Consider the following 111384-nt stretch of genomic DNA (forward strand, 5'->3'; position numbering starts at 1 on the left):
CGGTGGCGTGCGCGAGTCCGAGCTCAACGCTCCGGGCACCGACCGCCGCGGCCGCGGTGACCGCCGTCCCCGCCGCGGTGGCCAGCGCCGCCAGCGCGCAGAGCAGAAGAAGGAGGGCTAAGACACATGCTTATCCCTAAGCGCGTTAAGTACCGTCGCCAGCACCGTCCGGGTCGTTCCGGCGTGTCCAAGGGCGGCAACACCATCAACTTCGGTGACTACGGCCTGCAGGCTCTTGAGCCGGCCTACATCACCAACCGCCAGATCGAGGCAGCTCGTATTGCCATCAACCGTCACGTCAAGCGTGGCGGTAAGGTCTGGATCAACATCTTCCCGGACCGCCCCTTGACCCAGAAGCCGCTCGGCGTGCGTATGGGTTCCGGTAAGGGCCCGGTGGAGAAGTGGGTGGCCAACGTCAAGCCTGGCCGCATCCTGTTCGAAATGTCCTACCCGAACGAGGCTGTCGCTCAGGAAGCTCTGCGCCGCGCAGGCGCTAAGCTGCCGTGCAAGACTCGTATCATCTCGAAGGAGGACCAGTTCTAATGGCTACTGGAACCCCTGCACACGAGTTCCGTGAGCTCACCGACGCTGAGCTGAACGACCGCCTGGGTGCCGCTAAGGAAGAGCTGTTCAACCTGCGCTTCCAGCTGGCTACCGGTCAGTTGACCAACAACCGCCGTATTCCGGCAGTTAAGCGCGACATCGCACGTATCTACACGGTGCTGCGTGAGCGCGAACTCGGCCTGTCCACCGTCCCTGGTGAAGGAGCGTAAGCATGACTGAAGCAACTGGTAAGGGCCCGAAGCACACCGAGGCTCAGCCGAAGGAGAAGGGTCTGCAGAAGCGCCGTCGCGGTTACGTCGTCTCCGACAAGATGGACAAGACCATCGTCGTCGAGATCGAGGACCGCAAGTCCCACGCGCTGTACGGCAAGATCGTCCGTACCACCAACCGCGTGAAGGCACACGACGAGGAGAACACCGCTGGTGTCGGCGACCTCGTCCGCATCGAGGAGACGCGTCCGCTGTCCAAGGACAAGCACTTCCGTCTCGTCGAGGTGATCGAGAAGGCTCGTTAAGCTAGAACGCTTAGCGAAGTCGCAGAAGCGCCCGCCCCCATCCAGTCCCTGGATGTGGAGGCGGGCGCTCTTGTTTTTGTGCGGTGCCTCAGTTAGGCGCCTGCGGCGACGGCGATGCGTTCGGTGAAGCGCGCGTAGTCGTCGCGGATCTCGCCGAGGGGCTCGACAACGGCGGACTGGGATGTCGCCGCGATCTCTTTGTTCAGGGCCGCGCGGGTGCGGCGCTTGACGCCACTACCGATGACACCCCCGAAGACAGCGGTGAGTAGACCGATCACGAGTCCGGTGAGCAGTCCAGCCATGATGAGCAGCGTCGGGATCGGCCAGCCTTCGACATCGGGGACGAGGTCGCTACCCAGGAGCGGTGTCAGCGCCCCCGGCACGAACGCGACGGCGAGGTACCAGATGACACCGATCAACGCTGCGAGCAGTGCCAGCCACTGAACGACCGTGAGCAGCGACCAGCCTTTGGACGGTTCCGCGGGCAAGCGCGTCCGCGCAACGGCGCGGTCCAGTTCGGCGGGAAGCGCTGAAGCAACTTCGTCGGCGCGGTCGGATACGGCTGATGCCCACTGGGACGGTAGGTCGGCGGAGACATCGGATGCGTAGTCGCGCACCCCCTTGTTGGACACGGCCTTCGACGCGGCGGAGAGCTCAGGCATCGATGACCGGTGCACTCCTACCGCGTCCGATTCTTCGCGCAGCCCCATGCGTTTGAGCGGGTCGGGACGGAAGCGCGTCACCCACGAGGTGAGCAACCAGCCGGTGCGCTCGTGGAGGCGCTTGCGGTACGCGGCAGCAGTGGAGGCAGCGACGCGGTCGGTGCCAGCAGCTTGCGCAAGTACGGTGTCGAGCTGCTTCTTTGCGCGCTTATCGACGTCCCCTGTCTTTCCCCCATCCCCGAATTCCCCCGTCACGGAGGCGATGTCGGCTTCGATGCGCGCTGACTGTGCGGTGTGGGCTTTGGCGACGCGGGTGATGGCGGACCTCAGGGCGTCGATACCCGCCTTCGTGTAGGTGGAGGTGGGAACGACGGTGACGTTGGTGAGGCCGTCTTCGCGCAGCAGCTGCGCGTAGGACTGGGAGACCGTGGGCACATCCGCTTCGGCGAGCAGATCCGCTTTGTTGAGAACCGCGAGGGTGACTGCTGAGTGGTTCGCATGCGGGCGGATGAATTGGTCGTGGATGACGCTGTCGGCGTACTTTTCCGGGTCGGACACCCACACGAGAACATCGACCTGCCCGGCGAGACGCTCGGCAATTTCGCGGTTCGATGCCTCGACGGAGTCGAAGTCAGGGAGGTCGAGCAGGATCAAGGGGCCCGCACCCGGGGCGAATTCACCGGAGCGGATGCGGCGGTCTTCGACGCCGAGCCAGTCGAGCAGCTCCTCGGAGCCCTCCGGTTCCCAGATCGCGGCGAGCGGCGAAGAGGTGGTGGGACGGCGGGCTGCCGCTTTGCCGAGGTCTTCTCCGACGACGGCGTTGAAGAGAGACGTCTTACCGGAGCCCGTGGCACCGAAGAAGCCGACGACGGTGTGCTCTGCAGACAGGGCGCGGCGCTCTGCACCCGCGCGGGCGACTTTTTCCAGGCGTTCACGCTGGGTGGGGGAGAGGTACGGTGCTCCGATCTGAGCTGCCTCCTCAAGCGCTGTGAGACGCTCGCCCAGGCTTGCTCCGTTTCGCTTAAACAGTGCCATTGTCGCCTCCGTTGTCGTGGTCGGGGCGCTGGAAGCCGCCGCGCAGTTGCGCGAACAAGTCGCGCAGCGGACCGCGTTCCGCCGACTCTTCGAGGCTCGATGGTGCGGTGGTGCTCAAGTCCGCGGACTCGGTCACGGGACGGGCGGGGGCGCGGCCGGTGCTCGCAAGCTCAGGGAATCGCTCCGTGACGGCCGCACGAGCGGTTTCGGTGGCGGAGGTGAGGTCGGCGGCGGTGGTGCCGTCGAGAAGCGGGTCCGTGACGGGGTAGAACCGTTCGCGCTCGCGCTGGAGGAGCTCGCGGAGGCGTTCATTGAGGTCGTTGCGCGCGTCGGCGGCCATGCGGCGGACGGTGTCCTCGCCGAAGATCGTCTCCAGCAATTTCTGGCCCAGAACGGCGGAGCCGCCGGCGATAGCCACCTCTCCACCAGTGAGCCCCGCCGTGGAGGCGAAGACCACGAGCATCAGTGCCACAGTAAGGACGTTGAGACCGAAGGACATCGCGCGTGCGCGCTGGCGTTTAGCGCCAGCTGTCTCCTGGATGCGGTCGAGGAGCGCGGCCTGCCAATCGCGGACGAGGGCTGCCGCGAGCTCGTTGATATCGGAGCTGGACCGCGCGAGAGCGGGATCTGCGTCGGCGCGAAGATCGGGAGCGACGGCGCCGATGTGGGCCCACGACCGGGCGGCGGCAGTGTCTGCGGCGTCAACAATGACTGCATGGAGGCCGGATTCGAGCTCCGTCTCCACCTCCTGAAGAGGTGCGGGCTCGCCGGTGAAGAAGCTGCCCACCTTGTCCATGGTCTGGGAGAACCAACGCTCAAAACCGCGGGAGAAATCCGAGGTGCCCACCACGTCTTGCCAGCGGTCCATGACCTCTGTGCGGAGGAGTTTGCCGTCTGAGGTCGCGTCGATCACGTGGCTGTGGGCGGCGGAGTACTGCTCACTGATCGCGCTGTCGAGTTGGGAGGCGAAGGCTTCTTGGCGGAAGCGGGCATCGATAAGCGTGTCGACGCGGTCCAGCGCCCCCGTGGCCGCCCCTGCAACCGTTTTGCCTGCGACGGCGCGGCGCGCGGCGGAATCCTCGGCCAGCCCGGTCAGGTAGGAACGTAGCTCGGCTACGAGCGTGTCTTGGAGGAATTCTTCGCCGCTCTCGCCGCCGAGTCCAGGCACGAACGGAACTGTGAATACGATCGCGTTGCCGAGCCCGGCCTCGTCCATCATGCGGCGTAGATCGTCGGGAACGGTGGCAGCGGAGGCCTCATCCAACCGGTTGAGGACAACGACGACCTCAATACCGCGACTGGCGGCATCATTGAGGAAATTCCACACCAGCTGGTCGGCGTAGCGGGCCGGGGTGGTGACAAAGACCCAGAGATCCGCTGCCGCGAGCAGCTGGGAGGCCAGGGCGCGGTTGCGGTCGTCGATGGAGTCGAAATCGGGGGCGTCGAGAAGCGCGAGGCCTTCCGGAATGCTGCCGGTGGGGACAATGCGCAACGTGGTGGACTGCTCGTCGCCGGCGCCGTGTGAACGCGCGAGACCGGGCAGGACCTGCGGGGAATTGAACCACTCTGCGTCGGCTGGGTTAGCCACCAGGACCGGCTGGCGCGTGGTCGGACGGATGACGCCCGGATTGGACACCCGCTCGCGCAGCACCGCGTTGACCAAGGTGGACTTACCGGAGCCCGTGGAGCCTCCGATGACCGCCAAGAGCGGAGCATCAAGGTTGGCCAAACGGGGAAGGATATAGTCGTCGAGCTGGTTGACAATCGCCCGGGCATCGTCCGCGGCAGGGCCGTCCAGACGCGTCCCGGCCACCGCCTCGCGGACACCGCGGACAGCGTCGAGCATGTCGATATTTGGGGAACTCACCTAATCCATTCTGGCAGACAGCCAGGTGCCGCGCGGAGCGCGGCGAGTCCCACGAAGCGCAGCAGCAACGGAAGCTAGTCGCGGTAGTTCGTGCGGGTGCGGTTGAGCCAGCCGTAGACACCGCCCATGATCAGGCCGCCGCCGACGAGGTTGCCCAGCCAGACGATCGTCCAGTTGCGCAGGACGTTGCCGATGGTGAAGCCGTCGATAGATGCCGGGTCGAACATGAAGCCGGCCAGGGTGGTCAGCACGAAGTTTGCGATCGAGTGCTCATAACCCATTGCCGCGAACGCTGGAATGACAATAGCCACGGCCCAGATCTTTGCAGCGTGATCCTTACCTGCTTGAGCAGTCAGCATGAAGCCGATGTTGACCACCATGTTGGCCAAGATCGCCTCGATGAACAGGGTGAAACTCGGCTTGGCCAGCTTGGCCTCGAAGAGGTCGGCCAGGAACGGAAGACTCGTCTCTGCCGCCTGACCCGTGGTGGTCATAGAGATCAACCATGAGATGAACACCGCGCCAACGAGGTTGAACAACGTGACTGTCAGGATCAGCAGAAGTCCGCGGGATACATTGTTCAGTCTGTGGATGGCACCGTACGTCATGAACATCATGTCGCCCGTGGCTAGTTCGCCTTGCAGAACGACGATGATGTAGAGCGTGACCGCGAAGATCACCGCGAAGGGGTATTTGCCCCAGCCGGGTGCGTACGCCTCCGTCAGGGTGGCGGTGGCGGCCGCGAATGCGGTCATGATGCCGAGGAAGACACCAGCCATGACTGCGCGGACGGCGAAGCGGGCTGGTTCACGCCCGAAAAGATCGAGCTTGTTTTGGATTGATACGGGGGCCTTCTCACTGAAACTCACTATTCCAAGCTAAAGGATTCTGCGATAGGTAGCTAACCCGATTTCGGTCCGCAGACGGCCCCCGTGTGCTAACGCCGCGAAGCCTGATCGAAGAATTCGCGTTCGTAGTAGCAGGCGTACATGAACGCTTCCGCGGCTTCGGTGCGCTGGCTCTCGCTCGCGGTCGAGAGCGCCTTTTCGACGCATTGCAGGGCCATACGCACGGCATCTGTGAAATCGTCGCCGCCGTACATGGACAGCCACGCGTTGTACGGGTGGTCCGGATTGTTGTTTTCGGCGAGGTGCAAACCGACTTCCGCGTAGAGCCAGAAGCACGGCAAAACGGCGGTTGCGCCGACAATGTAGTCCTTGAACGCTGCCGTGGATGTGAGCATATTCACGTAGCCGAGAGTGACGGGAGAGGGGGGAACGTCCGCTGCGATGTCGTTTTCTGCGATCCAGTTCCGGTGGAGATCCGATTCGGCGTCGATGGCGGCGGTGGCGGACTGGGACCACCACACTTGGTCCTCCGCATCGGGCGCCTTTGCGCTCACCGTGGCCAGCGCCCGTGAGTATTCGCGCAGGTAGTAGGCGTCCTGGACGAGGTAGAACGCGAACTGCTCCTCCGGCAACGTGCCGTCGCGCAGTGCGCGGATGAATGGGAGCTCGAGTGTCTGCGGCCACACCGCGCGCGCTGCCTTCTCCCACAGATCGCGTGTGAAGGGGCCGGCCGCGGGGATCTTGGGCTCGAGGATGGGGGAGGAGGGGTCGGTGGGGGCGGTCCAGTCGTCGATAAGCTTCCACGGCCGTGTCGATGCTGCTGCGGCGAGGCGGCGCGAACGGTGGAAGTGGTCGACGGGCCCGTGTCCAGTGCCGACACCCAGCTCATCCGCGTGCGCGATTGCCTCGTGCAGCCAGCTCGACGTCCACGCGAGGGCGGTGTCGGCGTCGATGGCCAAGCGTGCGGCGAGCGCTGATGAAAGCGAGCAACCTGTGCCATGCGTGTTCTTCGTCTCCACACGGGGCACGTGCGCGACCTCGATCTCGCCTTCGGGGGTGACCAGCGCGTTCGACGCGTAGCCCTCCTTCAGGTGGCCGCCCTTGACCACGACGTTGACACCCGCCGCCTTCGCGTACTCGCGACCTTGCTCGAGCGCCTCGTCGAACGTCTCCGCGGGCGCCGTGTTCGCAAGGACGGCGAGCTCAGGAATATTCGGCGTGACGACGCTCGCGTGGTCCCTCACGAACTCCCTCATCGCCTCTTCCGCGTCCTCGGTGAGCAGACGATCCCCGCTCGTGGCCACCATCACCGGGTCCACCACCACGATCGGCACGGGGTGCGCCGCCAGATACTCGGAGACCGTATTAGTAGTGTCAACGTCTCCGAGCATCCCGATCTTCACGGCATCCACTTCAACGTCGTCGAAGACCGCGTCCAGCTGCTCCTGTAGAAAGTCCTGCGGCGGAACGTGGATACTGCGCACGCCGTGTGTGTTCTGGGCCACCAGCGCCGTGACCACGCACATGCCGAAGCCGCCCGCCGCCGAAATGGACTTCAGGTCCGCCTGGATCCCCGCGCCGCCCGTTGGATCCGTGCCCGCGATGGACAGGATGCTGGGGATCGCGCTCTTCGTCGAGCCGGAAATAGAATCAGGCAAAGAAGTCATCAGACAATTCCTCCGCGAATATTGGTTCGTTCAGGTTCAACGGGTGTGATCTCAGCGTTGCACCCAGCCGTCTTCGCCCGTCTGCAGCTCTGCCGAACTGCGGTTGCGTGCGACGGCGGATGCGCGGCACCCCGTGTCTTGCCCCGACATCGTACGCGAACCGGTGAATCTAGGGGTCCTGTTCTGTCTTGTATGGGATTTGGGTTTAAGTAGCGTGACGTGGTTTAATACCACAGTTGTCTAGCGCTGGTCGCAGCTGACGCGCGTTTCCGAGTTGAGGCTGCGAGACCCTTCGACGGGGTGGGGAGATGATTCCTGCCACTGTTCGTCGATAAGCGGATAGGCACAAAGACATTGACCACGTGCGTTCAGGACGGAAATCTGGCGCACATTGATCCAGGTCAGGAGACCGATAGTGATTCAGCAAGAATCGCGTCTGAAGGTCGCCGACAACACTGGTGCACGCGAGATTCTGTGCATCCGTGTCCTCGGCGGTTCTGTTCGACGCTTCGCCGGTATCGGCGACACGATTGTCGCCACCGTGAAGGAAGCCGCCCCGGGTGGCAACGTGAAAGAGGGCGAGATCGTCCGCGCCGTCATCGTGCGCGCTAAGAAGGAGACCCGTCGTCCGGACGGCTCCTACATCGCTTTCGACGAGAACGCAGCCGTTCTGATCAAGAACGACACTGAGCCCCGCGGTACCCGTATCTTCGGCCCGGTTGCTCGTGAGCTGCGCGACAAAAAGTTCATGAAGATCGTGTCTCTCGCACCGGAGGTGATCTAGTTGAAGATCAAGAAGGGCGATATGGTCCAGGTCATCGCTGGTAAGGACAAGGGTGCTCAGGGCCGCGTCATTGAGGCGTACCCGAAGCGCGACCGTGTCCTCGTCGAGGGCGTGAACCGTGTGAAGAAGCACGTTGCCAACTCTTACAATGAGCGCGGCGCTGAGTCCGGCGGCATTGTCACCCAGGAGGCTCCGATCCACGTGTCCAACGTGATGGTCGTCGACTCCGAGGGCACCCCGACCCGTGTGGGCTACCGCTTCGATGAGAACGGCAAGAAGGTCCGCGTTGCCAAGTCGAACGGGAAGGACATCTAATGACCGAGAGCACCACTAACTACACGCCGCGTCTGAAGACGCGTTACAAGGACGAGATCCGCGGCAAGCTCTCCGACGAGTTCGGCTACGAGAACGTCATGCAGATCCCGGGCCTGACCAAGATCGTGGTCAACATGGGTGTCGGCGACGCTGCCCGTGATTCCAAGATGATCAACGGCGCGCTCGAGGACCTCACCGCGATCACCGGCCAGAAGCCGCAGCTGCGTCGCGCGAAGAAGTCCATCGCTAACTTCAAGCTCCGTGAGGGCATGCCGATCGGCGCGAAGGTCACCCTGCGCGGCGACCGCATGTGGGAGTTCTTGGACCGTCTGCTGACGGTTGCTCTTCCGCGTATCCGCGACTTCCGCGGCCTGTCCGACACGCAGTTCGACGGTAACGGCAACTACACGTTCGGCCTGTCCGAGCAGACGATGTTCTACGAGATCGACGTGGACAAGATCGACCGTCCGCGCGGTATGGACATCACCGTTGTCACCACCGCCACCAACGACGAGGAAGCTCGCGCTCTGCTGCGCCACTTCGGCTTCCCGTTCAAGGACAAGGACGGCAAGATGCAGCGCCCGTAAGAGCGCATTCTGCTTGACGACGCCCCTGTGGTTCGGTTTTCTGAACTAGCCCCCGAAAGTTGGACTGGTTTAATTCTAGGCGGTTAGGGGTTCGAGGGCCTGATTCCGATATTGCATCGGGGTCAGGCCCTTGAGTCGTTGTTGGATGCGTTCGGCGTTGTACCACTGGATGTACTCATCGATAGCCTGAGTGAAATCCGCGACAGTGTCGAAGATTTCGCCGTGGTACATCTCGGTTTTCAGGTGCCCGAAGAAGTTCTCCATGACCGCGTTGTCGTAGCAGTTGGCTTTACGAGACATCGACTGGACACCACCGTGTTCGTCAATGAGTTTGCGCCAAGTCGAGTGCTGGTACTGGAAGCCTTGATCGGTATGCATCATCCACCCGGGTTCAGGTGCACACGTCACGATCGCTTTGGTCAAAGATTCGGTGGTAAATGCTGTCGACGGCGATGTAGCCACGGTGTGGGCGACGATTGAGCGGTCGAACAGGTCCATCACCGGCGACAAGTACACTTTGCGGCCTGCGATTCTGAACTCGGTGACGTCGCTGACAAAGGCGGTGTTTGGTGCATCCGGGGTGAACTTGCGGTCAAGCTTGTTGTCAGCAATGCGGCTGATCGTCCCGGTGTAGGAAACGTAGGGCCGGCGGCGCCGGATTTTGGCTTTCAATCCCATCTGGTCCATGAGTTTGTAGACGAGCTTGTGGTTGACCACCCAGCCGTGATTACGCAGGTCCAGCAAAACTCGCCGGTAGCCGTAGCGATGCTTGTTGCGCTCGAAGCTTTCCCGGATCGCGTGCTTGAGTGCCGTATGCCTATCCGGCTCACCGAGTCGTTTCTGGTGGTAGAAGAACGTCGACCGCGGGATACCTGCCACCTCTAGCAGGTACTCCAGGCGGTGGTGCGACTTGAGGATGACGATCGCCTGGACTTTCAGGCGGGTCCCTGCTTCCTCAAGTCCCGCAATTTTTTTAAGTAAGCGTTTTCCGCCTCCAGCCGCGCGATCTGGCGGCGCAGTTTCTCCTCCTCCGTGAGCCTCTTCGGCGCGGACGAGCCTTTGGGCCTGCCCTTCGACTTCGGTCTTAACGCGTCATCGCCACCTTGGCGCCACTTCAACGACCAGTCTTTGACCAGCTGATCAGAAGACAAGCCAAACTCACGCGCAAGATCCATCTTCGTCTCGCCAGCGAGGTGGCGTTCGACAATTTCCTTCTTGACTTCGAACGAGTACTGCCGCTGCGTCGGTTTCTCCACGAGACATAGCCTGCCATGTAGCTGAAACCGCCGATAGAGCGCGCGCGATGCATATCTCGAAACTCCAACCCTGCGCGCAGCAGCACCAGAACCCATACCCTGCTCGAAAAGATCAACCAACTGCTCACGCTGGCCCTCACCCAGCGAACTGCGTGCCCTCAATGAAAACTGCTCCCCATTAGTCGATAACTGATTTCTCAGTCCAACTAATGGGGAGCAGTTCATTCACCGAGCCCCGGGGGCGTTCGCCTTTAGTCCGTGTAGGCGCCGTCTTCGAATGGATCGCGTACGCGGCTGACCAGTTCGGCTACGGAGTCAAGGATTGTCGTGGGGCGGTAGGGGTAGCGGGCGATCTCGGTGTCGTCGGAAATGCCGGTGCGGACGAGGATGGTGCGCATGCCGGCCTCGAGGCCAGCTTTGACGTCGGTGTCCATGCGGTCGCCGATCATGACGGTCTGCTCGGAGTGGGCGCCGATGTTATTCAGTGCGGTCCGCATCATCACGGGGTTGGGTTTGCCCACGTAGTACGGTTTTCGGCTGGTCATTTCGGTGATCATTGCGGCGACAGCGCCGGTGGCGGGAATGACCCCGTGCGGTCCCGGCCCGGTCACGTCTGGGTTTGTGGCGATGAACCGGGCGCCATCCTTGATGAGGTTCGCCGCCGTCGAGATCGCCTCAAAAGAGTAAGTGCGGGTCTCTCCGAGAACCACGAAGTCAGGGTCGGTGTCGGTGAGGATCCAGCCTTGTTCGTGAAGTGCCGTCGTCAAGCCTGCTTCTCCGATGACGTAGGCGCTGGCTTGTCCTGCTTGCTGGGAGAGAAACCGGGCGGTGGCGGTCGCGGAAGTCCAAATGCGTTCCGGTTCGATGTGGAGGCCCATGCGCACGAGCTTCGCCGAGAGGTCCCGCGGGGTCTGCATGGAGTTGTTCGTGAGCACCATGAACGGGATTTCTTCTTCGCGCAAGGCGGAGATGAATTCTTCAGCCCCGGGGATAACGGACCCCTCGCGGTGCAGTACGCCGTCCATGTCGGTCAAATAAGAAATCATGGGTTTCCTTGTGTCAATCGGGTTCTCAGAGTGCGCGGAGCTCGCTTAACGACGCACCCCCCTGCCCCGCGCTTCTCGCGCAAGGTCAGGGGGGTAAGTGGCATTGCCGGACTGAGTTTCTACTCGGCGAGCTCAGCCTGCTTCATCACGTCGCGAAGGACGTTGGCAGAATGCGTGAACTGCTTCGATTCGGTCTCATCCAAGTGCAGTTCGACGACCTCGCGGATACCCGTGCGATTGATCACGGCAGGGGTACCGATGTAGATGTCCTCTTCACCGTACTGCCCCTCGAGCAAGGCGCTGACTGGCAGAACGACATCCTCGTTGTGGAGGACAGCCTCAGTGATGCGTGCCAAACCGCTGCCGATGCCGAAGCTTGTGGAGCCCTTCGCGCGGATGATGTTGTACGCCGCGTCGCGGGTCTGCTCGAAGATCTCCTCCATCTTGTTGGAAGTGTTCGGGTCCTGCTCAGCCATGCGCTGCAAACGGGTGCTCAGCGGGACACCTGCTGCGGAACCGGAGGAGACGACTGCGAGCTCGGTGTCTCCGTGCTCACCGACCACGTACGCGTGAACAGATGTCGCGCTGACGCCGAAGTACTCCCCGAGAGCGTGGCGGTAGCGTGCGGTGTCTAGCACCGTGCCGGAGCCGATGACCTGATTGGACGGGAGTCCGGAGAACTGCCAGGTTGCGTAGGAGAGAACGTCGACCGGGTTGGTAGCCACGACGAAAATACCGTTGAAGTCGTGCGCCATGACCTCGTCGACAATGGACTTGAAGATCTTGACGTTGCGTCCGACCAGCTCGAGGCGCGTCTCACCGTCGCGCTGCGCGACACCGGCACAGTTGACCACGATCGCCGCGTCACGGCAGTCTTCGTAGGTGCCAACGGTGACGCGGGTGTTGTGACCCGACCACGGCACAGCGTGGTTCAGGTCCTGTACGTGACCCCAGGTCTTCTCCTCGTTGAGGTCGATGATGGCCAGGTGATCGCAGAGGCCTTGGTTGACTACGGCGTATGCGTAGGCCATGCCGACGTCGCCGGCGCCGATCAGGACGATCTTGTTTCCTGCGGTGGGGGTGTCGGTTGTTTCGACGGTGTGTGATGCGTTCGGATGGATCATTGATGCTCCTTCGCTTTTTTTCGCTGCTTCTGCAGCCTTAGCACCGACCCTAGCCCCAGATGTCTGATTGTGCCCGTTTGCGAGTTATCCACAGGGCGGTGTTCGAATGCGGCCGGTGTGGGTTCGCGGGGGCGCTAGATATAACGGCGTACCTTCCACATACAGAATTCAAGGGAGAAAAGATGGGTACCGCTCACATTGAAAAGATTAAAGAACGAGTTCAGAAGCTTCTTAACCAGGCTGCGGACCGGGCCGGCACCGCGGAGGGAGAGGTCTTCTACCAAAAGGCCTTCGACCTGATGGCCACGTACGGGTTTGAAGAACGGGACCTGCATAACCCGTCTGAGGATGACGAGGTGATAATGCGCACATTTCCGCTCGGCGGCTCGTACACGGACATGCAAGCGTCGTTATTGCTGCAACTGTGTTCTGCTTTGCACTGCATGGGGTACATGGAAGGCAGACGCGGCTCTAGAACGGTGTCGACCGTGATCGTCTTCGGTCTACGGCGACACATGGAACGGGTGGAGATGCTGTTCGGGGTGTTGAATCCGCAGATGGCTGCCGGTGCCCGGAACATCAATGGAAGCCGCGCGCTCGGCATCGCAACAGTGGTGGCTCGCCGGTCCTACATGAGCGGATTCATCAGTGTCGTCGCCGATAGGTTGCACGCGGCTGAGGGGTCTGTCGCCGCCGGGAAGAACGAATACGCCCTCGCGTTGATGGACGACCAAGAGAAAGCTCAGGATGCCATGGATGCCTTCGCTGCGGAGCAGGGGATTGAGTTCAGCAACCGGTCATCAAGGGCATCGGTGGACGCGGCTTCCTTTCTCCGGGGTGCACATGCCGGGCAGCACAGCGATCTCGGCCAGACACGGGTGCGCGCGAGGCCGGCGTTGCCCTGTTAGAAGGGGAGCTGCGCCAAGGGGTTGGCGTACCCGGTGAGGGAGAAATTTGAACGGTGGTCGACGCACCGCCGAAGCATTGGTGAATTCGCGAGTCTGAGCTTGCAGTTCTTCCTGGACTTTTTAGGCTGGTGTCATACACGACGGTGATGTCACTTCCGCTGATTCTGCAGGAGAAATCATGTCTCGTTCCGCACGTTCGACCGGCCGCCGCCCGATGCAGGCGGTGCTCGCGCTCTCTGTTGCTGTCGCGCTCGCTGTGAATCCTGCCCCGGCGGTGGCGAGTGGAGGGCTTCCTGGCGCGCAACTTGCGACGGCGCCTGCGCCGGCACCTGCTCCAGCTGCCTTGAACTGGTCCGACCTGGTTCACCGTGAGATCGTGGTCGGTGGAGTGAAGGTCCCTATTCCTGCCGCGATCGCTGGTATCGCCGCTGCCGCGGCGGTGCTCGGTGGATTGAGCGTTGTGGTCCTCCACGCGGTGGCTGGGGTTCTGCCTCCGTTGCCCTCGGCGGGCTCTTCTCAGGCTGGGTCGTCGGAGCAGGACGTTCCTGGGGTAGGTGGCAATACTGCTCCGGGGGTGGCGGGCCCCGGGGAGTACGCCAACCGGTTCGATTTCAGCGCGGCCAACACCGACCCCGCCGTTGGCGGTTTCAGCGGTATCGACCAGGTAGGGCCGGGCAGCTACATCGTGCTTTCCGATGATAAAGGCGAACACGGTCCTGTCCGCGCGTACCATTTCTCCACCGCTGATCACGAGACCTTCACGCCGGCGGGAGTAGTCGAATTCACGGACGTGCACGGCACCCCGTACACGGAGTACATGGACCCTGAAGAGATCCGTGTCCTGCCTAACGGAAATTTCCTCTGGACCACGGAAGGCAGCGGCAAACTCGGGAAAATTGTGGCTCCACAGCTTATCGAGTCGACTCCGGACGGAAAAGAGGTTCGCAGGATCGACGTTCCCAAGTACCACGTGCCTAATGGATTCTCCACGCGCGGTATCCACCACAACAACGGTCCGGAGGGCATGACTTTGCTTGATGACGGGCGGACTGCGGTGACGATCGAAGAAAATTCGCTTGCCCAGGACGGTCGGAAGACCTCGGCTAAGCACTCCTCGCTGAACCGCATTACTTTCTACGATCTGGAAAGCGGGCGGTCGACGAAAGAATTCGTTGTGCGCGTGAATGCAGGCCGTGGTGCGACATCTCTTCTCGCGGACGAAGATGGTGAGCTCTACATGCTGGAACGGGGCTTCTTCAAAGACCTCGGCGAGAACGGGGAGAACAAGGCCGAGATCTACAAACTTGATTTGAGCGGCGCCGACGATGTACTGGGCAAAAAGGCTTTGAACGGCACGGAAAAGATGGCATCGAAGAGTCTTGTGTTCGACTTTGCCTCCAAGCGTCCGCACCCGGACAACACTGAGGGGCTCGCTTGGGGGCCGCGGTCGTCGGATGGGCGCCGCTTAATGATTGTTGTCACCGACAACAATCTCAGCGACTCCCAGAAGACGTATTTCCACAGTGTCCTCGTGCCGTAAACGGACTGGTGCTGGGCGCTACCGCGACGAGCGGACGGTGAGAGCAAGGACTGCAGTGCCGATGCGCATCCCGTTCAGTGGGATTACCGTCGCTCGTCGTGCCATGGTCTCACCCTAAAGACCACGATTTCGCGGTGTGGGCAGTCTCCGAATCCCTTTAGAAAATAGTGTTCCTTTACCTACGTTTAGGGGTGAAATTAAGATCTGCGTGCTCGGGACTGGAAAAGCGGGGGCACGGTGACGTCGATAAGCAATTTGTGCTTTCTCCGCGCTGACCTGTATGGTTGACCAACGGTTCTGCGCGCGTGGCATGCGTGCGCCAGATCCGCATTGAACGTATACATCCAACTTTGTTGCAGGCCCCCCGCCGAAATGCGGACCGTATGAAGGGTGGCGGCGAGCACCTTCCGTTACTGAGCGGTAAGGAGCGCCACTGTTTGAGTTCACGTTTTCGCTGTTCAAGCGTGTGAGAACTCGTAGTAGCCCCCGACAGAACACACGGATAACGCGTGTCCAATGCCCTTGCTGGCAGATGGGCCAGGTGGGTTACGGGAACCGCAACGAGAAAGGTAAACGGTCAACCATGACCATGACAGATCCCATTGCGGACATGCTGTCTCGCGTGCGCAACGCAAACAATGCGCACCACGAGAACGTGTCCATGCCCTCCTCGAAGTTGAAGGTCAACATCGCGGAGATCCTCAAGCAGGAGGGCTACATCGCTGACTACAAGGTTGAGGACGAGAAGGTCGGCAAGACCCTCACCCTCGACCTGAAGTACGGCCCGTCCCGTCAGGCCTCTATCGCTGGCCTGCGTCGCGTGTCCAAGCCTGGTCTGCGTGTTTACGCGAAGTCCAACGACCTGCCGCAGGTTCTCGGCGGCCTGGGTGTGGCCATCATCTCCACGTCCCACGGCCTGCTCACGGACCGCCAGGCCCACGAGAAGGGTGTAGGTGGGGAAGTCCTCGCCTACGTCTGGTAAAGGGAGGTTGAACACATATGTCTCGTGTAGGTAACGCACCTATCGCTATCCCCAACGGTGTTGAGACCAAGATCGACGGCCAGCACGTTGAGGTGAAGGGCCCGAAGGGCACCCTCACCGTCGATGTCCCGGAGCCGATCACCGCTGCCGTTGAAGAGAACCAGATCGTGGTTTCTCGTCCGAACGACCACCGCGACAACCGCTCGCTCCACGGTCTGTCCCGCTCGCTGATCAACAACTGTGTCGTCGGCGTGACTGAGGGCTACAAGATCAACATGGAGATCTTCGGCGTCGGCTACCGCGTCCAGCTGAAGGGCAAGAACCTCGAGTTCTCCCTCGGTTACTCGCACCCGATCCTCATTGAGGCTCCGGAGGGCATCACATTCGCCGTTGACGGCAACACCAAGCTCTCCATCGAAGGCATTGATAAGCAGCAGGTTGGCCAGATCGCCGCGAACATCCGCCGCCTCCGCAAGGATGACCCGTACAAGGGTAAGGGCATCCGCTACGAGGGCGAGCAGATTCGCCGCAAGGTCGGAAAGACGGGTAAGTAATCCATGAGCACTGAAGAAAAGACTACTCAGAAGCGCACCCCGGTCGGCCGGGATATTGCTACCCGCCGCCGTGAGGCCCGCGTCCGCCGCCACAACCGCATCCGCAAGACTCTGCGTGGCACTCCGGAGACCCCGCGTCTCGTCGTGCACCGCAGCTCCCGCCACATGCACGTCCAGGTCATCGATGACCTGGCCGGCCACACTCTCGTGTCCGCTTCCTCCATGGAAGATGCAGTGCGCACCCTTGAGGGTGACAAGAAGGCTAAGGCAGCTAAGGTCGGCGAGCTCGTCGCTGAGCGCGCCAAGGAAGCCGGCATCGAGGCAGTTGTCTTCGACCGTGGCGGCTACAAGTACCACGGCCGCGTCGCCGCGCTTGCCGACGCCGCCCGTGAAGGTGGTCTGAAGTTCTAATGACCACCGCAGACGAAACTCAACGGAAGGATCGCGACATGGCCGAGCGTGAACGGCGTGACGGCGGAGCATCCGCCGACGACCAGAACAACCAGAACAACAACGGGCGCAACGACCGCAACGAGCGTGGCGGACGCAACGACCGCAACGAGCGTGGTGGCCGCGGCCGCCGCGACGACCGTCGTGGTGGTGCCCAGGACGAGCGCGATAAGTACATCGAGCGCGTTGTCACCATCAACCGTGTTGCCAAGACCGTCAAGGGTGGCCGCAACATGTCCTTCACCGCTCTTGTCGTCGTCGGCGACGGCCAGGGCATGGTCGGTGTCGGCTACGGCAAGGCCAAGGAAGTTCCCGCCGCTATCCAGAAGGGTGCCGAAGAGGCTCGCAAGAACTTCTTCCGCGTCCCGATGATCGGCGGCACCATCCCCCACCCGGTCCAGGGCGAGGATGCTGCAGGCGTGGTCATGCTGCGCCCGGCTGCTCCCGGTACCGGTGTCATCGCCGGCGGCGCTGCCCGTCCGGTGCTCGAGTGCGCCGGCATCCAGGACATCCTGGCTAAGTCGCTGGGTTCCGACAACGCCCTCAACGTGGTTCGCGCCACGGTTGCTGGCCTGAAGGAACTCGTGCGCCCCGAAGAGGTTGCTGCACGTCGCAGCAAGCCCATCGAGGAAGTCGCCCCCGCACGCATGCTGCGTCAGCGCGCAGGACAGGAGGCTTAAGCACAATGGCACTGAAAATCACACTTCACCACGGCATGGTCGGCGAGAAGCCGGTCACCCGTAAGAATCTCGAGGCTCTGGGCCTGCGCAAGATCGGCCAGTCCGTCGTCAAGAAGGACAACGGCGCAACGCGCGGCCACATCCTCAAGGTGGCCCACCTGGTCACCGTTGAAGAAGTAGCAGGGGAGTAGGTACTGACATGGCTGACATCATCAAGCTCCATGATCTGCGCCCGGCTGAGGGTGCAAACAAGGCCAAGACCCGCGTCGGCCGCGGTGAGGCTTCCAAGGGTAAGACCGCTGGCCGCGGTACTAAGGGTACTAAGGCACGCAAGCAGGTCTCTGCCGCCTTCGAGGGTGGCCAGATGCCGCTTCACATGCGTCTGCCGAAGCTGAAGGGCTTCAAGAACAACAACAAGATCATCTACCAGGTGGTCAACGTCTCCGACCTGTCCAAGGCGTTCCCGGAGGGTGGCACCATCACCACCGCCGACATCGCCGCAGCTGGTCTGGTCCGCAAGAACCAGCCGGTGAAGGTCCTGGGCGACGGTGAGATCTCCGTCAAGCTCGACATCACCGCGGAGAAGTTCTCTAAGTCTGCCGCCGAGAAGATCGCGGCCGCTGGTGGTTCCACCACCGAGGCCGTTTCGAAGGCTGCCGAGGAGAACAACGAGGACTAATCCTCTTTGAGCTAATAGCTCCCAGCTGAGTAGTACTGATCCACTACTCCGCTGGGAGCTTTAGTGTTTTTCTGCCCCGAGGGGGGGAGTCGAGGTTTTGTGCACCCACCTGGTAGGGTGAACAAGTCAAAATATGTCTGCCGTTTATCCGGGGCCATTCAGACTTGGGTGGCGCCGCTTCGGCTGGGCATCAACGTACGTTATCTACTGTCCGCTACTTTTCACCCGGTCGGTTGCGGCACCGGTTTATCGGTGTCGGCGTCTAGGTGGGAGGAGCCAGGAGGCCACGTGTCAGCCATTGTTCAGGCGTTCAAGGATGCCGATCTACGCAAGAAGATCTTGATCACTATCGCGCTGATCATTCTGTACCGTATCGGTGCCCAGATTCCTACCCCGGGTGTTGATTACGGGGTCATTGCCGAGCGTCTCAACGCGCTTACCGAAGGCAATGACGGCAATATCTTTTCGGTGATCAGCCTCTTCTCCGGTGGAGCTTTGCTGCAGTTGTCGATTTTCGCGATCGGCATCATGCCGTACATCACGGCATCGATCATCGTGCAGCTGCTCACCGTCGTGATCCCTCGATTTGAGGAGTTGAAGAAGGAAGGCCAGTCCGGCCAAGCAAAGATGACGCAGTACACGCGCTATCTCACGGTCGCGCTGGCGCTGTTGCAGTCCTCGGGCATCGTTGCACTGGCAGACCGCGAGCAGCTGCTCGGTCAGGGTGTGCCGGTTCTCGTGGAGGACCGCAACCTGTGGACGTTGGCCATGATGGTCATTGTGATGACGTCCGGTGCTGTGCTGATCATGTGGCTCGGTGAGATCATCACCGAAAAGGGCGTAGGAAACGGCATGTCCTTGCTCATCTTCGCCGGTATTGCCACCCGTATCCCGACGGACGGCGCGAACATCTTCCGTCAGTCCGGTCCGGTTGTATTCGCAGTGGTGGTCGCAGCGGCGATCCTTCTTGTTGTCGGCATCGTCTTCATCGAGCAGGGCCAGCGTCGTATTCCGGTGCAGTACGCGAAGCGCATGGTCGGTCGCCGTCAGTACGGCGGTACCTCCACGTACCTGCCGCTCAAGGTCAACCAGGCCGGCGTTATCCCGGTGATCTTCGCGTCCTCGCTGATGTACGTGCCAGTGCTGATCACCCAGATCGTCAACTCCAATAAGCCGACCCCTCCGGACAACTGGTGGATGTCCAGCGTGATGGCGTGGCTGCAGAATCCGGCGTCGTGGCAATACATTGTCACCTACTTCGCCCTGATCATTTTCTTCGCGTACTTCTACGTCTCTATCCAGTACGACCCGTACGAGCAGGCGGACAACATGAAGAAGTACGGTGGCTTCATTCCGGGTATTCGCCCGGGCCGCCCGACAGCGGAGTACCTGGCGTTCGTGATGAACCGTCTGCTGTTCGTCGGTGCCATCTACCTCGGTTTGATCGCGATTCTTCCGAACATCGCCATCGATCTGGGCATCAGTGGCAGCGGCGGTGCCGGGGGCATGACCGCGTTCGGCGGCACGGCTATCCTGATTATGGTCTCCGTGGCTTTGACCACGGTCAAGCAAATTGAATCCCAGCTACTGCAATCCAACTACGAAGGACTGTTGAAATAATGCGTCTCGTTCTCCTCGGCCCTCCCGGTGCCGGTAAAGGCACCCAGGCAGCGATTCTCTCGGAGAAGCTGAACATCCCGCACATCTCCACGGGCGACCTGTTCCGCGCCAACATTGGTGACGGCACTCCTCTTGGCAAGGAAGCCAAGGAATACATCGACGCGGGCAAGCTCGTTCCCACTGACGTCACCGCACGGATGGTGGAGGAACGGCTGAACGAGGATGACGCGAAGAACGGCTGGCTTCTCGACGGATTCCCGCGCACCGTCGAGCAGGCTGAGATCCTCGAGGATCTGCTCTCCCGCAACGGCCAGACGCTTGACGGCGTTCTGAACTTCCAGATCGATGAGGACGTTGTTGTGGAGCGCATGCTCGCGCGCGGCCGCGCCGATGACAACGAGGACACGATCCGCACCCGCCTTCAGGTCTACCGCGACGAGACGGCGCCGCTGATCGACCACTATGGCGATGCCATCATCAATATCGACGCCGAGGGCGACGTGGACGAGGTCAACAACCGTGCCATGGAGCGCCTCGAGCGCTAAACAATCTCCGCACTACTTGGAGGGAGCCGCAGAATGCTGTTCGGCCGCAAGAAGTCGATCCCGGCAAAGACCGCCGGGGAGCTCGACGCGATGGAAGAGGCCGGGCGCATTGTCGGTATTGCGCTCCAAGAGGTGCGGAAAGCAGCAGCCCCCGGTGTGACCACCGTGGAGCTCGATTCCGTGGCTGAGGAGGTAATCCGCGGCTACGGTGCTGTCCCCACGTTCAAGGGGTACGGAGGCTTCCCGGGGTCGATCTGCGCGTCCGTCAACGAGGTTGTCGTCCACGGGATCCCTAGCCAGGACGTCGTCCTCGCAGAAGGCGATCTCGTTTCAATCGACTGCGGAGCAACACTCGACGGTTGGGTCGGCGACTCAGCGTGGAGCTTCGGGGTGGGGGAGCTGGCAGGCGACGTCGATAAGCTGAACCGCGCTACGCGCCAAGTTCTCCTCGAAGGACTGCAAGCGATGGTGCCTGGAAACCGCCTCACCGATGTCTCCCACGCGCTTGAGATTGCAACTCGCAGGGCCGAGGAGGACTTCGGTGTGAAATTGGGCATCCTGGACGGCTATGGCGGGCACGGTATTGGGCATGAGATGCACGAGGAGCCTTACCTTCACAACGAGGGTCGGCCGGGCAGGGGCCCGCTTATCGCTTCGGGCTCGGTGCTCGCAATTGAGCCGATGTTGATTCTCGGGGGCGAAACGGATTCTGTCGTGCTTGAGGACGAATGGACGGTAGTCAGCGCCGACAACTCTCCTGCCTCTCACTGGGAGCACACGGTAGCGGCGACGGAAGACGGCCCACGCATCCTCACCCCTCGCGTGGGGTGAATTCCTCATAACTTTCAGCTTCAATCGTAGTTTTTCCAAGCTGGCGGTTATACTTCCCACCATGTCCTACACTCCGCGCCACGCTCGCCAGTCCAAGACTTCCCGTTTCGCACACCGGGCAGGTTCACTGCTCACAGGTGTCGGCATCGCGGCGGCTCTCGTAGCCGCCCCGGCCACCGCGCAAGCTGCTCCGGCTCTTCCATCCGCCGCATCCAGCAACTCCCCGTTCCTGCAGCAGGCGGAGAAGAACCTGCAGGCTGCATCGATGATGGTTGCCACTAATGCGCGTAACGCTGTCTGGGACGCCCGCAATGCGCTGCGTGCGCAGGCGACCGCGATCGCTCGTGGAAACAAGACGCAGGAAAAGCAGCTGCACGATGGCATTGATGCCCTCGTGGAAGCAATTGCCCCGGGTTTGATTGCGGAGCGCACTCCCAAGCCCAAGCCGAAGCCGGCACCCAAGCCTGCTCCGAAGCCGGCCCCGAAGCCTGCTCCGGCAGCTAAGCCCGCCCCGAAGGCGCAGCCGGGCGGCTGCGCGAAGACAGCACGAGCATGCGTGGACATCAAGAACCAGCGCACGTGGCTGCAGCGCGACGGCAAGATCACCTACGGCCCGGTCCGTATGTCCTCCGGCAAGCCGGGGCAGGAAACACCGAAGGGCTTCCACTACGTCAACCGCAAGGTCAAGGACGAGATCTCGTACGAGTTCAACAACGCTCCGATGCCGTTTGCCACCTACTTCACCAACAACGGCATTGCTTTCCACCAGGGTGACCCTTCGGTGAAGTCTGCCGGGTGCATCCGCATGTACCGCAATGATGCGCAGACCTACTTCAACTCTCTGCAGATCGGCGACCAGGTTCACGTCTTCTAGGTCGATCGCGACACTTTCCAGTATCCTCCCCGGCCCCGGTTCTCGGGCCTGGGAGGGTTTTGCTTTGTCGCAGGTAGAAGGCTAGAGTGGTCATTTGGTGTGTGGGGATTTGCTCGACGCACTACCTGCAATTGACTCAAATACGTTAGGTACCTGCGGTTATCCGTGGTGCCGGGAAAGCGGAGTGTATGGCTAAAGAAGGCGCAATCGAGGTCGAGGGCCGCATTATTGAGCCCTTGAAGAACGCGATGTTCCGTGTCGAATTGGACAACGGGCACGAGGTTCTCGCCCACATCAGTGGCAAGATGCGCCAGCACTACATCCGCATCCTTCCGGAGGACCGCGTCGTCGTGGAGCTTTCCCCGTACGACTTGGAACGCGGACGTATCGTCTACCGCTACAAATAGTCTCCTCTGTGAGCGCCTCTGTAGTGGTGTGAAAGACATCTGAGTCAGGCGCACTGACCAAGCCTCCTTACTCACGGATCGGCACGCCATCCGAAAATGGCAACGATTCATGCAACCTCCGGCTGCGGTGGCTGGAGCCACGTGAACCACGGCCCAATAGTCCGGGACGGACCGGACACAAGTGCCGCGTGGCGTGGACGAGTTGGGAGAAAACCACCGAAACAACCTGAAAGGCACGTACCACATGGCACGTCTAGCTGGTGTTGACCTGCCGCGCAATAAGCGCATGGAGGTCGCACTTACCTACATCTACGGAATTGGCCCTGCCCGTTCCAAGGAGCTGCTCGAGAAGACGGGCATTTCTCCTGACCTGCGCACCGACAACCTGACCGACGATCAGGTCGCCGCTCTTCGTGATGTCATTGAGAACTCGTGGAAGGTCGAGGGTGACCTCCGCCGCGAGGTTCAGGCCGACATCCGCCGCAAGATCGAAATCGGCTCTTACCAGGGCCTGCGCCACCGTCGCGGACTTCCGGTTCGCGGCCAGCGCACCAAGACCAACGCGCGTACCCGCAAGGGACCGAAGAAGACCATCGCAGGAAAGAAGAAGTAACCTATGCCACCGAAGACTCGCTCCTCTGCTGCGCGCCGCTCCGGTCGCCGCGTAGCCAAGAAGAACGTGGCCGCAGGCCACGCGTACATCAAGTCCACCTTCAACAACACCATCGTGTCCATCACGGACCCGAACGGCGCTGTGATCTCTTGGGCATCCTCCGGCCACGTCGGCTTCAAGGGTTCCCGTAAGTCCACCCCGTTCGCCGCTCAGATGGCTGCCGAGAACGCTGCCCGCAAGGCAATGGACCACGGCATGAAGAAGGTCGACGTTTTTGTCAAGGGTCCGGGCTCCGGCCGTGAGACCGCTATCCGTTCCATCCAGGCTGCCGGCCTGGAGGTGTCCTCGATCTCCGACGTGACGCCGCAGCCGTTCAACGGCTGCCGTCCGCCGAAGCGTCGTCGCGTTTAACTGGTGAGAAAGGAAAAGAGGTAATACATCATGGCTCGTTATACCGGCCCTGCTACCCGTAAGTCTCGCCGCCTGCGCGTCGACCTGGTCGGCGGCGACATGTCGTTCGAGCGTCGTCCCTACCCTCCGGGGCAGGCTGGCCGCGCCCGCATCAAGGAATCTGAGTACCTGCTGCAGCTCCAGGAGAAGCAGAAGGCCCGTTTCACCTACGGTGTGATGGAGAAGCAGTTCCGCCGCTACTACGAGGAGGCTAACCGTCTCCAGGGTAAGACCGGCGACAACCTGCTCGTTCTGCTGGAGTCTCGCCTGGACAACGTCGTGTACCGCGCAGGTCTGGCGCGTACCCGCCGTCAGGCTCGTCAGCTGGTTTCTCACGGTCACTTCACGGTCAACGGCAAGAAGACCAACGTGCCGTCCTTCCGCGTGACCCAGTACGACATCATCGATGTCCGTGACAAGTCCCGCAACATGCTCTGGTTCGAAGAGGCCCAGGACGCGCTGGTCGACTCGGTCGTTCCGGCTTGGCTGCAGGTCGTTCCGGACACCCTGCGCATCCTCGTGCACCAGCTGCCCGAGCGCGCTCAGATCGACGTGCCGCTGCAGGAGCAGCTCATCGTCGAGCTTTACTCGAAGTAACATCGAAGTTCCGCGCAGTGCGGTTCTTCGGGGCGTCGAAAAGCAACTGCTTATCGACGTTCCCTTTCATCTGTCATCCGTACCGGCGGCACCCCGCCGGTACCCTCTACGGCGTCATATAGCGGTCGCCGGAAAAGGAGAAGTCCATGCTCATCTCGCAGCGTCCTCAGCTCACTGAGGAATACATCGACACCAACCGCTCGAAGTTCGTCATCGAGCCGCTCGAGCCCGGTTTCGGTTACACCCTCGGTAACTCTCTTCGCCGCACACTGCTGTCGTCCATTCCGGGCGCAGCCGTGACCTCCATCAAGATTGACGGTGTGCTCCACGAGTTCACCACGATCAACGGCATCAAAGAGAACGTCTCTGAGATCATCCTCAACGTGAAGAACCTGGTTCTGTCCTCCGACTCTGACGAGCCGGTGGTCATGTACCTGTCCAAGGAAGGCCCGGGCGAAGTCACTGCCGCAGACATTGATCTGCCGGCCGACATCACCGTGCACAACCCGGACCTGCACATCGCCTCGCTCAACGAGCAGGCGCGCCTGGAAATGGAGCTCGTTGTCGAGCGCGGCCGCGGCTACGTCCCGGCGATGACCAACTCCGGCGGCGAGATCGGCCGTATCCCGGTCGACCAGATTTACTCGCCCGTGCTGAAGGTGTCCTACAAGGTTGAGGCGACGCGTGTTGAGCAGCGTACCGACTTTGACAAGCTGATCATCGACGTGGAGACCAAGAACTCCATGACGGCCCGTGATGCCCTTGCGTCCGCAGGCTCCACCCTCGTCGAGCTGTTCGGTCTCGCACGCGAGCTGAACACCGCCGCCGAGGGCATCGAGATCGGTCCGTCCCCGCAGGAGACGGAGTACATCGCCGCGTACAACATGCCCATCGAGGACCTGAACTTCTCCGTGCGTTCCTACAACTGCCTGAAGCGTCAGGAGATCCACACGGTCGGCGAGCTCGCCGAGTGCACTGAATCCGACCTGTTGGACATCCGCAACTTCGGTCAGAAGTCCATCAACGAGGTAAAGATCAAGCTGGCTTCCCTGGGGCTTACGCTCAAGGATGCGCCGGAAGACTTCGATCCGACCCAGATTGAGGGCTACGACGCTGAGACCGGCGACTTTGTCGACGGCAGTATGGATGACGCCGAGTAAACAACGCGCACTGACACTGACGTTTCAATGAACACCGTTTCAACCGGCTCCTAGAACCCGCCCACGTGCGGCAGGTTCTAAAGCCCGAGAAACAACACGAGGAGTACAACAATGCCTACCCCGAAGAAGGGCCCGCGTCTCGGCGGTTCGGCTAGCCACCAGAAGCACATTCTGTCTAACCTGGCCAGCCAGCTGTTCGTGAACGGTTCCATCAACACCACCGAGGCCAAGGCCAAGGTGCTGCGCCCGTACGCAGAGAAGCTGATCACCAAGGCTAAGTCCGGTTCGGTCGCCGACCGCCGCGCCGTGGCCAAGGACATCCCGAACAAGGACGTTGTCGCGTACCTGTTCAACGAGCTCGCCCCGAAGTTCGAGAACCGTGCAGGTGGCTACACCCGCACCATCAAGCTCGAGAACCGCAAGGGCGACAACGCTCCGATGGTCAACATCTCCCTCGTTCTCGAGGAGACCGTGGCTTCCGAGGCGAACCGCGCTGCACGCGCCGCCGCCTCCAAGGAGAAGGCCGCCGAGGCTGAGGCAGCTGCTGCCGAGGCCGACGAGAAGGCTGAGGAGACCAAGGCTGAGGCTGAGGAGACCAAGGCTGAGGCACCGGCTGACGCTGAGTCCAACGACGAGGCCGTCGCCGAGGACACCGCTGAGGCTCCGGAGGTCCAGGAGACCGCCGAGGACGAGAAGTAAGACCTTCTCGCGCCTGTAAGCACTAAGCGCCCGCTCCCCTTGTTGAAAGTGGAGCGGGCGTTTTCCGTTTCGAGACCTATCACCATTTATGGTGGTCGGTATGGTTACGGATCCCGGTGAAGCTAGTACGCCTGCGGAGCGCTCCGGCGACATGGTGCGTCTGCGGTTCGATGTGGCCTACGACGGAACCGATTTTCACGGCTGGGCGCGCCAGAAACCAACCGGCGGGGAGGAGCTCCGCACGGTGCAGGGCGTGCTTGAGAACGCACTGAGCTTGATCCTGCGCTACCCGGTGGAGCTGGCTGTGGCGGGCCGGACGGATGCGGGGGTGCACGCCTCCGGTCAGGTGGCGCATGCGGATATCCCCGTGGCATCGCTGGATCAGAGGTCGATTGAGGGGGATCCGGGGCGGTTGGTGCGTCGATTAGCGAAATTGCTTGAGCCTGATGTGCGTGTTTCGGCCGTGTCCGCCGCACCCGACGGCTTCGACGCGCGTTTCTCCGCGTTGACGCGCACCTACCGCTACCGGGTGACCACCGCGGACGGTGGGGCGTTGCCCCTGCGTGTGCGCGACACCGCCGTGTGGCCGAAGAAGGTGGATCTCGACGCCGCGCAGCAGTTCGCGAATGCGGTGGTGGGGCTGCATGATTTCGCCGCATTCTGCAAAGCGCGCCCGCACGCCACCACGATCCGGAAAGTCCACTCCTTCGAATGGCGTGACATCTCCACCGACGAGGAACCGGAACTCTTCGAAGCGGTCATTGTCGCCGATGCGTTTTGTTGGCACATGGTCCGCGCGCTCGTGGCCACGTGCCTCGACGTCGGTTCGGGCACGCGTGACGACTACTGGGCTGCCGCACTGCTGGGGGCGAAGGAACGCTCGCCGGCAGTGCGCCTGGCACCCGCAAACGGGTTGACCTTGGCGCGCGTCGACTATCCGGCGGACGACGAACTCGCAGCTCGCGCGGCGGTGACGCGCGACCGGCGCGACGCTTCGGAGGTGCACTCCGAGTCACCCCGTGCAACGGAATAAACTGCTTGGGCAGGAATCGTCCGAAAGAGTTGCCCGGAGGTAGAACGCATGGATGCAGTCGGCGCCGTGTGGCTGGCCATCGCTGTGTTCACCCTGCCGGGACTCATCTTCGCGTGGGTCGCGGGCGCGAAACTGCCCGCTGCCGCTGCAGCATCCTTGCCCGCGACCTTCGGCATCGTCGGGCTGGGCAGCTGGCTGTACGGCGCGATGGGAATCCGCTTCGGGTGGCCGTCCTTCATCGTGTTCTTAGTGCTCATGCTGTGCCTGGCAGCCGGGTGGCGCTACGCATTCGCGCGACGGGCGAAAAAGCGTGCCGCGAAGAACTGGGTGCGCGCCCTATGGCCGGGTGACTGGCGCCGCGGCAGCATCGCCGACCCGTCGTGGGTGCTCCCCGGCGCCGGTGTCGTGGCCGGCGTGTGGATGCTGATCGCGAAACAGCTCGAACTCCAGTCGAAGGTGCCGGGCCAGTTGAACAATATCGTCCAGGGCTGGGACATCCAATGGCACGTCAACGCCGTGCGTTTCATCATGGAAGAAGGCATTGCCTCGCCCACCCGGATGGGCGAGCTGCAGAACCCTGAAACGCACATCGACCTGTTCTACCCGTCCGCGTTCCACGCGGCGACAGCGCTGTTCGCCAAGGCTGGCGACCTCGCCCCTGTGGAGGCAGTGAACCTGGCGTCGATCGTTCTGCCGAGCCTCGCCCTGCCCGCCGGCGCCGCGGGACTGGCATGGGCGATGGCGCGCGGCCACGGCATGGTCGCGCAGATCGCCGCGGGCTTGGCCGCCATCGGTGTGTATGCGTCGCCGGTGCTGGTGTGGATCCCGGACTTCGTGGGCATGCGCCCGTACATCGTGGCGATCGGCCTGTCCGGCCTCGTCATCGCGCTGTTCCACCAGGTGCCGCGCTACCGGGCACTGGCGCTGCCGACGCTGTTCGCCTTCCTGGGCATGATGCAGGTCCACCCGTCGGCCGTACTCGTGGTAGTGCTCGCCGTCCTGCTGTACTGGGCGACGTACCTGGTGTGGCGCCCGGACCGCTCGCGCGTCGGCGATGTTCTCTGGTTGGCCATCCCGGCGCTCGGCGCGACGGTGGTGTTCCTCCCACAGCTGCTCGCCGGCCAGGCTCAGTCTGGGGAAGTGAACACCTGGGACGCGAGTGAGAATGTCACCGCTGAGGAGGCCTGGGACAAGGCGTTCATGATGGACACCCGCCACGTGGGCGAGTTCTTCCCCGATTTCGACCCCACCATCTTGCTGTGGCTCGCCGGTTTTGGTGCCATTGCCATGGTGGTGTGGCGCGGGCAGGTCTGGGCGCCGGTCTTCTACGGGATCATGGTGGCCACCACCGCACACGCGCTGCACCCGTTCGACGGGATGTGGGAACCGCTTTTGACCATGCTGGGCGCGCCGCACTACAACTCGGCCCACCGCATCGTCACCGTGGTGGCGCTGACCGTCATCGCCGGTGCTGCCATCGGTGCGGCCGTGATCATCCGCGTTATCACGCTCGCGCCCATCGCCGCCCGCTACGGCACCCGCCCGTGGGTGTGGGGCACCTCGCTCGCATCAGCCGTGCTCGCTGCGCTGACCGGGTGGGGCGCTGGTGCCTGGGCGTCCACTGTCGCTGTCGACGGCGCCGAAATGTCATTCGACGCCTCCCGCCTCAACGACCGCATGGTCGACGACGACCAGATGACCGCCTATGCGTGGCTCGGCTCCCGCCCGGAAGCACAGGAGGGGCTCGTTATGGGTGAATCCACCGACGGCTACTCCTGGGCCTATGCCATCAACGGTGTCCCCACCGTCGCCCGCCATTACCTGTGGCCCAACGGCGGGATGGGCGTCGACTCGAACTTGCTCGCCGACCGCGCCGGCCAGCTCGGCGCCGGTGAACGCGGCCGACCGAACGAGAAATCGCCCGCCGACGACGCCGCTGCCGACCTGGGCGTCCGCTTCATCGTCTCCTCCGGCAACACCTTCTGGCCCGGGCCCAAGAACTGGCAGGTGGACAAGGCCCTGTGGACCACCCCCGGCGTCACGCCCGTCTACCAGCGCGGCCGCGTGACTATCTTCGCCGTCAACGCGCAGCTCACCCCAGCTGAGATCAAGGAACTTCAGCGCGACGCCGTCGCCAACGGCGGCTCCACCGAACTGCCTGAGCTGACGCCGACGAGTGAGGAGCTGGCGGCCGCGGACGTCGAATAGCGTTGCGCATTTCAGTACGCATTTTCGGGTTGAAGCCTGCCCCGCATGCGCTTAGCGTCGTTTAAAGAAGCCATTGCTAATCGACGGGGGGCGTCCACATGGCTCAGCACACTCATGCCATTTCAGGGGAGACAAAGCAGGCGCGCAGGCTGTTGCCGACGACGCGTTCGCAGGTGTCCGGGCACCGTTTCATGCGCCGGCGCGTGGAGCACGGGCTCATTTACGGGGATATCCGGATGATTCATGATCCGTTGGCGGCGCGGCGGCGTTCGGCGATCTTCGGGATTGTCGCGGTGGCGCTCATCGCGGCGGGTTCGGGGCTGTTCGCGTGGTTGCGGCCGAATCCGGATCCAGGGGCGGCGGCGATTCTGCGGGCCAATGACGGGGCGATGTACGTGCGGGTCGGGGAGGTAGTGCACCCGGTGACGAACCTGACGTCGGCACGTCTGATCGCAGGCAGCGCGGAGGAGCCGCAGCGCGTGGGGGAGGAGCGGCTCACCGAGATGCCGCGCGGTGTGCCGTTGGGCATCGCCACGGCGCCGGCGATGTTCGCGCCGGGTGATGCGGTGGATGCTGCGTGGTCGGCTTGCGAGGGGCAGGAGCGTGTCACGGTTGTCGCCGGGGAACCGGTGCAGCAGCTCGCCGACGGTCAGGCTGTCGCGGTAACTCAGGGCGGGACCGAGTGGATGCTCACCAATGAGGGGCGCGCACAACTTCCATCAGACAGCGATGCACAGGGCAGGCTGATCCGACGCGCACTAGGCATCGACGCGCGGGTCGTCCGCGCAGACATCAGCGCGCCGGTGCTGTCCGCGATCCGCGAACTTCCGCCGGTCCGCCTGCCGCACCCGTTGCCGCGCCTGTTGCTCGCCGACGGCACCGACGAAGCATGGGCTGTCACACAGCATGGCGGCATTCAGCCCGTTTCGGAATTACAGAAGCATTTGCTTATCGACGCCGCCGCCCCCACCTCTACTTCTTCCCCCTCCCAGATTGCCGCGTATCCGGATGCCCAAGTCCCGCTAGATATCGCCGTTCCGGAGAAAGCGCCGGAGTGGGTGGATCCAAAGAAATCGGCCGTGTGCGTGACCGAGTCAGGCTCTGTTGCACTCGTAGCCCCAGACTCGGATGTCTTGACCGCAGGATCGGTCGAGCTGTCCGGTGATAGCCCCGCGACCCATTTCGTCGGCTTAGCCTCCGGTGCTGTCGGAGTCGACACCGGTGCCGGCTACCACGTTGTGTCCGCTTCAGGCCAGCGCCATCTGGTGGATACCAGGGACAACCTCGATGTCGTCGGCGCACTGCACGTGGACACCGTTCCGTGGAGCATCCTCAGCCTCCTGCCCGAAGGCCCGGACCTCACACGCGAGGCAGCGCTGACCGCGACCTACTGATAGAGCTGCGGCGGCAGCCAATCTGGTCGCGGCGCTCCACCCGCGCGGTGGGTTTTAACCGTGGTGAATGGAGCGATGCCGGGGCCGGCCCTGGAGGAGTATTCGTCGAAAAGCGCCCACTGCGACAGCAAGGGCGGCGACGAGCACGACGCTTGCGACCGTGAAACTGCTTCGGTGTGGGGCAGCGGAATCAATAGTCTCAATTGGGCGCGCACGCAGCGGTGCGGTGTCGGCTCCCTGCTCGCGTTCGACGAATGAGACAGCTCGCAGCGGGTCGATGGCCCCTCCCTGCGGTTCCGCGGAGGCGGTGATCATGATAGTCAGTGCAGCTAATCAGGCGGCTTCAAAGGCATTCGGCGAGCGGTAGCCGGACCATGAGTGCAAACGTTTCGTGTTGTACCGGGTGCACCACCGAAACACATCCCGGCGGCACACCAGCTGACTTGGAAAAACAGGCTCATCCTGAAGGACTTCCCGCTTCAGTGACGCGTTGAACGACTCCGCCAACGAGTTATCCGCACTCGTCCCGATCGCTCCCATCGACTGGGTGACGCCGAACTACTCACACAACCTCCGGTACTGCTCAGAGGTATAAACACTGCCGTGATCCGAGTGGAAAATCGCCCCATTCAGGTCTCCTCGTACCTTCCAGGCCATCGTCGGGGCTTCGGATGATAATCCGCATATCTGTGGGGTATTTGTCGAGGTTAATGCCCAGTGCTTCCCCGGCCCAGGATCGCATCCGGGAAGTGATGTCTGCGACATAAGCGTCCGTGGTGTCGCTGACCGTACCGCCCGCGCGGATGATGCCTTGTTTGATGCCCTCGCCGAGCGTGGAGGCGATGTCGCCGATCTGCCAGGTCACCGGCAACCCCACCGAATACGCCAGGCCTTGTTGGTTGAGGTGTCCCAGAAAGGCCTGGGATCCGCCGGCGGAATCCGTGCGTATCAGCAAACGCTTCCCCCACTCCTGACCATCGACGCGGTTGGGGATCGCGGCCAAGGCCTGGTCGAGGACGTCCTTGTGGTCGTCGGCGGTATTCGAGCCGACGTTGTCCGGACGCAGCAGGACGGCTGCGGGTTCACCGGTCAGCCCGTCGCCGTGGTCGATGATCGCGCACAGCGGGTGGAACCCGTAGTGCTTCTTCCAGGTCGGGGCCGCTTTTTCCTTGTCTGAGTGGGCGAGGATTTCCGTCGCGTCCAGGTCCAGAACCAACGGAGCATCGGTGCTGGCCGCGGCGGCGGGGTTGCGGGCACCGCAGGCGGTCCAGTCCGCGGTACGGGCTGTTTTCATGCCGGCCAGCACCGCGGTTGTGCCGGCACCGGCAGCTTCGTCGTCGTGGTCGGCGAGTTCCTTGCGGCGGCGGTGCACCGTGGAGTGCGACGGCACCTGGTCGACCAGGCCGGTGGCCACCAACGGGCCCAGGAGATCAACATCGCCTGCGTCGTCCCCGCTGAGGGCCAGTGCCAGGGCCAGTGCGGTCATGGTGTGCAGCAGGTTCGGGTTCTGTCACTCGGCCAGTTTCACGTCGATGGCATCGGCGACTTTGACGGCGTCGGCGGTGGCGGCCAATAACATGAGTCCGGCGTTCGAGCACAGTTGAGCAGGAGCGGGGTACCGACATGGAAGCTGGTAGTCTTCACCCTGAAGGTGATCCCTTCGAGCAGGCAAATTGTGACATCAACAACTACTAATTTGCCTGGTCAATGGTCACTTTCCTTGGATCTTCACCACGTGTCAGTCGGCTTCCCGTGAAAACACCGGGTTACCTTCTCGAATATGTTGACCGACAGTGAACGACTCCTCATTTTTTAACGCAGAAGTTGACGTGACCACCCGAGGTATTGCGGACTTTTGTCCGGAACGTCCTCTTCCGCCCCCTGAATGGGGCTGACCTGCACTAATACTACTTTTGGGGGATCGACGTGAGCGTTGGCCCGGGTGATGGGGTCCGCTCAGCGCCACTCCGACATCGCGTCATCGCGCAGGAAACGGCCCGTGGCCGCCACCGCCGGTCCCGAGGACTCCGCCCCGGCGACGAAGGTGCAGAACGCCAGGTCACCCTTGATGCCGGCGAACCAGCCGTGGGCGGGCCGGTTGCCCCCGACCTCCGCGGTCCCGGTCTTGCCGCCGAGACCGTGGATGTCGCTCAGGCTGGCGGCGGTCCCGGAGTCCACCGTCTCCGCCATCATCGCGCGCAGGGCCCGCACTGTCGCCGGGTCGAGCGGCTCGGGGTCCTGATCGGCGGTGGTCTCCTCACCCTGGATCAGGGTCGGCAGCACCATCCGGCCGTTGTTGCCCAGGGAGGCCTCCATGACGGCCAGCCCGAAGGGGGAGGAGAGGACCTCGCCCTGGCCGATGGCGGCCTCCACCCGGGCCGCGCCGGGCTCGGTGACGGGGACGGAGCCGGTCACCGAGTTCATGCCGGGCGCGGTGAAGTCCACGCCCAGTCCGAGACGCGCCGCCGTGTTCCTCATGTCGTCCGGCTCCAGATCCTGGGAGATGAAACCCTGGGTGGTGTTGCAGGACTGGGCGAAGGCCTGCGTCATGGAGACGTCCCCGAGGGCGAAGTTGCCGTCGTTGGGGATGACGCGGCCATCGATCTCCGCGGTGGCGGGGCAGGCGACGGTGGAGTCGGGTACCACGGTGCCGCGTTCGAGGGCGGCGGCGGTGGTCACCGTCTTGAAGGTGGAGCCGGGCGGGTACAGCCCGCTCAGCGAGACGGGGCCGAGGGCGTCGGCGGCGTCGTTCTGCGCGACGGCGATAACCCCGCCGGTGGAGGCGCTGAGGGCGACGATCGCCGCGGGCTGCTCGATCGGCTCCAGGGCCCGCTTCGCGGCCGTCTGCACCCCGAGGTCCATCGTGGTGCGCACGGGTTCGCTCTCCTCCGGTTCCACCTGCCCCAGGATGGTCGTGCCGGTGGGGGAGGTGGCCTGGAGGGTCCAGCCGGCGTCGGCCGTGATCTTCTCCGACCAGTAGTCGCGCAGGCCGCCGTCCACCGGGGAGGCAGTGTCCCGGGTGGGGCCGAGCATGCGGCCCTCCTCCCGCAGGTCCAGTCCCTTGATCGCCCGCAGGGCGTCCCCTATCACGGCGAAGTCCCGCTCTCGGAGGGTGAACAGCCCCACCGGGGAGCCGTCCCCGGACTCGATCTGGGCGGTGACGGATTCGGCGGTGGAGGTCGGCACGACCGGGCGGACGGCGGCGGCGATCTCCCCGGCCCGCGGGATCAGCTCCGGGCCCGCGGAGACGACGGTGACAGGTGTCCAGGACAGGATGTCGGTGCCGTTGCGGTCGGTCACCGGCAGAGTGAAGGTCTTGTCGTCGGAGTAGAGGAAGCGGCTGTCCCCGTTCAGCTCCGTGGAGAAGATCCGCTTGTCCCAGGTGATGAGGTCGCTGTCCTGTTCGGAGAGGGTGATCGTCCCGGTGGTAGTGGACTCATCGCCATTCGGGACGGTCCAGGTGGCGGTGATCTCGGTGGCGCCGTCCTCCTCGCCGCCGGCGTCCAGTTCCACGCTGGTCCCGCCGTCGATGAAGGCCGCGATCGGCGTGGGCATCGGCATGTTCATCTCGCTCCTCGGTTTCGTGGACGCGGGCTTTGTCCGCCGCATCCCGGATGAANAGCGCGAGCGCCGTAGCGGCGAGCAGGGCGGAGACACGGACAGTGGTGCGGGTGGTCATGCCGGATGAGATTAGGCCCACGGGCTCACCGCTACCACGTTCCCGCACGACTTCCGGCCAGTCGGGAGACGAATATCGCCTGTTCGGCGGGGAGTTCTCCGGTGGGAAATCTCAGCGCGACATGCGCAGTTCATCGACGAGTAACCGGGCGATGCGGCCGATCGCGGCGTCCGCGGCCGCGAGGTTCGGGCCGCTGCGGGCTGAACGGGTGATCACGGCGACGACGATGGGTGCCTCCTCGTCGACGGCCACCACGGAAACCTCGCCACGCACGGGGCCGATCGTCCCGGTCTTGCCGTGGAAGCGCACGCCCCCGGCGGGGAAGCCGGAGGGGATCCGGTGGCCCCACACCTGCTGCCCGAGCACGGTCCGGGCGAAGGCACGGGAGACCCCGGTGAGATCCGGGCCCGTCCAGATCCAGTCCAGCAGGCGGCACAGCTGGCGTGGGGTGCTCACCGAGCGGTAGGTGGCCGGATCCTGGTGGACCCGGGGGTAGGAGACCAGCAGCCGGATCGCCTCGCTGGCCGCGGAGCCGTCCTCTGGAAGGGCCGGGAGTTCGGACTCGGTGGTGCCCGGGGCGACGATCGTGGTGTCCTCGAGATTCGCCAGGGAGACGACCTCCCCGACCAGGCCCGGTGGGAGACGCCGCTGCAGCACCCGGGCGGCGATGCTGTCGGAGAGCACCACCATCTGACGCACCAGATCCCGCAGGCTCATCGTCACGGGATCGGCGAACAGCCCCACTCCCGGGGTCCCGACCGGGCCGTCATCCGTGCTGAGCGTCACCGCGTCGAGCGGATTCAGCAGCCCGCGGTCCACGGCTAGGCAGAAGGCGGCCAGGAGGTGGACCTTGTACATCGACGAGATGCTGGTCTGACTGTCGGCGCCGACCCCGACGCCGGCCGCCTCCTCGCCGACCGGGTGCGCCCAGCACCAACCGTCACAGCCCGCGGCGACCAATTCGGTGCCGATCCGGGCCCGCAGGCTCCTGGTCATCCGGTCTCTCCCAGACGCCCGAGGGAGCGCCGCAGGGCACGGTCCACGACGTCGCGCAGATCCCGCTTTCCGTCGGCCCCGCCCCGTTGCGGCGGCACCACACACCGCAGCCGCAGGTGGAAGGCCGTCGGCATCGGGAACGCGGGCAGGCCCCCGAGTTGATCGGGGGTGAGCAGCACCATCGCGCCTCCGGCACCGAGCCGCGCGGCCAGGGCCGTCCGGTCCGGCCACAGCTCGGTCTCCGGGTGCAAGCCGATGGTGAAGAAGGCGTCGGCCAGGCGTCCGGCGGCCGCCGGGCTGACGGCGGCGGTGTTGTCCAGCAGGGTGTGTCCCCGCAACGCCGCCCAGGTCGCGGGCTTTTCGGCGGGCCCCGCGAGCAGCCGGGGAACCTCGTGCAGCTGCCCGCGAGACAACTCACCCGTCGGCGCCGGGTCCTCGATGACGGCACAGTCCAGACGGCCCTCGCCCACCCGGGTGACCAGCTGCGACACCTCGGCCGTGTGCACACTGACCCGGCCGACGTCCCGCAACGCGGAGGTGAGGTCGAAGGCGATGCCCGGCGGCACCGAGGGGGCCAGCCCCACGCGTACCTCGGCCCCGGCGTCGGTGATGGCGTGGGCCATGCTCTGCAGTTCCGTGGCGTCCCGGACCAGAATCCGGGCCTGCGGGAGCAGGGACCGGCCGGCCTCGGTGAGGGTGGCACCGGTGGCGGAGCGGCGGATCAGGTCGAGGCCGAGATTCGACTCCAGACGTTTCAGCCCCTGGGACACGGGGGACTGGGTCAGCCTCAGCCGCTCCGCGGCACCGGTGACGCTGCCCTCCTCGGCCACGGCGACGAAGTACTCCCAGTGCCGGAGGGAATCCGGTCGAGTTGTCATGTGCCCCGAGCCTAGTGGAGGGGACTCTGACGAGCTGAGCGAGGTACGGGGAACAAGGGCTCACCGGGCCTGTCGTGCAGCGGATTGCCGTGGTGGGTCCAATTCAGGCGAAGATGCGTATGACAGCCGAACCGGCACCGTCCCGGGCCAGGGGAGAGACCCCTTTTCCCACGGCACCAGAACTGATCTGTGCGAGGGGGAATCGGCGAACTTCAGCTACCTGACCGCCACCCTGGATGCGTCCATCCGTGGAGCGGGACCCGCGGTCGGGGAGTGGCCGGGCAGAATCCACCGGGTGGAACCCCGGTCCCCTTCGAGGACGACCCCGACCTGACGGACAAGCGGTTTACGGGCAGTGGAGGAGATCCTCGACTGAGAGCCGCACGCCCGAGGTGGTCCGGGAGATGCGGGGCAATCCGGAAGAACTCGAACGGCTCGGCATTGAGGCGAGCAACGAACGACAACGCGGCGGGAAACCACAGGTTTCTCGCCGCGTTCGGCCTGGTTCAGACCAACTACCGGTCAGCCGCGCAGCGTCTTGAGCGCCTCCGACCAGGCGGTGACCTGGTTGAACACATCGGTGAGAGCGCCGGTGGCGCCTTCGGTCGGGGTGAACTTCGACATGTCCTCGAAGTCGGAGCTGAAGGGCAGGAACACCTGGGCGCGGACGTCGGCCATCTGCAGTTCCGCGGCGATCAGCCGCCACGCCTCCACGGAGCGGGTGCCGCCGGCGCTGCCGTAGCTGACGAAGCCGATGGCCTTGTTGTTCCACTCCGCGTACAGGAGGTCCACGGCGTTCTTCAGTGCGGCGGGCACGGAGTGGTTGTACTCCGGGGTGACGAAGACGAAGCCGTCGTAGGAGGCGATCTTCTCGGCCCAGGCCTTGGTGTGATCCTTCGAGTACTGGCCCATGGCCGGGGGCATGGGCTCATCCAGCAGGGGCAGGTTCTGGTCGGGCGATGTCCACGAGCTCGAACTCGGCGCCGCCGTGCTGCTGCGCGTGCTCGTGCACCCATTCGGCGACCTGGGGTGCCAGGCGGTTGGGGCGGGTGCTGCCGACGATGATGGCGATGCGGGTCATGGTTTTACCTCCGAATAGTGGTGGTGGTGACATTCCCGTCTCCCACGCTAGCTGTACTTCCCCGTGACGTTGTGAACGCGTTGCAGGGGGAGTTAACCCTCCGATAGCAGTGTGAGCCCGGTTGCAATTGTAATCGTGGATGAACCCCGCATACGCTGCCTGCCGGGCCTTCTCACTGTCATAAGCCCTCACATAGGCCCACTCCTGCATCAACGTGCGATTAAACCTCTCGACCTTGCCATTGGTTTGCGGACGATACGGCCTGGTGAACTTATGGCCGATACCGTCACCAAGCGCGTCAGCAAACACATGCGAACGGTAGCAACCCCCGTTATCCGTCATCACCTGTTTGACGGTGAACCCGCCTCCAGCGAAAAAGGCCCTCGCCCGCGTCCAGAACCCGGCAGCAGTATCTTTCCGCTCGTCTCCCAGGATCTCCGAGTACACCAACCGTGAATGGTCATCGACGGCATGATGCAGGTAGGAATATCCCCGCCCGGGTTTCGCCCCGGCCTTGTACAGCGCGTCTCGTCGACGCCCGGCCGCCCGGTCCTGGGCAGAACCGCGCTGATGAACGCGCTGGTTCGCCCCGGGTTTAATGGAGGGTAAGAAATTGGAAAAGGAAACCTTCACATGCCCGTCAGGTACACCCCGGAGCTCAAGCAGCGTGCTGTAGAACTCGTGCTCCACGCCCAGGCCGACCCGGCAACCGCCCACGGCGCGGTGACCCGCATCGCCAATGAGCTCGGCCTCAGCAAAGAATCCCTCCGTGTCTGGGTCCGCAACCACAATACGGCGCCGACAGCCCCGCTGAATCCCTCGATCTGGAAGCAGAAAACCGCAGACTACGAGTCGAACTCGCGGAAGTAAAACGTGCCAACGACATCCTCAAGAAGGCCTCGGCTTTTTCGCGGCGGAGCTCGACCGCCTCCAGAAATAGTCGTCCGGTTCATCGATACCTACCGCGACGAGTTCGGGGTCGAGCCCATCATCCGCGTCCTGGCCACCACCAGCGCGAAGATTGCCCTGAGCACCTACTACGCCTACAAATCCCGCCCCCCAGCAGCTGCGTAATCGTCTCTGAAAGACATGGTTTGTTCTCCTTGATTGAGTGAATCTTTTGTTTGGGCTCGGGGCACGGCGGTGGAGCTCGCGTGTGTAGTAGCACGACCATCACCCATCAGCTCTCGCACTCAGTTCAAGACCCAGCCTGGCTAGCTGAGTTAAGCGGCGGGGTCTCGTCGTAGGTGGGTTTGTCTGCACTAGTGCTTCGCACCACCCAGCACCGTGACGAGTTGCTGACGCTGCTCATCTGTCAGTTGGGGCGCTGCATCCACGACGGCATCGACGAAGCCGTCGAATAGCTGCGGGGCAGGGCGGCGTGCGGCCGCGAGGTAGGCGTCGAGATCGTCTTGGCGAATGCGATAGGCGGTGCCGAAACGGTGGAATGAAAGACGGCCCTCTTTAATGGCTTTTAGCGACGTGGACTCGGAGCCGACGCCGAGATCGGCGAGTTCCTGCATCGTGTAAAAGCGTGGCGCGACGGCGGTAGTCGTGTCCTTTCAGGACATAGAAAAACGCTCCTGGGTAGATTGATCTGTCCCGGAGCGGGGTGCTTTACCGGCTTGCTATTCAGGCGGCTTGGAGTGCCGTGCTCGACTCGCTAGAACGGTGGTCTGCCGTCCCATCGCTTTACGGGAGCGCTTACTCCCTACCTGACCGCCTTTGTGGTTGGCAATGCCGTTGCTAACCGGTCTATCTCGTCGGAGGAACCGTGCCTATCACGGTCGAGAGGCTATCTCTTCCGCGTCGCACCCATCTGCGGCACGCGGATCACCCGATGGTCGCGGTCTACGGCGGGTCGACCGATGCCGCGAAGGCCGCGCTCGCGGATACCGCGACGACCCTGACTGGGCGTCTGCCCGGCCCCGAAATCACTGCCGAACAGCTCGCCGCGCGCAACTGGTGGACGGGACCGGATATTTACGTGGTCGTCGACGATCTCGAACTCGTTGGTGAAGAGAATCTCCGCCCGTTGCTGCCGCTCATCCCGCATGCGCACGACATTGGCCTGCACATCATCGCCGCCCGCAAATTCGGCGGCACGGGCCGTGCTCTGCTCGCACCGTTCCTCAGCGCTCTCAAGGACCAACTGCCCGACGTCGTGCTCTTCTCCGGCACCAAAGACGAAGGCGCTCTCTTCGGCGTCCGCCCGCTGCCGTTGCGCTCCGGCCGCGGCATCTTCGTCCGCGATAACGAGCAGATCGGCCCGATCCACATCGCAGAAAACACGCTTATCGACGTCCCATCCGCACCCCAATCCGAGGAGACCCCATGACCACCGCCCACGTCACCGGCGGCCGCTCATCCGTTGCCGCCGACACGTCACCAGAACCGGGAGCTAACGCCCTTCTCACCGTCACCGTCGATGATGAATGCACTGTCTTTTCCGGCCTGGCCAATGTGCACCGTTACGACAAGCCGTCCGCCGGCGAGATCGTCAGTTATGTCCGCAGTGTGCTCGGCGAACACCCGAAGTGGACACCCGTGCATCTCGTCGCGACTGATGCGACACTCAAGCAGCTCATCTGCGCATTTGGCGATTACGAAGTCGAGCTGACCTGCGAGTCGCTGGACGATGCCGATGACACTGACACCCACCCTTCGACTGACGAGTGGGAGGAGATCCGGGAGATCCCCATCCGTCGTCCAGCGCTGGAACCGCGTCGGCAGGAACGCTTCGGCCGATCCGGCTATGCGCTTGTCGGCGCGGTCGGTCTGGTTGCCGCGGTCTGCGCCGTAGCGATCTGGTTCGTCGCCGGACGGGGAAGCGATGAGGAAAGAGATGAGAATAGTGGGACAGACATCGCAGTCTCCGGTGATTCGGCAGGTGTGGCGTCGCCGACGGACAGCGTCGGTGATGATCCCGGTGAGGTGCCCGCGTCTGATCCGGATCGTGCTGAACCGAAAGTAGAAAAGGTCGTCCTCGAACAAGACGGTTTGAGCGTGGAATTGCCCGTCGGCTTCCGTCTCGAGCCCGACGGCGACATGTGGCGCGCGACCGGACCTGACCCGGATTTCCGCCTGCAGCTCGCGGTGGACCCGCTCTACGGCGTCCCGCCCGAAGACATCATGCGGCAGGTGAAAAAGGACATTGAGGAGGATCCGGAACTGCGCCAGACCGAAAGCGACGAGGTCAGCGTCCGCTACGAGCATGCGCTCCCGGACGGATCCCACGCATTGTGGTCCACCTGGACCGACTGTGATGTGCAGATTTCCATTGGCTGCCACACACGTACCGCGCCCACCACTGTCCAATTAGCCACGTGCACTATGGCCAACGAATCCGCTCGCTTCACCCCGCCCGGCTGAGGCGCGAAAAAAGTTCCGGTCCGCAGGGAACCGAAACAGGGTGAAGAACAGTCCAATAAGGGTGGAAAGGTCACAAACGGCCTCAGCGCCGCAGACCACGTCCACAATCCATTGCACACAACAATATCGGGGGAGGAAATATGAGCACCGCTCAGTTCCGTACAGAAGCCGACGTCATGCGCAACGCGGCGAACAACGTAGACGACACCAACGACTCGGTCAACGCCGAGCTCAACCGCCTGCAGGATGTCGCGCAGTCCACGCGCGATTACTGGTCCGGCAGCGCGCAGGCCAGCTTCGACGATTTGATGGTCCGCTTCGATGACGCGGAGCGCCGTCTTGGCGAAGCACTCGGCGACATCGCGTCGAATATCCGCGACAACGCCAGCAACTTCGAAGACGTCGACGCAACGAATTCCGATGCCTTCGCAAATATCGCACCAGCCGGCGGCCTTGCGCTGTAGCGCGCGAAACAACGCCACAGGCAGAAACACGCCACAGGTATCGGACCACACACCGCAACACGCACATACCACCACATAGATCTGAATCAGGGAGAACACACAGTGACAGTGATCAAGTACGGCTTCGGTTCACTCGCCGACGCTGCATCCGACATCGAGACCTCGTCCCGCAATATCGGCAGCCAGCTGGAGGACCTTAAAGACCAGCTCAAGCCGATGGTTTCCTCTTGGGAAGGCGAAGCAGCTGACCGCTACCAGGAGCACCAGAACAAGTGGGACACCGCGGCGCAGGACCTCAACGACATCCTTTCGGCCATCGGCCGCGCCGTCGAGGACGGCAACGACCGCATGCAGTCCGTCAACACCGCCGCCGCGAATAGCTGGGGGTAAAACTGCGAACGAACACAAACCCAAATGCTGAACCGCTCATCTACCAAGCGGGCCAATTTTTGATCTGACCCCAGCATCCCTTAGGGGCAGACGCGGCGAACGGCCCGCACCACTGAAGAGCGTTTCTATTTCAGTGCGTGCGCACCACCATGGGCAGGTGGGGCGCACGCATTTGTCGTGCCGTCCCCACAGCACGCACCAGGGCAGAAGCGAAAGCCGCGTTTTGGAGTCTGAGTAGGGCGTGCTCTAAGGTTTAAGGCCTGTGTGTTTTACCCACCGTGGATGAACCATGCCTACCGCACCTGTGGCGCGTAGATAGACGTTCATTCCCGGGCCACCCCACCGGGTCTCCACCGGCCGCCGGAACAGGGGAGGGGAAGGTCAAGCGCGCCATGGCCGGCAGCCTCTAGATAAAGACTTCAAGGAGTCATACATGTCTACCTACCACCCGAAGAGCGGTGACATTACCCGCAAGTGGTACGTCGTCGACGCTACCGACGTGGTGCTGGGCAAGCTTGCTTCCACCGTCGCAGACCTGCTGCGCGGTAAGCACAAGCCGCAGTACGCGCCGAACGCCGATACCGGCGACCACGTCATTGTCATCAACGCTGACAAGGTCCACATTTCGTCCAACAAGCGCGATCGCGAGATGCGCTACCGCCACTCCGGTTACCCGGGTGGTCTGAAGTCCATCACCCTCGGCCGCGCTCTCGACGAGCGTCCGGACCGCGTGATCGAAGAGGCTGTGAAGGGCATGATGCCGCACAACCGCCTCTCCCGTCAGTCCATTAAGAAGCTTCACGTTTACACCGGCTCCGAGCACCCGCACGAGTCGCAGAAGCCCGAGAACTTCGAGTTTAAGCAGGTGGCGCAGTAATGACCGAGCCGAACAACTTCTCCGAAGAGACCACGAACGCAGCTGACATGACCGAGGGCGTCGAGGCTACCCAGACCGACATCGACGCTGCTACGGCGGCTACCGAAGAGTTCAACTACACCATCGGTTACGCTGTCGCGATCGAGGACGAGGCTGGCGACGATGCAGGTGAGGCTCCCGTTTACCACGAGGGCCCGATCCAGACTGTCGGCCGCCGTAAGCGCGCTGTCGCTCGCGTGACCGTTGTCGAGGGCGAGGGCAAGATCACCGTCAACGGCCGCGAGTTCGAGGACTACTTCCCAAACAAGCTGCACCAGCAGGACATCCTTTCCCCGCTGGCGCTGCTCGAGCGCGAAGGCCAGTTCGACATCAAGGCGAACATCGGCGGCGGTGGCCCGACTGGCCAGGCTGGTGCACTGCGCCTGGCTATCGCCCGCGCGCTGAACGTCTACAACCCGGCTGAGCGTCCGACCTTGAAGAAGGCTGGCTACCTCACCCGTGACGCACGTGCCGTGGAGCGCAAGAAGGCTGGTCTGCACAAGGCCCGTCGCGCACCGCAGTACTCCAAGCGTTAAGAAATCGCTTGCGCGATATGGTTTCGCCGCTGCTCCCCGTTGTTTGGGGGCGGCGGCGTTCCGCATTTTCGGGCAGGTTGTGAACCCGCCCCGAGGCGGCATGGTCAGCTACGGCATAATTGTCTTTCATGACTCGACTGTTTGGAACTGATGGTGTCCGCGGACTGGCCAATGACGCTCTGACTGCTCCCTTGGCCATGAAATTAGGTCAGGCAGCTGCGATTGTGCTGACGCAGAACAAACGTTCAGAACAGCGGCGGACCACCGCGATCATCGGGCGGGATCCGCGTGTGTCGGGCGAGATGCTCGCTGCGGCGATGGCGGCCGGCATGGCGTCGAAGGGCGTGGACGTGCTGCGCGTGGGTGTCATTCCCACCCCCGGCCTGGCGTTCCTCACCGACGATTACGGTGCCGACATCGGTGTGATGATCTCCGCGTCGCACAACCCGATGCCCGACAACGGCATCAAGTTCTTCAGCGCCGGAGGCAAGAAGCTTGCCGACGCTGTGGAGGACGAGATTGAACAAGCCATGGCCGACCTGGAAGAAGGTGGCCCGGCCGGCACTGGCATCGGCCGGATTATCGAGGAATCGCCAGACGCTCATGTCCGCTATCTCGAGCACCTCGCGGAGTCTGTGACCACGCCCCTGGACGGCATCAAGGTCGTGGTGGATTGCGCGAACGGTGCGGCGTCGAAAATTGCTCCCGCCGCCTACGCCGCCGCTGGCGCAGAGGTCATCCCGATCTTCAATGCGCCGAATGCGTACAACATCAACGACAACTGCGGTTCCACGCACATTGAGCAGATCCAGAAGGCCGTCGTGGAGCACGGAGCAGATCTGGGTCTGGCTCACGACGGCGATGCCGATCGGTGCCTAGCCGTTGATGCTGAGGGCAATATCGTCGACGGTGATCAGATCATGGCGGTGTTGGCGTTGGGGATGAAAGAGAAGGCGTCGTTACGCGAAAATACTCTGGTGGCGACTGTGATGAGCAACTTGGGCTTGAAGCTGGCCATGCAACGCGAAGGCATCACGGTCCGCGAGACGAAGGTCGGCGACCGCTACGTGCTTGAGGAGCTTAACGCGGGGGAATTCTCCCTCGGCGGGGAGCAATCGGGCCACATCGTTGTGCCCTCGCGTGCGACGACGGGGGACGGAACGTTATCCGGCCTGCTCATCATGGAACGCATGGCTGAGACAGGAAAGACACTGCAGGAGCTCGCCTCCGTGATGACGGTGCTCCCGCAGGTGCTCATCAACGTGCCAGTATCGGATAAATCCCTGATTCTGGAAAGCGCCGAAGTGAAGAATGCTATCGCTGAGGCGGAAGAAGAACTCGGTGAGGACGGGCGTGTGCTGCTGCGCCCGTCCGGAACCGAAGAACTGTTTCGTGTCATGGTGGAGGCGGCGGAGAAGGAGCATGCCCGCAAGGTTGCGGGGCGTCTCGCTGCGGTAGTCGCCGCGGCGTAGAAATTCCGGTCCGTGAGGGAACCGGACGGGGGTAAGCGGCAGTCTAAGTCTGTGGAAGATGAAGGCTGCCGCTTTTTGCGGCTTTAACCACTCGGGGGAAGTGATCATTTTGGCCGACCAGTTGCATGTTGATCCGGGGGAACTCAGGGCACTTGTGAGTACGCGAATCACCAGTTACAACGAGGCGATCGAGAGGCTCCAGGAGGCCCAACCTGAAATCGACCACGCTGCTTTCGGGGAGGGATTCGCCGATCACGGTGCGGACATCGCGGCGGCGGTGAGCCGTGTCCATGAACAGACTCGCGACAGGCTGCACGCGCGTGTGGGACAGTTCGAGGAAATCCTGCGGCTTATCGCGGATGTGGATACCGCCGACCACGAGACTGCTGCGGGGTTGAGCCGTCATGTCTAACACGAAACTGAAAGAGGGCCTCGGGGAGATCGCCCGTGAAGTTGCAGTGTTGCCGGGTGTGACCTCGGCGGATGCCTCATTTGTGGGGGAGAAGGTTCTGACTATCTCCGCGAAGATCGACAAAACGAATGGGTTGGATCCCTCGGGGTTGCCGCAGCAGGTGGCTACCGTCAACCCCACTGTGAACCCCACGATGAGCCCAGTCGTGGGCAAACTCGGACGGGGCGTGGGGCCAGGCGGAATTCTCGGACTTCTGTCGGCGGTGCCGTTCGTGGCCGAGTTGGCCTCGGGTGTTGCGGATTGGTTAGGAAACATCGGCATCGCCGACCACGAGCAAAAGCTCGATGAAGAGCAGAGCAACCATTCCGACACATTGGATAACCTGCAGGAGCAATCTTCCGGCTGCGCCGACTCCGTCAAGGAGATCGATGAGACAGCAGACCGCGGGATGCAGGAAATCGTCGATGTTCTGCTCGGACTCATCGCGTCTTTGAAAAACTGCTCTCTCGTGCAGCTCGGATCAGCCGCCCTCAGCTCCATTTGTGAAGGCTTGTCCTCCATCGAGAGCACTGTTGACGACCGAAACAAGTCCATCGGCGAATGCTTCGACGGTTTGAAAAAGCTGTGCGAGGTTGCCGGCGGCAATCAGCCTCCTGCGCCGAAGCAGTACTGTCCACCGAGCGAGACTTCCACCCCGCACCCAGAGTGCCCACCTGAACCGGCAACGCCATCAGCGACACCGCCGCCGGCGCCAGCACCGACGCCGTCCCCAGCTCCAACTCCGAGTCCGGCACCTGCTCCCGCGCCCGAGGCATGCCCGACAACACCTGCCCAAGCGCCTCAATCTCAGCCGCAACCACCCGCTCCAGCGCCTACACCAGCGCCCTCGCCTGGGGCAGTACCTCAACCTGTTACTGAGTGCCCGCCCACGCCCACGCCGGCGCCAGCATCTAGCCCGCTGCCTTCGGCGGAGCTCACTCCTGCCAAGACTCCGTCCACGCCACAGGCGACGGTTCCCGCGACGACAGGTTCCGGGCTGAACATCAACATAGCTATCGACGCGAATCTGGAGTGCCCGCCGCCGGCGGTGACCGAGATCCCGGCCACGCCGACGACTCCTGCGAACTGCCCTGAACCGGCCGTCCCCGCCCCGCCGGCGGTTCCGCCTGTTGGGCCTGCGGGTGAATGCATAGTCCAGCAAATGGTTGCAGGTATCGAGGCCTTCGGCCAGTCTGTCGCCGAATGCCTGTCGCAGATCGAGTGCCCAGTTGAGCCGGTTGCGGATTGTCCACCGCCTGCACCCGCTCCGGAGCCTGAACCAATACCGGTCTCTGAACCCGAGTGCCCGGAGCCGCAGCCTGAACCGGCTCCTAAACCCGAACCCGAGTGCCCGGAGGAGGCCCCTGCTTCGAAGCCGGAACCTGAGCCTGTTGCTAAGCCGGAGTGCCCGGATGGCACGATCGCTCCGCCTCCTGAATTAGCTGAGGTGAAGGAGCCGCCGCCACCACCGAAGAAGGGGCTAGTGGCGCCAATGGCCGCTGACGGAATGGTGGCGCCACCGGAAGCAGCTCCGGCACCAGAGCCAGCCCCGGCACCGGCGGGCGAGGGCGCGCCTGCGGATGCGCCGGCAGAGAAGCAACCCGATAACCACGACGACCAGCAGCGGGCACGCAAGACAGGGGGATGGTAATGGATTTCCAGCAGTTCGCTGAACAATTCAAGGAACGCACCGCACGGCGGATGACCGAGTTCGAAAGAGTGCTGCAAGAAAGCCAAAGGCAGATGGAGCAGGCGGCGCGCCAGCAAGCGCTGGCGAAGGAAATGAATATACAGAAACCGCCCGCGCAGACACCTCGCGGAACATACCGCGGTGTCAGGCACGGGCGGGTGCAGGGGGTTCTCCGGAGGGAAGGGCCCACCGGGCAGCAGCGAAGTTAGCCTGAGCTAGAAGATGCTCTTCACGTCCGAGCGGGCGAAGTCCGCCCGGTCGGCGAGCTCTTTGCCGAAGACGGATTCGACGCCTTTGCCCTGCGCATCCATCTCGGAGTACGCCGAGTACGACTTGTCGCCGTCCAGCTGGTGCAGCAAGAACCCGGTGAGCAGGCCACGGACCGTCTCTTGGACGCTGGCTTTCGAGCGGCCCTGACCAAGCAGGATCTTCTTGAGGTTATCCTCGCTGAACGCCTTCTGGTTTCCGTCTTTCACCGTGCGGTACGCGACGGGACCGGACCAGTTGTATGCGAGCCGCGCCGGGTTGCCCGGGTCGAAGATCGCGTCCGCGTCCGCATCAGGGCCGATCACCAGTCCAGGAAGGAACAGGGTGCGTGCGGCGTTGTCAGCTGACGGAGCCACAGCAGCGGGATAGATCGTTGCAACGGCTTTGACTTTCTCATTGTTCACACTGGTGAGAACTGCGCATCCACCGCCCATGCCGTGGCCGACCACTCCCAGTTTGCCGGGGGCGACGGTGGTGTTGCCGTTTCCTAGCTTCACACCGGAGAGGATCTGCAGGGCTGTCTCCAGATCGGCGGCGAAGCCCGAGTGGTTCGGGTTGAAACCGCGCTCAGTATCGGGAGCAGCGACAGCGATGCCCCAGCTGGCCAGGTGACGCAACGTCTTCTTGTAATCCTCGGCGCTCTTCATCCAGTCATGCCCGAACGCGACTCCGGGAACAGCTTTCCCGTCGGCCGGAACGTACACCTTGCCGGGGAGGCCGGTGTACCCGAGGTCTCCCTCCATGACGCGGTGCGGGCCACGCTTGGACAAATCGCTGAGCTTCTTCAACTTCGCAGACACGTGGATCAGGATACTGCATGGACATAGCGGGGCGTGGCAGATCACAGGTCATGCGCCCCTAAGGGAGGCCTTCGGCGTTCGTCTCCGCTAGTTCCGGAGCCTGGGAAAGCCATGCGGTTCGCTCGGTCGAATCGTGTGCGGGGCAAGTTGGCGCGGGGGAGGATTTGGCCTATGCATTATCCTTATCCGCATGTGTGGAATCGTGGGATACGTAGGCGTGCAGCAGGGGCTGCCGATCGCGCTGGAGGCTTTGCGCCGGATGGAGTACCGCGGGTACGACTCCGCAGGCATCGCAGTGGCGGGCGGTGGAGAGCTCAACGTAGCTAAGCGTGCCGGCAAACTGCAGAACCTCGAAGACAAGATCGCAGAGCTGGGTGCGGATACTCTGAGCGGAACCACTGCTATCGGCCACACGCGCTGGGCAACTCACGGCCGCCCGACGGATGAGAACGCGCACCCGCACGTGTCCTATGACGGTCGTGCGGCCATCGTGCACAACGGCATCATCGAGAATTTCGCGCCGCTGCGCGAGGAACTTGAGCGCGATGGCATCCAGATGTCCTCCGACACGGATTCCGAGGTCGCGGCGCATCTCATTGCGCGTGCGTACAACGGCGACGACGACGGTTCCACCTGCGGCGATTTTGAAGCATCAGCCCTCAAGGTGTTGAACCGCCTGGAAGGTGCGTTCACCGTCTTGTTCACCCATGCTGACCACCCCGACACGATCATCGCGGCCCGCCGCTCCACTCCGCTTATGGTGGGCGTGGGTGAGGGCGAGATGTTCCTCGGCTCTGATGTCGCTGCGTTCATCGAGTACACAAAGGACGCGGTAGAGCTCGAGTCTGATTCCGTGGTCGTGATCACCGCGAATGACTACAAGATCCTTAACTTCGATGGCACTCCGGGCACAGGTAAGCCGTTCACCATCGACTGGGACCTGGAAGCAGCAGAGAAGGGCGGCTTCGACTCCTTCATGATGAAGGAGATCTATGAGCAGCCCGCCGCGGTCCGAGACACCCTCGCCGGCCACTGGGACGGGCAGCGCATCGTGTTGGACGAGAACTCTATCTCCGAAGACGAGCTGAAGTCCTTCGACCAGGTCTTCGTGGTCGCCTGTGGTTCCGCCTACCACTCGGGTTTGGCGGCGAAGTACGCCATCGAGCACTGGGTGCGCATTCCGGTGCAGATTGAGGTGGCTTCCGAATTCCGGTACCGCGACCCGGTGCTGGACGAGCGCACGCTGGTGCTGGCGATCTCCCAGTCGGGTGAAACGGCGGACACACTCGAAGCGGTCCGCCACGCCAAGACGCAGGGTGCAAAGGTGCTCGCCGTCTGCAACACCAACGGTTCCCAGATTCCGCGTGAATCCGACGCCGTCCTCTACACCCACGCTGGCCCGGAGATCGGCGTCGCGTCGACAAAGGCGTTCCTGGCCCAAGTGGCGGCGAACTACATCGTCGGGCTGGCTCTCGCGCAGGCGAAGGGAACCAAGTACCCGGATGAAATTCGCGCGATCTGGGACGAGCTTGAAGCCATCCCGGAGAAGGTGGAGGCGACTCTGACGAACCATGAGGAGTGCCAGCACATCGCAGCGACTCTCGGCGCGGTGCAGACCATGCTCTTCCTCGGCCGCGGTGTCGGATACCCGATCGCGCTTGAGGGTGCCCTCAAACTCAAGGAGCTCGCTTACATTCACGCGGAGGGCTTCGCCGCGGGTGAGCTGAAGCACGGCCCGATCGCTCTGATCGAGGACGACCTTCCGGTCGTTGTCATTGTGCCCAGTCCGCGTGGTCTGTCCCAGTTGCACTCCAAGATCGTTTCCAACATCCAGGAGATCCGTGCTCGCGGTGCGAAGACCATCGTCATCGCGGAGGAAGGCGACACCGCTGTCGAGCCGTACGCGAACTGGCTGCTGCGCATCCCGCCGTCACCGACGATCATGCAGCCGTTGTTGGCTACAGTGCCGCTGCAGTTCCTGGCGGCGTTCATCGCGGAGCAGTGCGGTAACCAGGACATCGACAAACCTCGTAACCTGGCTAAATCCGTCACTGTCGAGTAGAGGTTGTTGTCCTTTCAAGGCCCGCACGAATAAGGAAAGCTAAGAAACCAGGTAGAAACCCGGATGCTTCACGCCGTTCAGTTTGCGTTCGTCGACTCGATCAACCTGTTGTTGATCGGTGTCATTGTCGCCGTCGGTGTGATGCTCCCACGGGGCGGCGGCAGGTACGCGAAAACGGCTGCATTGCTCATCGCGGGCGACTGGTGCGGTGTCGCAGCATTAGCGTTTCTCATGCTCGTTGTCTTCGATGGGCTGGGCGATGTGGTGCAGAGCTTTGTTGAAGGCCCCATCTTCGGCATCCTCCTGATCGCCACAGGCGTTGTGACGGGACTGCTCGCTCTGCGCGGGGGCGACAACTCGGGTTTGGTCAACCGGATTTTGGAGCCGTTGAAAACCCCGTCGGCGACCACGGTGCTCGTCGGGTTCGCACTCGGCATTATCCAGTCAGCCACATCGGTGCCGTTCTACGGGGGCCTTGCTGTGCTGTCCACGGCGGGTGTGGATGTCGCGGTGCGTTACGCCTTTCTCGTGCTTTACGCCACCGTCGCCCTGAGCCTTCCCGCATTATGCGCGTTCGCGGTGGGGTGGGTGCGTCGTGCACCGGATAGCCCGGCGGGACGGGTGTTCGACGTGGCGCGCGAGAATTCCGGGAAGGTCTCGCTCGGCGCGACGTGGGCGGTCGCACTCTTACTCATCGCGCTTGGAACCGTGCACATGATGTAGCTCCCCACTGGGACAGTATTCGCGCGCCGCGTGAAAAGCATCCGCGTGAATGAGCCTCCGCGTGAATGAACAGCCACGTGAATGAGCAGTGGCACAATAGCCCCCATGAGTTCTTCTGTACTGCGCATTGACTTAGGAGCGATAGCCCGCAACACGCGGTTGTTGAAGGAGAACTTGGGCTCCGCGCGGCTGGTGTGTGTGGTCAAAGCTGACGCGTACAACCACGGAGCCGAGCGCGTCGTGCCGGTGATGGATGACGCCGGTGCGGATGCTTTCGGGGTGGCCACATTCAGCGAGGCAAATCAGGTCCGCGCGCTGACGGAGAAGCCGGTGCTCGCGTGGTTGTGGGAGCCAGGTGAGGACATTCCCGTGGGAGTGGAGCTGGGCGTTCCGGGGCTGGAGCACCTCGAGTGGCTCATCGAGCATGACGTGCAGGTGCCGTTGCACATCGTTGTGGACACCGGCATGAACCGCTCAGGAATTGATGAAGAGGACTGGGGGACCGCATTCGCATTGGCGCGGAACGCGGGCCTCAACGTTGTGGGCGTCATGTCGCACCTCGCGTGCGCGGACGAGCCAGACCACCCACACAACGCTGAACAGAGGGCGGCGTTCATCCGGGCGGTTGACCAGGCTAAAAAGGCTGGACTCGACATCACGCAAAGCCACCTTGCCAATTCGCCTGGGTCGATCACCAGCACCGGGGTCGTATTCGACCAGGTGCGCGCAGGAATTTCGTTGTACGGCCTCCACCCTGTCGCACAGCGGCACGAGAGTTCGTCACTCATCCGGGCTGCCTCGCTGACGCCGGCCATGACTTGGGCAGCCCGGTTGACCGCGGTGAAGCGCATCAAAGAGGGGGAAGGCGCCAGCTATGGTCTGACGTGGACGGCGCCGGCGGATGGGTGGACCGCTGTCGTCCCGGTGGGGTACGCCGACGGGTTGCACCGCTCGTGGCAGGGTGCGCTCGACATCACCATCGGCGGCGTGCGGTACCCGCAGGTGGGCCGCGTGTGCATGGACCAGATCATCGTTTGGCTTGGCGGCAATGAAGAACACGTCGCAGTGGGGGATGAAGCAGTGATCTTTGGCCAGGGCGGAATGAGCGCCGCGGAACTGGCGGAGCGCGCCGGGACGATTCATTATGAGGTCGTCTGCGCCCCACACGGAAGGGTGCGCAGGGAATATGGGGAAACAGGGGACGTCGATAAGCGGAAGGGTGAGACGCGATGAAACCGCCGTTCTTGGAAAAAGGAACCGTCGAGTGCGAGACCGCGGAGGAGACACGCGAGTTCGGGGAACGCCTGGGTGCCGCGTTGGAGCCGGGCGACGTGGTGATTCTCGACGGCCCGCTCGGCGCGGGAAAAACGACGTTGACGCAGGGCATTGCGAAAGGCATGGGGGTCAAGGGCAGGGTGACCAGCCCGACGTTCATCATCGCGCGGGAACATAAACCTCAGGTCAAAGGCCATCCGGCGCTTGTCCACGTGGACGCATACCGGCTCCTCGATAGCGTCGGTGGGACCGGGGCGGTGGATCCTTTGGGCGAGCTTGACGCGTTGGACCTCGACTCTGAACTTGAAGACTCAGTCGTTGTCGCCGAGTGGGGCGGCGGCCTCGTCGAGCAGATCGCCGCGAGTTATTTGCTTGTTCAGCTTGACCGAGAAACTCGCGTGCTCGAAGACCCGGATTCCCAGGGGCGGATCATTTCTTGGACTCCGTCGGGGTAGTGTGGTGGCCATGCAAAAGCTCACTGGTGCCCAAAAAGGCTGGTTCGGAATTGTCATTGCACTGTGGATCATCGCTCTCGCCGCGATGGTCTTCTTGCTGCCGAAGATGAGTTCCAACGCGTCCGGCGTGACCCCCGTCAGCAGCGCGCAGGCATCCGGCTCCCTCGTTGAAACCTTGAACGGCATGGAGCCCTCCAACAGCGATGCCGTCGCGGGCGAGATGATCGACCTGCGCTACGTCTACGGTGACGACGTGCAGGCGTTCGTTCCGGTGTGCTCTGAGGAGCCGCAGGAGCTTATCGACGCCAAGTTGCAGGCCGCCGGCGACGTCGCCGACCAGATTGACCTTGAAAGCGGCGACAACTACATCCTCCTCTCGAAGGACCCGCAGGCCGGTGTCGATTCTGTGGACGTGGTTCCGTCCGACGTGATGGACCTGTGCAACGGCAACTACTTCGACCAGTTCTTCAGCACTGAACAGGGCTTCCCGGTGTTCTGGGACGGCGACATCTGGCGCTTTGGCGTCCGCACCCAGTGATCGTTCTAGCCATTGATACCGCCACCACCGACTTGGTGGCGGGGCTGGTGGAGGTGCGTGACGGGGATGAGCTGACCGCCCGCGCCGAACGTGTAGTGCCAACAAGGTCCCACAACGAGCTGCTAGTTCCCACTGTGCTGGGTCTCCTCGCGGATGCGGGACTTGAGTTCTCCGACCTTGGTGCCGTGGTCGTCGGCTGCGGCCCCGGACCGTTCACCGGCTTGCGCGTGGGCATGGCAACAGCTTCCGCGTTCGGCCAAGCCCTCGGAATTCCCGTGCATGGGGTGTGCACTCACGACGCTGTAGCATCATTGATCGACGCTGAGACCGAGACGGATTCCGCCTTAGTCGTCACCGATGCCCGCCGCCGCGAGGTGTATTGGGCGCAGTACCGCGGCGGCGAACGTGTCGCAGGCCCGGACGTTGTGGCGCCGGCCGCCCTGAGGTTGTCCGAGGGTGATACTTCAGTGGAGGTGCTCAGCGTGCCTGAGAATCTCCGCGACCAGCTCTCCGTTGAGGCGGACACCGTCACGTATGTCGCTCCGCGCCCAGTTGGTCTTGTGGCGGTGGCGGACTTGGCCGCCACGCCGGAGCCATTGGTGCCGCTGTACTTGCGTCGCCCCGATGCCAAGGAACCGGCACCGAAGCCGAAATCACCGGCGATCCCGGATATCGCGGGAATCGCGGTTGACGGCACGAAAGGGGAGTAGATGGAGCTGCGCGAGCTGACTGCTGCAGACGCGGCAGCTACCGCCGCGATCGAAGCGGATGTGTTCGCGGGGGAGACTCCTTGGTCGCGCGATGTGTTCTTGGTGGAGTTCGCGCACCCGTACACCTTCTATGTCGGCGCGTTCGACGACGGTGAGCTCGTCGGATATGCGGGACTAGCCAAACTCGGGCCGGCGGATGATCCGGAATTCGAGGTCCACACCATCGCCGTTGCCCGCGGGCACCAACGCCGCGGGATCGGGCGCGTGCTCATGGACCAGCTGGTGCACGCAGCTGACATGCACGACGGGCAGATGTTCTTGGAAGTGCGCACCGATAACACCGCGGCGCTCGCTCTCTACGTTAGTTACGGTTTCATCGAGATCGGCGTGCGCAAGGGTTACTATCAGCCGACTGGAGCAGACGCGTACACCATGATGCGGGCCAGTCTCAGCGAGCGCGCAGAGCGGGAGCACGTCGACGGAAGCGATGCAGCGCAAGAAGGGAGAGGCGCATGATTGTTCTGGGAATCGAGTCCTCGTGCGACGAGACGGGAGTGGGCATCATCGAGCTGTCCCCCGACGGGCAGATGGAGATCCTCGCCGACGTTGTCGCGTCTTCGATGGAGCAGCACGCACGTTTCGGCGGAGTCGTCCCCGAGATCGCGTCGCGAGCCCACCTCGAGGCTATGCCCCAGGTAATGGAGAGGGCGCTGGCTGAGGCAGGCGTCGATAAGCCGGATGCTGTCGCGGCAACCGTCGGGCCGGGCCTAGCGGGTGCGTTGCTCGTGGGGGCTTCTGCCGCGAAAGCATACGCGGCGGCGTGGGGCGTGCCTTTTTACGGCGTCAACCATCTCGGCGGGCATGTTGCCGTAGCCAATCTCGACGGGGGAGAGGAGCTCCCGCATTCGATCGCGCTCCTCGTTTCCGGCGGGCACACCCAGATCCTCGAGGTGGATGCCGTGGGTAAACCCATGAAGGAATTGGGCAGCACGCTTGACGACGCCGCCGGCGAAGCCTACGACAAAGTCTCCCGCCTCCTGGGCCTCGGGTACCCCGGGGGACCGGTGATTGACGCGCTGGCGAAGAACGGCGACGCGGAGGCGATCCGTTTTCCCCGTGGCCTGTCCCGGGCCGAAGACCTGCGCGGGGAGCACCGTTACGACTTCTCCTTCTCTGGCCTGAAGACTGCTGTCGCCCGCTACGTTGAAGCTGCTGAGCGCAAAGGTGAGGTCATTTCCGTCGAAGATGTTTGCGCGTCGTTCCAGGAGGCCGTGGTGGATGTCCTCACCGCGAAAGCAGTTATGGCCTGCGAGGACACTGGCGCGCGCACGCTTTTGCTTGGCGGTGGTGTCGCGGCGAATTCACGGTTGCGGGAACTGGCAGCCGAACGTTGCTCTGAAAAAGGCATTGAATTGCGTGTTCCGCGGTTCAAGCTGTGCACCGACAACGGAGTCATGATCGCGGCGCTCGCCTCCCAGCTCATTCATGAGGGTGCGCAACCGTCCGGCTTGGGCACTGCGACCGACACCTCTCTGGACGTGGAGACTCCGATCGTCGCGGCTAGCGCGGGCGCGTAAAGCGGGCTCTGGCAGCGCCTGCTGTGCTCGCCGAGCTAACCGCGCAGATACAACGTACTGTTGAGGGCGTTGCCTTTCCCCACCGCATTTTCGATTGAAGGATGAGAGCATGGCGATCCACAGCGACCACGAGAAATTCGGGCTGCTTGTCAACCCGGACTTGACCTTCCACCGCATTGTTTTCGACCTTGACGATGCGAACCAGTTCCTCGGTCCTGTCGTTGAAGAAGGTGTGCAGGTCGCCTTCGAGCAGGACGGGACGCTCCATGAGGCGTATTACTCGCCAGAGGCAAAGGAACGGGGAGCTGAGCCGAATCCGGTTGCGTCCATGGCCCGCAATACCGCTGCCACAGACAACCCGAGCTTCCTCCAAGACCCTGCCACCGCCATTTCCGGTCCGGTGATTTTCACCGGCCGCGGCGGGAAAAGCATCGACGACGACGTTGTCGAAGGCATCAAGAACACAATCCGGGCTGTTCGCCACTACCGTGAGGACAACGAAGAGGAGTACCAGCTCTGGCGTAACGCAGTTCTGAACATGGGCACTCCGCAGGTGTAAACGCTGCTTCTGCTTCCGGTCTCCGGGCCGGATGAGTGGAGTGTGCGGTTCGCATTCCGCATCAATGGCGAGACGAGGCTGGGCACTAGGTGCCCGGCCTTGTTGTCGTTTAGCACTCACGTAGGTAGAGTGCTAACCAGGTTTTGGGCACAGTTTGTTCACCCGCGACGACGGCTGCGCATCGCGAAACCTCGGCAGCGCCCGCGTCTGACGCGGCACCGCCGGAGAAAGCTCATTAAGAACAACTTTCAAGAAAGGTTTTCACTGTGGCAAACGTCAACATCAAGCCGCTCGAGGACAAGATCCTCGTCCAGATCGTCGAGGCTGAGACCACCACCGCTTCCGGCCTGGTCATTCCGGATTCCGCTCAGGAGAAGCCGCAGGAAGCAACCGTCATCGCTGTCGGCCCGGGTCGCTGGGACGACGAGGGCGAGCACCGCATTCCGGTCGACGTGAAGGAAGGCGACACCGTCATCTTCTCCAAGTACGGCGGCACCGAGCTCAAGTACGGCGACGAGGAGTACCTGCTCCTGTCTGCACGTGACCTGCTGGCCGTCGTCGAAAAATAAGAAGGGGGACCTGACTCCCAATGGCAAAGCTCATTGCATTTGACCAGGAAGCCCGCGAGGGCATCCAGCGCGGTGTCGACGTTCTCGCCGATTCCGTGCGCGTCACGCTCGGCCCGCGCGGCCGCAACGTGGTTCTGGACAAGGCTTTCGGCGGCCCGACCGTCACTAATGACGGTGTGACCATCGCCCGCGACATCGATCTCGAGGACCCCTTCGAGAATCTCGGTGCGCAGCTGGTCAAGTCGGTCGCTGTGAAGACCAATGACATCGCCGGCGACGGCACCACCACCGCGACGCTGCTCGCCCAGGCTCTCATCAACGAGGGTCTGCGCAATGTCGCCGCCGGTGCTAACCCGATCGAGCTGAACAAGGGCATCGCCGCTGCAGCCGAGAAAACAGTGGAGGAGCTCAAGGCTCGCGCCACCGAGGTCTCCTCCTCCGAGGAGATCGCCAACGTTGCCACCGTCTCCTCCCGCGACGAGGTCGTGGGCGAGATGGTCTCCGGTGCCATGGATAAGGTGGGCAAGGACGGCGTCCTCACCGTCGAAGAGTCCCAGTCCATCGAGTCCTACGTGGACGTCACCGAGGGTATTTCCTTTGAAAAGGGCTTCCTGTCCCCGTACTTCATGACGGACCCGGAGTCCGGCCAGGCTGTGCTCGAAGAGCCACTGATCCTCCTGGTGCGCAACAAGATCTCCTCCCTGCCGGAATTCCTTCCGCTGCTGGAGAAGGCTGTGGGCACCTCCCGCCCGCTGCTGATCATCGCCGAGGACATTGAGGGCGAGCCGCTGCAGACCCTCGTGGTCAACACCATCCGCGGTGCACTCAAGGTCGTGGCGGTGAGGTCGCCGTACTTCGGCGAGCGCCGTAAAGCATTCATGGACGACCTCGCTGTGGTGACTGCCGCAACCGTCATCGACCCCGAGGTGGGCGTCAACCTGAAGGACGCTGAACTGGACGTGCTGGGCAGTGCCCGCCGCGTCACGGTGACCAAGGACGACACGGTCATTGTCGACGGTGCTGGCACCGCTGAGGCAGTGGAGAACCGCCGCCAGCAGATCCGCCGTGAGATTGAGAACACCGACTCCACCTGGGACAAGGAAAAGGCCGAGGAGCGCCTAGCCAAGCTTTCCGGTGGTGTCGCTGTCATCCGCGTCGGTGCCCCGACCGAGACCGAGGTCAACGAACGCAAGCTCCGTGTCGAGGATGCCATCAACGCCGCACGCGCTGCGGCGCAGGAAGGCATCATTGCCGGCGGCGGCTCCGCGCTGGTTCAGATTGCGAAGAACCTGGAGGCTTACGCCGAGGAGTTCGAGGGCGAGCAGAAGGTCGGTGTGCAGGCGGTTGCCCGTGCTCTGACCAAGCCCGCTTACTGGATCGCGGAGAACGCTGGTCTGGACGGCTCCGTCGTGGTGTCCAAGATCGCCGAGCTGCCCAACGGTGAAGGCTTCAACGCCGCCACCCTCGAGTACGGCAACCTCATCGAGCAGGGCATCATCGACCCGGTGAAGGTCACCCACTCCGCGGTGGTCAACGCTTCGTCCGTTGCCCGCATGGTGCTGACCACGGAAGCATCCGTGGTGGAAAAGCCCGCAGAGGAAGAAGAGGAGCACGGCCACAGCCACTAGCTCCCTGCGCACGGCGACCGCCCCGTCTCACGGGCCCGAGAAAGGGTCTGCGGAACGGGGCGGTTTTCGTTTAGGCGACGGTGGTGTTTGGCACCGTGCCGTGCTGGCGGTTAGACCGCAGCGACCTTCGTCTTCGCCCGACGATTGGCGGTGCCACGGAGTGCTGCATGACGCTCCGACTCGCTCATGCCGCCCCAGATGCCGTATGGCTCAGCGACGGCGAGAGCATGCGCGCGGCACTGCTCCAAAACGGGGCAACCGAAGCAGATCGCCTTAGCGCGGTTTTCCCGGTTGGTGCGGGCACGGCCACGCTCTCCGTCCGGGTGGTAGAAAACGTCGGAGGCCTCGCCGCGGCAGGCTCCGTGGAGCTGCCAATCCCAGAAATCGGCGTTCGGTCCCGGCAGCTGCTGCGGCATGGACATCGTGGGCATTGAGTGTGAATCTCCTCGACTGGGGAACTACGAGCTTCCGCTTCCCTGCTCAACTCGGTGACTGAGACGTCTCCGAACCGCGGCGGTGAAGCAACGAGAAAGCAGTGTGCAATGTGCGGGTAAACAGTTGGTTTCTGACAGGTGTCGCACAGTTTGAACCAAGGTTTTATGGGGGCCCGACACGTCCGTGAACAGTGTGAACCGGCGGAGGTTAAAGGTCGGTGAATAATGGGTGTCTACCGGCGAGTTGCCACATGCGCCATCTTGAGTCACACGTGTAACGCCGGGGTGTGCCCTGGGATGGTCCCGGAGATGTGCCTTTCCCGGCGTGTTGGATAAGGCATCCTCGCGAGGTAAGGGCCCCGTTAGGCTCTACGTCCTCATGGCTGGGGCGTAGGATGGGAACGCTTGAAAAACCGCCGAGAAGATGCCGAACAGATCCGGGCCGATAAGGTCTGGCGTAACCTGCGGTAGATCTGCCACAGATGTGCCGTGGTTCCAACACTCGATGATCAGCGAAGGAGACACGTGGCCGCTTCCGATGCCGACGATCGCCTTGCGGTCCTCGTCCCCCTGGCGCAAGAAGGCGACCAACGGGCCCTCAAAGAGATCATTCAGATTGTCCACCCCATCGTTCTCCGGTACGCCAGGGCGCGTATCAGCGGCGGCCGTCCGCCGACAGCGGAAGATGTCGCCCAGGAAATCTGCCTCGCCGTGGCCACATCCGTGGGGAAGTTTCAGGACGAGGGAAAACCTTTCATGGCCTTCGTCTACGGCATCGCCTTCAATAAGGTCACTGATGCCCACCGCGTTCTCTCCCGCGATAAATCCAGTCCGATTGATGAGATCCCGGACCAGGAGTATCTCGGGGATACCCCCGAAGACGCCGCAATGGTGGTGGCGGGCAGTAACAGAGTTCGCGAGTTACTCGATCTGCTAAGTGAGAGGGCCAAAGAAATCGTTGTGCTGCGCGTTTTCGTCGGCCTGTCCGCCGAGCAAACAGCAGAGATCGTAGGCAGCACTGCGGGCGCAGTCCGCGTCGCCCAGCACCGCGCGCTAGCCACGATGCGGAAAGCTATTGAGAATGAGCGGGAAGGCCTCAGTGAGGACTGGGGCTGACACGAGCCGAGATTAAGGAGGGGAGCCATGGAACCGAAATTCACCGGCGGAGGCGGTCATCACCGCGGGAACGACGCTGACATTCCTGCGAACATGGATGACCTGCAGGCCAGCGATGCCTTTCTGACGGCGCTGTCGCACGGCGTTGATCCGTCCAACGGTTCCGACGAATTGGCTGCCCTGCTTCTCGGGCTCCGGGACGAGGTAGAAGCGCCCATGCCCGCGGCCCCGAATGTGTCGGGATATGTACCGGTGCGGGACGGCGCAGCTACCAATGGCACGGCCACCGAAGAGGCTCCGGCCGTCTCTTCTTTGGATCAGCGTCGTATTCTCCGCGGACGCCACTCCGCCGAAGGCGGTAAGGGCAGTCGTCACTTCCGCACCAACCCGTGGGCTGCCGGTCTTGTCGGTGCTGCCGCCGCGACTGTGCTTGTTGCCGGCACCGGTGCCGCCCTGTACAACGCCACTCCGGGTTCCGCGCTGTGGGGGCCGTCTGAAGCGGTGTTCGGGGAACGCACGAATACTGTCGAGTTCGCCAGCGCCCTGGATGAGATTGAAAGTAAGACCGAGTCTGGGGATATTGCCGGTGCCCGCGTTCTCATCGAACAGTTGCGTGAGTCGATGAAGCATGACCGCTCGTCCGAACGCGCCAAGCGCCCGGACCGCGGCGGTGCAGCGCCAGCCACATCGACCCTTGCTTCGATTGTCACGGTCTCGCCGTCGAGCCCGAAGCCTGCGGACCAGCCGGCAGCACCGGAAAGCCCAGCTACGGTCACAGTCACTCCGGAACCTGTCACCGAAACGGTCACGGTCACCGAAACGGCGCAGGCACAGAATGGGAGGGGCGGTGAGCCGTCGCAAAGCGTGAATGCGCCGATGGAAGCACCGACGATCCCCACGACGACGAGGGTGCTGGGAAGCCCGCAGCCGACGCAACAACCGGCCGCGCAGTCCTCGGAGTAGGTGCGACTTAGCGCGCGTCGAGTCCGTCGAGGTAGCCCAACGCGTAATCCCACGGCACATACGCGTTCGGGTTCGGCTCGGCGCTGGGTTCATGCACAGGCGGCAACTCGCCCTGCAGGCTGGCAATCATGTTGGTGATCATGATGTCCCAGTCGTAGTAGTGGATTTCCTCGCAGTCCTCGCACAGGAAATGGATGCCCAAAATTCCGCGTGGCTCCAGCACGTGCTTGAACTCGCGGGTCTGGGCCAAATCGCGCATGACCGCCTGTCGTTCTTCCGGGCTGAGCGGCTCCACGACCTCATCGTCTTCAATGAAGGATGCGGGATCATTGGGATCGTCTGCGAACGGGTCGCGCGGCATCATGGAGTCAAAATTCACGGTTCCCAGCCTATTGCTCACCGCCTCCCGAGTTCAATTCCCTCGGGGTGTGAGCGCCCGTGCGGGCGGCAGCCCCTGACCTGCCGTCTGATTTGCGCGACGCACTATGCTGACAGGCGTACAGGCAGTGGCGCGTGCACATGGGCCACAGGCACGTCCCGCGAAGCGGAGAAAGGGAGCGATCATGTCCAGCGAGCGAATCCATACCGGCGGAGACGATCCGAACAAGGTCGCGTTCCGCGGCCTGACTTTCGATGACGTTCTTCTCCTTCCGGCCGAGTCCCACATCGTCCCCAGTGAGGTGAACACCTCCACGCAGTTCAGCCGCAACATTCGTCTGGGCATCCCGGTCGCGTCGGCAGCGATGGACACGGTGACCGAATCCCGCATGGCTATCGCCATGGCGCGTCAGGGCGGCATTGGTGTGCTGCACCGCAACCTTTCCGCGCAGGACCAGGCCGAGCACGTCGATGTGGTCAAGCGCTCGGAGTCGGGCATGGTCACCGACCCCGTCACGGCATCGCCGGACATGACGCTGAACGACGTCGATGCGCTCTGCGCCCGCTTCCGCATTTCCGGCTTGCCGGTCGTGGATGAAAATGGTGTTCTCACCGGCATCATCACCAACCGCGACATGCGCTTCGAGCGGGACTTCAACCGCCCCGTCTCCGAGGTGATGACGCCGATGCCGTTGGTCGTGGCCAAGGACGGCGTGTCCAAGGAAGAGGCTCTGAATCTCCTGTCCGCCAACAAGGTGGAGAAGCTGCCGATCGTCGATAATGCCGGCCAGCTCACCGGCCTGATCACGGTCAAGGACTTTGTGAAGACGGAGCAGTTTCCGAACGCCTCCAAGGACGCCGAGGGCCGTCTGCTCGTCGCCGCCGGCATCGGCACAGGCGAAGACTCCTACGAGCGCGCCGGCCTGCTCGTCGAGGCTGGCGTGGACGCCTTGATCGTCGACTCAGCGCACGCTCACAACAACCGCGTCCTGGAGATGGTGAGCCGTGTCCAGCGCGACTTCGGCGACCGCATCGACGTGATCGGCGGCAACTTGGCCACCCGCGAGGCAGCGCAGGCCATGGTCGATGCCGGTGCTGACGGAATCAAGGTCGGCATCGGCCCGGGCTCCATCTGCACCACCCGCGTTGTCGCCGGTGTCGGCGCCCCGCAGATCACCGCGATCCTCGAAGCCTCCGTCCCCGCCCACAAGGCCGGCGTCCCGGTCATCGCCGACGGCGGCATGCAGCACTCCGGCGACGTGGCCAAGGCGCTCGCCGCCGGCGCATCGTCCGTCATGCTCGGCTCCATGCTCGCCGGCACCGCCGAAGCCCCCGGCGACATCGTGGTCGTGGGTGGCAAGCAGTACAAGCGCTACCGCGGCATGGGCTCCATGGGCGCGATGCAGGGCCGCGGCCTGACAGGTGAGAAGCGTTCCTTCTCCAAGGACCGCTACTTCCAGGCGGATGTCACCAGCGAAGACAAGCTGGTGCCGGAGGGCATTGAAGGCCGCGTGCCGTACCGCGGCGAGATCGACTCGATCACCCACCAGATCGTCGGCGGTCTCCGCGCGGCCATGGGCTACACCGGCTCCGGCTCGATCGAGGAGCTGCAGACGAAGCAGTTCGTCCAGATCACCACCGCCGGCCTGCGCGAGTCCCACCCGCACGACATCACCCAGACCGTCGAAGCACCGAACTACAGGGGTTAAACATGCGCGATTACGTTGAGATCGGCATCGGGCGCGAAGCCCGCCGCGCGTACGAGCTGAGAGACATCAGCATTGTTCCCTCGCGGCGCACGCGTTCCTCGAAGGACGTGGACTTGAGCTGGCATATCGACGCCTACACGTTCGATGTCCCTTTCGTCTCCCACCCGACGGACTCCCTGGCCAGCCCGGAATTCGTCATCGAGATGGGCAGGCAAGGCGGCCTCGGCGTGATCAACGCCGAAGGATTGTGGGGCCGTCATGCGGATCTCGACGGCGCCATTGCGAAGGTGGTCACTGCACGGCTCGACACAGATCGCGCCAAGGAGGCGTCGTCTGCCGAAGATAATGCTGTGAAGACGCTCCAGGAGCTCCACGCTGCTCCGCTCGACCACGACCTGCTTTCTGAGCGCATTGCGCAGGTCCGCGATTCCGGCGTCACCGTGGCGGTGCGCGTGAGCCCGCAGCACGCGCGCGAGCTCGCGCCGGTTGTGATCAACGCCGGCGCCGAAATTTTGTTCATTCAGGGCGAGATCATTTCCGCCGAGCACGTCCAGGAAGGCGGGGAGCCCCTCAACCTGAAGGAGTTCATTGGCTCCCTCGACGTTCCCGTCATCGCCGGAGGCGTGGGCGACTACTCCACTGCGCTGCACCTGATGCGTTCCGGTGCCGCCGGCATCATCGTCGGCCAGGGCGTGACCACCTCGGATTCCGCACTGGGGATTCGTTCCCACATGGCCACTCAAATCGCCGATGCCGCGGCCGCGCGCCGCGAGTACCTCGACGAGACCGAGGGGCGCTACGTGCACATCATCGCCGACGGCGGTGTCAAGACCAGCGGCGATATCGCCCGTTCAGTCGCTTGCGGCGCCGACGCGGTGATGCTCGGACCGGCTTTGGCCTCCGCGGCCGAAGCAGCCGGATACGGCTACTACTGGCAGTCGCAGACTGCGCATCCGCGCTTCCCGCGTGGTCTCGTCGAGCGTTTCGGCGGCGGCTTCTCCTTCGGCTGGGGCCTCGACGACGCGGATGCGGCTCATGCTGTGCTGGAGCAGCTCCGGGCCGGCAGCCCCAGCCTGGGAACCATCCTGCACGGCCCCAGCACCAGCACTCGGGGCGGCCACAATCTCGCCGGCGGCCTACGCCGGGTGATGGCCAAGTGCGGCTATACCGACATCAAGAGCTTCCAGAAGGTGAGCATTACCGTCATGCGTTAAGCCACGCGTGGAGTCAACCCATCAAATCAAGGCCTGCCTTTCCGCCCAGCACTGCTCGTTTCGGTGCTGGGCGGTTTTTATTGTGCGTACCCCTGAAACGGTGATGTGAAAATCACATTTCTACACAGCGTATTGTTAATCTTCGGCACGACGAACTATGGTTAGCCTAACGTCAATATAAGATCCGAAAGGAAGAATCATGGCACGGCTTACGCGTATCTCCATACGGGCGGCTACGTTGGGTCTCTCCGCATTGCTGGCAGCTTGCTCCACCACAGACACTGGCGCCACCGACGAAAAACCGGTTGTACTGACAACCTTCACTGTCATTCAGGACATTGCCCAGAATGTCGCGGGGGACCATCTCACCGTCGAGTCGCTGACTAAGCCCGGTGCGGAGATCCACGGGTATGAACCAACGCCTGGCGACATCCAGCGCGCCTCAGACGCCGACCTCATCCTCGACAACGGACTGAATCTTGAAAGCTGGTTCGATCAGTTCGTTCAGGATGTCGATGCCCCGCATGCGACTGTCTCCGACGGTGTCGACCCGATCGACATCACCGAGGACGAAGCAGCTGGCAAGCCCAATCCGCATGCGTGGATGAGTCCGGTAGTGGTGAAGACCTACGTGGACAATATGGTCAAAGCCTTCAGCGACCTCGATCCGGATCATGCCGAAGACTTCAAGGCCAACGGCGAGGCCTACAAGGAGGAGCTGGACAAGGTGCAGAACGGCATGGTCGAAGAGCTCTCCGACCTGCCAGAACAGCACCGGGCGCTGGTGACCTGTGAAGGGGCTTTCTCCTACATGGCCCGCGACGCGGGCCTGGAGGAGCGCTTCATCTGGGCGGTCAACTCCGAGAACCAGGCAACACCGCAGCAGATATCGCGGGCCATCGAATTCGTCAAAGAGAACGAAGTGCCCGCAGTGTTCTGCGAGTCCACCGTGAGCAAGAACCCGATGATGCAGGTTGTCGACGCCACTGACGCACGGTTCGGCGGCATTCTCTACGTCGACTCCCTGTCTGAACACGATGGGCCGGTGCCGACCTACCTCGAGCTGATTGAGCACGACGCGGACGTGATCACGAACGCCCTGACCGGGAGGAAATAATGCAGCCCGCCATTTCAGTGCACAACGTCACCGTGCGGTACGGTGACGTGCTCGCCCTCGACGACGCATCGCTTGAGCTGTACGCAGGGCGCGTTTGCGGGCTCGTGGGCATGAACGGCTCCGGCAAATCAACGCTGTTCAAAGTCATCATGGGCCAAATCCGCCCAGATTCTGGCACCGTGCGCGTCGAAGGAGACGATCCGTCGGTCGCACGTATTGACGGCGCGCTCGGGTATGTCCCACAACGCGAAGCGATCGACTTCGACTTCCCTGTCACGGTTGGGGAAGTGGTCATGATGGGCCGGTACGGAAAAATGGGGTGGACGCGGCGGCCAAGCACCGCCGACCACGACGCTGTCGCCCACGCGCTCGAACGCGTTGAGCTCACGGAGTACGCGCACCGCCAGATTGGCCAACTCTCGGGAGGACAGCGCAAGCGGGCCTTCGTCGCCAGGGCAATCGCGCAAGAAGCGCGGATCATGCTTCTCGACGAGCCGTTCGCGGGCGTCGATAAGCGAACTGAGGCAACGATCACCCGGTTGCTCCGAGAACTCGCTGATGCCGGGACCACCGTCTTCGTTTCTACCCACGACCTGCAGGCTCTGCCGGGGCTCGCCGATGAAGCAATGCTGCTCATGCGGTCCGTGCTCATGCATGGAGACCCCCACGAGGTGCTGCAACCGAATAACCTCGCGAAAGCTTTTGGAATGGATGTGATGAACCGATGATTTCTTGGCTGACTGATCCGTTCGCCTACGACTTCATGGTCCGTGCGCTGGCGACGACGCTGATTTCTTCGATCGTGTGCGCGCTGCTGTCGTGCTGGCTCGTGCTCGTGGGCTGGTCTCTCATGGGCGATGCCGTCTCGCACGCGGTGTTTCCTGGCGTTGTGCTCGCCTACATCGCGGGAGTGCCGTTCGCCGTGGGTGCCGTCATCTTTGGCTTCATTGCGGTCGGGCTGATCGGGCTTGTGCGTGACACATCAAGGGTGAAAGAAGACGCGGCGATCGGCATCGTCTTCACCACATTATTTGCCATTGGGCTGGTGCTTGTCTCCGTCACGCCGTCGCAGACTGACCTGAACCACATCATTTTCGGCAACCTGCTCGGGGTATCCAAGGCAGAGCTATTGCAGATTGTGGTTCTCGGTGTGCTGGTATTCGCCGTGCTCGTGCTCAAGCGCAAAGATTTTGTCCTCTTCGCCTTCGACCCGGTCCACGCGCACGCCATCGGGATGAACCCGAAGCTCATTGGGGCGGGGCTGCTTGCGTTGCTCGCTCTCACGTGCGTGGTGGGGTTGCAGGCTGTCGGCGTGATTTTGGTGGTGGCGATGCTGATCATCCCCGGTGCCACCGCGTACCTGCTGACCAATCGCTTCTGGCACATGCTCATCATCGCCCCGTCGATCGCGGCGCTGTGCGCAGTCGTCGGACTCTATGCCAGCTACTACCTCGACGCCTCCCCGGGCGGGTTGGTAGTCGTGGCGCAAGGGACGGTGTTCATGCTCGTTTACCTGTTCAGCCCGTTGGAGGGCATCGTGGCTACTCGCTGGAGGTCGGCGCAGCGTCGGCAGGAGACACAAACAGAGCGTCCGTCGCAGACCGGCCCAGCGATACAGGTTGGGTAGCGCCTACGAGGCGGATATCCAGCGCTTCGGAGAATGGCGCGCCCTCCGCAACATCGAGCGAGGCACCAACGACGAGTCCGTTTTTGTCGAAGTACTTCAGCAACTCGGGGTCCGAGTCAGAGATTCGTTCAATGACCACGCGGTGCCCAGCGCCGACCTCGGTGAGGGATCGCGCGTCCAAATTGCGCACCGCACCGTCAGCTGAAGGAATTGGGTCACCGTGCGGGTCGCGGGTGGGGTAGCCAAGGAACTCGTCGAGGCGTTCAACCATGAAGTCAGAGACGGCGTGCTCTAGGTGCTCCGCCTCGTCGTGCACCTGATCCCACCTGTAGCCAAGGCTTTCTACCAGGAACGTCTCGATGAGGCGGTGGCGTCTGATCATCTCGATGGCAAAGACTCGACCCTGCTTTGTCAGCTCTACCGAGCCGTACGGAGCGTGGGTGAGCAGACCCTGGGACGCCAACTTGCGCACCGCGTCTGAAACGGAGGACATGCGCAGGCCGGTCACCTTTGCCACAGACGAGGCCGTCACCGGGTCAGCTGACCACTCCGTCAGGCTCCAGATCGCCTTCAGGTAATTCTGCGTGGAGGTAGACAGATCATCGACGGATTGGGGCTCTGACATGAACCTGAGCCTATCGTCTTCTGCAGCGAATTACACGGAGCGTCAAACGGTAGGACTTCACGCGCCTGCCCACGCGGCGCAAAGCCCGAGCGCGAGCTCCGGCTCCCAAGGCCATGAGATAAACTCTGTAGGCGTGACAGAGTCGACATCACTTGCAAACCCGGCAAATTCCGCCCCCGCGAACGCGCACCCCCGACCCGTCTTGGTCGTAGACTTCGGTGCGCAATACGCGCAGCTCATCGCACGTCGTGTGCGTGAGGCACGCATCTATTCAGAGGTCGTGCCCCACACCATCACGGCGGCAGAACTCAAGGAGAAGGACCCGGTGGCGCTGGTTCTCTCCGGCGGTCCGTCCTCCGTTTACGAGGACGGCGCACCCCAGCTCGACCCGGAGATCTTCAAACTGGGGCTACCGACCTTCGGCATTTGCTACGGCTTCCAGGTGATGACGCAGGCGCTCGGTGGCACCGTGGCCAAGACCGGCTCCCGCGAGTACGGCCGCACCAACATGAATGTCCGCGGCGGCGTGCTCCACAACGGTCTGCAGGCCAACCACCCGGTGTGGATGAGCCACGGCGATTCCGTGACTGAGGCCCCGGAGGGCTTCGAGGTCACGGCATCGTCGGAGGGCGCGCCGGTCGCCGCCTTCGAGAACACCGGGAAGTGCATGGCGGGCGTCCAGTACCACCCGGAGGTCATGCACTCGCCGCACGGCCAGGAGGTGCTCACGCGCTTCCTCACCGAGATCGCCGGCCTCGAGCAGACCTGGACCGCATCCAATATTGCGGACCAGCTTATCGACGCAATCGCGGAGCAGGTCGGCCCCGATGGCCGCGCAATTTGCGGTCTGTCCGGCGGCGTGGACTCCGCTGTCGCCGCAGCCCTCGTGCAGCGCGCGATCGGCGACCGCCTCACTTGCGTCTTTGTCGACCACGGTCTGCTGCGCCAAGGCGAGCGCGAGCAGGTGGAGACTGATTTCGTCGCCGCCACCGGCGCCAAGCTGGTCACCGTCGACGAGCGTGAAGCCTTCCTGGGCAAGCTTGCCGGGGTGACCGAGCCGGAGGCGAAACGCAAGGCGATCGGTGCTGAGTTCATCCGCTCTTTCGAGCGCGCAGTCGCCGGTGTCCTCAGCGAGTCCGGTGACGATGCCCCCGTCGACTTCCTGGTGCAGGGCACCTTGTACCCGGATGTGGTGGAATCCGGCGGAGGCTCCGGCACCGCCAACATTAAGAGCCACCACAACGTCGGCGGCCTGCCCGACGACGTGGAGTTCGAGCTCGTTGAACCGCTGCGCCTGCTGTTCAAGGACGAGGTGCGCGCGGTGGGCCGGGAGCTCGGCCTGCCCGAGGTGATTGTCAACCGTCAGCCTTTCCCGGGTCCCGGCCTGGGCATCCGCATCATTGGCGAGGTCACCGAGGAGCGTCTGGAAACCCTGCGCGCCGCCGACGCGATCGCGCGCGAGGAGCTGACCAAGGCCGGTCTCGACGACCAGATCTGGCAGTGCCCGGTCGTCCTGCTCGCCGACGTTCGCTCCGTCGGCGTCCAGGGCGACGGCCGCACCTACGGTCATCCGATCGTCCTGCGCCCGGTCGCCTCCGAGGATGCCATGACCGCTGACTGGGTCCGCATCCCCTACGAGGTGCTGGAGACCATTTCCACCCGCATCACCAACGAGGTCGAGGACGTCAACCGCGTCGTGCTGGACATCACGTCAAAGCCGCCGGCCACCATAGAGTGGGAGTAGGCCGGGAACGGCACGGGACCGGAACGGACCGTTTGAATGGCGTGCCCGTGGATCTCGATGACATCGCGGAGCCTGATACCAATTTTCACCTGGTCTTTTATCTGGTGACGGTGCGGGAGCCGTAATCGAGATCCACCGGCTCTACTCGAATTTCCCGGCCACGCGGATCGAGCCGATGTTCTGGTGAAGGTTCAGTGTCAACAACTCACCCGCACCGCCACCACTGCTGTCCAAGCGCTCGTCCGGGCAGGCGATGTCGCCCACGTTGACGGTGCAGTTCACTTTGATCGGGCCGTGATTCTTGGGCAGCAAGACCTCGATCGATCCTGCGGTGCCGGTCACGTCGAGCGTCGCGGGCTCCTCAAGCACTTCCAGGTCCGTCAGGTCGACGGTGAGGTTGCCGAAGGTCTTGTCGATCGGGTGGAGGGAAGTGGCGCTTTCGATTCCCACATCTGCCTGTCCGAACCGGCTCCAATCGCCGTGGCGGATCTCGCTGGCGAACATTCCGGCAGTGAACACCACCGCGGACAGCACTAATGCAATGGGCAGCCACAGCCACAGCGGGCGATTCCGTTTCGGTGCAGAGGCGGAGTACCCGAAGCCGGGCGCGCTGTAGCTGTAGCCGTAGCCGTAACCGGGTTGAGACGAATAGCTGTTGTACTGCGAGTACCCGCTGTAGTCCGTGTCGCCGGAAAAGTTCGTGGGCTCCGGTGCTGGATGCGTTGAGCTGAAGAATTCTGGATCAGGGCTGCCGGCCAGCGAGCTCGGTTGCGCAGAATCGGCGCGCATCGCGTCGTAGTGCGCCCGCAGCGCCGGCGGGGGTTCCGGGGTGCGCTGGTGGAGTGCCCACCACCCGGCGAACGCGGCGAATGTGCCGATTAGCGGCGCCAAGGTCGTGCGCGCATCGGTGCTAAACGTGATGGACGGGAAGAAGAACAGCAAGCCGATGAGCAGAAGATAACCGGTGCTGCGGTCGTCCAGTTCGGTCTTGTTCAGCCTTTCCTTGGGGGTGAAGATCGCGTCAGCTGGCGAGGTCTGCGTGCTCAGCCGCGGCATGGTGAACCAGCACAGTAGGTACATGAAGATCCCGCCGCCGAGGATAAATGCCAGCACGGCGAACGAGACGCGGACAAGGGTCGCGTCGACCTCGTAACGCGCGCCGATCCCCTCGCAGACGCCTGCGATTGGGGGATTCGCGCCTTCTTGCTTCGTGATTCGCGGAGGTCGCGTCTCCCACATGCTCCGTGACGTGCTTGGGGTGGTGTTCATGCCTCCAGTATGCATTCTGCGGGCAAAGCTAGTCGGCTGGATGGACCGGCCGTGGGGTCGGGTCCGTGGAGCCTCGCATGAAACCTGAACTCGTCCGCATAGGTGATGCCGCCAGATTTCTGAACTTCCTGGTCGGGGAGGTGTCGGTGCTCCCGCTGCTTCTCTTTGTCTCCGGTTTGCCCTGGTTAAGTTCAGGTTTCTTTCTCAAACCTGAACTCCTTGCCTAATATGCACGTAAGGGCGCACATAAAGCCCCGGTTCTCCTTATTCGAGACCTGTGGATTCAGGTTTCATGCAACACAGCGCGAGCTGCTACTCCGCGTATGCGAGGCGGCGCGAGCCGTCGACATGCGGGTATAGCACCCACGCTGCAGCCGCGACAAGAACGCCCACCAGCACCGCGCCCCACACAGGCCACTGCGCGAGCGGGGCGAGCATGAGGGCCAGCCACCAGAGCATCAAGGGCGCAAGCATGCTTATCGACGGCACCATGCTCACCTTCTTCTCCTCCGCGAACGCCCGCATCTGCCCGCGGTAGGGGTGGAGCATGGTGACTGCGACGGCGAACGCGACGCAGCCGAGTGCGGCGAGCACTTTCGGGCCGATGGGCAGTTGGGAGACCATGACCGCGATTGAGCCGGCGACACCAGCGCTACCTGCGGTTCGCACGATCAACGGAGTGGGGATCGGGGTGACGCGAGTGCGGACGTCGTAGGCGTACATGGGTGTGGACGCTACCACATGACCTGCTATAGAAAATATGTTCGATATTTTCGATTGACCTTGGTTCACCCACGGAGCATAATCAACCACCGTGGGTGGAACAAGTGTTCGTAAGGCGGTCCCGGAAGTGGACCTGGCGGCAATGCCGGCGGGCCCTGCGGTGTCCGTCGGCTCTGTCGGCATCACGCGCGCCGAACAGATCGCTGAACTCCGCTCAAAAATGGCGCAGATCGGTGGTGCTGTCTCCGGGGGCGGTGGGGATTCCGCCGGTTTTTCGGGAGAGATCGTCGCCGGGGAGGATGTTCTTGGTCTCGGAGAACAATTCCGTTTCCTCCTCCCCGGGGGAGGCCTGCCGCGGTGTGCAGTCACACACATGAGCGATACTCCGGCACTGGTCGCGGAAATGCTCCTTCACGTTGTGCAGGCAGGCGGCTACGCCGGTGTGGTGGGGTGGCCGGAGTTGTCCTACGCCGGGATAGACAAGCGGCACCTGAACCGTATTATCGCTGTTCCGGATCCGGGTGTGGACCCGTTGGGGATCACCGCGGTGCTCACGGAGGGGCTGGATCTCGTCGTGTACCGCTCGCCGGTGGAGTTAACCCTCTCCCCGGTGCGGTGCCGTCCGCTGCTGGGCAAACTCCGCAAAGGCCGGGCTGCGCTCATGATGGTCGGTGCCACTGTGCCGTCGCCGGCGCTCACCGTTACCGGGGATGTGGAGGCGTTTCACGGGATCGGCCGGGGCACAGGGCGCATCACCGGCGTGGATATCCGTGTGCGGGCGCAGTCCAAAAGCGCTCACCCCGCGTCGGCGACTGTCACGGTGGGGCGAGCAGCGGAAACAACTGCGTCAGTCGGGGCTCCAGCGCTGAAGGTGGTGCGGTAAGTGCGCGTCGCGGCAGTGTGGTTCCCGGATTGGCCGGTGCAGGCCGCGCGGCTCGAGGCGGACGACCAATTGGAGGAGCCTCTGGCTATCGGCGCGCAGCACCGCATCAAGGTGGTCTCGCACCGCGCCCGCGCGCTGGGGGTGCACCGCGGGATGAAAGTCCGCCATGCCCAGTCGGTGTGCCCGGAGCTCACGGTTGTCGACGATAACCCGGACCGTGACGGCCGCATGTTCACCGCGCTTGCAGCGGGCTTCGACGATGTCGCAGCGTCAGTGGAGGTGCTCCGGCCGGGGCTCGTCATCGTGGATGCCGCCGCCGCTGGGTCGTTCCACGGCAGCGAGGAAAAAGCGACGGAGATGCTCATCGATGCCGCAGCGCGCCGGGGCATTGATGCCTTCGCCGGCGTGGCCGATGAGATCGCCACAGCGCTCATCGCCGCTCGGTCCTCCGCAATCGTTCCGGCGGGGACATCGGCGGATTTCCTCGCCCGGCAACCGTTGAATGTGCTGTTGGCGGAGACCAGCTTGGGTGCGGACACGGAGACGGTGAAGGCGCTGGGGCAGTTGGGTGTGGCGACGCTGGGGGAGCTCGCCCAGCTGCCGTCGACGGCGGTGTCCACACGGTTCGGGAACGCGGGCATGGCCTGCCACCGCATCGCCCGTGCCGCGCCGGACCGCCGTGTCGCGCCGGAGCTTCCTGCCGCGGACCTCAGCGTGGCGGTCACGCCGGAGGACCCGATCGACAGAGTCGATTCCGCCGCGTTCGCCGCCCGCGCGCTGGCCGCCAGCCTGCACGAGCGCCTGGCGGAGGCGGGCCAGAATTGTCTCCGGCTGAAGGTGAAGGCGGAGCTGTCGGACGGCACTGTTGTCGAGCGCACCTGGCGCACCCGTGAAGCGCTCACGGAGGAAGCGACGGCCGACCGCGTGCGGTGGCAGCTGGACGGCTGGTTGACCAGCGGGGGAGCGGGCACGATCACCTCGCTGATCCTCGAGCCGCTGGAGCTCGCCCAGCCGGACCCGGTGGGGCAGTTGTGGGGCACAGGCGGCGGAAGCAATAACAGCAATAACGGGGAAGCCCGCCGGGTGGCGGAACGTGTGCAGTCTGCGCTGGGGATCGACGCGGTGCTGCAGCCGCGGTTCGTGGGAGGGCGCGGGGTCGCCGAACGCATCGCGCTCATCCCGTTCGGGGAGCGTGACCCAGAGTCCGCCGACGGGAAAGATCCGGCTGGCGCGTCGTGGCCCGGGGCGATTCCGCCGCCGCTGCCGGCGCGGATCGGCGGTGGTGTGGACCACCCGGCGTCCCGGATCGTCATGATCGATGACGCGGCGCGCCCCGTCGGTGTCACTGCTGAAGCACTGCTCAGCACCACCCCGTATGCGTTGAGCTGGGGCGGGAACCACTATCTGGTCACCGGGTGGGCGGGGCCGTGGCCGGTCGACGAGGGCTGGTGGGGCGAGAATCCCCAGAAGGTGGCGCGGCTCCAAGTCGTGGGCACACGGGAAGAAGGCGGTAGCCCGCTGGCGTGGCTGCTGCTGTGGACGAAGCAGACGTGGAGGGTGGAAGCGATGTACAGCTGATGTGTGGGCTGGTGAGGGGAGGGAGGGACGTCGATAAGCGTCATTGGGGCGTTTTTGAAAGATAGGCTACCCTTAGAAACATGTCTGTCGACCGCCGAACATTGTGCTCCGATGTGGAAGTGGAGCCCCTGCCCGGCACTGCGAAGCAAGCCGGCGTCTACGTGCTCTTCGAGTACCCGGGCCCGTGGAGCCACGACATTCTCGACGGCGAGACCTTTGGCGAAGAGCTGACCGCGAAGCTGAAGGCCCACATGAAGAAGACCGGCGCTGCGCTGCAGCTGATCCGCCACCCCACGCGCGAGGGCCGAGAGATCAACGACCACCACCTTTACCTTGTCTTCTCCGACATCGGGGTCACGGAGGTCCTGCACGTCGACGGGCCGGAAGCGATTCTGGACCTCGATCTGTCGGGTCCCGGCCGCAACGGCGGGCAGACGCGCATCGCGCCGCTGCTTCTCGTGTGCACGCACGCGAAGCGCGACCGTTGCTGCGCGGTGAAAGGACGTCCGCTGGTCAACGAGCTGGAGCGCCGCTACCCGTTCAAGAAAACGGGGGATGTCGTATGGGAGACCTCGCACGTCAAAGGCCACCGTTTCGCTCCTGCGCTGTTGCTCATGCCGTGGGGTTACAGCTTCGGGCGCATGAACCTTGAAGCCACCGAGGCGATGCTCGCTGCCGCGATGCGCGCGCAGTATTTCGTGCCCGGTAACCGCGGCCGCGGCACACTCACCCCGCCCGAGCAGGCGGCGGAGATCGCAGTCGCGGCGCACCTGCAGCGCGAAGGCCGCGACGTCGCCTACGGGCAGCTCACCGTGAGCGCGTCCGAGGTCGGGGAGGAAACAGCGAGCATTTCGCTTATCGACGCCGCCACTGCCCGCACCTTCACCGCCTCCCTGAGCAAGAAAGAAGCCGCAGGAGTGGTGTCCTCCTGCGGCGATGAGCCGAAGACCGGTGCGTACTGGTCGGTCGACTCCGTTAGCGGCGCATGACCTTGCGGGACAGATAGTTGCCTAAGAGCTGCGCCAGCTGGACGATGACCACGATGGTGATCACGGCCAGCCAGGTGACCTCCGGCTGGTAGGCGCGGTAGCCGTAGACGATAGCGAAGTCACCCAGACCGCCGCCGCCGATGTAGCCCGCCATGGCGGACATGTCGATCACGGCGATGAAGATGAAGGTGAAGCCCAGGATCAGCGGGCCGAGTGCCTCGGGGATGATCACGGTGCGGATGATGCGCCACGGGCCCGCACCCATTGCGCGGGCTGCCTCGATCACGCCCGGGTCGATGGCCACGAGGTTCTGTTCCACGATGCGCGCCACAGTGAATGTGGCGGTGACGCACATGACGAAGGTGGCGGCTTCGCGGCCGATGGTGGTGCCCACCACCGCCAGAGTCACGGCGTAGAGCATGGCGATCATGATGATGAACGGGATCGGCCTGAAGAAGTTCACCAGGATGTTCAGCACCCAGTAGACCGCCTTGTTCTGCAGCACGCCGCCCTGGCGGGTGGTGTACAGGAACAGGCCGATGATCAGGCCGAAGAACCCACCCACGATCATGGTGATGACCACCATGAACAGGGTGTCGCCAATCGCGTCGAGGTAGGTGGGGCCGAGACGGTCCCAGTCGACGCCGCCGGCGGCGAGAATCAAGTCATTCGTCGCGTGCATTAATTAGCCTCCCCAGTGCTGGTGCTGCGGCTACCACGGCCGCCGGTGATCTCGTCAATCGTGGTGGTTCGACGCAGGGTGGAGTAGAACTCCTCGATGGCCTCCTGGTTGCCGGTCAGGCGCACCGTCATTTTGCCGAAGGAGTGGTCCTGCAGCGTGGTCACGCTGCCGTGGACAACATCCAGGTCCACGCCGCGCTCCTGGAGCTTGGCTGCGGCGGAGAAGAACCCGGACTCAGCAGTCAGGTCGACGGTGAACAGACGCCCGTCTCTGTGCATGAGCTCGCGTTCTTCAGCTGGGGACGGGGTGTTGCGCAGGCTGGTGGACACGAAACGCTGCGCTACCTGCGTCTGCGGGTTAGAGAAGACCTCGTAGACCGAGCCGTGCTCGACAACGCGGCCGTTTTCCATCACAGCCACCTTGTCGGCGATTGCGCGGATGACATCCATCTCGTGGGTGATCACCACAATGGTGATGCCGGTGCGCTCATTGACCTCCTTGAGCAGAGCCAGGACTTCCTGGGTGGTCTCGGGGTCGAGGGCGGAGGTGGCTTCGTCGGCAAGCAGCAGCGAAGGGCTTGTGGCGAGCGCGCGTGCGATGCCGACCCTCTGCTTCTGGCCTCCGGAAAGCTGCTCCGGGTAGTTCGTGCCGCGCTCGGCGAGGCCGACGAAGTCGAGCAACTCTGCCACGCGGGCCTTGCGGTCCGCGGAGCTCATCTCGGTCATCTTCAGCGGGTACTCAACGTTGCCCGCCGCGTTCAGCGACGAGAACAGGTTGAACTGCTGGAAGATCATGCCGATGTTGCGGCGCACCTCGCGCAGCTGCTTGGCCGGCATGCCGACGATGTCGGTGCCGTCCAGCAAGATCTGGCCCGAGGTGGGGGTGTCCAGCCCGTTGATCATGCGCACGAGCGTGGACTTGCCGGCACCCGAGTATCCGATCACGCCCAGGATCTCGCCCGGTTCGACGGTGAGATTGACGTTGTCCAACGCGACGACGTCGGCGCCTTTCTTCCCGGACCGGAACACCTTGTTCACGTCCCGGAATTCGACCCGGGTGCCGGTTGCGGCCATTACTTCGATTCCTCCACGAGGCGGTCGAGGATCTTGTTCAGGTCCTCCTTGGACTTCTGGACCTGGACGGCGGTGCCGTTGGAGTCCTCGTTCAAGGCCTCGGTGACCTCGGGGGTCTGCCAGATCTCAACGAGCTTCTCGTACGTCGGGTTGTCGATGTCCTCGGCGCGGACGGCGAAGATGTTGATGTACGGCTCAGCCAGCTCGGAGTTCGGGTCGTCGGAAGCGACAGCAGTGGATGCGTCGATGCCGGCGCGGGAGAGCCAGTTGTTGTTGATGATTGCCGGGTCGCCCTGGTTGTACGCCGTCGGGGTCTGGGAAGCATCGACCGGGGTGACCTCGACCTTGGAGCCTTCCTTGTCGATGTCGGCCGGGGTCGGGTTCAGCTTGTCAGCGCCGTCCTTGACCTTGACCAGACCAGCCTGGACGAGCACGTTGATGGCGCGGCCCTGGTTGGACGGGTCGTTCGGGATGGCGACCTTCTGGCCCTCGATGCCGTCGAGGCTGTCGTGGTCCTTCCAGAACAGGCCGAGGGTGTTGATCTCGGCGGAGCCGACGATGCGCAGGTCCTCGCCAGAGGAGGCCTCGTACTGGGCCAGGTAGAGGATGTGCTGGAACTTGTTCACGTCGATCTGGTTCTCAGCCAGTGCCGGGTTCACCGGGGTGTACTCGGTGAAGGGGACGAGCTCGAGATCGATGCCCTCTTCCTTCGCCTTGTCCACAAAGACAGACCAAGCCTTCTGGTCGGAGTCGGTGGTGCCGATGCGGACGACCTGGTCGTCGCCGTTGTCGCCTGCGGCGTTGTCTGCGGAATCAGAGGAGCACGCAACCAGGCCGGTGGCAGCCAGGACGGAGGCTGCGGCGGTTGCGATTACACGGTTGAGGCGCATGTCGCTTCCTGCTCTTTCTTAGTCTTCGGGGGAAATGAACGTGAGAAGAATGTAACACCGTGTGTACCGCTTAGTCTAGTTTGGGTACGCGCCAAGTAATCCGTGATTAGAACGCAGTTTCGATAATGGGTAGTCTGTGGATGTGGATTTTCGTGGTGGGGAAGGCTTGTCCTGGTCGCGGCTGGAGCGTGTTCTGTCCGGCCGCCCCGGTCCCACGCCTATCCCCGCGGACCATGCCCGCGAGCCCGCGCGCGACCGGATTCCGCTGGGGGAGCCGGCAGTGCCGTTTGCGGAGCTGCATGCCGTGTCCACCTACAGTTTCCTCTCGGACACTGGCGGCGCGAGCGAGCCGGAAGAGCTTGTCGCCCGTGCGCGCGAGCTCGGGCTATCCGCACTCGGATTGCTGGACAGGGATGGTTTCTACGGCGCAGTGAAATTCGCTGAAGCCGCGGCGGAAGCCGACGTGTCCACGGTATTCGGGGCGGAGCTCTCGCTTATCGACGGCCCTCCGCTCCCCCTCATCGCCCGCGGCCCCGAAGGGTACCGCCGCCTGTCCCACCTCATGGCCCGTGCGCACATGACGGGAGGGGGGAAGGGCGTTGTGTATTACCCGCCCCTGCCCGACATCGCCGCGGAACTGGACGGCGCGTGCATCGCCTTGGCGGGCTGGCGGTGGGCCGGCCGTATCGACGATCTGATCGAATCATTCGGACTAGACCGAGTGGTCAGGGAATTCGAAGTGTCCATGCTGCCCGAGGACGCTGACAGGCATGCGGCGCTGCGGGTGTATCCGCAGGTCCCTGCCATTGTCACTGCTGCCCCCGGTGCGGCCACCCGGGAGCGGGCGAGGTTGGCGGGGGCGAAGAGGGCACTGGGGCGCAGAGAAGCGATTGTGTCTGCATACCGCGACGTGCACCCGATGGGCGCGAACTGGCTGCGCTCGGGCGAACAATTGCTGGCGATGGCACCTGATTGCGCCGACGCCGTCGCGTTCACCGTCGAGCTGGCCCGGCAATGCGCGTTCACCTTGGACCTCGTCGTGCCGCAACTGCCGCGCTTTCCCACTCCCGACGGGCACGACGAGATGAGCTGGCTGCGGCAGCTTGTGGCGGAGCGCGGGCGCGAACGCTACGCCGCACGCCCCGACGACGTGCGTGAGCGTGCCCGCGCGCAGATCGAGCATGAGCTGAACGTCATTGAGCAGCTCGGCTTCCCCGGGTATTTCCTCATCGTCGACGACCTCGTCTCCTTTTGCCGCGACGCCGACATTCTCTGCCAAGGGCGCGGGTCCGCCGCGAATTCCGCGGTGTGCTTCGCACTGGGGATCACGAATGTCGAGCCGACCTCCGCCGGCCTGCTTTTTGAGCGCTTCCTGTCCCCGGACCGCGACGGCCCGCCCGACATCGACATCGACATTGAATCCGGCCGCCGCGAAGAAGTCATCCAGTACACCTACGCCACCTACGGCCGCGAAAATGCCGCGCAGGTGGCCAACGTGATCACGTACCGCACGAAAGGCGCGGTGCGCGACGCCGCCCGCGCACTCGGGTACCCGCAGGGCGCCGCCGACGCGTGGTCGAAGGGCATTGCTGAACCGCCTCCGCGCGTGGAGGCCCTCGCCGCACAGCTGAAAGGTCAACCGCGCCACCTGGGCATCCACTCCGGCGGCATGGTGATCTGCGACCGGCCCATCGCCGACGTGGTGCCCACCGAATGGGCGCGCATGGAGGGCCGCTCCGTGGTGCAGTGGGACAAAGACGACTGCGCCGCCGCCGGCCTGGTCAAATTCGACCTGCTCGGGTTGGGCATGCTCGAGGCGCTGCACCACATGATCGACCTTGTGCGGGAGACCACCGGCCGCGAGGTGAAGCTGTGGGAGCTCGACCTCGCCGACCCCAGTGTCTACGAGATGCTCTGCCGCGCCGATGCCGTCGGCGTGTTCCAGGTGGAATCCCGCGCGCAGATGAACACCCTGCCGCGGCTGAAGCCGCGCCGATTCTTCGACCTGGTGGTGGAGGTAGCTCTGATCAGGCCCGGCCCGATCCAGGGCGGGTCCGTGCACCCGTACCTGCGCCGGCGCGACGGGCTTGAGCCTGTTGACTATGAGCATCCCGTGCTCGAGCGCTCCCTGGGCAAGACCTTGGGCATTCCGCTGTTCCAGGAGCAGCTCATGCAGATCGCCGTCGACGCCGCCGGTTTCTCCGGCGCTGAGGCCGATTCGCTGCGCCGCGCCATGGGATCCAAACGCTCGCCCGCCAAGATGGCTGCCCTGCGTCAGCGATTTTTCGACGGCTGCTGGGACACGAACCGCATCGACGACGCCACGGCCGACCGTCTGTGGCAGAAGATTGTCGCCTTTGCCGCCTACGGCTTCCCCGAATCCCACTCCCAGTCGTTCGCGTCCCTGGTGTATTTCTCCGCCTGGTTCAAGCGCTACTACCCGGCGGAATTCTGCGTGGGCTTGCTGCGTGCCCAGCCCATGGGGTTCTATTCCCCGCAGTCGCTCATCCAGGATGCCCGGCGTCACGGCATCACCGTCCTGCCTGTCAGCGTCAACGCCTCCGGTGTGGAGGCCCGCTGCATCGACTCCGGCACCATCCGTGTCGGCATGAACCTGATCAAAGGGTTGGGCACGAAAGCCGCCGAGCGGATCGAAGCAGCCCAGGCTTCAAGTCCTTTCACCGGGATCCCCGACCTGTCTCGGCGCGCCGATCTCACCGTCGAGCATGTCGAGGCTCTCGCCCGGGCCAGCGCTCTCGACTGCTTCGGCGTGGACCGCCGCCAAGCCCTCTGGCAAGCCGGCGTCGCCGCCACCGAACGCGAGGGCATGCTGCCCGGCCTCTCGGCTATCGACGCCCCCTCACTCCCCGGCATGAACTCCTTCGAGCTCATGGCCGCCGACATCGCTTCCACCGGGGTCACCCCGGGGCTCATGCCGATGGACATGCTCCGCGATGCTCTCCGCGCCGACAATATCTTGACTGCGGTGGACCTGAAACGTGTCCCCGACGGCACCCGCATCCGCGTCGCCGGTGTAGTCACCCACCGTCAAGCCCCACGCACCGCCGGTGGCGTCACCTTCCTGGGTATGGAGGATGAGACCGGCTTGACCAACATCATCATTCCGAAAGGCTTGTGGAACCGGCAGAAGATTCTCGCCCGCACCGCCAAAGCCCTGATCATCCGCGGCATCGTCGAGAACGCCTCCGGCGCTGTCAGCGTGCTCGCCGACAAGCTCGAGCCTTTGGAGATGGGGGAGTGGCTCACCCGCGGGTCCCGCGATTTCCGGTAGATGCCTTATTTCCCCCGGACCGTGCATCGAAGACCTGAATATCCTGAATCGGAATCGCTCGTGTGCTTGGGACCGTAAGTGTTTGTGGGGGCGGTGAACGATTCGCAGGCACCAATATCCCCGAGAACGCATAAGTGCAGGTAGACTGGCTATGCGTTTCCCCTTTATCTTGTCTGACGGACAAATCGTTCATTCGTTGGTCTTCACCAACGAGTGAATCTGTTTACAACGCCTTGCGCCATCGTTTTCATAAGGCTAGGTCAGAGCCATCAGAACATCCCGGCGGGTTGCGGCGATGCAAACAGATTCACCCGCTGCACCAGGCAGGATGCAGTTGAAAGGGCGACCGCAAGGTCAAAGGTTCCTCACCGGACGCAGCCGAATATAAAGCATCGACTGAACCCGTTTCGATTCCACCCAGCTGACCGGCTTGGATAACCTAAGCAGCGATGACTAGCAACAACATTCCTAAGGCCTCATCGCCCAACGATGTTCCGGTCGCGCCGAAACCTCCCGCGGCACTCCAGAAGCAAGAGAGTTCTGCACCGAATGCTTCGGCGACACCGGCTGCTCCGGCGGCCCCCAAGCCGCCCGCTGCCCCGGCAACGTCTGGTGCACCGAAACCGCCTGCTGCTCTCGCGGCACCAGGTGATAGTGCCCCCAAGCTTCCGGCGGCACCCGCGGCCCCAGCCGCGCCGGGTGCCGCAGCACCGAAGCCCCCAGCTGTGCCAGGGAACGCTGCACCGAAACCTCCTTCTGTTCCCCCAACACCAGGCGCTAGCGCCCCCAAGCCTCCGGCGGCGCCCGCGGCACCGGCTGCACCGGGAGGGGCCGCCCCGAAGCCTCCTGCTGCTCCTGCGGCGCCAGGGAACGCGGCACCGAAACCTCCGGCGGCACCCGGAAGTGCAAAACCTGCAGAACACACAAAGCCCGCGGCTGCCGACAAGCCGGCGGCGGCCGAGAAAGCGGCACTGGGGGAGAAGGAGGCGTCGGCAAGCGGTTGGCGTCGTGTAGCTGCGCTCGGCGTGCTTGGCCTGGCTGTGCTGTTGGCGCTGGTTGTGTTCGCGTCGAGGGCGTTTCTGAATAGCGGTGCGGGGCAGGACTTCCTGGCGCGCTACCCGGGGGAGAACCCGCTGCCGGATAACGCGCCGGTGGGGCTGCCGGGGTGGCTGGGCTGGTCGCACTTTTTCAACATGTTCTTGATGGCGCTGATTGTGAAGACGGGGCTGCAGGTGCGTACGCAGCGGAAACCGGATGCGTACTGGCGGCCGCGCAACGGCGGGAAAAAGATCAGTCTGACGTTGTGGATCCACTTGGCGCTGGATGTGCTGTGGATTGTCAACGGCGTGATCTTCGTGGTGCTGCTGTTCGCGACAGGACAGTGGATGCGCATCGTGCCCACGAGCTGGGAGGTGTTCCCGAACGCGCTGTCGGCGGGTCTGCAGTACCTCAGCCTGGATTGGCCGACGGAGAACGCGTGGGTGAATTACAACGCGCTGCAGCAGTTGGCGTACTTCGTCACTGTGTTCATCGCGGCGCCGCTGGCGATCGCGTCGGGCGTGCGCATGAGCTACTGGTGGAAGAACGAGTGGCAGACCGCGAACAAGATCTTCCCGGCGGCCGCGGCGCGGAAAATCCACTTCCCGGTGATGGTGTACTTCCTGGTGTTCGTGGTCGTTCACGTGGCTTTGGTGCTGGGCACCGGTGTGCTGCGCAACCTGAACAACATGTACGCCGCGCGCGGGGACGTGAACCCGGATGTGTACGCGGACAACTGGCTGGGGTTCGTGATCTTCCTGGTGTCGCTCGCGGTGATCGCGGGCGCGTGGGTGGCCACGAAGCCGGCGGTGCTCGCGCCGCTCGCGCGCCGGTTCGGTGAGGTGACGGCGCGGTAGGGTAGCGCTCATGGAGCGACCCCCAGAGACCGGAAACACACGCGGGAGGCACGCGCGCGCGGACGAACCCGCGCCCCAGCTCCCCACGTCCGCTAAAGAAATGAACCCGGTCTCGCGGAAGCTCATTATCGCGCGCTACATATCGCAGACGATCTGGGCGCTTCTCATCGCGGGGAGTTTTCTCGCGGCGCAGCTCTCGCTCGGCGGCTGGTGGTGGGTCGGCGCGGCGGTCACAGGCGCGTGGTTCGTGTTCCAGGCCATCATGATCCCGCTGCGCGTACAGAATACGGGGTGGCTGGAAACGGACAATGAGCTGCTCATTTCCAAGGGCAAGATCAACCAGACGTTCACGGTCGTGCCGTACGGGCGCATCCAGTTCGTGGACGTCACCACGGGGCCGTTCACGCGTCCGCTGGGCCTGAAAAGCGTGAGTCTCCACACAGCATCCGCATCGACGGACGCGACGATTCCCGGACTCGCGGCAGCAGACGCCGACGCGTTGCGCGAGCGTCTCGCCGTCGGCGCACGTGAGCGGATGAGCGGCCTGTGACGTCCACCAACGCATTCGCTTATCGACGCGTCCACCGCCTCACCCCCCTCCTCCGCGCCTGGGCGTTCGTCGCCGCGCTGCTCACCATCGTGGTGTTCAATTTCACCACTGCACTGGTGGAGGGTGTGGAAGATTTTCAGGGCGACGAGACGTGGTCGTGGACCGACATCGCCCAGATCGGGGGCGGGATCGCGGTCGCTGTCCTCGTGGCATTCGCACTGTCGCAGCTGTGGTGGTCGCGTATCGGCTTCCGCCTCGGAGAGGACGACGTGGAGCTGCGCAGCGGATTGATCTCCACGAAGGTCCGCGCCGCGCGGTACGAGAGGATCCAGGCGGTCGACGTCGTCGAGCCGTTCGCGCCCCGCCTGTTCCACCTCGCCGCAGTGCGCGTGGAGGCCGCCGGCGGGTCAGATTCCGCCATCGAGATCGGCTACGTTCCCCGTGCCGAAGCAGATGAACTGCGCCGCGAGCTGCTCCGTCGCGTCGCCGCCCAGGGCCCCGACGCGGAGATGTCCGCGGAGGAAGCCAGCGCCGCGCTTGAAGGTGGAAGCCCGGACCCGCACGGCCAGCCCGCCCTCATCCCGCCGATCCCCCTGGGGCGCTCGCTGACGGGTGCTGCCCTGCGCCTGTCCACGATTGTCACCGTCGTGCTGTCTTTGCTCCCGGTATTGACGGAGGTGACCTTCGCGGTGGTCGTCCCCGCCCTGGTCGGCTTCATCCCGCAGATCTGGCGGCAGATCGACCAGTCGTGGCGCTACACGTCCACCCTGGACGGAGATGTGCTCAACCTGTCGTACGGGCTGGCCAACCGCCGTAGCCAGGCAGTGCCGCGCGACCGGATTCACGCGATCGGGCTATCGCAACCCATGCTCTGGCGACCGTTCGGCTGGTGGACCGTCACAGTCAACGTCGCCGGTTATGGCCGTGAATCCAATAAGCAGTCCGGCACATCGCGGCTCCTGCCCGTCGGCTCTTACGAGCAGGCGGTGGGGCTCATCACCGCGATCAGCCCGCTCACTTCGCACGCAGTCACCGCGCCCGCGTGGGATGTACGCTCACCGAAGCGTGCACGTATCCCGTCGCCTATCGACGCCTCCAGCCAAGCCCTTTCCCTCCACAGCACCCCCGACCAGCAGATCTGGGCCACCACCAGCCATGGTTTGCTCAGCCGCCGGTTCGAGTTCATTGACATCTCTCATATCCAGGAGATGACCTACCGGCAGGGGCCGGTGCAGCGCATGATGAACCTGGCGCACGTCCGTTTCGATCTCGTGCCGGGGCCGGTGAAAATGACTGCGCGAGACCTCGACACTGCAGACGCCTGGGCGGTGGTCGCAGAACTGAGTGCCCGCGAGCTCCCGCCGCTCGCAGAGCCCTAAAGCGCCCTAACGGATGCCTTCACACTCCGCTAGGGAAGCCGAGCTGGCGCCAGGCCTCGTAGGTGGCCACGGCAGCGGAATTGGAGAGGTTCATGGAGCGGCGTCCGGGCAGCATCGGGATGCGGAGCTGGTCGGTCACCCGCTCGTGGTGGGAGTGCTCGCGGGGCAGACCGGTCGGCTCTGTCCCGAACAGAAGAGCGGTGCCCGGCTGGTACTCCACATCCGTGTAGTGACGGGTGGCGGAGGTGGTGAAGGCGTAGATGGGGACGTCGACAAGCGATGCGAAGCATGCGTCGATGTCGTCGTGGACCTCGACGTGCGCGAGGTCGTGGTAGTCGAGCCCCGAGCGGCGCAAATGCTTGTCGTCGAGGGAAAAGCCCAGCGGGCGCACGAGGTGGAGGGTCGCGCCGGTGCCCGCGCACATGCGGATCGCGTTGCCGGTGTTCGGCGGGATGACGGGGTTGTCGAAGATGACGTGCAGCGGCGGCATGCCTCTAGCTTAGGAGCGCTACTGGGCGTCTCCTCCATCAGAGTCGTCGAGCGAGCCGAGCAGATGGTCCACGGCGACGTGCGCGTGGAGGCGCACTCCGTACGTGAGCGCATCGTCGTTGACGTAGAACTGCGGGCTGTGGTTGGCAGCGAAACCGCGGGTGTCGCCGTTCGTCGGCTCGATGCCGCCGTCCTCGGTGAACGCGATGTTCTGGCCGCCGAGCAAGCCGTACACCCCGCCGAACCGTGACGTGAATTCAGACATGTCGTCGTAGCCCATGGCGGGCGGGACCTCGATGACGGGGTTGTCCCCGGCAATGCGGCGGTAGATGGGCAGGATCGCGTCGATCCAGCCCGGGGTGTGTTCGACGGCCGGGATCTCGTCGAGGAACTCGGCCGACCCGGTGCACCCGTGAGCTGCGGCTGTGTGAGTGACGTAACGCTCGATCCGTTCGTTGATGTCCGACATCACCTCGGGGCGCAGCGCGCGTACCGTGCCCCAGATCTCCACCTTGTTGCCCACGATGTTGAATCGGCCTTCGTCCACGATGTGCCCGAGCGAGATGGAGAAACGTTCCTCCACGTCCACCTGGCGGTAGATCTGGCTGATATTGCTCAGGATGTCGCCTACAGCGGGCATCGGATCTACGCCCAGCCACGGCGTGGATCCGTGGACCTGCTTGCCGGTGATGGTGATCTTGACGGTCTCCGACGCCGCGTGCTGGATTCCTCGCGCGTACCCGATCGCACCTACCGGCATGGGGGTGATGTGCATGCCGAAGGCCATGGTTGGCGCAGGTTCGAAGAGCCCGCTCTGCTCCATTTCTTCCACCATCAGCGACGCGCCGCCGTCCTCGCCGGGAGGTGGGCCTTCTTCAGCCGGCTGGAAGACGAGCAGGATCTCGCCATTCAAGTCCTCGCGCATCTCATGAAGAATCTTCGCTGCGCCCAGCAGCATCGCGGTGTGCGTGTCGTGGCCGCAGGCGTGCGCCACCGGGAACGGGCCGCCCGGGTAGTTCTGGTCCACCTTCTCCGAAGCGAACTCCTCGCCTGAGTCCTCCTTGACCGGCAGCGCGTCGATGTCCGCGCGCAGGAGCACGCAGCGGCCCTGTCCCTCGGCATCCCCGCGGCCGCCCGAGATCCGCGCCGCGACACCGTGCCCCGCGATGCCCCGGGTGATGTCGGTGATGCCGATCCCCTCGAGGGTGTCCACGATGAACTGCTCCGTCTCCACCTCGCGGTTGGGCAACTCGGGGTTCCGGTGCAGGTGGTGGCGCCATTCGGTGACATCCCCGGCGATTGATTCAGCTGCTTCATCGATCCGGTTGTACAGCGTTTCCAGTGCAGATTCAGTCACGTTCCTGGTCTCCTCGTGTTGGTGGTGAGGTTCCGTGGCCCGATGCTAGTCTCCACCGCATCAGCGTGGCCGTGCCTGAACAGAGCCCGTGGTCACGGAGCCGTTTAAGATGGTGCCCGTGACTGCGATCAAATTGGACGGAAAACTCTACCGCGAGGAGATTTTCGCGGACCTCACTGAGCGCGTGGCTCGCCTCAAAGAGCAGGGAATCACGCCGGGCCTGGCCACAGTGCTCGTCGGAGAGGACCCCGCCAGCCAGAACTATGTGCGCATGAAGCACAAGGACTGCGAGCAGCTGGGCATCGCCTCCATCATGAAGGAGCTGCCGGGCGACTGCACGCAGGAAGAGCTCGATTCGCTTATCGACGAACTGAATAACGACCCCGCCGTCACCGGCTACATCGTTCAGCTGCCCCTGCCGAAGCACTTGGACGAGAACCGCGTGCTAGGTCTTATCGACCCCGACAAGGACGCCGACGGCCTCCACCCGGTCAACCTCGGCCGCCTTGTCCTCAACGAGCCCGCGCCGTTGCCGTGCACCCCGAACGGTTCGCTCGCATTGCTCGAGCGCTTCGGCGTGGACCTGAACGGCGCGATCGTGTGCGTCATCGGCCGCGGCGTGACCGTCGGCCGCCCGATCTCCCTCATGCTGACCAAGCGCGACGTCAACGCCACCGCAGTTCTGTGCCACACCGGTACCAAGGACCTCGCCGCGGAGACCCGCCGAGCCGACGTGATCATCGCCGCCGCCGGCAAGCCCCACATGATCACCGCCGACATGATCAAGGAAGGCTCGGCTGTGCTCGACGTGGGCGTTTCGCGTGTCGACGGCAAGACCACCGGCGACGTCCACCCCGACGTCTGGGAGAAAGCCGGCTGGGTCTCCCCGAACCCGGGCGGTGTCGGCCCCATGACCCGCACCTTCCTCGTCCGCAATATTGTCGAGAGGGCAGAGCGGCTTGCCGCAGCTGAGTAACGCCAGCGTGCCTGGCACCGCGCGTTCTGGTTCCCCAGTCTTCAAAGGACCCGTGCCACCGAGCCTGGACAACCCGCACGACATCGGCAACCCTCCGTCCCGGCTGCCGCTGCGCGCGCAGCAAGTAATGGTGGGGCTCTTCGTCCTCGGCTTCGTGGTGGCCACCCTCTTTTCAGTGACGGAGCACTGGCGCCGGGCCACCTTCACCCTGGGTGCGGCGATGCTGTGGCTCACCGCTTGCCGCCTCACCTGCGACTCGCAGGTGATGGGTCTGCTTGCCGTTCGCTCTCGGCGCTTCGACGCCGCGTTCACCACCGCTGCTGGTGCGGCTCTCGTGTGGCTCGCGGTGTCCGTTGATTCGCTGGGGAGCTAGCGTGCACCGCTGTAGGCGTAGCGCATTTCCAGTAGCGAGCGGCCGCATGTGGCTAGAATCTTTGCCCAGCTAAGAATGGGAACCAAATGGTAGCCTGTTCCCATGGAAGCGACGATTGACTCCGGAGGACGGATTCTTCTGCCGAAGGCCCTGCGCGACTCCCTCGGCCTCACGCCTGGTTCAACCGTTGATGTATCAGCATATGGGGGAGGAATCAGCATCATCCCCGGTGGCCGGACGGCCGAAATCGTCGAGACCGAGAATGGGCGTTTGGTCGGGCGTGGCTCGAGCCCAGTCACCGACGAGGACATCCTGGCGCTCATCGATGCGGGACGCATGTAGTGGGCGTCGTCGCTCTCGATACAAGTGCGGCAGTTCCGCTGCTTTTGCAAAATCACAGCAGTCATGAGCGGTTACAGCGCTGGGCGAGGGGGAAGAACCTCGCCCTATGCTCGCATTCGCTTGCGGAGACATATTCGGTACTGACCAGGCTGCCCGGCGATAGCCGTTTCACAGAAGCCGATGCCGTAAGGGTCATAGACGGGACATTTGAACGTGTTCTCAGTTTGCCGGAGGCCGCTTCACGGGACGTTCATCACCGTTTAGCGGATGCCGGAATCAAGGGCGGTGCGGTGTACGACGGTCTTATAGCGCTTACGGCTCTCGAGAATGAAGCGTCTTTAGCCAGCATGGACAAGCGTGCGTACGCCAATTATTTCGCTCTCGGAGCGATGCTTGAACTCATTCCGTAGCAGCTAGATCTCGTAGTTTCCGCGCTGTTTAGCCAGGTCCGTCGCCGACGGAGTCTGGTCCGCCAGGGCGATGAAATTGCGCAGAATATGGCCCATTTGGCGAGTCTCCACCAGGAATGCGTCGTGGCCGACGGGGGAGACGATCTTGTTCATGGCCAGCAGGTTTCCGATGTTGCGGGAGAGGTGCTCCTGCTGGTGGAACGGGTAGAGGATGTCGGTGTCCACGCCGACGACCATCGTGGGCACGCTGATCTGCGCCAGTGCGCGGTTGAGGCCACCGCGTCCCCGGCCGATGTCGTGGCGGGAGAGGGATTCGGTGATGGTGACGTAGGAGCCGGCGTCGAAACGCTTGACCAGCTGCTCGCCCTGGTGGTCGAGGTAGCTCTGCACGGCGAAGCGTTGGTGCTCGTCGCGGTAGGCGCCCAGGGGGTTCTCGCCGGGCTGGGACATGGTGCCGAAGCGCTCGTCGATTTCCTGCTCGCCGCGGTACGTCAGGTGGGCGATTCGGCGGGCAGCTGCGAGGCCCGCATCGGGGGCGCGACCGGTGCCGTAGTAGTCGCCGCCCTGCCAGTCCGGATCGCGCACGATCGAGGTGATCTGCGCAGTCTGAATGCCGATTTGCCAGGCGGAAGCACGTGCGGACATCGCGATCACGCAGGCGTAATTCGCCCAATCCGGGTACATGATCGTCCACTCAAGGGCACGCGCGCCGCCCATGGAGCCGCCGACGATAGCGTGCATGCTGTTGATACCCAGGCTCTCCAGGAACTGCGCCTCCGCGCGCACCTGGTCGCGGATGGAGATGGCGGGGAAGCGTGAGCCCCACGCCCCGCCGTCGGGGTGCTCGCTCGACGGGCCTGTGGACCCGGAACAGCCTCCAAGAACGTTCGTGCAGATGATGCAGAACCGGTCGGTGTCCAGCGGCGCGCCGGGACCGATGAGGCCCTCCCACCAGCCGGCGGCGTTCGAGTCGCCGGTCAGCGCGTGCTCCACCAGGATGAGGTTGTTGCGGCCGTGGGGGTCGCCGGTGAAGGCGCCCCAACGTCGATAAGCGATGTGCACGTCGCTGATGGTGGCGCCGGCTTCCGTCTGGACATCGCCGATCGGCTGGTGGGCCAGCTCGCCTTCGGGCGGGAGGTTGATCATGCGATGGCCTCGAAGCCGCGGTCGAGGTCGGCCAGGATGTCGTCGATGTCCTCGATGCCGACAGACAGGCGGATCGTCGCCTGCGTGATGCCCGCGCGTTTGAGGCCGGCCTCGTTGGACTGCGAGTGCGTCGTGGTCGCCGGGTGCACGACGAGCGAGCGGACATCGCCGATATTGGCCAGGTTGGAGTGCAGCTTCAGCGCGTCGATGAACGCCCACGCCCGCGTCTTGTCGCCCGCGTCGCCCGCGAGGTCGAAGGACAGCACGGAACCGGTGTACTTCAGGCCGAGCTTCTCCTTCGTCGCGTAGTGCGGCGAATCCGGCAGGCCCGCGAAGTTCACGTGCTCGACCTCGTCCTTGCCCGCGAGGTATTCAGCGACCTTCAATGCATTCGCATTGTGCTTATCGACGCGCAGGCCCAGCGTATCCATCCCCTGCAGCGCGACCCAGGCGTTGAACGGTGAAATGGCGGCACCTGTGTCGCGGAGAATGCCGGCGCGTGCCTTGACCGCGAAAGCCGGGGCGCCCAGATCCGCGTAGACGAGGCCGTGGTAGGCGGGGTCGGGGTTGACGAAGTAGGGGAAGACCGGTTCGCCGTCGCGGGTGACGGTCCAGTCGAAGGAGCCGCCGTCGATAATCGCGCCGCCGAGGGCCGCACCGTTGCCGGTGTAGAACTTCGTGGTGGACACGACCACGATGTCCGCGCCGAGCTCCAACGGACGGGCGATTGCCGCAGTAGCCATGGTGTTATCCACGATCAACGGCACCTGGTTGCTGTGCGCGACCTCCGCCACCGCCGGGATGTCCAGCACGTCCGCGATCGGGTTGCCGAACGTCTCGCCGTAGAACGCCTTCGTGTTCGGTTTGACCGCGGCCTGCCAGCTCTCCGGATCATCCGGGTTATCCACGAAGCTGACTTCGATGCCTAGACGTGGCAGTGTGACCTCGAAGAGCGTTTCCGTTCCGCCGTACAAGCGCGGTGAGGTGATGATGTGGTCGCCCGCGCTCGCCAGGTTGGTGATCGTGGCGGTCTCAGCAGCCATGCCGGAGGAGAACGCCACTGCCGCGACACCGCCTTCGAGCGAGGCGAGGCGGTTCTCCAGTGCCTCCTGCGTCGGGTTGGTGATGCGGGTGTAAATCGGGCCGGGATCCGCTAGCGCGAAACGGTCCTGAGCGTGTTGGGTGTCGTTGAACACGTAGGATGTCGTCATGTAGATCGGCTGGTTACGGGCACCGACCTCCGAGTCGACGTTCTGGCCCGCGTGGATCGCGCGGGTGTTGAAAGACCAGTCGTTCGCTGCGCTGTTGTCGTAGTGAGCCATGGCACCAAGCTAGGACTCGCTTTCGGGCGCTGCAAACACGTTCTACTGGCTGCGGCCGCGGGGAAATCAGAAAAAGCGGACCAAGCTGTCTATTTGCGTCGTGGTCTGGAGCTTCCGCGTTGAATCTAAATCGTTCGGAACCCGTCAGACACGTGGGCCGAGCTCGTCTACCACGAACGCCGATGGCTGCGCGTCGAGGCTGCCGCGATAACCAGCACTGGGGCTGTGCTGACCGGCAGGTCCGCTGCCCGCAAACCTCCACACGCTAAAAACCCAGCCTGGCCGGGTGGACCCCGGAACCGGGCTGGGTTTTCTCAGCTGGATGTAGCGTAGCGGCTAGCTTTCCAGCTCGTCGACGATGCGGTTGAAGGTCTCGGAGGGGCGCATGACCTTGGTGGTCTTCTCGTCATCCAGCCAGTAGTAACCGCCGAGATCCGTCGGCTCGCCCTGGACTGCGAGAAGCTCCTTCAGGATCTGCTCCTCGTTATCGCGCAGTTCGGCGGCGATCTTCTTAAAACCGGAGGCCAGCTCGGCATCGGCTTCCTGCGAAGCGAGCTCCTCGGCCCAGTAGCGGGCGATGAAGTAGTGGGAGCCGCGGTCGTCGATCTCACCGGCCTTGCGGGACGGGGAACGGCCTTCGTCGAGGAAGGTCTCGATGGCGTTATCCAAGGTGTCGCCGAGGACACCGGCGCGGGCGTTGTCGTTCTTCTCCTGCTCGTGGCGGAAGGACTCGGTCAGGGCGAGGTACTCGCCGAGGGAGTCCCAGCGCAGGTGGTTTTCTTCCTGGACCTGCTGGACGTGCTTCGGGGCGGAGCCGCCTGCACCGGTCTCGAAGAGGCCGCCACCGGCCATGAGCGGGACCACGGAGAGCATCTTGGCGGAGGTGCCCAGTTCGAGGATGGGGAACAAGTCGGTGTTGTAGTCGCGCAGCACGTTGCCGGTGACGGAGATGGTGTCTTCGCCGCGGCGGATCCGGTCGACGGTGATCTGGGTGGCTTCCTCCGGGGAGGCAAAGGAGATGTCCAGGCCGTCGGTGCCCAGGTCAGCGAGCTGCTCCTCGGCGATCTTCTGGACGTTGGTGTCGTGGGCGCGCTTCGGGTCGAGCCAGAAGATGGTCTTCATGCCGGACTTGCGGGCGCGGTCCACAGCGAGCTTGATCCAGTCGGCGATGGCGGGGCCGCCGGTGTAGCAAGCGCGCCAGATATCGCCCTTCTCCACGGAGTGCTCCAGCAAGACGGTGCCGTCGGAGGAGAGGACCTGCATGGTGCCGTCGAAAGGCATCTTGAAGGTCTTGTCGTGGGAGCCGTACTCCTCGGCCTTCTGCGCCATGAGGCCGACGTTGGGGGAGGTGCCCATGGTGGTGGGGTCGTAGGCGCCGTTGGCGCGGCAGTCGTCGATGACGGTCTGGTAGACGCCGGCGTAGGAGGAGTCCGGGATGACGGCCAGGGTGTCTTCTTCTTGGTCGTCGGCGTTCCACATGTGGCCGGAGGTGCGGATCATGGCCGGCATGGAGGCATCGACGATGACGTCGGACGGGACGTGGAGGTTGGTGATGCCCTTGTGGGAGTTCACCTGGGCGAGAGCCGGGCCCTCAGCCATCGCCTTGTCGAAGGCGGCGCGGATCTCCTCGCCGTTCTCCAGGTCGGACAGTCCGCTGTAGATGGCGCCGAGGCCGCTCTCGCCGTCGAGACCTGCTTCGAGCAGCTCCTCGCCGTACTTGTCGTAGACGTCCTTGAAAAAGGCGCGAACGACGTGACCGAAGATGATGGGGTCGGAGACCTTCATCATGGTGGCCTTGAGGTGGACGGAGAAGAGAACATCCTCCTTCTTGGCGCGCTCGATGGCCTCGAGCAGGAATGCGTCGAGGGCCGCCACGGACATATAGGTCGCGTCGACGACATCGCCGGCGGAAACCTTGACGTCGTCGCGGAAGACGCGCTCCTTATCGTCACCGACGAGCTTCATGGTCAGCGTGTCGTCGGAAGAGATGATGACGGACTTCTCGTTGTGGCGGAAGTCGCCTTCAGTCATGGTGGCCACGTTGGTCTTGGAGTCGGAGGACCATTCGCCCATGGAGTGCGGGTGCTTCCGGGCAAAGTTCTTCACCGAGCGCGGTGCGCGGCGGTCGGAGTTGCCCTGGCGGAGGACGGGGTTGACGGCGGAGCCCTTGACGGCGTCGTAACGCTTGCGGATGTCCTCTTCCGTCTCGCTGGTCGGGTTTGCCGGGTAGTCGGGGATGTCGAATCCGGCGTCCTGCAGTTCCTTAATGGCCTTGCGCAGCTGCACCAGGGAAGCGGAGATGTTGGGCAACTTCACAATATTGGCTTCGGGCGTGCCCGCGAGCTCTCCGAGCTTAGCCAGGTAATCGGGGACCTTCTGGTCCTCGCCCAGATAGTCGGGGAACTGGGCGAGGATGCGGCCAGCGAGGGAAATATCGTAAGTCTCCACGTCCACGCCAGCGTTGGAGGCGAACGCTTCGACGATGGGTTTGAGGGAGTACGTCGCTAGAAGCGGGGCTTCGTCCGTTTTGGTCCAGATGATTTTGGCCATGGGTCACCTCAAATAATCAGAATGTTCTATTTCTCAATGTGTCAGCCCACCAGCGTACCCACTAACCTTTTGGTCCGCCGACTAGGCTCCGTGCACCGCAGGGTAAGGTGGGCCCGCATGAGCCTCACTATCGCATCCGTCAACGTCAACGGCATCCGCGCGGCCGCGAAGGTGCGCAACGAGAACAATCCGGGCATGCTCGCCTGGCTCGAGGAGACATCGGCGGACGTGGTGCTGATGCAGGAGGTCCGCGCGACGGAGGAGCAGGCGGAAAAGGCGCTCGCCCCCGCGATCGAGCAGGGCTGGCACGTCTATTTCGCGCCCGCCGCGGCGAAGGGCCGCGCGGGAGTCGGCATCGCGTCGCGCACACCGCTTTCTAACGTCCGCATCGGCATCCCCGAATTCGAGGATTCCGGCCGCTTCATCGCGGGCACGCTTGACGACGGCACCGTGGTCTCCTCCCTCTACCTCCCCTCCGGAAGCACCGGCACGGAGAAGCAGGACGAGAAGTGGCGCTTCCTCGACCAGTTTGAGCCGCTGCTGGCCCAGTGGGCAGAAGAGAGTAAGGACATGGTGATCGGCGGCGACTGGAATATCTGCCACCGCCGCGAGGACCTGAAAAACTGGAAGGGCAACCAGAAGTCCTCCGGCTTCCTGCCCGGTGAGCGCGCCTTCATGGACTCCGTCTTCGGCTGCTACCCGGACGATGAGGCTCAGGATATCGACGCCAAGGATGAGGCCGGCTTCTTCGGTGCCGTCGACTACGACAGCGACGTGCGCCGCTCCGCCTGCTCCGAGCCGCGCTGGTTCGACGTTGCCCGCCGCCTCCAGCCCGACGACGCCCCCTACACCTGGTGGACCTACCGCGGCCAGGCGTTCAACAACGACGCCGGCTGGCGCATCGACTACCAGGCCGTCACCGCGAACATGCTCGAGCGTGCCCAGCGCACCTGGGTGGAAAAGGCCGCGACGGTGGAGGAGCGCTGGTCGGATCACTCGCCGCTGCTCGTCGAGTACCGGTAGACCGTAGAGTCATACCTTCCGCTACGCCGGTTTCATCCCCGGCGAAATCACCTCGAGACCGCTGTTCTCCGCGGCCTGAGCCATTCGGCGGTCGTATGTCACCAGGGTGGTGCAGCCTCCAAGTAGCGCAGCTGCGACGTGAATAGCGTCGAGTGAACGCAGATGCTCACCGGGGAGCATCCCTGCAATCCGGAATACGTTGCGGTCGATGTCGAAGATGGAGATCGACGCCAGGAACGATTCCAACTCTTTCAAGCTCAACTCCGGATAGTGGTTTCGTGCCCGCCGAAGCTCGGTTTCGAGCAGACAGCACGAGAACAACGTTGGGTCGTGTTCGAGGATCGTTTCGTCGAGTGCAGCCGTTTCTGCTTCTTCAACGAGGAGTTTGAAGGCGGCTGAGGTATCCAGGTACCAGGACTTCATCCGGTTACAGCCTTTCTTCCCTCAACTCGTCGAGGATCTTTCCTGTGCTTACGGGCAGACGAACTCGTTCAATTGCTTGAAGGTTGAGCGGCTTGGATGGTGGGGTGAACGAGAGGCCGGAGTGGTGCACGTCAACGAGGCCAGTCAAACGGGCGACTGGTCGGCCGCGGTTGGTGATGATGAATTCGGCCCCCTCCTCCACTTCCCGCAGGATGCGGCTGCTGTCGTTGCGTAGTTCACGTTGCGGAATATGGCGCGGCTCAGCGCCTGCGCGTTCCGTTGAAGGGCGAGAATTGCTGGAGGACTTCTGTATGGGTGCGGCAGACATGCTACAAGCGTAGCAACTGGGGTGAACCATCGGGAAGCCTGAAGATATGAAGCTAGGAGGTTGGGCCGGTAGACAAGCGGTGGTTCACGCTGGGGCTAGACTGTTGCCCATGACTGCTGCTGACAACGCTGAGAACACTGCAACCACCGACCAGGCCGGGCCGACCGGCACCCAGCGCGTCCTGTCGGGCATCCAGCCGACGGCGGACTCGTACCACCTGGGCAACTACCTGGGCGCGCTGAAGCAGTGGATCGATCTCCAGGATGAGTATGAGGCGTTCTACTTCATCCCGGACTTGCACGCGATCACGGTGCAGCAGGAGCCGGAGGAGCTGCGGGAACGCACGCTCAAAGGCGTGGCTCAGCTGATTGCTCTGGGCATCGACCCGGACAAGTCTACGTTGTTTGTTCAGTCGCATGTGCCGGAGCACGCTGAGCTGACGTGGGTGCTGCAGTGTCTGACGGGCTTCGGTGAGGCGAGCCGAATGACGCAGTTCAAGGACAAGTCGGCGAAGCAGGGGCAGGACCGCACGTCGGTGGGCTTGTTCACGTACCCGGTGCTCATGGCGGCGGATATTCTGCTGTACTCGCCGCAGCTCGTGCCGGTGGGAGAAGACCAGCGCCAGCATTTGGAGCTGACGCGCACGTTGGCGGAGCGTTTCAACGGGCGCTATGGCACGACGTTCGTGGTGCCGGAGGGCTTCATTCCGGAAGGGTCGGCGAAGATCTACGACTTGCAGGAGCCGACGTCGAAGATGAGTAAGTCGGGGTCGAACCCGAAGGGCATCATCAACCTGCTCGATGAGCCGAAGACGTCGGCGAAGCGCATCAAGTCGGCGGTGACGGACAATGACGGCGTGATCGCGTTCGACCGGGAGGCGAAGCCTGGCGTGTCCAACTTGCTGGCTATCCAGTCGGCGCTGACGGGCAACAGCATCGATTCGATCGTCGCTGGCTACGAGGGTCAGGGCTACGGCGCGCTCAAAGGCGACACGGCGGATGCGCTGGAGGCGTTCACGACTCCGCTGCGCGCACGCTACGACGAGCTGATGGGCGACCGCGCCCAGCTCGAGGACATTCTCGCCCGGGGTGCGCAGCGCGCCCGCGAGGTCGCGCAGCCGCTGCTCGCCGACGTCTACGAGAAGACAGGTTTCCTCGTTCCCCGCCGCTAAGCACTCGCTTATCGACGTCGGGTGTGCACCGGCCGGCACCTCCCGCGCCCCATTGCGGGGCAGGTGTCCGGCCGGTGTTTTACCATGTATGAGCGATAACTCACGAAAGGACCGATTCACCTATGGCAACTGCCACGTCGCCCCGCGAGGGCTTCACGGATGAGCAAGGCATTGAACGCGCCCACCCGACCCAGCAGGACAGCGGGGCAATGGCGAAGGTGGAGGAGAAAGCTCCGCCGGTCGCGCACCTGATGCGTATGAACGACCGCTTCGCGTCTGAGGGCGGCAACCAGTTCGCCGCCGGCATCACGTACTTCTCGGTCCTGTCGCTTTTCCCGTTGGCGATGCTGCTGTTCGCGGCGCTCGGTTTCGTGTTGGCGGCACGACCGGACCTGATGCAGCAAATCCAGGACCAGATCGCCAACTCGCTCGAAGGCGAGACAGGCGAGGCGGTGAACAAGGTCGTGGAGTCGGCGATTGATCAGCGCGGCGCTGTGGCCGGTGTCGGTTTGCTGACCACGCTGTGGTCCGGTTTGAGCTGGATGAACCACCTGCGCTCCGGCATCAGCGCGATGTGGACGATCGACCCGAACGAGGGCGGCAACTTCGTGTCCAAGAAGCTGTGGGACCTGGTGGCGCTCATCGGTCTGATCGTGCTGCTGATCGTGGCGTTCGGTGTCACCGCTGTCGGCTCGTCGAGTCTGACCACCACGGCGATGGAGCACTTCGGCATCGGCGACTTCCCGGGTGCGCGAGCAGTGGTCTGGGTCGCTGGTTTGGTCGCCGGTATCCTGGCGAACTTCCTGGTGTTCTGGTGGTTCATCGTCTTCATGCCGCGCACCAAGGTGCCACTGAAGTCGGGCTTCAAGGGCGCGTTGCTCGGTGCTGTGATCTTCGAGCTGATCAAGCAGTTCTCCACCGTCATTATCGGCTCTGCCACCGGCAACCCGGCTGGTGCCCTGTTCGGCCCGATCATCTCGCTGATGGTCGTGCTCTACTTGGTGTGGCGCGTGGTCCTGTACGTCTCCGCGTGGACGGCCACGACGAAGGAATCCCTGGCGCAGGAGGAGCCGGCGGTTCCGGAGCCTGCCGTGATCAACATCCGCGCCGGCATCAACGAGAAGGACAACACCGGCCGCAACCTGGGTATCGGTGCAGCGCTCGGCGCTATCGGCGTTGCCGCCGTTTCTTTGCTGACGCGAGACTAAGCCACGTCCCTAGACCAGCCAGGGCGAGCACGCCCACGAAGACGGCGATCCCTTCCCATGGGAGGGTGCCGTCTTCACTTTTTTCGCGGTCTGCGCCGGGGGAGTCTGCGCCGGGGGAGTCGGTGACGGGGGTGCCGGTGTTGGAGGGGTTGGCGGTGGCGTCGACAAGCGATGCGACAGCATCTTTCGAGGTGAACCTGTACCCCTCGTGAATGAGGTCCTGCGATTGCTCCCACGCGCGACCGCGGTCGACGGTGGTGTCCAGCACAACAGCCATGAGGCGGCGGCCGCCGCGGTCAAGTGCGCCGACGAACGTGTGCTTCGCGTCATCCGTGTAGCCGGTCTTTCCGCCAATGCCGTCGGGGTCGTTGAGGTAGAGCTTGTTGTCGTTGTAGACATCGAATCCCGGCATCTCCTCGCCGTTGATACCCGTGTATCCGGGGAAGGGGTACATCTCGGTGGAGACGATCTGAGCGAAGACCGGGTTCTGGTACGCGTGCGTGTACGCAATGCCCATGTCCCACGCGGACGTGGACATGCCCGGGGCGTCGAGTCCGGAATAGCTCGCCGCGCGGGTGTCGTTCATGCCCAGTTCAGCGGCTTTCTCATTGACTTTGCGCAATGCCACTTCGTCCCCGCCGAGCACCTGCGCCAGCGCGTGTGCGGCATCGTTGCCGGAAACCATGAGCAGACCGTGCAGCAAGTCGTCGATCGAGTACTGGCCGCCCGCTCCCAAACCCACGGCCGACCCCTCTTGGCCCGCGGACTCTTCGCTGACTGTGACCACCTTGTCCAACGGCAGCTCGTCGATGACCACGAGTGCCAGCAACACCTTGATGATCGAGGCGGGCCGGTACCGCCCATGCGGGTCCTTCATGGCGATGACGTCGCCGGTGTCGATGTCCGCGACCAGCCACGACGTAGCTAGCACCTTGTCGCTGACCGTGAACCCGTCCGGGGCGATGACTCCGCATGGGCCGTCGTACTCCACCGGGAGTGGCGCTGGGCTGGTCGCGCCGGGCGCGATGCGTTCGGAGGTGCTCACGGCCTCCGGGGGGACCGTCGCATTCGGGCACTTATCCGTGTTCGGGGCCTCCTCGCGCGGGTCCGGGTAGTGAGGCTCGTCCTCGCCGGTCGCCTCAGCCTGGGCATCGGCTCCGGTGCCGTACGCGGCGCCGACTCCGGCGTCAGGGGCGGACGTGACAGAGATCGCGTCGTCCGGGGTCTGTGCCATGGCGAGTGGTGCAACGGGCACGGGCAGCGCAGCGGGCAGGAGGGCGGCGGGGGCGACTGCCGCAGCCAGTGCGATAGAGAGCGTCTTCTTCATCGTGCGATAAGTCTAGGGCTGCGGCCGTCTCTTAGCGTTCATGACCCGCTTTGCGTGGGCGCGAACCAAGCGAAGCCTCACCTGAAAATGCCCTCTCACCTGCGGTTAGTTAGTGCTTACTTGCTTGCGGGAACAAATGGGGGCCAAGTAAAACTGGCGGTATGAGCAATAAAGAGAACGTTATCGGCGCGGGTGCGCAGACCCCTGGCACCGACTATTTAGACCAATCCGACTTCCCCGAGGTGGATGTTGAGACCCACGGAATAGGCGAGAAACTGAACCGTCTGCGTGCCGCCGTTCTCGGCGCCAACGACGGCATCGTCTCCACAGCGGCGGTCGTCGTCGGTGTCGCCGGTGCCACGACGAACTCACGCGAGATCTTCACAGCCGGTATTGCGGCGCTGGTCGGTGGAGCGATTTCGATGGCGTTGGGTGAGTACGTTTCCGTGTCCAGTCAACGCGACGCAGAGAAAGCCGCCGTGGACTCGGAGCGCCAGTTGCAGGCCAAGGACCCCGAGGCGGAGTTCCGTCACCTAGTTCAGGCGTACAAGAATTCTGGACTGTCCCCGGAGACCGCTGTCGCCGTGGCCCGTGAACGGACCCAGTCCGACCCGCTCGCCGCCCACCTGGAGATTCACTACGGCATCGATGAGGAGGACATTGTCAGCCCCTGGTCCGCGGGCATCGCGTCTTTCCTCTCCTTCTTCGTGGGCGCTCTGTTGCCACTGGCTGCGATCATCCTGGCACCAGCCGCAGCTCGCGTGGCGGTGTGTGTTGCGGTCACGCTCATCGCGCTGGCTATTACCGGTGCGATTTCCGCGAAGCTGGGCGGGGCGAAGCCGGGCAGGGCAGTGGTCCGCCTGGTCGTCGGCGGCGGGTTGGCGCTCGCGGCGACTTTCGCGGTGGGCTCGCTCTTTGGCACAGCCGTGGCCTAGCCGAGTGTGCGACCAGTTAGTCGCGTCTGGAATCGCTTTCTAAAGCCCCAGGTCGCGTGTGGTCGGTGTTGCGGGTGTGACCGGGATGTCAGACGCGACTAACTTGGGCCTGCGCGGCCGCGCCAAAACGCCAAAACGCCAAAACGCCCGGAATCCGAAGGGGAATCCGGGCGGGCTATGCGTTTGTCGCCTAGAACTTGGAAAAACGCTTGACCAGCATCTCCTCAAGCTCGCGCCAGCCGTCTGCCTTGTCGTTGAACGGGGCGGAGGGAACGTAGCCGGCAGCCTCGGTGGAGCCCATCATGTAGGCGAGGTAGTCCTGCATGCGGGGATTGGACAGCAAGTAGGAGTTCAGGGAGTCGTCGTCGGCCCAGTCAGCGGCGTCGGCCATGAGCTCGTAGGCCTTGGTCATCTGCTGGGTATCCACGGCGTCAACACCCTTTTCGATGTCGGAGGCGATGCCGTTGAGCGAGTAAGAGTTATCGGGGTGGATGGTCACTTCGAGCTCGCCGGCGTTGGCCTGGGCTTGAAGGTCGGTCCAGGTGCTCACGCGGGCGAGGTCGTGGTCCTCGTTGTCGACGATCCACCGCAGCATGTGCTTTGCGGTGGGGAAGGTGAAGATCTCGCCGAATTTGCCCAGGAAAACAGGGGAGTCGCCCACGTAGGTGCGCATGGTGTACACGCCCTTGCCCTGGATGGCGATCTTCACTGGGTCGATGCCGGCATCGGCCCACGCGGAGGTGTCGTAGGGGTCGGCGGCGGCGCGTGCTTCCTCGGCTTCTTTCTCAGCCTTGGCGCGCTGCTCTTCGCGGACGGCAGTGGCGGCGGCGATGTCCTCGGCGGCTGCGGAGACCCGGCCTGAGTCGAGTTCGTCGTCGCCGACGATGCGGACGGCCTCGTCGAGGGATGCGACCACGTTCTCCCAGTTGGTCAGCACTGCGCGGCCGACACCTGACCATTCGTCGAGGCCGCTCTGCCCGGCGAAGTGCTCGTGGCCCCGGTGGACGTTGTTCAGGATGGAGTGGGACGCGAAGAAGATGGAGGCGTCTTGGGCGCTGGCGACATCGGCCAGCGAGCGCGAAATCTGGAACGTGCGCGAGACCGCGGAGACATTCTCGTGGCTCGGGCGGCCGGCGAGGTAGGACGGCAGGCCGATGATGTCGTACTCGTTCTTCTCGCCGGGCACGACGCGGTCCTCTCCGCCGGCCTGGAACGCATCCCACTTCGGGTGGTCGACGAGGTCGTGGTTGGTGTTGTCCTCCAAATACACCAGCATCGCTTCGGGGCTCGTGAACACCAGGACATCGTCGGCGTCGCCGAGGAATGCCTGCCACTCGGTGCCGCCTTGGCGCCAGGTCGGGGCCCAGAGCGTGTAGAAGTCGCCCTCCGTCAACGAGATCTTCACGGGGAGAATCGCGCGCGTATTCATGGGCATTCACCTTACTAAACCCGCGCGCAAAACTCGGCGCTAGGCGGTCGGCCGCCAGAACCCTTTGAACGGCATGCCGATGTTGGAGGTGCGCACCGGGTTCATTTGCACCGGATCACCCGCTTCCACCATCATTCCGTCACCGGCGTACATGGCCACGTGCCCGGACCAGACGACGAGGTCGCCGGTCTGCAGTTCTTCGTAGCTGACTTGTCGGCCTGTGGCTTGATTCTCTGCGGTGCGCGGAATGTCTACCCCGGCTTGGCTGTACGCCCACGATGTCAGTCCGGAGCAGTCGAATCCGCCGGGTGCGTTGCCGCCCCACACGTACGGGGTTCCCACCATTGATTTCGCGGCTTCGACGGCGGCGTGACCCGCTTCGCTGCCGCCCGTTGAAGGTGCGGGGACGGGTGCGGGCGCATCGGGAACAGCATCGGGAGCTTCGGGGGCATCGGCAGTCTCGACAGCGGCCGGATGTGTTGTTGCGCGCAGCTCTTCACCCGCGGCCTGCGCAGATGCTGAAGGCACGAGAGGGTCGCGCTCCGTCGCGGCGGCGACGAGGGCATGCAGACGCGCGACGAGAGGCTCCAGCGCAGAGCGTAACTCGCCGAGCTGCTTATCGACGTCCCCCAGCGCCCCCTCCGCCAACGCCGCTATTGACAGGGCTGCGCTGAAACCGGCCGGCCCCGCGAGCAACCCCGGCAACAGTGACACCGCGGAAGCGAGGAACTGCTGGCCGGTCGCGATAATGCCAGCGGCGGCGTGGGCGATCAGTGGAATGGCTTCCCCGATCACTGCCTCAATCTCCCCGCGGTCGGCGGCGAGATTCTTCGCGGCGCTGAGTAGCCGGCCCGGATCCGCGCCCACTATTGCGGCCAGCGGTGCAGCAGCGCCGAAGGCGGGTGTCGCGCCGACGGAAATGTCGGGTAGCGGAGCAGGGGCTGATCCGAGGATGGCGGACAGCGCCGGCTCGATGAGTGTGGAGCCGGCGGAGGCGAGAACGGGCATGAGTCCCGTGGAGTTCAGCGCGGCGGTCATGGGAGGAGGGAGGTGAGGTGGTGGGCAGATGCGACGTCGATAAGCGATGCCTTGTCGCTGAATACCGTCATGTTGTCGGCCACCCGGTGGGCCTCCCGCGTGAGTAGAACTGCTTGGTCGTTCGCGACATCGACTGCGCGGGTGAGAGCGTCGGCGAGGTCGGCGAGCGCCTCGTGGGCAGGCAGAGGCGGCAGCGACGTGGGGATGAGCGCGTTGGCGTCGGCGCGTAGCGACGCGAGATCGATTTCGGCGGCGGCAGTATCCAGATTCAGAATGTCCATGTTCTATTGGACTGCTCGAAGCGCCGTCCGGTTCCATCGACGGGAAAATTCCGCGATAGCATGTCTATCTATGGACATCACGATCATCGATCACCCGCTGGCCCAAGCACGTTTGACCCGTTTGCGCGACGAGCGCACGAATAATTCGGGTTTCCGCGCGGCCTTGTCGGACTTGGGGGCGATGCTCGTGTACGAGGCGTCGCGCGACCTCGAGGTGGAGACGTACGAGTGCATCACCCCGGTCGGTACCGCGGAGGGCACACGGCTGAAGAATCCGCCGATCATCGTGCCGGTGATCCGTGCGGGTCTGGGGCTGGTGGATCCTGCGCTGTCGATGATCCCCGACGCGCAAGTCGGCTTCATCGGCCTGGCGCGCGACGAGGAGACCCACGAACCTGTTCCGTACCTCGAGGCCTTGCCGGATGATCTGTCCGGGCAGCCGGTGTACTTGGTCGATCCGATGCTGGCCACCGGAGGTTCCCTTGTGCACGCCATTGATTTGCTCACGGCCCGTGGCGCGGACGACATCACCGTGATCTGCGTGGTTTCCGCGCAGCCGGGCGTGGACCGGCTGAAGGAGATGGGTGTTCCGCTGCGTCTGATCACGGCGGCGGTGGACCCGGCGCTCAACGATGACGCATACATCGTGCCGGGCTTGGGCGATGCGGGCGACCGGCTCTACGGGCCGCGCAACATTCACCTGTAGGACTCTATCTGTGGCGACCCTCCGTGCCCTCCGCTATCCTCCGACTCGAGGGGAAACTTAAAAATTTAAGGGGGACAAGTGGACGAAGTGTTGCCTTCGGGGCACTGGGCGAGTTTCGGGTACAGCTTGTCGGCGCGGCTGCGGTCGCTGCGGGATATGCGGGGAATCAGTCAGGTCAGACTGGCGGAATTAGCGGGGCTCTCGCGCAGCCTGGTGTCTAATCTGGAACGGAATCACTCCAGTTCAGAGGGGTCGTCGGATCCCACTATGAGCACCATTTACCGTCTGTCGTACGCGTTGCGCGTGCCGCCAGCGGTGTTGTTGCCGGCGGCGGGGGAAGAGGTCGGAGGCATGTGTTGGGAGGCGATCGAGCGCGCAGTCGGGGACGGGCCGGGTGTTCTGAACACCTCTGTCTCGTGGCCGGCTAGACCCGAGGACACACAGCCTTTCACGCCCGCACCGTAGCCTGAACGGTTCGGCCTGAGTGGTTCTTTTTGCCCCCGACTAACTGTACAGCTTGGTCTAGTTGTAGACTTCCACGCATACAAAGACGCTCAAGGAAAATGCGTGCCAGTGAAGCTCCGGCGCAATCCGGTGCACAGCGCGCATTGCACAATCGTCGAGGCGAAGGGGAGTGGCAGCGTGGGTTTAGCGGCTCAGGTCGACGCGTGGTTGGCGGTGCACCGCGAGGAAGTCATCGGTTGGCGCCGCCACCTGCACTCGCACCCGGAGCTATCCCACAACGAGATTGACACGACCCAGTTCATCGCGGGCGTGCTCACGGACCATGGGCTCGAGCCGCACTTGTTCCCGGAAACGGGCTTGTATGTCGACCTCGGCCCGGAAGACGGGGAGCGCCTAGGCTTCCGGGCGGACATCGACGCACTTCGGGTCGAGGAGGTCTCCGGGCTGCCGTTCGCGTCGCGCACCCCGGGGATGTCTCACGCCTGCGGACACGATGTGCACACCACCATCTGCTTGGCGCTAGCTTGCGCGCTGGCTGAGGTTGACCTGCCGTTCGGCATCCGCATCATCTTCCAGCCAGCTGAAGAAGTGATGGACGGCGGCGCACGGGATGTCATCGAATGGGGCGGCCTCGACGGGGTGGCGTGCATCTACGCCGTCCACGCGGAACCGAAGCTGCGTGTCGGCCAGATCGGGGTGCGCACCGGTGCCATCACATCCGCTGCAGACGTGTTGCGTATCGACGTCACTGGTCCCGGCGGCCACACCTCCCGCCCGCATCTCACCGCCGATGTGGTGTACACCCTGGGCAGCCTGGTCACGCAACTGCCTGGGCTTCTGTCACGCCGGATCGATCCCCGCACGGGCACCGTTTTGGTCTTCGGCCAGATCGAAGCCGGCTTCGCAGCCAATGCCGTGCCCAAGACGGGGCGTATCTCCGGCACGATCCGCACCCAGGACATCAGGACGTGGCGGTCGTTGGAGCCGCTGATGCGCGACCTCATCGGCGATGTCGTGGCCCCCACCGGCTGCGAGTACGAGCTGTCCTACACCAGGGGTGTCCCTCCGGTGATGAACGACGACGTGGCCACCGCCGCACTTGCCGGCGCGGCCCAGTCCGTCGACCCGCACGCGGTGGTGCAGGCTCCGCAGTCCAGCGGCGGTGAGGATTTCTCCTGGTATCTCGAGCATGTCCCGGGTTCCATGGCGCGCCTCGGCTGCTGGCAGGGCTCGGGGCCGAAATACGACCTGCACCGCGGCGACATCGTGATCGACGAGCGCTGCATCGATGTCGGTGTGCGCCTCTTCGGTTCCATCGTGGAGCGTTACGACGGCGGTCTCGTGGACGCGTCCTCACTGTAGATTCCCGTAAACCGCTGTATCCGCCCGTAACCCATGTGCACCGCGGCGTCGCATCGTGCCGCGCGATGATCGCCCGACTCAACCCTCCCAGACGGCGACGCGTGAGGTCGACAGCTACAGTGGACTCCCGGTAACCCTGAAGCTGGTAAAAGCAGACGCGAAGCGCAAAGGAGACACGCGTGTCCAAAAAGATCGTGATCATCGGCGGCGGCCCGGGCGGCTACGAGGCAGCTCTCGTGGGCAGTTCCTACGGCGCGGACATCACGTTGGTCGAGCACCTCGGTGTCGGCGGCTCGGGCATTTTGCGCGATGTCGTCCCGTCGAAGGGTTTCATCGCAGGCACGAACATCAAGACGGACCTCCGCCGCGCCGACGCGATGGGGCTGAAGCACGGGCTCGGCGACGTGAACCTGTCGGTCCCGGCTCTGAATAACCGTGTGGTTGCGCTCGCTTCAGAGCAGTCGCGCGACATTCGCGCCCAGGTCGAGCGTGCCGGCGTGCGCGTGGTCAACGGCCGCGGCCGCTTCGCCGCCAAGCAGGAGGGCCACACCACGCACCGCGTCGAGGTCGAGCTTATCGACGGCACCGTGGAAACCATCGACTGCGACATGGTCCTCATCTCCACCGGCGCATCCCCGCGCGTCCTGCCGAAGGCTAAGCCGGATGGCCGCCGCATTCTCAACTGGCAGCAGATGTACGACCTGATTGAGAGGCCGGAGCACCTCGTCGTGGTCGGTTCCGGTGTGACTGGTGCGGAGTTCGTCTCCGCCTACGCGGAGTTGGGCGTGAAGGTGACCATGGTGGGCTCTTCCGACCGCATTCTCCCGCACGACGACGCGGACGCCGCCGATGTCCTGGAGCAGGTTCTGTCCAACCGCGACGTGACCCTGGTGAAGGATGCCCGCGTGGACAGTGTGGAGAACACCGGCGACGGCGTCATCGTCCGCACCAGCGACGGCCGCGAGATCACCGGCTCCCACTGCCTGATGTCCATCGGTTCCATCCCCAACACCAAGGACCTGCAGCTAGAGTCACAGGGCGTGGACGTCACCCCGTCGGGCCACATCCACGTGGACCGCGTTTCCCGCACCAACGTTTCCGGTATTTACGCGGCGGGCGACTGCACCGACCTCATGCCGCTGGCATCCGTGGCCGCGATGCAGGGCCGCATCGCCATGTACCACGCACTCGGCGAGGGTGTGGAGCCGCTGCGCATCCGCACAGTGGGCAACGCCGTGTTCACCCGCCCGGAGATCGCGGCTGTGGGCATCACCGAGGCACAGATCCACAACGGCGAGTACAACGCTGACATCATCAAACTCGACCTGGCCACCAACCCTCGCGCAAAGATGCGCTCCCTGACGTCTGGTTTTGTGAAGATCTTCGCCCGCAAGGGCTCCGGCCAGGTGCTCGGCGGCGTGATCGTCGCCCCGACCGCGTCCGAGCTGATCCTGTCGCTCACCATCGCTGTGACCAACAACCTCACCGTCGAGGATGTGGCCAACTCCATGGCCGTCTACCCGTCGCTGTCGGGCTCCATCACCGAGGCTGCCCGCCGCCTCGTGCACAAGACGGACCTGAACTAATCATTCCCCACATGGGGCACTTTTCGCTCGAAGGTGATCTTCGCGACACCGGCTGCGACTAGCTGGCAATTCGCTGAGCCTGCTGGGCCTGGATGTCGCGGAAGGCTTTAAGATCAGTTCTGCAATTGCTTATTTCTGATCAAGGGAGACCACTATGTCCGGTCCTGATCTTTCGGCGGGCACCGATTCGGCCCACCTGCCCACCTTCAAGAAGATTCTGGTTGCCAACCGCGGCGAGATCGCGGTGCGTGCCTTCCGTGCGGCGTTTGAGACCGGGGCCAAAACGGTCGCCGTGTACCCGCGCGAAGACCGCCACTCGTTCCACCGCCCGTTCGCGGACGAGGCTGTGCAGATCGGCGAGGAGGGCCAGCCGGTCCGCGCCTACCTGTCTATCGACGAGATCATTCGCGCCGCGGAGAAGACCGGAGCAGATGCGGTCTACCCGGGCTACGGCTTCCTGTCGGAGCGTGCTGACCTGGCGCGAGCCTGCAAAGAGCGCGGCATCACCTTCATTGGCCCGACCGCCGAGACACTGGACCTGACCGGCGACAAGGCTGCCGCAGTCCGCGCCGCCGAGGAGGCCGGCCTTCCGGTGCTCAAGGACTCCGAGGCCACCACGGATATCGATGAACTGGTCGGCTGGGCCGACGACTTCGAATTCCCGGTGTTCGTGAAGGCTGTGTCGGGTGGCGGCGGAAGGGGCATGCGCTTCGTCGATAAGCGCGAAAACCTGGCCGCGCTGGCTGCGGAAGCGTCCCGTGAGGCTGAGGCCGCGTTCGGCGATGCGAATGTGTACCTGGAAAAGGCTGTGATCAACCCGCAGCACATCGAGGTGCAGATCCTTGGGGATTCCACCGGCGACGTGATCCACCTGTTCGAGCGCGACTGCTCCGTGCAGCGCCGCCACCAGAAGGTCGTGGAGATCGCCCCTGCGCAGCACATCACCGACGAACAGCGCGAGCGCATCTGCAACGACGCGGTGAACTTCTGCCGCCACATCAACTACCAGGGCGCCGGTACCGTCGAGTTCCTCGTGGACGAGAACGGCAACCACGTCTTCATCGAGATGAACCCGCGCGTGCAGGTGGAGCACACGGTGACGGAGGAAGTCACCGGGGTGGACATCGTGAAATCCCAGATGCACATCGCAGCGGGCGCGAGCCTGGAGCAGCTGGGCCTGCGCCAGGACGAGGTGACGCTGACGGGCGCGGCGCTGCAGTGCCGCATCACCACCGAGGACCCGAACAACGGCTTCCGCCCGGACTCCGGCTTGATCACCGGTTACCGTTCCCCGGGCGGCGCGGGCGTGCGCCTGGACGGAAACATCTCCGTCGGATCGGAGATCACCCCGAACTTCGACTCGCTGCTGGTGAAAATGACATGCCGTGGCAAAGACTTCGAAACCGCTGTGGCGCGTGCCCGCCGCGCGCTCAACGAATTCGAGGTCAACGGCGTGTCCACCAACATTGGCTTCCTGCGCGCCTTGCTCTCCGAACCGGACTTCACCAACAAGCGCATTTCCACGAGCTTCATTGCGGACCACCCGCTGTTGCTCGAGGCGCCGGCCGCCCCGGATGAGGCTGGCCGCATCCTGGAGTACTTGGCGTGGGTGACGGTGAACCAGCCGAACGGCCCGCGGCCGACGAATATCCGCCCGACGGACAAGCTGCCCAAGCTGGATTACGAGTCCACGCCCCGCGGTGCCCGCGATGAGCTGCTTGAACTCGGCCCGGAGAAATGGGCCGCCAAGCTGCGCGAGCAGAAGGCACTCGGCGTGACCGACACGTCCTTCCGAGACGCGCACCAGTCGCTGCTGGCCACACGCGTACGCACGAACACGCTTGTCGCCGCAGCGAAGCACGTCGGCCACCTCACCCCGGAGCTTGTCTCCGTCGAGGCATGGGGCGGTGCGACGTACGACGTGGCCATGCGCTTCCTCCACGAATCGCCGTGGACGCGCCTGGAGGAGCTGCGCGACGCGATGCCGAACATGAACATCCAGATGCTCCTGCGCGGCCGCAACACGGTCGGCTACACGCCGTACCCGGAGTCCGTGACCAACGCGTTTGTGAAGGAAGCAGCAACGACCGGCGTGGACATCTTCCGCATCTTCGACGCGCTTAACGACGTCTCCCAGATGCGCCCCGCCATCGACGCCGTCCTGGAGACCCAGACTACCGTGGCCGAGGTCGCCATGGCGTACTCGGGCAACCTCATGGACCCGGCCGAGGACCTGTACACGCTGGACTACTACCTGCGCCTGGCCGAGGAGATCGTGGGCACTGGCGCCCATGTTCTGGCCATCAAGGACATGGCGGGACTCATGCGCCCGGCCGCGGCCGCCAAGCTGGTCACCGCGCTGCGCGAACGATTCGACCTGCCCGTGCACGTGCACACCCACGACACCGCCGGTGGTCAGCTGGCCACCTACCTCGCCGCCGCTAACGCCGGCGCCGACGTGGTGGATGTCGCCTCCGCGCCGCTGGCCGGCACGACCTCGCAGCCGTCGATGTCTGCGCTCGTCGCGGCCTTCGCCGACACCGAGCGCGACACCGGCCTGTCACTTGAGGCCGTGAGCAGCCTCGAGCCGTACTGGGAGGGCGTGCGCCAGCTCTACGCACCGTTCGAGTCCGGCATCCCGGGCCCGACCGGCCGCGTCTACCGCCACGAGATCCCGGGCGGGCAGCTGTCCAACCTGCGCACGCAGGCAGTGGCGCTCGGCTTGGGCGACCGCTTCGAGCTCATCGAGGACTACTACGCCGCCGTGAACGAGATGCTCGGCCGCCCGACCAAGGTCACCCCGTCCTCCAAGGTCGTGGGCGATCTGGCCCTGCACCTCGTCGGCGCTGGCGTGGACCCGGCCGACTTCGCCGCGGACCCGCAGAAATTCGACATCCCGGATTCTGTGATCGGCTTCCTCCGCGGCGAGCTGGGCACGCCTCCGGGAGGTTGGCCGGAGCTGCGCGACCGCGCTCTCGGCGGCCGCAAGGAGACCCCGCAGCTCACCGAGGTTCCCGCAGACCTGGCTGAGGGCCTCGAGTCCGAGGACCACCGCACGCGCCGCTCCAGCCTGGACAAGCTGCTGTTCCCGAAGCAGTACGCAGAGTTCCTGGAGCACCGACGCACCTACGGCTTCACCGACCAGCTGGCGGACAAGACCTTCTTCTACGGCCTCAAAGAGGGCGAGGAAACGATGGTCTGGTACGGCGACCTGGAGGAGCAGCAGATCCCGCTGGTCGTGCGCCTCGACGCCGTGGGCGAGCCGGACGAGAAGGGCATGCGCCGCGTGATCATCAACGTCAACGGCCAGATCCGCCCGGTGACGGTCCGCGACGAGAACGCCGAATCCTCTGTTGCCGAGGTGGAGAAGGCCGACGCATCCAACCCGAACCATGTGGCCGCCCCGTTCGCCGGTGTGGTCACCGTGACGGCGAAGGAAGGCGACACCGTCTCCGCGGGCGACCCGATCGCGTCCATTGAGGCGATGAAGATGGAGGCTTCCATCTCCGCACCGAAGGACGGCGTGGTCGAGCGCATCGCGTTCACTCAAGCCACCAAGGTGGAAGGCGGCGACCTGGTCGCTGTGATCCGCTAGAAGCGCCAACAACAAAGCCGCTAGGCCCCGTCGCCCCGGTTAACGGGGTGCGGAACCTAGCGGCTTTTGTGCTGTGGAAAAGGGGAGCGGCCTACTGGAGCAGCTCTTCCATTTCCTTCATTTCGGCGGTCTGGACATCGACCATTTCCTGCGCCATGTCGCGCAGTGGGGGGTATTCGCCGTTTTCAATCTCGCCCTGCGTCATGGCGATGACGTGCTCGTGGTGGTAATGCATCATTTCCAGGAAGGTCCTGCGCAGGTCCTCGCCTTCCAGCGATGCGAATTCCTCGAGCTCTTCCGGCTGGAACATGCCATTCGCGATGTGCTTCGAGTGCATCTCCATATCGTCCTGGATGCCCCATTCGTCGGCCCAGGCGCGCATTTGCTCGTTCTCGCGCTCCTGGCCGTCCTTGATGCGCTGAGCCAGGTCGCGGACCTGCTCGTCGTCGACATCGGATTGGAGCAGCACGTCGGACATGTCGATGGCTTGCTGGTGGTGGGGGACCATCATGCCGAGGAAGTGGACGTCCACGTCGTTATGCGATCCCTCTTCGTCGCCTGCGCCGAAAGCCCCGCGGACCGTCGGTCCGAGAGCGGCCACGAGGAGCACGAGCGCGGCGACGACGGCGAGTGCGATGATCCACGGCTTCCTGTTCGGCCGCGTCACATCGGCCGAGTCTTCTTTGCGGACATCGAGTCCAGTATTGAGTTCTCTGTCTGCCATTGGCATTCCCTTTCTGTGCTCGAAGGTCAGCCTAGCGGTGGTGGACTGGTAAGAGCCACACAAGTGGGGAAGGCCACTTAGCCCTTCACGCCGCCGGCGGTCAGGCCGGAGACGATGCGGCGCTGGAATACCAGCACCATCAAGATGAGCGGGACAGTCACCAGCGAACCGGCGGCCATGATCGCCGCGTACGGGTATTCGAAAGCGCTCGGGCCGGAGAAGCGGGCAATCGCGACGGTCACCGGTTCAGTGGCGTTGGTGGACAGCTGGCGGGCGAGCATGAACTCGTTCCAGGTGGCAATGAACGCGATGATCGCCGTGGTGAAGATGCCGGGCGCGGCCAGCGGCAGCAGCACCTTGCGGAAGGCCTGGCCGCGCGTAGCGCCGTCGACACGCGCTGCTTCCTCGAGCTCCCACGGCAACTGGCGGAGGAACGAGATGAGCGTGTACACCGTCAACGGCAGCGCGAAAGAGATATTCGGGATGATCATCGCCCGGTAGGTGCCAATCCACCCGAGATCTCCGAACAGCTGGAACAGCGGGGTGACCAGCGCGATACCGGGGAACATGGAGGCAGCGAGAATGATGCCGGTGACAATGCCTTTGCCGCGGAAGTTCAGGCGCGCCAGCGCGTAGCCGGTGAACACGCCGACGACGACTGCGAGAAGAGTCGTCACTAGCGAGATGAGCAGCGAATTGCCGATCGCCCCGAGGAAGTCATTGCCCTTGTCGGTGGCCAGTGCGTCACGGAAGTTGTCCAGCGTGACGTGGGTGGGCCACGGCGTGGTGTCAAAGGTGTGGTTCTTGTCCCGCAGTGCGGTGACCAGCATCCAATAGAACGGCGCGAGCCCCCAGACCAGGATGAAAATGACGCCGAGAATGTGGCCGATTTTTCCGAGGTTCGTTTTCATCGGATCGCCTCCGTTGTGTTTGCCGCGCGCTGCTTTTCAGCCCGCCGTTTTTCCTCGCGTTTCTCCCTCCGCCGCTGCGTCTGTTCCCCGCCGACATCGGCGCCGCCGAACCGGACCATGATGAACGCCACCGTGAAGATGAGCAGGAAGATGAGCGTCGACAGCGCAGAGGCGGAGTTGAAGTTGTTCTGCCGCA

Annotated in this window: 114 protein-coding genes, 4 pseudogenes and 1 other annotated feature (1 of these 119 cut by a window edge); of the genes and pseudogenes, 80 read left to right on the plus strand and 38 right to left on the minus strand. The window is 63.7% G+C overall.

Features of this window, described 5'->3' with window-relative positions; translation table 11 throughout:
* From CZ338_RS11070 to rpsQ, 4 genes and pseudogenes are all read left to right on the plus strand, one after another.
* Positions 1-121 (plus strand): annotated as a pseudogene (locus tag CZ338_RS11070) (30S ribosomal protein S3); the annotation flags it as partial.
* Positions 122-126: 5 nt separating this feature from the next.
* Positions 127-543, plus strand: coding sequence for a 50S ribosomal protein L16 (gene rplP / locus CZ338_RS04890; protein WP_087117155.1), 417 nt, complete (start codon positions 127-129; stop codon positions 541-543).
* Complete coding sequence (gene rpmC / locus CZ338_RS04895) at positions 543-773, plus strand: 50S ribosomal protein L29 (protein ID WP_087117156.1); 231 nt, start codon at positions 543-545, stop codon at positions 771-773. The genes rplP and rpmC overlap by 1 nt, the downstream gene beginning before the upstream one ends.
* 2 nt (positions 774-775) lie before the next feature.
* Entirely contained in the window at positions 776-1078 is a 303-nt protein-coding gene (rpsQ, locus tag CZ338_RS04900) for a 30S ribosomal protein S17 (protein ID WP_087117157.1), read from the plus strand.
* Positions 1079-1170: 92 nt separating this feature from the next.
* Here the strand turns inward: rpsQ and CZ338_RS04905 are convergent, their stop codons facing one another.
* The 4 genes from CZ338_RS04905 to CZ338_RS04920 all read right to left on the minus strand — a co-directional run bounded on the left by CZ338_RS04905 (position 1171) and on the right by CZ338_RS04920 (position 7157).
* Positions 1171-2775 carry a GTPase family protein gene (locus CZ338_RS04905; protein WP_087117158.1) on the minus strand — a complete coding sequence of 535 codons (1605 nt, stop codon included), beginning with the start codon at positions 2773-2775 and terminating at the stop codon, positions 1171-1173.
* On the minus strand, positions 2762-4642 hold the full coding sequence (locus CZ338_RS04910) for a GTPase family protein (protein ID WP_235839441.1): 1881 nt from the start codon (positions 4640-4642) through the stop codon (positions 2762-2764). Before CZ338_RS04910 ends, CZ338_RS04905 begins: the two co-directional genes overlap by 14 nt.
* Before the next feature lie 74 nt (positions 4643-4716).
* Entirely contained in the window at positions 4717-5511 is a 795-nt protein-coding gene (locus CZ338_RS04915) for a formate/nitrite transporter family protein (protein ID WP_087117160.1), read from the minus strand.
* A gap of 68 nt (positions 5512-5579) precedes the next feature.
* On the minus strand, positions 5580-7157 hold the full coding sequence (locus tag CZ338_RS04920; RefSeq protein WP_087117161.1) for a bifunctional hydroxymethylpyrimidine kinase/phosphomethylpyrimidine kinase: 1578 nt from the start codon (positions 7155-7157) through the stop codon (positions 5580-5582).
* A 415-nt stretch (positions 7158-7572) separates the two neighbouring features.
* Between CZ338_RS04920 and rplN the strand changes: the two genes are divergently transcribed.
* From rplN to rplE, 3 genes are read left to right on the plus strand one after another with little or no spacing between them, the layout of a single operon-like run.
* Positions 7573-7941 carry a 50S ribosomal protein L14 gene (gene rplN / locus CZ338_RS04925; RefSeq protein WP_087117162.1) on the plus strand — a complete coding sequence of 123 codons (369 nt, stop codon included), beginning with the start codon at positions 7573-7575 and terminating at the stop codon, positions 7939-7941.
* On the plus strand, positions 7942-8256 hold the full coding sequence (rplX, locus tag CZ338_RS04930) for a 50S ribosomal protein L24 (RefSeq protein ID WP_087117163.1): 315 nt from the start codon (positions 7942-7944) through the stop codon (positions 8254-8256).
* A complete protein-coding gene (gene rplE / locus CZ338_RS04935) occupies positions 8256-8843 on the plus strand; it encodes a 50S ribosomal protein L5 (RefSeq protein WP_087117164.1) in 588 nt (195 codons plus the stop codon). Before rplX ends, rplE begins: the two co-directional genes overlap by 1 nt.
* A gap of 75 nt (positions 8844-8918) precedes the next feature.
* On the opposite strand, the gene CZ338_RS04940 is transcribed toward rplE, so the two are convergent.
* The 3 genes from CZ338_RS04940 to CZ338_RS04950 form a co-directional block, all read right to left on the minus strand.
* Positions 8919-10261 (minus strand): IS3 family transposase gene (locus tag CZ338_RS04940; protein ID WP_235839465.1). Its coding sequence is split into 2 segments (ribosomal slippage): positions 8919-9820 and positions 9820-10261, totalling 1344 coding nucleotides; the frame shifts between segments, so codons are not numbered across the junction.
* An 89-nt stretch (positions 10262-10350) separates the two neighbouring features.
* A complete protein-coding gene (locus CZ338_RS04945) occupies positions 10351-11145 on the minus strand; it encodes an HAD-IIA family hydrolase (protein ID WP_087117165.1) in 795 nt (264 codons plus the stop codon).
* Between the two features lie 119 nt (positions 11146-11264).
* On the minus strand, positions 11265-12269 hold the full coding sequence (locus CZ338_RS04950; protein WP_087117166.1) for an L-lactate dehydrogenase: 1005 nt from the start codon (positions 12267-12269) through the stop codon (positions 11265-11267).
* A 182-nt stretch (positions 12270-12451) separates the two neighbouring features.
* Here CZ338_RS04950 and CZ338_RS04955 point away from each other — a divergent pair, with 182 nt between their 5' ends.
* From CZ338_RS04955 to CZ338_RS05060, 22 genes are all read left to right on the plus strand, one after another.
* Positions 12452-13177, plus strand: a complete 726-nt coding sequence (locus CZ338_RS04955) for a DUF2786 domain-containing protein (RefSeq protein WP_087117167.1) — start codon at positions 12452-12454, stop codon at positions 13175-13177.
* A 178-nt stretch (positions 13178-13355) separates the two neighbouring features.
* On the plus strand, positions 13356-14717 hold the full coding sequence (locus CZ338_RS04960; protein WP_087117168.1) for an esterase-like activity of phytase family protein: 1362 nt from the start codon (positions 13356-13358) through the stop codon (positions 14715-14717).
* 583 nt (positions 14718-15300) lie between these two features.
* On the plus strand, positions 15301-15699 hold the full coding sequence (rpsH, locus tag CZ338_RS04965; protein ID WP_087117298.1) for a 30S ribosomal protein S8: 399 nt from the start codon (positions 15301-15303) through the stop codon (positions 15697-15699).
* A gap of 17 nt (positions 15700-15716) precedes the next feature.
* The gene (gene rplF / locus CZ338_RS04970; protein ID WP_087117169.1) at positions 15717-16253 is read left to right on the plus strand and encodes a 50S ribosomal protein L6; all 537 of its coding nucleotides are present in this window, start codon (positions 15717-15719) and stop codon (positions 16251-16253) included.
* 3 nt (positions 16254-16256) lie between these two features.
* On the plus strand, positions 16257-16664 hold the full coding sequence (rplR, locus tag CZ338_RS04975; RefSeq protein WP_087117170.1) for a 50S ribosomal protein L18: 408 nt from the start codon (positions 16257-16259) through the stop codon (positions 16662-16664).
* 38 nt (positions 16665-16702) lie between these two features.
* Entirely contained in the window at positions 16703-17383 is a 681-nt protein-coding gene (gene rpsE / locus CZ338_RS04980; RefSeq protein ID WP_087117299.1) for a 30S ribosomal protein S5, read from the plus strand.
* Positions 17384-17388: 5 nt separating this feature from the next.
* Positions 17389-17574, plus strand: coding sequence for a 50S ribosomal protein L30 (gene rpmD, locus CZ338_RS04985; protein WP_087117171.1), 186 nt, complete (start codon positions 17389-17391; stop codon positions 17572-17574).
* An 8-nt stretch (positions 17575-17582) separates the two neighbouring features.
* Positions 17583-18062, plus strand: a complete 480-nt coding sequence (rplO, locus tag CZ338_RS04990; protein ID WP_087117172.1) for a 50S ribosomal protein L15 — start codon at positions 17583-17585, stop codon at positions 18060-18062.
* Between the two features lie 288 nt (positions 18063-18350).
* Entirely contained in the window at positions 18351-19682 is a 1332-nt protein-coding gene (gene secY, locus CZ338_RS04995; protein WP_087117173.1) for a preprotein translocase subunit SecY, read from the plus strand.
* The gene (locus tag CZ338_RS05000) at positions 19682-20227 is read left to right on the plus strand and encodes an adenylate kinase (protein ID WP_087117174.1); all 546 of its coding nucleotides are present in this window, start codon (positions 19682-19684) and stop codon (positions 20225-20227) included. The genes secY and CZ338_RS05000 overlap by 1 nt, the downstream gene beginning before the upstream one ends.
* A 33-nt stretch (positions 20228-20260) precedes the next feature.
* A complete protein-coding gene (map, locus tag CZ338_RS05005) occupies positions 20261-21058 on the plus strand; it encodes a type I methionyl aminopeptidase (protein ID WP_087117175.1) in 798 nt (265 codons plus the stop codon).
* A gap of 61 nt (positions 21059-21119) precedes the next feature.
* The gene (locus tag CZ338_RS05010) at positions 21120-21932 is read left to right on the plus strand and encodes a L,D-transpeptidase (protein WP_087117176.1); all 813 of its coding nucleotides are present in this window, start codon (positions 21120-21122) and stop codon (positions 21930-21932) included.
* Between the two features lie 188 nt (positions 21933-22120).
* On the plus strand, positions 22121-22339 hold the full coding sequence (gene infA / locus CZ338_RS05015) for a translation initiation factor IF-1 (RefSeq protein WP_076599143.1): 219 nt from the start codon (positions 22121-22123) through the stop codon (positions 22337-22339).
* Positions 22340-22583: 244 nt separating this feature from the next.
* Entirely contained in the window at positions 22584-22952 is a 369-nt protein-coding gene (gene rpsM / locus CZ338_RS05020; protein WP_005286639.1) for a 30S ribosomal protein S13, read from the plus strand.
* Between the two features lie 3 nt (positions 22953-22955).
* Positions 22956-23363: a 30S ribosomal protein S11 gene (gene rpsK, locus CZ338_RS05025; RefSeq protein WP_087117177.1), complete on the plus strand. Its 408-nt coding sequence runs from the start codon at positions 22956-22958 to the stop codon at positions 23361-23363.
* A gap of 30 nt (positions 23364-23393) precedes the next feature.
* Positions 23394-23999 carry a 30S ribosomal protein S4 gene (gene rpsD / locus CZ338_RS05030; protein WP_087117178.1) on the plus strand — a complete coding sequence of 202 codons (606 nt, stop codon included), beginning with the start codon at positions 23394-23396 and terminating at the stop codon, positions 23997-23999.
* A 146-nt stretch (positions 24000-24145) separates the two neighbouring features.
* Positions 24146-25159 (plus strand): DNA-directed RNA polymerase subunit alpha, encoded by a 1014-nt coding sequence (locus tag CZ338_RS05035; RefSeq protein ID WP_087117179.1) that lies wholly within the window; start codon positions 24146-24148, stop codon positions 25157-25159.
* A 111-nt stretch (positions 25160-25270) separates the two neighbouring features.
* Positions 25271-25858, plus strand: a complete 588-nt coding sequence (gene rplQ, locus CZ338_RS05040) for a 50S ribosomal protein L17 (protein ID WP_087117180.1) — start codon at positions 25271-25273, stop codon at positions 25856-25858.
* A 100-nt stretch (positions 25859-25958) separates the two neighbouring features.
* Positions 25959-26891 carry a tRNA pseudouridine(38-40) synthase TruA gene (truA, locus tag CZ338_RS05045; protein ID WP_235839442.1) on the plus strand — a complete coding sequence of 311 codons (933 nt, stop codon included), beginning with the start codon at positions 25959-25961 and terminating at the stop codon, positions 26889-26891.
* Between the two features lie 48 nt (positions 26892-26939).
* A complete protein-coding gene (locus CZ338_RS05050; protein WP_087117181.1) occupies positions 26940-29099 on the plus strand; it encodes a DUF6541 family protein in 2160 nt (719 codons plus the stop codon).
* A 98-nt stretch (positions 29100-29197) separates the two neighbouring features.
* Positions 29198-30493 carry a type VII secretion protein EccB gene (eccB, locus tag CZ338_RS05055; protein WP_087117182.1) on the plus strand — a complete coding sequence of 432 codons (1296 nt, stop codon included), beginning with the start codon at positions 29198-29200 and terminating at the stop codon, positions 30491-30493.
* A 60-nt stretch (positions 30494-30553) separates the two neighbouring features.
* A complete protein-coding gene (locus CZ338_RS05060) occupies positions 30554-30751 on the plus strand; it encodes a hypothetical protein (protein WP_143341257.1) in 198 nt (65 codons plus the stop codon).
* Positions 30752-30826: 75 nt separating this feature from the next.
* Here CZ338_RS05060 and CZ338_RS05065 read toward each other — a convergent pair.
* The 7 genes and pseudogenes from CZ338_RS05065 to CZ338_RS05100 form a co-directional block, all read right to left on the minus strand.
* A pseudogene (locus CZ338_RS05065) lies at positions 30827-31171 on the minus strand (integrase core domain-containing protein); the annotation flags it as partial.
* On the minus strand, positions 31077-31979 hold the full coding sequence (locus CZ338_RS05070) for a transposase (RefSeq protein ID WP_087117185.1): 903 nt from the start codon (positions 31977-31979) through the stop codon (positions 31077-31079). The gene CZ338_RS05070 and the pseudogene CZ338_RS05065, both read right to left, overlap by 95 nt.
* 470 nt (positions 31980-32449) lie before the next feature.
* Positions 32450-34054: a penicillin-binding transpeptidase domain-containing protein gene (locus CZ338_RS11235; RefSeq protein ID WP_268875423.1), complete on the minus strand. Its 1605-nt coding sequence runs from the start codon at positions 34052-34054 to the stop codon at positions 32450-32452.
* Positions 34055-34283: 229 nt separating this feature from the next.
* Positions 34284-35168 (minus strand): serine hydrolase, encoded by an 885-nt coding sequence (locus CZ338_RS05080; RefSeq protein WP_070421284.1) that lies wholly within the window; start codon positions 35166-35168, stop codon positions 34284-34286.
* A complete protein-coding gene (locus tag CZ338_RS05085; protein WP_087117187.1) occupies positions 35165-36046 on the minus strand; it encodes a LysR family transcriptional regulator in 882 nt (293 codons plus the stop codon). The genes CZ338_RS05080 and CZ338_RS05085 overlap by 4 nt, the downstream gene beginning before the upstream one ends.
* A 522-nt stretch (positions 36047-36568) precedes the next feature.
* Positions 36569-37127, minus strand: a pseudogene (locus CZ338_RS05095) (NADPH-dependent FMN reductase).
* A gap of 47 nt (positions 37128-37174) precedes the next feature.
* Positions 37175-37685 (minus strand): annotated as a pseudogene (locus CZ338_RS05100) (integrase core domain-containing protein); the annotation flags it as partial.
* Positions 37686-37760: 75 nt separating this feature from the next.
* Here CZ338_RS05100 and CZ338_RS05105 point away from each other — a divergent pair.
* Positions 37761-37997 carry a transposase gene (locus tag CZ338_RS05105; protein WP_087117188.1) on the plus strand — a complete coding sequence of 79 codons (237 nt, stop codon included), beginning with the start codon at positions 37761-37763 and terminating at the stop codon, positions 37995-37997.
* A 30-nt stretch (positions 37998-38027) separates the two neighbouring features.
* Positions 38028-38156, plus strand: a sequence feature (AL1L pseudoknot).
* Between the two features lie 233 nt (positions 38157-38389).
* Here CZ338_RS05105 and CZ338_RS05110 read toward each other — a convergent pair.
* A complete protein-coding gene (locus CZ338_RS05110; RefSeq protein ID WP_235839444.1) occupies positions 38390-38650 on the minus strand; it encodes an excisionase family DNA-binding protein in 261 nt (86 codons plus the stop codon).
* A 251-nt stretch (positions 38651-38901) separates the two neighbouring features.
* Here CZ338_RS05110 and CZ338_RS05115 point away from each other — a divergent pair, with 251 nt between their 5' ends.
* From CZ338_RS05115 to CZ338_RS05160, 10 genes are all read left to right on the plus strand, one after another.
* The gene (locus CZ338_RS05115) at positions 38902-39465 is read left to right on the plus strand and encodes a hypothetical protein (protein ID WP_204211851.1); all 564 of its coding nucleotides are present in this window, start codon (positions 38902-38904) and stop codon (positions 39463-39465) included.
* Positions 39462-40499, plus strand: coding sequence for a type VII secretion-associated protein (locus CZ338_RS05120; RefSeq protein ID WP_087117189.1), 1038 nt, complete (start codon positions 39462-39464; stop codon positions 40497-40499). Before CZ338_RS05115 ends, CZ338_RS05120 begins: the two co-directional genes overlap by 4 nt.
* Before the next feature lie 140 nt (positions 40500-40639).
* Complete coding sequence (locus CZ338_RS05125) at positions 40640-40963, plus strand: WXG100 family type VII secretion target (RefSeq protein ID WP_087117190.1); 324 nt, start codon at positions 40640-40642, stop codon at positions 40961-40963.
* Positions 40964-41065: 102 nt separating this feature from the next.
* Positions 41066-41353: a WXG100 family type VII secretion target gene (locus tag CZ338_RS05130; RefSeq protein ID WP_087117191.1), complete on the plus strand. Its 288-nt coding sequence runs from the start codon at positions 41066-41068 to the stop codon at positions 41351-41353.
* 433 nt (positions 41354-41786) lie between these two features.
* Positions 41787-42230, plus strand: a complete 444-nt coding sequence (rplM, locus tag CZ338_RS05135) for a 50S ribosomal protein L13 (protein WP_087117192.1) — start codon at positions 41787-41789, stop codon at positions 42228-42230.
* Positions 42230-42805: a 30S ribosomal protein S9 gene (rpsI, locus tag CZ338_RS05140; RefSeq protein ID WP_407919359.1), complete on the plus strand. Its 576-nt coding sequence runs from the start codon at positions 42230-42232 to the stop codon at positions 42803-42805. Before rplM ends, rpsI begins: the two co-directional genes overlap by 1 nt.
* Before the next feature lie 128 nt (positions 42806-42933).
* Complete coding sequence (gene glmM, locus CZ338_RS05145) at positions 42934-44277, plus strand: phosphoglucosamine mutase (protein WP_087117193.1); 1344 nt, start codon at positions 42934-42936, stop codon at positions 44275-44277.
* A 154-nt stretch (positions 44278-44431) separates the two neighbouring features.
* The gene (locus tag CZ338_RS05150; RefSeq protein ID WP_143341259.1) at positions 44432-44689 is read left to right on the plus strand and encodes a hypothetical protein; all 258 of its coding nucleotides are present in this window, start codon (positions 44432-44434) and stop codon (positions 44687-44689) included.
* Positions 44682-46379 carry a hypothetical protein gene (locus tag CZ338_RS10830; RefSeq protein ID WP_143341260.1) on the plus strand — a complete coding sequence of 566 codons (1698 nt, stop codon included), beginning with the start codon at positions 44682-44684 and terminating at the stop codon, positions 46377-46379. Before CZ338_RS05150 ends, CZ338_RS10830 begins: the two co-directional genes overlap by 8 nt.
* Entirely contained in the window at positions 46379-46627 is a 249-nt protein-coding gene (locus tag CZ338_RS05160) for a hypothetical protein (RefSeq protein ID WP_087117196.1), read from the plus strand. Before CZ338_RS10830 ends, CZ338_RS05160 begins: the two co-directional genes overlap by 1 nt.
* Before the next feature lie 6 nt (positions 46628-46633).
* On the opposite strand, the gene CZ338_RS05165 is transcribed toward CZ338_RS05160, so the two are convergent.
* Positions 46634-47485, minus strand: coding sequence for a dienelactone hydrolase family protein (locus CZ338_RS05165; RefSeq protein WP_087117197.1), 852 nt, complete (start codon positions 47483-47485; stop codon positions 46634-46636).
* 190 nt (positions 47486-47675) lie between these two features.
* Between CZ338_RS05165 and glmS the strand changes: the two genes are divergently transcribed.
* The 11 genes from glmS (at position 47676) to groL (ending at position 57581) form a co-directional block, all read left to right on the plus strand.
* Entirely contained in the window at positions 47676-49547 is a 1872-nt protein-coding gene (glmS, locus tag CZ338_RS05170; RefSeq protein ID WP_087117198.1) for a glutamine--fructose-6-phosphate transaminase (isomerizing), read from the plus strand.
* Positions 49548-49610: 63 nt separating this feature from the next.
* Positions 49611-50270, plus strand: a complete 660-nt coding sequence (locus CZ338_RS05175; RefSeq protein ID WP_087117199.1) for a hypothetical protein — start codon at positions 49611-49613, stop codon at positions 50268-50270.
* A 105-nt stretch (positions 50271-50375) separates the two neighbouring features.
* Entirely contained in the window at positions 50376-51503 is a 1128-nt protein-coding gene (alr, locus tag CZ338_RS05180) for an alanine racemase (protein ID WP_087117302.1), read from the plus strand.
* Positions 51500-52000: a tRNA (adenosine(37)-N6)-threonylcarbamoyltransferase complex ATPase subunit type 1 TsaE gene (gene tsaE, locus CZ338_RS05185; RefSeq protein ID WP_087117200.1), complete on the plus strand. Its 501-nt coding sequence runs from the start codon at positions 51500-51502 to the stop codon at positions 51998-52000. Before alr ends, tsaE begins: the two co-directional genes overlap by 4 nt.
* Before the next feature lie 10 nt (positions 52001-52010).
* Positions 52011-52538: a hypothetical protein gene (locus CZ338_RS05190; protein ID WP_143341261.1), complete on the plus strand. Its 528-nt coding sequence runs from the start codon at positions 52011-52013 to the stop codon at positions 52536-52538.
* A complete protein-coding gene (gene tsaB / locus CZ338_RS05195; protein WP_087117202.1) occupies positions 52535-53248 on the plus strand; it encodes a tRNA (adenosine(37)-N6)-threonylcarbamoyltransferase complex dimerization subunit type 1 TsaB in 714 nt (237 codons plus the stop codon). The genes CZ338_RS05190 and tsaB overlap by 4 nt, the downstream gene beginning before the upstream one ends.
* Positions 53249-53764 carry a ribosomal protein S18-alanine N-acetyltransferase gene (gene rimI / locus CZ338_RS05200; RefSeq protein ID WP_087117203.1) on the plus strand — a complete coding sequence of 172 codons (516 nt, stop codon included), beginning with the start codon at positions 53249-53251 and terminating at the stop codon, positions 53762-53764. It abuts the gene before it with no gap.
* Positions 53761-54825: a tRNA (adenosine(37)-N6)-threonylcarbamoyltransferase complex transferase subunit TsaD gene (gene tsaD / locus CZ338_RS05205; RefSeq protein ID WP_087117204.1), complete on the plus strand. Its 1065-nt coding sequence runs from the start codon at positions 53761-53763 to the stop codon at positions 54823-54825. Before rimI ends, tsaD begins: the two co-directional genes overlap by 4 nt.
* A 109-nt stretch (positions 54826-54934) precedes the next feature.
* Complete coding sequence (locus tag CZ338_RS05210; protein WP_087117205.1) at positions 54935-55384, plus strand: hypothetical protein; 450 nt, start codon at positions 54935-54937, stop codon at positions 55382-55384.
* Between the two features lie 266 nt (positions 55385-55650).
* Positions 55651-55953: a co-chaperone GroES gene (gene groES, locus CZ338_RS05215; RefSeq protein WP_087117206.1), complete on the plus strand. Its 303-nt coding sequence runs from the start codon at positions 55651-55653 to the stop codon at positions 55951-55953.
* A 20-nt stretch (positions 55954-55973) separates the two neighbouring features.
* Positions 55974-57581 (plus strand): chaperonin GroEL, encoded by a 1608-nt coding sequence (gene groL, locus CZ338_RS05220; protein WP_087117207.1) that lies wholly within the window; start codon positions 55974-55976, stop codon positions 57579-57581.
* A gap of 110 nt (positions 57582-57691) precedes the next feature.
* Here the strand turns inward: groL and CZ338_RS05225 are convergent, their stop codons facing one another.
* Positions 57692-58003 carry a WhiB family transcriptional regulator gene (locus CZ338_RS05225; RefSeq protein ID WP_087117303.1) on the minus strand — a complete coding sequence of 104 codons (312 nt, stop codon included), beginning with the start codon at positions 58001-58003 and terminating at the stop codon, positions 57692-57694.
* Positions 58004-58540: 537 nt separating this feature from the next.
* Between CZ338_RS05225 and CZ338_RS05230 the strand changes: the two genes are divergently transcribed.
* Together CZ338_RS05230 and CZ338_RS05235 are read left to right on the plus strand one after the other, a co-directional pair.
* The gene (locus CZ338_RS05230; protein ID WP_087117208.1) at positions 58541-59131 is read left to right on the plus strand and encodes a sigma-70 family RNA polymerase sigma factor; all 591 of its coding nucleotides are present in this window, start codon (positions 58541-58543) and stop codon (positions 59129-59131) included.
* Positions 59132-59158: 27 nt separating this feature from the next.
* Entirely contained in the window at positions 59159-60094 is a 936-nt protein-coding gene (locus tag CZ338_RS05235) for a hypothetical protein (protein ID WP_087117209.1), read from the plus strand.
* A gap of 7 nt (positions 60095-60101) precedes the next feature.
* Here CZ338_RS05235 and CZ338_RS05240 read toward each other — a convergent pair whose 3' ends face one another.
* Positions 60102-60473: a DUF5319 domain-containing protein gene (locus CZ338_RS05240; protein ID WP_235839445.1), complete on the minus strand. Its 372-nt coding sequence runs from the start codon at positions 60471-60473 to the stop codon at positions 60102-60104.
* Positions 60474-60657: 184 nt separating this feature from the next.
* Here CZ338_RS05240 and guaB point away from each other — a divergent pair, with 184 nt between their 5' ends.
* From guaB to CZ338_RS05265, 5 genes are all read left to right on the plus strand, one after another.
* Positions 60658-62181 carry an IMP dehydrogenase gene (gene guaB / locus CZ338_RS05245; RefSeq protein WP_087117211.1) on the plus strand — a complete coding sequence of 508 codons (1524 nt, stop codon included), beginning with the start codon at positions 60658-60660 and terminating at the stop codon, positions 62179-62181.
* Between the two features lie 2 nt (positions 62182-62183).
* Entirely contained in the window at positions 62184-63395 is a 1212-nt protein-coding gene (locus CZ338_RS05250) for a GuaB3 family IMP dehydrogenase-related protein (protein ID WP_087117212.1), read from the plus strand.
* Between the two features lie 199 nt (positions 63396-63594).
* A complete protein-coding gene (locus CZ338_RS05255) occupies positions 63595-64512 on the plus strand; it encodes a metal ABC transporter substrate-binding protein (protein ID WP_087117213.1) in 918 nt (305 codons plus the stop codon).
* Entirely contained in the window at positions 64512-65240 is a 729-nt protein-coding gene (locus tag CZ338_RS05260; protein ID WP_087117214.1) for a metal ABC transporter ATP-binding protein, read from the plus strand. The genes CZ338_RS05255 and CZ338_RS05260 overlap by 1 nt, the downstream gene beginning before the upstream one ends.
* The gene (locus tag CZ338_RS05265) at positions 65237-66139 is read left to right on the plus strand and encodes a metal ABC transporter permease (RefSeq protein ID WP_087117215.1); all 903 of its coding nucleotides are present in this window, start codon (positions 65237-65239) and stop codon (positions 66137-66139) included. Before CZ338_RS05260 ends, CZ338_RS05265 begins: the two co-directional genes overlap by 4 nt.
* Here CZ338_RS05265 and CZ338_RS05270 read toward each other — a convergent pair.
* Positions 66054-66764, minus strand: a complete 711-nt coding sequence (locus CZ338_RS05270; protein ID WP_087117216.1) for a metal-dependent transcriptional regulator — start codon at positions 66762-66764, stop codon at positions 66054-66056. The genes CZ338_RS05265 and CZ338_RS05270 overlap by 86 nt on opposite strands.
* Before the next feature lie 202 nt (positions 66765-66966).
* On the opposite strand from CZ338_RS05270, the gene guaA reads away from it, so the two are divergent.
* Entirely contained in the window at positions 66967-68508 is a 1542-nt protein-coding gene (gene guaA / locus CZ338_RS05275) for a glutamine-hydrolyzing GMP synthase (protein WP_087117304.1), read from the plus strand.
* Positions 68509-68649: 141 nt separating this feature from the next.
* Here the strand turns inward: guaA and CZ338_RS05280 are convergent, their stop codons facing one another.
* A complete protein-coding gene (locus CZ338_RS05280) occupies positions 68650-69777 on the minus strand; it encodes a PspC domain-containing protein (RefSeq protein ID WP_162287306.1) in 1128 nt (375 codons plus the stop codon).
* A gap of 77 nt (positions 69778-69854) precedes the next feature.
* Here CZ338_RS05280 and CZ338_RS10865 point away from each other — a divergent pair, with 77 nt between their 5' ends.
* Positions 69855-70004 carry a hypothetical protein gene (locus tag CZ338_RS10865; protein ID WP_154669278.1) on the plus strand — a complete coding sequence of 50 codons (150 nt, stop codon included), beginning with the start codon at positions 69855-69857 and terminating at the stop codon, positions 70002-70004.
* Positions 70005-70089: 85 nt separating this feature from the next.
* Here CZ338_RS10865 and CZ338_RS05285 read toward each other — a convergent pair whose 3' ends face one another.
* Positions 70090-70500 (minus strand): hypothetical protein, encoded by a 411-nt coding sequence (locus CZ338_RS05285; RefSeq protein ID WP_087117218.1) that lies wholly within the window; start codon positions 70498-70500, stop codon positions 70090-70092.
* A 127-nt stretch (positions 70501-70627) separates the two neighbouring features.
* On the opposite strand from CZ338_RS05285, the gene CZ338_RS05290 reads away from it, so the two are divergent.
* The 3 genes from CZ338_RS05290 to CZ338_RS05300 all read left to right on the plus strand — a co-directional run bounded on the left by CZ338_RS05290 (position 70628) and on the right by CZ338_RS05300 (position 73950).
* Positions 70628-71383 carry a hypothetical protein gene (locus CZ338_RS05290; protein WP_235839446.1) on the plus strand — a complete coding sequence of 252 codons (756 nt, stop codon included), beginning with the start codon at positions 70628-70630 and terminating at the stop codon, positions 71381-71383.
* Entirely contained in the window at positions 71384-72961 is a 1578-nt protein-coding gene (locus CZ338_RS05295; RefSeq protein WP_087117219.1) for a Y-family DNA polymerase, read from the plus strand.
* Between the two features lie 80 nt (positions 72962-73041).
* The gene (locus CZ338_RS05300) at positions 73042-73950 is read left to right on the plus strand and encodes a sucrase ferredoxin (protein WP_087117220.1); all 909 of its coding nucleotides are present in this window, start codon (positions 73042-73044) and stop codon (positions 73948-73950) included.
* On the opposite strand, the gene CZ338_RS05305 is transcribed toward CZ338_RS05300, so the two are convergent.
* Genes CZ338_RS05305 through CZ338_RS05315 form a run of 3 tightly spaced genes read right to left on the minus strand, consistent with a single transcriptional unit; the run spans position 73937 to position 76595 of the window.
* Positions 73937-74632: a methionine ABC transporter permease gene (locus tag CZ338_RS05305; protein ID WP_087117221.1), complete on the minus strand. Its 696-nt coding sequence runs from the start codon at positions 74630-74632 to the stop codon at positions 73937-73939. The two genes, CZ338_RS05300 and CZ338_RS05305, sit on opposite strands and share 14 nt — an antisense overlap.
* Positions 74632-75705: a methionine ABC transporter ATP-binding protein gene (locus CZ338_RS05310; protein ID WP_087117222.1), complete on the minus strand. Its 1074-nt coding sequence runs from the start codon at positions 75703-75705 to the stop codon at positions 74632-74634. Before CZ338_RS05310 ends, CZ338_RS05305 begins: the two co-directional genes overlap by 1 nt.
* Entirely contained in the window at positions 75705-76595 is an 891-nt protein-coding gene (locus tag CZ338_RS05315) for a MetQ/NlpA family ABC transporter substrate-binding protein (RefSeq protein ID WP_087117223.1), read from the minus strand. Before CZ338_RS05315 ends, CZ338_RS05310 begins: the two co-directional genes overlap by 1 nt.
* Before the next feature lie 142 nt (positions 76596-76737).
* Between CZ338_RS05315 and CZ338_RS05320 the strand changes: the two genes are divergently transcribed.
* The 4 genes from CZ338_RS05320 to CZ338_RS05335 all read left to right on the plus strand — a co-directional run bounded on the left by CZ338_RS05320 (position 76738) and on the right by CZ338_RS05335 (position 83711).
* Positions 76738-79887 (plus strand): error-prone DNA polymerase, encoded by a 3150-nt coding sequence (locus tag CZ338_RS05320; protein ID WP_087117306.1) that lies wholly within the window; start codon positions 76738-76740, stop codon positions 79885-79887.
* A gap of 1025 nt (positions 79888-80912) precedes the next feature.
* Complete coding sequence (locus CZ338_RS11085) at positions 80913-81782, plus strand: cytochrome b/b6 domain-containing protein (protein ID WP_235839447.1); 870 nt, start codon at positions 80913-80915, stop codon at positions 81780-81782.
* Between the two features lie 100 nt (positions 81783-81882).
* On the plus strand, positions 81883-82332 hold the full coding sequence (locus CZ338_RS05330; protein ID WP_087117224.1) for a PH domain-containing protein: 450 nt from the start codon (positions 81883-81885) through the stop codon (positions 82330-82332).
* Entirely contained in the window at positions 82329-83711 is a 1383-nt protein-coding gene (locus CZ338_RS05335) for a PH domain-containing protein (protein WP_087117225.1), read from the plus strand. The genes CZ338_RS05330 and CZ338_RS05335 overlap by 4 nt, the downstream gene beginning before the upstream one ends.
* A 19-nt stretch (positions 83712-83730) precedes the next feature.
* On the opposite strand, the gene CZ338_RS05340 is transcribed toward CZ338_RS05335, so the two are convergent.
* Both CZ338_RS05340 and CZ338_RS05345 read right to left on the minus strand, forming a co-directional pair.
* Positions 83731-84201 (minus strand): tRNA (cytidine(34)-2'-O)-methyltransferase, encoded by a 471-nt coding sequence (locus CZ338_RS05340; RefSeq protein ID WP_087117226.1) that lies wholly within the window; start codon positions 84199-84201, stop codon positions 83731-83733.
* 18 nt (positions 84202-84219) lie between these two features.
* Positions 84220-85557 carry a M20 metallopeptidase family protein gene (locus CZ338_RS05345; RefSeq protein WP_087117227.1) on the minus strand — a complete coding sequence of 446 codons (1338 nt, stop codon included), beginning with the start codon at positions 85555-85557 and terminating at the stop codon, positions 84220-84222.
* 118 nt (positions 85558-85675) lie between these two features.
* On the opposite strand from CZ338_RS05345, the gene CZ338_RS05350 reads away from it, so the two are divergent.
* From CZ338_RS05350 to CZ338_RS05365, 4 genes are all read left to right on the plus strand, one after another.
* On the plus strand, positions 85676-86533 hold the full coding sequence (locus tag CZ338_RS05350) for a bifunctional methylenetetrahydrofolate dehydrogenase/methenyltetrahydrofolate cyclohydrolase (RefSeq protein ID WP_204211853.1): 858 nt from the start codon (positions 85676-85678) through the stop codon (positions 86531-86533).
* 52 nt (positions 86534-86585) lie between these two features.
* Positions 86586-86906, plus strand: coding sequence for a DUF3017 domain-containing protein (locus tag CZ338_RS05355; protein WP_235839448.1), 321 nt, complete (start codon positions 86586-86588; stop codon positions 86904-86906).
* 102 nt (positions 86907-87008) lie between these two features.
* Complete coding sequence (locus CZ338_RS05360; RefSeq protein WP_087117229.1) at positions 87009-87248, plus strand: AbrB/MazE/SpoVT family DNA-binding domain-containing protein; 240 nt, start codon at positions 87009-87011, stop codon at positions 87246-87248.
* On the plus strand, positions 87248-87658 hold the full coding sequence (locus tag CZ338_RS05365; RefSeq protein WP_087117230.1) for a PIN domain-containing protein: 411 nt from the start codon (positions 87248-87250) through the stop codon (positions 87656-87658). Before CZ338_RS05360 ends, CZ338_RS05365 begins: the two co-directional genes overlap by 1 nt.
* A 3-nt stretch (positions 87659-87661) precedes the next feature.
* On the opposite strand, the gene metX is transcribed toward CZ338_RS05365, so the two are convergent.
* From metX to CZ338_RS05380, 3 genes are all read right to left on the minus strand, one after another.
* Positions 87662-88804, minus strand: a complete 1143-nt coding sequence (gene metX, locus CZ338_RS05370) for a homoserine O-acetyltransferase MetX (RefSeq protein ID WP_087117231.1) — start codon at positions 88802-88804, stop codon at positions 87662-87664.
* Positions 88801-90126, minus strand: coding sequence for an O-acetylhomoserine/O-acetylserine sulfhydrylase (locus tag CZ338_RS05375; protein WP_087117232.1), 1326 nt, complete (start codon positions 90124-90126; stop codon positions 88801-88803). Before CZ338_RS05375 ends, metX begins: the two co-directional genes overlap by 4 nt.
* 336 nt (positions 90127-90462) lie before the next feature.
* On the minus strand, positions 90463-92676 hold the full coding sequence (locus tag CZ338_RS05380) for an NADP-dependent isocitrate dehydrogenase (RefSeq protein ID WP_087117233.1): 2214 nt from the start codon (positions 92674-92676) through the stop codon (positions 90463-90465).
* Positions 92677-92793: 117 nt separating this feature from the next.
* On the opposite strand from CZ338_RS05380, the gene CZ338_RS05385 reads away from it, so the two are divergent.
* Positions 92794-93699, plus strand: coding sequence for an exodeoxyribonuclease III (locus CZ338_RS05385; RefSeq protein WP_087117234.1), 906 nt, complete (start codon positions 92794-92796; stop codon positions 93697-93699).
* Positions 93700-93720: 21 nt separating this feature from the next.
* Here CZ338_RS05385 and CZ338_RS05390 read toward each other — a convergent pair whose 3' ends face one another.
* Together CZ338_RS05390 and CZ338_RS05395 are read right to left on the minus strand one after the other, a co-directional pair.
* The gene (locus CZ338_RS05390) at positions 93721-94122 is read right to left on the minus strand and encodes a type II toxin-antitoxin system VapC family toxin (protein WP_087117235.1); all 402 of its coding nucleotides are present in this window, start codon (positions 94120-94122) and stop codon (positions 93721-93723) included.
* 4 nt (positions 94123-94126) lie between these two features.
* A complete protein-coding gene (locus tag CZ338_RS05395) occupies positions 94127-94450 on the minus strand; it encodes a type II toxin-antitoxin system Phd/YefM family antitoxin (RefSeq protein WP_143341262.1) in 324 nt (107 codons plus the stop codon).
* Between the two features lie 109 nt (positions 94451-94559).
* Here CZ338_RS05395 and trpS point away from each other — a divergent pair, with 109 nt between their 5' ends.
* Both trpS and CZ338_RS05405 read left to right on the plus strand, forming a co-directional pair.
* Positions 94560-95621 (plus strand): tryptophan--tRNA ligase, encoded by a 1062-nt coding sequence (gene trpS / locus CZ338_RS05400; RefSeq protein WP_087117237.1) that lies wholly within the window; start codon positions 94560-94562, stop codon positions 95619-95621.
* Between the two features lie 122 nt (positions 95622-95743).
* Complete coding sequence (locus tag CZ338_RS05405) at positions 95744-96829, plus strand: YhjD/YihY/BrkB family envelope integrity protein (protein ID WP_087117238.1); 1086 nt, start codon at positions 95744-95746, stop codon at positions 96827-96829.
* On the opposite strand, the gene CZ338_RS05410 is transcribed toward CZ338_RS05405, so the two are convergent.
* Positions 96789-98156 (minus strand): D-alanyl-D-alanine carboxypeptidase family protein, encoded by a 1368-nt coding sequence (locus CZ338_RS05410; RefSeq protein WP_087117239.1) that lies wholly within the window; start codon positions 98154-98156, stop codon positions 96789-96791. The genes CZ338_RS05405 and CZ338_RS05410 overlap by 41 nt on opposite strands.
* Before the next feature lie 161 nt (positions 98157-98317).
* On the opposite strand from CZ338_RS05410, the gene CZ338_RS05415 reads away from it, so the two are divergent.
* Positions 98318-99091, plus strand: coding sequence for a VIT1/CCC1 transporter family protein (locus CZ338_RS05415; protein WP_087117240.1), 774 nt, complete (start codon positions 98318-98320; stop codon positions 99089-99091).
* Between the two features lie 190 nt (positions 99092-99281).
* On the opposite strand, the gene CZ338_RS05420 is transcribed toward CZ338_RS05415, so the two are convergent.
* The 3 genes from CZ338_RS05420 to CZ338_RS05430 are packed head-to-tail and all read right to left on the minus strand — an operon-like array spanning position 99282 to position 101839.
* Positions 99282-100520 carry a hypothetical protein gene (locus CZ338_RS05420; RefSeq protein ID WP_087117241.1) on the minus strand — a complete coding sequence of 413 codons (1239 nt, stop codon included), beginning with the start codon at positions 100518-100520 and terminating at the stop codon, positions 99282-99284.
* 39 nt (positions 100521-100559) lie between these two features.
* The gene (locus CZ338_RS05425) at positions 100560-101558 is read right to left on the minus strand and encodes a C40 family peptidase (RefSeq protein ID WP_235839449.1); all 999 of its coding nucleotides are present in this window, start codon (positions 101556-101558) and stop codon (positions 100560-100562) included.
* Complete coding sequence (locus tag CZ338_RS05430) at positions 101555-101839, minus strand: hypothetical protein (RefSeq protein WP_087117242.1); 285 nt, start codon at positions 101837-101839, stop codon at positions 101555-101557. The genes CZ338_RS05425 and CZ338_RS05430 overlap by 4 nt, the downstream gene beginning before the upstream one ends.
* A gap of 70 nt (positions 101840-101909) precedes the next feature.
* Here CZ338_RS05430 and upp point away from each other — a divergent pair, with 70 nt between their 5' ends.
* From upp to CZ338_RS05455, 5 genes are all read left to right on the plus strand, one after another.
* On the plus strand, positions 101910-102545 hold the full coding sequence (gene upp, locus CZ338_RS05435; protein WP_087117243.1) for a uracil phosphoribosyltransferase: 636 nt from the start codon (positions 101910-101912) through the stop codon (positions 102543-102545).
* 87 nt (positions 102546-102632) lie between these two features.
* Entirely contained in the window at positions 102633-103010 is a 378-nt protein-coding gene (locus CZ338_RS05440; RefSeq protein ID WP_407919362.1) for a helix-turn-helix domain-containing protein, read from the plus strand.
* Positions 103011-103187: 177 nt separating this feature from the next.
* Complete coding sequence (locus CZ338_RS05445; protein ID WP_087117311.1) at positions 103188-104372, plus strand: amidohydrolase; 1185 nt, start codon at positions 103188-103190, stop codon at positions 104370-104372.
* A gap of 179 nt (positions 104373-104551) precedes the next feature.
* Complete coding sequence (locus tag CZ338_RS05450; RefSeq protein ID WP_087117244.1) at positions 104552-105958, plus strand: NAD(P)H-quinone dehydrogenase; 1407 nt, start codon at positions 104552-104554, stop codon at positions 105956-105958.
* Positions 105959-106112: 154 nt separating this feature from the next.
* The gene (locus CZ338_RS05455; RefSeq protein WP_087117245.1) at positions 106113-109553 is read left to right on the plus strand and encodes a pyruvate carboxylase; all 3441 of its coding nucleotides are present in this window, start codon (positions 106113-106115) and stop codon (positions 109551-109553) included.
* 91 nt (positions 109554-109644) lie between these two features.
* Here the strand turns inward: CZ338_RS05455 and CZ338_RS05460 are convergent, their stop codons facing one another.
* The 3 genes from CZ338_RS05460 to CZ338_RS05470 all read right to left on the minus strand — a co-directional run.
* Positions 109645-110277, minus strand: a complete 633-nt coding sequence (locus tag CZ338_RS05460) for a DUF305 domain-containing protein (protein WP_087117246.1) — start codon at positions 110275-110277, stop codon at positions 109645-109647.
* Between the two features lie 77 nt (positions 110278-110354).
* Positions 110355-111188, minus strand: a complete 834-nt coding sequence (locus tag CZ338_RS05465) for a carbohydrate ABC transporter permease (protein WP_087117247.1) — start codon at positions 111186-111188, stop codon at positions 110355-110357.
* Positions 111185-111384: the end of a carbohydrate ABC transporter permease gene (locus tag CZ338_RS05470; RefSeq protein ID WP_087117248.1), read on the minus strand. Its footprint extends 871 nt past the window's final position; the window shows 200 of its 1071 coding nt (coding positions 872-1071); the start codon falls outside the window, past its right edge; its stop codon occupies positions 111185-111187. The genes CZ338_RS05465 and CZ338_RS05470 overlap by 4 nt, the downstream gene beginning before the upstream one ends.

The sequence above is a fragment of the Corynebacterium urinipleomorphum genome (assembly GCF_900155535.1).
GTDB classification, from domain to species: Bacteria; Actinomycetota; Actinomycetes; order Mycobacteriales; family Mycobacteriaceae; genus Corynebacterium; species Corynebacterium urinipleomorphum.

Bases quoted from the DNA above. Each gene is read 5' to 3' on its own strand.
- CZ338_RS05300 (WP_087117220.1), top strand. From the start codon at position 73,042: ATGTCTGTCGACCGCCGAACATTGTGCTCCGATGTGGAAGTGGAGCCC.
- CZ338_RS05110 (WP_235839444.1), bottom strand. From the start codon at position 38,650: ATGCAGGAACTCGCCGATCTCGGCGTCGGCTCCGAGTCCACGTCGCTA.
- CZ338_RS10830 (WP_143341260.1), top strand. From the start codon at position 44,682: ATGTCTAACACGAAACTGAAAGAGGGCCTCGGGGAGATCGCCCGTGAA.
- CZ338_RS05340 (WP_087117226.1), bottom strand. From the start codon at position 84,201: ATGCCGCCGCTGCACGTCATCTTCGACAACCCCGTCATCCCGCCGAAC.
- CZ338_RS05465 (WP_087117247.1), bottom strand. From the start codon at position 111,188: ATGAAAACGAACCTCGGAAAAATCGGCCACATTCTCGGCGTCATTTTC.
- CZ338_RS05255 (WP_087117213.1), top strand. From the start codon at position 63,595: ATGGCACGGCTTACGCGTATCTCCATACGGGCGGCTACGTTGGGTCTC.
- rpsK (WP_087117177.1), top strand. From the start codon at position 22,956: ATGCCACCGAAGACTCGCTCCTCTGCTGCGCGCCGCTCCGGTCGCCGC.
- rpsE (WP_087117299.1), top strand. From the start codon at position 16,703: ATGGCCGAGCGTGAACGGCGTGACGGCGGAGCATCCGCCGACGACCAG.
- CZ338_RS05455 (WP_087117245.1), top strand. From the start codon at position 106,113: ATGTCCGGTCCTGATCTTTCGGCGGGCACCGATTCGGCCCACCTGCCC.
- CZ338_RS05315 (WP_087117223.1), bottom strand. From the start codon at position 76,595: ATGCGCCTCAACCGTGTAATCGCAACCGCCGCAGCCTCCGTCCTGGCT.
- rplE (WP_087117164.1), top strand. From the start codon at position 8,256: ATGACCGAGAGCACCACTAACTACACGCCGCGTCTGAAGACGCGTTAC.
- alr (WP_087117302.1), top strand. From the start codon at position 50,376: ATGAGTTCTTCTGTACTGCGCATTGACTTAGGAGCGATAGCCCGCAAC.
- CZ338_RS05260 (WP_087117214.1), top strand. From the start codon at position 64,512: ATGCAGCCCGCCATTTCAGTGCACAACGTCACCGTGCGGTACGGTGAC.
- CZ338_RS11235 (WP_268875423.1), bottom strand. From the start codon at position 34,054: ATGCCGATGCCCACGCCGATCGCGGCCTTCATCGACGGCGGGACCAGC.
- CZ338_RS05120 (WP_087117189.1), top strand. From the start codon at position 39,462: ATGACCACCGCCCACGTCACCGGCGGCCGCTCATCCGTTGCCGCCGAC.
- CZ338_RS05285 (WP_087117218.1), bottom strand. From the start codon at position 70,500: ATGTACGCCTACGACGTCCGCACTCGCGTCACCCCGATCCCCACTCCG.
- CZ338_RS05190 (WP_143341261.1), top strand. From the start codon at position 52,011: ATGCAAAAGCTCACTGGTGCCCAAAAAGGCTGGTTCGGAATTGTCATT.
- map (WP_087117175.1), top strand. From the start codon at position 20,261: ATGCTGTTCGGCCGCAAGAAGTCGATCCCGGCAAAGACCGCCGGGGAG.
- rpsH (WP_087117298.1), top strand. From the start codon at position 15,301: ATGACCATGACAGATCCCATTGCGGACATGCTGTCTCGCGTGCGCAAC.
- CZ338_RS05460 (WP_087117246.1), bottom strand. From the start codon at position 110,277: ATGGCAGACAGAGAACTCAATACTGGACTCGATGTCCGCAAAGAAGAC.
- eccB (WP_087117182.1), top strand. From the start codon at position 29,198: ATGGCTCAGCACACTCATGCCATTTCAGGGGAGACAAAGCAGGCGCGC.
- CZ338_RS10865 (WP_154669278.1), top strand. From the start codon at position 69,855: ATGAAACCTGAACTCGTCCGCATAGGTGATGCCGCCAGATTTCTGAAC.
- CZ338_RS05390 (WP_087117235.1), bottom strand. From the start codon at position 94,122: ATGAAGTCCTGGTACCTGGATACCTCAGCCGCCTTCAAACTCCTCGTT.
- CZ338_RS05265 (WP_087117215.1), top strand. From the start codon at position 65,237: ATGATTTCTTGGCTGACTGATCCGTTCGCCTACGACTTCATGGTCCGT.
- CZ338_RS05160 (WP_087117196.1), top strand. From the start codon at position 46,379: ATGGATTTCCAGCAGTTCGCTGAACAATTCAAGGAACGCACCGCACGG.
- CZ338_RS05385 (WP_087117234.1), top strand. From the start codon at position 92,794: ATGAGCCTCACTATCGCATCCGTCAACGTCAACGGCATCCGCGCGGCC.
- rpmC (WP_087117156.1), top strand. From the start codon at position 543: ATGGCTACTGGAACCCCTGCACACGAGTTCCGTGAGCTCACCGACGCT.
- CZ338_RS05270 (WP_087117216.1), bottom strand. From the start codon at position 66,764: ATGTCAGAGCCCCAATCCGTCGATGATCTGTCTACCTCCACGCAGAAT.
- CZ338_RS05310 (WP_087117222.1), bottom strand. From the start codon at position 75,705: ATGGCCGCAACCGGCACCCGGGTCGAATTCCGGGACGTGAACAAGGTG.
- CZ338_RS05010 (WP_087117176.1), top strand. From the start codon at position 21,120: ATGTCCTACACTCCGCGCCACGCTCGCCAGTCCAAGACTTCCCGTTTC.
- CZ338_RS05330 (WP_087117224.1), top strand. From the start codon at position 81,883: ATGAACCCGGTCTCGCGGAAGCTCATTATCGCGCGCTACATATCGCAG.
- CZ338_RS04955 (WP_087117167.1), top strand. From the start codon at position 12,452: ATGGGTACCGCTCACATTGAAAAGATTAAAGAACGAGTTCAGAAGCTT.
- CZ338_RS04920 (WP_087117161.1), bottom strand. From the start codon at position 7,157: ATGACTTCTTTGCCTGATTCTATTTCCGGCTCGACGAAGAGCGCGATC.
- CZ338_RS05305 (WP_087117221.1), bottom strand. From the start codon at position 74,632: ATGCACGCGACGAATGACTTGATTCTCGCCGCCGGCGGCGTCGACTGG.
- rpsI (WP_407919359.1), top strand. From the start codon at position 42,230: ATGACCGAGCCGAACAACTTCTCCGAAGAGACCACGAACGCAGCTGAC.
- rplP (WP_087117155.1), top strand. From the start codon at position 127: ATGCTTATCCCTAAGCGCGTTAAGTACCGTCGCCAGCACCGTCCGGGT.
- CZ338_RS05415 (WP_087117240.1), top strand. From the start codon at position 98,318: ATGAGCAATAAAGAGAACGTTATCGGCGCGGGTGCGCAGACCCCTGGC.
- glmM (WP_087117193.1), top strand. From the start codon at position 42,934: ATGACTCGACTGTTTGGAACTGATGGTGTCCGCGGACTGGCCAATGAC.
- rplO (WP_087117172.1), top strand. From the start codon at position 17,583: ATGGCTGACATCATCAAGCTCCATGATCTGCGCCCGGCTGAGGGTGCA.
- rpsM (WP_005286639.1), top strand. From the start codon at position 22,584: ATGGCACGTCTAGCTGGTGTTGACCTGCCGCGCAATAAGCGCATGGAG.
- glmS (WP_087117198.1), top strand. From the start codon at position 47,676: ATGTGTGGAATCGTGGGATACGTAGGCGTGCAGCAGGGGCTGCCGATC.
- CZ338_RS05035 (WP_087117179.1), top strand. From the start codon at position 24,146: ATGCTCATCTCGCAGCGTCCTCAGCTCACTGAGGAATACATCGACACC.
- upp (WP_087117243.1), top strand. From the start codon at position 101,910: ATGGACATCACGATCATCGATCACCCGCTGGCCCAAGCACGTTTGACC.
- CZ338_RS05210 (WP_087117205.1), top strand. From the start codon at position 54,935: ATGGCGATCCACAGCGACCACGAGAAATTCGGGCTGCTTGTCAACCCG.
- rplR (WP_087117170.1), top strand. From the start codon at position 16,257: ATGAGCACTGAAGAAAAGACTACTCAGAAGCGCACCCCGGTCGGCCGG.
- rpmD (WP_087117171.1), top strand. From the start codon at position 17,389: ATGGCACTGAAAATCACACTTCACCACGGCATGGTCGGCGAGAAGCCG.
- guaB (WP_087117211.1), top strand. From the start codon at position 60,658: ATGTCCAGCGAGCGAATCCATACCGGCGGAGACGATCCGAACAAGGTC.
- CZ338_RS05375 (WP_087117232.1), bottom strand. From the start codon at position 90,126: ATGGCTCACTACGACAACAGCGCAGCGAACGACTGGTCTTTCAACACC.
- tsaD (WP_087117204.1), top strand. From the start codon at position 53,761: ATGATTGTTCTGGGAATCGAGTCCTCGTGCGACGAGACGGGAGTGGGC.
- CZ338_RS05070 (WP_087117185.1), bottom strand. From the start codon at position 31,979: ATGACCGCACTGGCCCTGGCACTGGCCCTCAGCGGGGACGACGCAGGC.
- CZ338_RS05175 (WP_087117199.1), top strand. From the start codon at position 49,611: ATGCTTCACGCCGTTCAGTTTGCGTTCGTCGACTCGATCAACCTGTTG.
- CZ338_RS05425 (WP_235839449.1), bottom strand. From the start codon at position 101,558: ATGACCGCCGCGCTGAACTCCACGGGACTCATGCCCGTTCTCGCCTCC.
- truA (WP_235839442.1), top strand. From the start codon at position 25,959: ATGGTTACGGATCCCGGTGAAGCTAGTACGCCTGCGGAGCGCTCCGGC.
- CZ338_RS05085 (WP_087117187.1), bottom strand. From the start codon at position 36,046: ATGACAACTCGACCGGATTCCCTCCGGCACTGGGAGTACTTCGTCGCC.
- CZ338_RS05360 (WP_087117229.1), top strand. From the start codon at position 87,009: ATGGAAGCGACGATTGACTCCGGAGGACGGATTCTTCTGCCGAAGGCC.
- CZ338_RS05050 (WP_087117181.1), top strand. From the start codon at position 26,940: ATGGATGCAGTCGGCGCCGTGTGGCTGGCCATCGCTGTGTTCACCCTG.
- CZ338_RS05410 (WP_087117239.1), bottom strand. From the start codon at position 98,156: ATGAAGAAGACGCTCTCTATCGCACTGGCTGCGGCAGTCGCCCCCGCC.
- rplF (WP_087117169.1), top strand. From the start codon at position 15,717: ATGTCTCGTGTAGGTAACGCACCTATCGCTATCCCCAACGGTGTTGAG.
- CZ338_RS05080 (WP_070421284.1), bottom strand. From the start codon at position 35,168: ATGACCAGGAGCCTGCGGGCCCGGATCGGCACCGAATTGGTCGCCGCG.
- metX (WP_087117231.1), bottom strand. From the start codon at position 88,804: ATGATCAACCTCCCGCCCGAAGGCGAGCTGGCCCACCAGCCGATCGGC.
- infA (WP_076599143.1), top strand. From the start codon at position 22,121: ATGGCTAAAGAAGGCGCAATCGAGGTCGAGGGCCGCATTATTGAGCCC.
- CZ338_RS05250 (WP_087117212.1), top strand. From the start codon at position 62,184: ATGCGCGATTACGTTGAGATCGGCATCGGGCGCGAAGCCCGCCGCGCG.
- CZ338_RS05420 (WP_087117241.1), bottom strand. From the start codon at position 100,520: ATGAATACGCGCGCGATTCTCCCCGTGAAGATCTCGTTGACGGAGGGC.
- rpsQ (WP_087117157.1), top strand. From the start codon at position 776: ATGACTGAAGCAACTGGTAAGGGCCCGAAGCACACCGAGGCTCAGCCG.
- CZ338_RS05405 (WP_087117238.1), top strand. From the start codon at position 95,744: ATGGCAACTGCCACGTCGCCCCGCGAGGGCTTCACGGATGAGCAAGGC.
- rplM (WP_087117192.1), top strand. From the start codon at position 41,787: ATGTCTACCTACCACCCGAAGAGCGGTGACATTACCCGCAAGTGGTAC.
- CZ338_RS05430 (WP_087117242.1), bottom strand. From the start codon at position 101,839: ATGGACATTCTGAATCTGGATACTGCCGCCGCCGAAATCGATCTCGCG.
- CZ338_RS05125 (WP_087117190.1), top strand. From the start codon at position 40,640: ATGAGCACCGCTCAGTTCCGTACAGAAGCCGACGTCATGCGCAACGCG.
- rpsD (WP_087117178.1), top strand. From the start codon at position 23,394: ATGGCTCGTTATACCGGCCCTGCTACCCGTAAGTCTCGCCGCCTGCGC.
- rimI (WP_087117203.1), top strand. From the start codon at position 53,249: ATGGAGCTGCGCGAGCTGACTGCTGCAGACGCGGCAGCTACCGCCGCG.
- tsaE (WP_087117200.1), top strand. From the start codon at position 51,500: ATGAAACCGCCGTTCTTGGAAAAAGGAACCGTCGAGTGCGAGACCGCG.
- CZ338_RS05395 (WP_143341262.1), bottom strand. From the start codon at position 94,450: ATGTCTGCCGCACCCATACAGAAGTCCTCCAGCAATTCTCGCCCTTCA.
- trpS (WP_087117237.1), top strand. From the start codon at position 94,560: ATGACTGCTGCTGACAACGCTGAGAACACTGCAACCACCGACCAGGCC.
- CZ338_RS04950 (WP_087117166.1), bottom strand. From the start codon at position 12,269: ATGATCCATCCGAACGCATCACACACCGTCGAAACAACCGACACCCCC.
- CZ338_RS05225 (WP_087117303.1), bottom strand. From the start codon at position 58,003: ATGTCCATGCCGCAGCAGCTGCCGGGACCGAACGCCGATTTCTGGGAT.
- groL (WP_087117207.1), top strand. From the start codon at position 55,974: ATGGCAAAGCTCATTGCATTTGACCAGGAAGCCCGCGAGGGCATCCAG.
- CZ338_RS04945 (WP_087117165.1), bottom strand. From the start codon at position 11,145: ATGATTTCTTATTTGACCGACATGGACGGCGTACTGCACCGCGAGGGG.
- CZ338_RS04905 (WP_087117158.1), bottom strand. From the start codon at position 2,775: ATGGCACTGTTTAAGCGAAACGGAGCAAGCCTGGGCGAGCGTCTCACA.
- CZ338_RS05000 (WP_087117174.1), top strand. From the start codon at position 19,682: ATGCGTCTCGTTCTCCTCGGCCCTCCCGGTGCCGGTAAAGGCACCCAG.
- CZ338_RS05380 (WP_087117233.1), bottom strand. From the start codon at position 92,676: ATGGCCAAAATCATCTGGACCAAAACGGACGAAGCCCCGCTTCTAGCG.
- CZ338_RS05105 (WP_087117188.1), top strand. From the start codon at position 37,761: ATGCCCGTCAGGTACACCCCGGAGCTCAAGCAGCGTGCTGTAGAACTC.
- rplQ (WP_087117180.1), top strand. From the start codon at position 25,271: ATGCCTACCCCGAAGAAGGGCCCGCGTCTCGGCGGTTCGGCTAGCCAC.
- CZ338_RS05280 (WP_162287306.1), bottom strand. From the start codon at position 69,777: ATGAACACCACCCCAAGCACGTCACGGAGCATGTGGGAGACGCGACCT.
- CZ338_RS04960 (WP_087117168.1), top strand. From the start codon at position 13,356: ATGTCTCGTTCCGCACGTTCGACCGGCCGCCGCCCGATGCAGGCGGTG.
- CZ338_RS05235 (WP_087117209.1), top strand. From the start codon at position 59,159: ATGGAACCGAAATTCACCGGCGGAGGCGGTCATCACCGCGGGAACGAC.